This window comes from Paenibacillus hebaui, from assembly GCF_051934385.1.
Lineage (GTDB): Bacteria > Bacillota > Bacilli > Paenibacillales > Paenibacillaceae > Paenibacillus.
Genome location: NZ_CP196836.1, coordinates 1,268,770 through 1,384,112, shown reverse-complemented (window position 1 = coordinate 1,384,112; position 115,343 = coordinate 1,268,770). Strand labels below are relative to the sequence as shown.

Annotated in this window: 96 protein-coding genes and 2 pseudogenes (2 of these 98 only partly in view); 45 read left to right on the top strand and 53 right to left on the bottom strand. The window is 47.5% G+C overall.

The genetic code is table 11. From position 1 onward, the window contains the following. The 4 genes from ACR32F_RS06085 to ACR32F_RS06070 form a co-directional block, all read right to left on the bottom strand. Positions 1-75, bottom strand: partial view of an NADPH-dependent FMN reductase gene (locus ACR32F_RS06085; RefSeq protein WP_440117115.1) — the 5' portion only. The gene continues 495 nt to the left of window position 1, outside the view; the window shows 75 of its 570 coding nt (coding positions 1-75); its start codon is at positions 73-75; its stop codon lies off the left edge, out of view. 181 nt (positions 76-256) lie between these two features. Then, entirely contained in the window at positions 257-979 is a 723-nt protein-coding gene (locus ACR32F_RS06080) for a response regulator (protein ID WP_440117113.1), read from the bottom strand. 17 nt (positions 980-996) lie between these two features. Next, on the bottom strand, positions 997-2,667 hold the full coding sequence (locus ACR32F_RS06075) for a GAF domain-containing sensor histidine kinase (RefSeq protein ID WP_440117111.1): 1,671 nt from the start codon (positions 2,665-2,667) through the stop codon (positions 997-999). A gap of 98 nt (positions 2,668-2,765) precedes the next feature. Next, positions 2,766-3,248: an ArpU family phage packaging/lysis transcriptional regulator gene (locus ACR32F_RS06070; protein WP_440117109.1), complete on the bottom strand. Its 483-nt coding sequence runs from the start codon at positions 3,246-3,248 to the stop codon at positions 2,766-2,768. A 994-nt stretch (positions 3,249-4,242) separates the two neighbouring features. Here ACR32F_RS06070 and ACR32F_RS06065 point away from each other — a divergent pair. From ACR32F_RS06065 to ACR32F_RS06055, 3 genes are all read left to right on the top strand, one after another. Then, entirely contained in the window at positions 4,243-4,689 is a 447-nt protein-coding gene (locus tag ACR32F_RS06065; RefSeq protein WP_440119707.1) for a helix-turn-helix domain-containing protein, read from the top strand. Between the two features lie 42 nt (positions 4,690-4,731). Continuing rightward, positions 4,732-5,148, top strand: a complete 417-nt coding sequence (locus tag ACR32F_RS06060) for an ImmA/IrrE family metallo-endopeptidase (RefSeq protein ID WP_440117107.1) — start codon at positions 4,732-4,734, stop codon at positions 5,146-5,148. Positions 5,149-5,326: 178 nt separating this feature from the next. After that, the gene (locus ACR32F_RS06055; protein ID WP_440117105.1) at positions 5,327-7,141 is read left to right on the top strand and encodes a 5'-nucleotidase C-terminal domain-containing protein; all 1,815 of its coding nucleotides are present in this window, start codon (positions 5,327-5,329) and stop codon (positions 7,139-7,141) included. A 632-nt stretch (positions 7,142-7,773) separates the two neighbouring features. Here ACR32F_RS06055 and ACR32F_RS06050 read toward each other — a convergent pair. After that, positions 7,774-9,555: a proline--tRNA ligase gene (locus ACR32F_RS06050; RefSeq protein ID WP_440117103.1), complete on the bottom strand. Its 1,782-nt coding sequence runs from the start codon at positions 9,553-9,555 to the stop codon at positions 7,774-7,776. 469 nt (positions 9,556-10,024) lie between these two features. On the opposite strand from ACR32F_RS06050, the gene ACR32F_RS06045 reads away from it, so the two are divergent. Further along, positions 10,025-10,696 (top strand): exonuclease domain-containing protein, encoded by a 672-nt coding sequence (locus ACR32F_RS06045; RefSeq protein WP_440117101.1) that lies wholly within the window; start codon positions 10,025-10,027, stop codon positions 10,694-10,696. Between the two features lies 1 nt (position 10,697). On the opposite strand, the gene ACR32F_RS06040 is transcribed toward ACR32F_RS06045, so the two are convergent. The 3 genes from ACR32F_RS06040 to ACR32F_RS06030 form a co-directional block, all read right to left on the bottom strand. Beyond that, on the bottom strand, positions 10,698-11,663 hold the full coding sequence (locus tag ACR32F_RS06040) for a helix-turn-helix transcriptional regulator (RefSeq protein ID WP_440117099.1): 966 nt from the start codon (positions 11,661-11,663) through the stop codon (positions 10,698-10,700). Between the two features lie 163 nt (positions 11,664-11,826). After that, entirely contained in the window at positions 11,827-12,531 is a 705-nt protein-coding gene (locus ACR32F_RS06035; RefSeq protein WP_440117097.1) for a hypothetical protein, read from the bottom strand. Between the two features lie 206 nt (positions 12,532-12,737). Beyond that, a complete protein-coding gene (locus ACR32F_RS06030; RefSeq protein WP_440117095.1) occupies positions 12,738-12,905 on the bottom strand; it encodes a hypothetical protein in 168 nt (55 codons plus the stop codon). 332 nt (positions 12,906-13,237) lie between these two features. On the opposite strand from ACR32F_RS06030, the gene ACR32F_RS06025 reads away from it, so the two are divergent. The 6 genes from ACR32F_RS06025 to queF all read left to right on the top strand — a co-directional run bounded on the left by ACR32F_RS06025 (position 13,238) and on the right by queF (position 17,464). Then, entirely contained in the window at positions 13,238-13,693 is a 456-nt protein-coding gene (locus ACR32F_RS06025) for a hypothetical protein (protein WP_440117093.1), read from the top strand. Between the two features lie 18 nt (positions 13,694-13,711). Then, positions 13,712-14,416 carry an AIM24 family protein gene (locus ACR32F_RS06020; protein ID WP_440117091.1) on the top strand — a complete coding sequence of 235 codons (705 nt, stop codon included), beginning with the start codon at positions 13,712-13,714 and terminating at the stop codon, positions 14,414-14,416. A gap of 372 nt (positions 14,417-14,788) precedes the next feature. Continuing rightward, entirely contained in the window at positions 14,789-15,469 is a 681-nt protein-coding gene (queC, locus tag ACR32F_RS06015; protein WP_440119705.1) for a 7-cyano-7-deazaguanine synthase QueC, read from the top strand. After that, entirely contained in the window at positions 15,466-15,957 is a 492-nt protein-coding gene (gene queD / locus ACR32F_RS06010; protein ID WP_440117089.1) for a 6-carboxytetrahydropterin synthase QueD, read from the top strand. The genes queC and queD overlap by 4 nt, the downstream gene beginning before the upstream one ends. A gap of 148 nt (positions 15,958-16,105) precedes the next feature. Then, positions 16,106-16,816 (top strand): 7-carboxy-7-deazaguanine synthase QueE, encoded by a 711-nt coding sequence (gene queE, locus ACR32F_RS06005; RefSeq protein ID WP_440119703.1) that lies wholly within the window; start codon positions 16,106-16,108, stop codon positions 16,814-16,816. A gap of 156 nt (positions 16,817-16,972) precedes the next feature. Then, positions 16,973-17,464 (top strand): preQ(1) synthase, encoded by a 492-nt coding sequence (queF, locus tag ACR32F_RS06000; protein ID WP_024632433.1) that lies wholly within the window; start codon positions 16,973-16,975, stop codon positions 17,462-17,464. A 115-nt stretch (positions 17,465-17,579) separates the two neighbouring features. Here the strand turns inward: queF and ACR32F_RS05995 are convergent, their stop codons facing one another. Further along, on the bottom strand, positions 17,580-17,792 hold the full coding sequence (locus ACR32F_RS05995) for a hypothetical protein (protein WP_440117087.1): 213 nt from the start codon (positions 17,790-17,792) through the stop codon (positions 17,580-17,582). A 253-nt stretch (positions 17,793-18,045) separates the two neighbouring features. Between ACR32F_RS05995 and ACR32F_RS05990 the strand changes: the two genes are divergently transcribed. Next, a complete protein-coding gene (locus ACR32F_RS05990; RefSeq protein ID WP_440117085.1) occupies positions 18,046-19,323 on the top strand; it encodes an MFS transporter in 1,278 nt (425 codons plus the stop codon). 381 nt (positions 19,324-19,704) lie between these two features. Here ACR32F_RS05990 and ACR32F_RS05985 read toward each other — a convergent pair whose 3' ends face one another. The 8 genes from ACR32F_RS05985 to ACR32F_RS05950 form a co-directional block, all read right to left on the bottom strand. Beyond that, positions 19,705-20,193, bottom strand: a complete 489-nt coding sequence (locus ACR32F_RS05985) for a prolyl-tRNA synthetase associated domain-containing protein (protein WP_440117083.1) — start codon at positions 20,191-20,193, stop codon at positions 19,705-19,707. A 37-nt stretch (positions 20,194-20,230) separates the two neighbouring features. After that, positions 20,231-21,076 carry an EcsC family protein gene (locus tag ACR32F_RS05980; protein WP_440117081.1) on the bottom strand — a complete coding sequence of 282 codons (846 nt, stop codon included), beginning with the start codon at positions 21,074-21,076 and terminating at the stop codon, positions 20,231-20,233. 195 nt (positions 21,077-21,271) lie between these two features. Then, entirely contained in the window at positions 21,272-22,252 is a 981-nt protein-coding gene (locus tag ACR32F_RS05975; RefSeq protein ID WP_440117079.1) for a glycoside hydrolase family 43 protein, read from the bottom strand. Between the two features lie 1,283 nt (positions 22,253-23,535). Further along, positions 23,536-24,957 carry an arabinan endo-1,5-alpha-L-arabinosidase gene (locus ACR32F_RS05970; protein WP_440117077.1) on the bottom strand — a complete coding sequence of 474 codons (1,422 nt, stop codon included), beginning with the start codon at positions 24,955-24,957 and terminating at the stop codon, positions 23,536-23,538. Positions 24,958-25,013: 56 nt separating this feature from the next. Continuing rightward, positions 25,014-25,856: a carbohydrate ABC transporter permease gene (locus tag ACR32F_RS05965; RefSeq protein ID WP_440117075.1), complete on the bottom strand. Its 843-nt coding sequence runs from the start codon at positions 25,854-25,856 to the stop codon at positions 25,014-25,016. Between the two features lie 26 nt (positions 25,857-25,882). Further along, positions 25,883-26,773 (bottom strand): carbohydrate ABC transporter permease, encoded by an 891-nt coding sequence (locus ACR32F_RS05960; protein ID WP_062324023.1) that lies wholly within the window; start codon positions 26,771-26,773, stop codon positions 25,883-25,885. A 246-nt stretch (positions 26,774-27,019) separates the two neighbouring features. Beyond that, complete coding sequence (locus ACR32F_RS05955; RefSeq protein ID WP_440117072.1) at positions 27,020-28,360, bottom strand: ABC transporter substrate-binding protein; 1,341 nt, start codon at positions 28,358-28,360, stop codon at positions 27,020-27,022. Between the two features lie 130 nt (positions 28,361-28,490). Continuing rightward, positions 28,491-29,465: a glycoside hydrolase family 43 protein gene (locus tag ACR32F_RS05950; protein ID WP_440117070.1), complete on the bottom strand. Its 975-nt coding sequence runs from the start codon at positions 29,463-29,465 to the stop codon at positions 28,491-28,493. Positions 29,466-29,802: 337 nt separating this feature from the next. Between ACR32F_RS05950 and ACR32F_RS05945 the strand changes: the two genes are divergently transcribed. Continuing rightward, positions 29,803-30,720: an ArsR/SmtB family transcription factor gene (locus ACR32F_RS05945; RefSeq protein ID WP_440117068.1), complete on the top strand. Its 918-nt coding sequence runs from the start codon at positions 29,803-29,805 to the stop codon at positions 30,718-30,720. A 211-nt stretch (positions 30,721-30,931) separates the two neighbouring features. Here ACR32F_RS05945 and ACR32F_RS05940 read toward each other — a convergent pair. After that, positions 30,932-31,000 (bottom strand): annotated as a pseudogene (locus ACR32F_RS05940) (SRPBCC domain-containing protein); the annotation flags it as partial. An 80-nt stretch (positions 31,001-31,080) separates the two neighbouring features. Here ACR32F_RS05940 and ACR32F_RS05935 point away from each other — a divergent pair. Next, positions 31,081-31,998 carry a helix-turn-helix transcriptional regulator gene (locus ACR32F_RS05935; RefSeq protein WP_440117066.1) on the top strand — a complete coding sequence of 306 codons (918 nt, stop codon included), beginning with the start codon at positions 31,081-31,083 and terminating at the stop codon, positions 31,996-31,998. Further along, a pseudogene (locus ACR32F_RS05930) lies at positions 31,985-32,546 on the top strand (DinB family protein). Before ACR32F_RS05935 ends, ACR32F_RS05930 begins: the two are co-directional and overlap by 14 nt. A gap of 199 nt (positions 32,547-32,745) precedes the next feature. On the opposite strand, the gene pgmB reads toward ACR32F_RS05930, so the two are convergent. The 3 genes from pgmB to ACR32F_RS05915 all read right to left on the bottom strand — a co-directional run bounded on the left by pgmB (position 32,746) and on the right by ACR32F_RS05915 (position 36,892). Next, positions 32,746-33,420: a beta-phosphoglucomutase gene (gene pgmB / locus ACR32F_RS05925; protein ID WP_440117064.1), complete on the bottom strand. Its 675-nt coding sequence runs from the start codon at positions 33,418-33,420 to the stop codon at positions 32,746-32,748. 25 nt (positions 33,421-33,445) lie between these two features. Next, entirely contained in the window at positions 33,446-35,728 is a 2,283-nt protein-coding gene (locus tag ACR32F_RS05920) for a glycoside hydrolase family 65 protein (protein WP_440117062.1), read from the bottom strand. Between the two features lie 141 nt (positions 35,729-35,869). Continuing rightward, complete coding sequence (locus ACR32F_RS05915) at positions 35,870-36,892, bottom strand: LacI family DNA-binding transcriptional regulator (RefSeq protein ID WP_440117060.1); 1,023 nt, start codon at positions 36,890-36,892, stop codon at positions 35,870-35,872. 243 nt (positions 36,893-37,135) lie between these two features. Between ACR32F_RS05915 and ACR32F_RS05910 the strand changes: the two genes are divergently transcribed. Further along, the gene (locus tag ACR32F_RS05910) at positions 37,136-38,806 is read left to right on the top strand and encodes a PTS transporter subunit IIBC (RefSeq protein ID WP_440117058.1); all 1,671 of its coding nucleotides are present in this window, start codon (positions 37,136-37,138) and stop codon (positions 38,804-38,806) included. Positions 38,807-38,811: 5 nt separating this feature from the next. Continuing rightward, positions 38,812-39,633, top strand: a complete 822-nt coding sequence (locus ACR32F_RS05905; protein ID WP_440117056.1) for an endonuclease/exonuclease/phosphatase family protein — start codon at positions 38,812-38,814, stop codon at positions 39,631-39,633. Between the two features lie 79 nt (positions 39,634-39,712). Here the strand turns inward: ACR32F_RS05905 and ACR32F_RS05900 are convergent, their stop codons facing one another. Continuing rightward, positions 39,713-40,576, bottom strand: a complete 864-nt coding sequence (locus ACR32F_RS05900) for a helix-turn-helix domain-containing protein (RefSeq protein WP_440117054.1) — start codon at positions 40,574-40,576, stop codon at positions 39,713-39,715. 297 nt (positions 40,577-40,873) lie between these two features. Here ACR32F_RS05900 and ACR32F_RS05895 point away from each other — a divergent pair, with 297 nt between their 5' ends. Together ACR32F_RS05895 and ACR32F_RS05890 are read left to right on the top strand one after the other, a co-directional pair. After that, on the top strand, positions 40,874-42,562 hold the full coding sequence (locus ACR32F_RS05895; protein WP_440117052.1) for an ABC transporter substrate-binding protein: 1,689 nt from the start codon (positions 40,874-40,876) through the stop codon (positions 42,560-42,562). 12 nt (positions 42,563-42,574) lie between these two features. Beyond that, a complete protein-coding gene (locus ACR32F_RS05890; RefSeq protein ID WP_440117050.1) occupies positions 42,575-44,089 on the top strand; it encodes a glycoside hydrolase family 43 protein in 1,515 nt (504 codons plus the stop codon). A gap of 210 nt (positions 44,090-44,299) precedes the next feature. On the opposite strand, the gene ACR32F_RS05885 is transcribed toward ACR32F_RS05890, so the two are convergent. Then, positions 44,300-45,223, bottom strand: a complete 924-nt coding sequence (locus ACR32F_RS05885) for an S-layer homology domain-containing protein (protein WP_440117048.1) — start codon at positions 45,221-45,223, stop codon at positions 44,300-44,302. Between the two features lie 360 nt (positions 45,224-45,583). Between ACR32F_RS05885 and ACR32F_RS05880 the strand changes: the two genes are divergently transcribed. From ACR32F_RS05880 to ACR32F_RS05870, 3 genes are all read left to right on the top strand, one after another. After that, entirely contained in the window at positions 45,584-47,326 is a 1,743-nt protein-coding gene (locus tag ACR32F_RS05880) for an ABC transporter ATP-binding protein (RefSeq protein ID WP_440117046.1), read from the top strand. Beyond that, complete coding sequence (locus tag ACR32F_RS05875) at positions 47,319-49,178, top strand: ABC transporter ATP-binding protein (RefSeq protein WP_440117044.1); 1,860 nt, start codon at positions 47,319-47,321, stop codon at positions 49,176-49,178. The genes ACR32F_RS05880 and ACR32F_RS05875 overlap by 8 nt, the downstream gene beginning before the upstream one ends. A gap of 105 nt (positions 49,179-49,283) precedes the next feature. Continuing rightward, the gene (locus ACR32F_RS05870; RefSeq protein ID WP_440117042.1) at positions 49,284-49,772 is read left to right on the top strand and encodes a hypothetical protein; all 489 of its coding nucleotides are present in this window, start codon (positions 49,284-49,286) and stop codon (positions 49,770-49,772) included. Between the two features lie 44 nt (positions 49,773-49,816). Here ACR32F_RS05870 and ACR32F_RS05865 read toward each other — a convergent pair whose 3' ends face one another. Then, complete coding sequence (locus ACR32F_RS05865) at positions 49,817-50,248, bottom strand: Lrp/AsnC family transcriptional regulator (protein WP_440117040.1); 432 nt, start codon at positions 50,246-50,248, stop codon at positions 49,817-49,819. A 131-nt stretch (positions 50,249-50,379) separates the two neighbouring features. On the opposite strand from ACR32F_RS05865, the gene ACR32F_RS05860 reads away from it, so the two are divergent. Next, on the top strand, positions 50,380-51,138 hold the full coding sequence (locus tag ACR32F_RS05860; RefSeq protein WP_440117038.1) for an MBL fold metallo-hydrolase: 759 nt from the start codon (positions 50,380-50,382) through the stop codon (positions 51,136-51,138). Between the two features lie 155 nt (positions 51,139-51,293). Here ACR32F_RS05860 and arfA read toward each other — a convergent pair whose 3' ends face one another. After that, positions 51,294-52,799 (bottom strand): arabinosylfuranosidase ArfA, encoded by a 1,506-nt coding sequence (gene arfA, locus ACR32F_RS05855; protein WP_440117036.1) that lies wholly within the window; start codon positions 52,797-52,799, stop codon positions 51,294-51,296. Between the two features lie 181 nt (positions 52,800-52,980). On the opposite strand from arfA, the gene ACR32F_RS05850 reads away from it, so the two are divergent. Continuing rightward, positions 52,981-53,886 carry an ArsR/SmtB family transcription factor gene (locus ACR32F_RS05850; protein WP_440119701.1) on the top strand — a complete coding sequence of 302 codons (906 nt, stop codon included), beginning with the start codon at positions 52,981-52,983 and terminating at the stop codon, positions 53,884-53,886. 128 nt (positions 53,887-54,014) lie between these two features. On the opposite strand, the gene ACR32F_RS05845 is transcribed toward ACR32F_RS05850, so the two are convergent. The 4 genes from ACR32F_RS05845 to ACR32F_RS05830 form a co-directional block, all read right to left on the bottom strand. Then, positions 54,015-54,827, bottom strand: a complete 813-nt coding sequence (locus ACR32F_RS05845) for a C40 family peptidase (RefSeq protein WP_440117034.1) — start codon at positions 54,825-54,827, stop codon at positions 54,015-54,017. 574 nt (positions 54,828-55,401) lie between these two features. Then, complete coding sequence (locus tag ACR32F_RS05840; RefSeq protein ID WP_440117032.1) at positions 55,402-58,677, bottom strand: glycoside hydrolase family 48 protein; 3,276 nt, start codon at positions 58,675-58,677, stop codon at positions 55,402-55,404. Positions 58,678-58,750: 73 nt separating this feature from the next. Further along, entirely contained in the window at positions 58,751-61,744 is a 2,994-nt protein-coding gene (locus ACR32F_RS05835; protein WP_440119700.1) for a glycoside hydrolase family 9 protein, read from the bottom strand. Between the two features lie 333 nt (positions 61,745-62,077). Continuing rightward, positions 62,078-63,817, bottom strand: coding sequence for a methyl-accepting chemotaxis protein (locus tag ACR32F_RS05830; protein ID WP_440117030.1), 1,740 nt, complete (start codon positions 63,815-63,817; stop codon positions 62,078-62,080). Between the two features lie 479 nt (positions 63,818-64,296). On the opposite strand from ACR32F_RS05830, the gene ACR32F_RS05825 reads away from it, so the two are divergent. Continuing rightward, positions 64,297-65,292, top strand: coding sequence for an LCP family protein (locus ACR32F_RS05825; RefSeq protein ID WP_440117028.1), 996 nt, complete (start codon positions 64,297-64,299; stop codon positions 65,290-65,292). A gap of 153 nt (positions 65,293-65,445) precedes the next feature. Further along, positions 65,446-66,672: an acyltransferase gene (locus ACR32F_RS05820; RefSeq protein ID WP_440117026.1), complete on the top strand. Its 1,227-nt coding sequence runs from the start codon at positions 65,446-65,448 to the stop codon at positions 66,670-66,672. Positions 66,673-66,720: 48 nt separating this feature from the next. On the opposite strand, the gene ACR32F_RS05815 is transcribed toward ACR32F_RS05820, so the two are convergent. Then, entirely contained in the window at positions 66,721-67,461 is a 741-nt protein-coding gene (locus ACR32F_RS05815; protein WP_440117024.1) for a hypothetical protein, read from the bottom strand. Between the two features lie 218 nt (positions 67,462-67,679). Between ACR32F_RS05815 and ACR32F_RS05810 the strand changes: the two genes are divergently transcribed. Together ACR32F_RS05810 and ACR32F_RS05805 are read left to right on the top strand one after the other, a co-directional pair. Continuing rightward, positions 67,680-68,627: a hypothetical protein gene (locus ACR32F_RS05810; RefSeq protein WP_440117022.1), complete on the top strand. Its 948-nt coding sequence runs from the start codon at positions 67,680-67,682 to the stop codon at positions 68,625-68,627. Between the two features lie 54 nt (positions 68,628-68,681). Next, positions 68,682-68,924 carry an NHLP leader peptide family RiPP precursor gene (locus tag ACR32F_RS05805; RefSeq protein ID WP_440117020.1) on the top strand — a complete coding sequence of 81 codons (243 nt, stop codon included), beginning with the start codon at positions 68,682-68,684 and terminating at the stop codon, positions 68,922-68,924. A 76-nt stretch (positions 68,925-69,000) separates the two neighbouring features. Here the strand turns inward: ACR32F_RS05805 and ACR32F_RS05800 are convergent, their stop codons facing one another. Together ACR32F_RS05800 and ACR32F_RS05795 are read right to left on the bottom strand one after the other, a co-directional pair. Further along, positions 69,001-70,902 (bottom strand): ATP-binding protein, encoded by a 1,902-nt coding sequence (locus ACR32F_RS05800; RefSeq protein ID WP_440117018.1) that lies wholly within the window; start codon positions 70,900-70,902, stop codon positions 69,001-69,003. 163 nt (positions 70,903-71,065) lie between these two features. Next, positions 71,066-71,347 carry a hypothetical protein gene (locus tag ACR32F_RS05795; RefSeq protein WP_440117016.1) on the bottom strand — a complete coding sequence of 94 codons (282 nt, stop codon included), beginning with the start codon at positions 71,345-71,347 and terminating at the stop codon, positions 71,066-71,068. 145 nt (positions 71,348-71,492) lie between these two features. Here ACR32F_RS05795 and ACR32F_RS05790 point away from each other — a divergent pair, with 145 nt between their 5' ends. Then, on the top strand, positions 71,493-71,654 hold the full coding sequence (locus tag ACR32F_RS05790; RefSeq protein WP_440117014.1) for a hypothetical protein: 162 nt from the start codon (positions 71,493-71,495) through the stop codon (positions 71,652-71,654). Between the two features lie 170 nt (positions 71,655-71,824). After that, on the top strand, positions 71,825-72,367 hold the full coding sequence (locus tag ACR32F_RS05785; RefSeq protein WP_440117012.1) for a hypothetical protein: 543 nt from the start codon (positions 71,825-71,827) through the stop codon (positions 72,365-72,367). 222 nt (positions 72,368-72,589) lie between these two features. Here ACR32F_RS05785 and ACR32F_RS05780 read toward each other — a convergent pair whose 3' ends face one another. After that, entirely contained in the window at positions 72,590-73,813 is a 1,224-nt protein-coding gene (locus ACR32F_RS05780) for an MFS transporter (protein ID WP_440117010.1), read from the bottom strand. Between the two features lie 419 nt (positions 73,814-74,232). Between ACR32F_RS05780 and ACR32F_RS05775 the strand changes: the two genes are divergently transcribed. The 3 genes from ACR32F_RS05775 (at position 74,233) to ACR32F_RS05765 (ending at position 76,617) form a co-directional block, all read left to right on the top strand. After that, positions 74,233-74,880, top strand: a complete 648-nt coding sequence (locus ACR32F_RS05775) for a peptidylprolyl isomerase (RefSeq protein WP_440117008.1) — start codon at positions 74,233-74,235, stop codon at positions 74,878-74,880. 529 nt (positions 74,881-75,409) lie between these two features. Next, positions 75,410-75,670 (top strand): YqkE family protein, encoded by a 261-nt coding sequence (locus tag ACR32F_RS05770; RefSeq protein WP_440117006.1) that lies wholly within the window; start codon positions 75,410-75,412, stop codon positions 75,668-75,670. Between the two features lie 152 nt (positions 75,671-75,822). After that, positions 75,823-76,617: an SDR family oxidoreductase gene (locus ACR32F_RS05765; protein ID WP_440117004.1), complete on the top strand. Its 795-nt coding sequence runs from the start codon at positions 75,823-75,825 to the stop codon at positions 76,615-76,617. A gap of 125 nt (positions 76,618-76,742) precedes the next feature. Here the strand turns inward: ACR32F_RS05765 and ACR32F_RS05760 are convergent, their stop codons facing one another. Continuing rightward, on the bottom strand, positions 76,743-77,504 hold the full coding sequence (locus tag ACR32F_RS05760; RefSeq protein WP_440117002.1) for a YwaF family protein: 762 nt from the start codon (positions 77,502-77,504) through the stop codon (positions 76,743-76,745). A gap of 405 nt (positions 77,505-77,909) precedes the next feature. Between ACR32F_RS05760 and ACR32F_RS05755 the strand changes: the two genes are divergently transcribed. Beyond that, complete coding sequence (locus tag ACR32F_RS05755; protein ID WP_440117000.1) at positions 77,910-78,884, top strand: ring-cleaving dioxygenase; 975 nt, start codon at positions 77,910-77,912, stop codon at positions 78,882-78,884. A gap of 290 nt (positions 78,885-79,174) precedes the next feature. On the opposite strand, the gene ACR32F_RS05750 is transcribed toward ACR32F_RS05755, so the two are convergent. The 4 genes from ACR32F_RS05750 to ACR32F_RS05735 form a co-directional block, all read right to left on the bottom strand. Beyond that, the gene (locus ACR32F_RS05750; protein ID WP_440116998.1) at positions 79,175-79,540 is read right to left on the bottom strand and encodes a hypothetical protein; all 366 of its coding nucleotides are present in this window, start codon (positions 79,538-79,540) and stop codon (positions 79,175-79,177) included. Beyond that, complete coding sequence (locus ACR32F_RS05745; RefSeq protein WP_440116996.1) at positions 79,509-79,685, bottom strand: hypothetical protein; 177 nt, start codon at positions 79,683-79,685, stop codon at positions 79,509-79,511. Before ACR32F_RS05745 ends, ACR32F_RS05750 begins: the two co-directional genes overlap by 32 nt. Before the next feature lie 256 nt (positions 79,686-79,941). Continuing rightward, on the bottom strand, positions 79,942-80,787 hold the full coding sequence (locus ACR32F_RS05740) for a hypothetical protein (protein ID WP_440116994.1): 846 nt from the start codon (positions 80,785-80,787) through the stop codon (positions 79,942-79,944). A gap of 169 nt (positions 80,788-80,956) precedes the next feature. Beyond that, positions 80,957-82,234 (bottom strand): methyl-accepting chemotaxis protein, encoded by a 1,278-nt coding sequence (locus tag ACR32F_RS05735; RefSeq protein WP_440116992.1) that lies wholly within the window; start codon positions 82,232-82,234, stop codon positions 80,957-80,959. 319 nt (positions 82,235-82,553) lie between these two features. Between ACR32F_RS05735 and ACR32F_RS05730 the strand changes: the two genes are divergently transcribed. Further along, positions 82,554-83,987: an aspartate ammonia-lyase gene (locus ACR32F_RS05730; RefSeq protein ID WP_440116990.1), complete on the top strand. Its 1,434-nt coding sequence runs from the start codon at positions 82,554-82,556 to the stop codon at positions 83,985-83,987. Between the two features lie 105 nt (positions 83,988-84,092). On the opposite strand, the gene rpoN is transcribed toward ACR32F_RS05730, so the two are convergent. Then, a complete protein-coding gene (gene rpoN / locus ACR32F_RS05725; protein WP_440116988.1) occupies positions 84,093-85,397 on the bottom strand; it encodes an RNA polymerase factor sigma-54 in 1,305 nt (434 codons plus the stop codon). A gap of 121 nt (positions 85,398-85,518) precedes the next feature. Then, a complete protein-coding gene (gene pruA, locus ACR32F_RS05720) occupies positions 85,519-87,066 on the bottom strand; it encodes an L-glutamate gamma-semialdehyde dehydrogenase (RefSeq protein ID WP_440116986.1) in 1,548 nt (515 codons plus the stop codon). A 242-nt stretch (positions 87,067-87,308) separates the two neighbouring features. On the opposite strand from pruA, the gene ACR32F_RS05715 reads away from it, so the two are divergent. Beyond that, a complete protein-coding gene (locus ACR32F_RS05715) occupies positions 87,309-88,232 on the top strand; it encodes a proline dehydrogenase family protein (protein WP_440116984.1) in 924 nt (307 codons plus the stop codon). Between the two features lie 269 nt (positions 88,233-88,501). Here the strand turns inward: ACR32F_RS05715 and ACR32F_RS05710 are convergent, their stop codons facing one another. Further along, positions 88,502-88,708, bottom strand: a complete 207-nt coding sequence (locus tag ACR32F_RS05710) for a hypothetical protein (RefSeq protein WP_440116982.1) — start codon at positions 88,706-88,708, stop codon at positions 88,502-88,504. Between the two features lie 209 nt (positions 88,709-88,917). Beyond that, positions 88,918-90,975, bottom strand: a complete 2,058-nt coding sequence (locus ACR32F_RS05705) for a beta strand repeat-containing protein (RefSeq protein ID WP_440116980.1) — start codon at positions 90,973-90,975, stop codon at positions 88,918-88,920. Between the two features lie 594 nt (positions 90,976-91,569). Between ACR32F_RS05705 and ACR32F_RS05700 the strand changes: the two genes are divergently transcribed. Further along, a complete protein-coding gene (locus tag ACR32F_RS05700; RefSeq protein WP_440116978.1) occupies positions 91,570-93,267 on the top strand; it encodes a sigma 54-interacting transcriptional regulator in 1,698 nt (565 codons plus the stop codon). A gap of 118 nt (positions 93,268-93,385) precedes the next feature. On the opposite strand, the gene ACR32F_RS05695 is transcribed toward ACR32F_RS05700, so the two are convergent. Further along, entirely contained in the window at positions 93,386-95,455 is a 2,070-nt protein-coding gene (locus ACR32F_RS05695) for a hypothetical protein (RefSeq protein ID WP_440116976.1), read from the bottom strand. A 316-nt stretch (positions 95,456-95,771) separates the two neighbouring features. Here ACR32F_RS05695 and ACR32F_RS05690 point away from each other — a divergent pair, with 316 nt between their 5' ends. After that, complete coding sequence (locus ACR32F_RS05690; protein ID WP_440116974.1) at positions 95,772-96,047, top strand: hypothetical protein; 276 nt, start codon at positions 95,772-95,774, stop codon at positions 96,045-96,047. Between the two features lie 54 nt (positions 96,048-96,101). Here ACR32F_RS05690 and ACR32F_RS05685 read toward each other — a convergent pair whose 3' ends face one another. Continuing rightward, the gene (locus tag ACR32F_RS05685) at positions 96,102-97,778 is read right to left on the bottom strand and encodes a PucR family transcriptional regulator (protein WP_440116972.1); all 1,677 of its coding nucleotides are present in this window, start codon (positions 97,776-97,778) and stop codon (positions 96,102-96,104) included. Between the two features lie 186 nt (positions 97,779-97,964). Here ACR32F_RS05685 and ald point away from each other — a divergent pair, with 186 nt between their 5' ends. Beyond that, positions 97,965-99,098: an alanine dehydrogenase gene (ald, locus tag ACR32F_RS05680; RefSeq protein WP_440116970.1), complete on the top strand. Its 1,134-nt coding sequence runs from the start codon at positions 97,965-97,967 to the stop codon at positions 99,096-99,098. A 225-nt stretch (positions 99,099-99,323) separates the two neighbouring features. Here the strand turns inward: ald and ACR32F_RS05675 are convergent, their stop codons facing one another. Next, positions 99,324-100,241, bottom strand: coding sequence for a PD-(D/E)XK nuclease family protein (locus ACR32F_RS05675; RefSeq protein WP_440116968.1), 918 nt, complete (start codon positions 100,239-100,241; stop codon positions 99,324-99,326). A gap of 637 nt (positions 100,242-100,878) precedes the next feature. Between ACR32F_RS05675 and ACR32F_RS05670 the strand changes: the two genes are divergently transcribed. Then, positions 100,879-101,562 (top strand): serine/threonine protein kinase, encoded by a 684-nt coding sequence (locus ACR32F_RS05670; RefSeq protein ID WP_440116966.1) that lies wholly within the window; start codon positions 100,879-100,881, stop codon positions 101,560-101,562. A gap of 30 nt (positions 101,563-101,592) precedes the next feature. Here the strand turns inward: ACR32F_RS05670 and ACR32F_RS05665 are convergent, their stop codons facing one another. Further along, positions 101,593-101,874 (bottom strand): hypothetical protein, encoded by a 282-nt coding sequence (locus tag ACR32F_RS05665; RefSeq protein WP_440116964.1) that lies wholly within the window; start codon positions 101,872-101,874, stop codon positions 101,593-101,595. A 40-nt stretch (positions 101,875-101,914) separates the two neighbouring features. Beyond that, positions 101,915-102,811 (bottom strand): AraC family transcriptional regulator, encoded by an 897-nt coding sequence (locus ACR32F_RS05660; RefSeq protein WP_440116962.1) that lies wholly within the window; start codon positions 102,809-102,811, stop codon positions 101,915-101,917. Between the two features lie 129 nt (positions 102,812-102,940). Between ACR32F_RS05660 and ACR32F_RS05655 the strand changes: the two genes are divergently transcribed. Together ACR32F_RS05655 and ACR32F_RS05650 are read left to right on the top strand one after the other, a co-directional pair. Beyond that, a complete protein-coding gene (locus tag ACR32F_RS05655) occupies positions 102,941-103,828 on the top strand; it encodes a sugar phosphate isomerase/epimerase family protein (protein ID WP_440116960.1) in 888 nt (295 codons plus the stop codon). 41 nt (positions 103,829-103,869) lie between these two features. Then, positions 103,870-104,925: a Gfo/Idh/MocA family protein gene (locus ACR32F_RS05650; protein WP_440116958.1), complete on the top strand. Its 1,056-nt coding sequence runs from the start codon at positions 103,870-103,872 to the stop codon at positions 104,923-104,925. Positions 104,926-105,231: 306 nt separating this feature from the next. On the opposite strand, the gene ACR32F_RS05645 is transcribed toward ACR32F_RS05650, so the two are convergent. Beyond that, positions 105,232-106,551: a glycoside hydrolase family 125 protein gene (locus tag ACR32F_RS05645; protein WP_440116956.1), complete on the bottom strand. Its 1,320-nt coding sequence runs from the start codon at positions 106,549-106,551 to the stop codon at positions 105,232-105,234. 420 nt (positions 106,552-106,971) lie between these two features. On the opposite strand from ACR32F_RS05645, the gene ACR32F_RS05640 reads away from it, so the two are divergent. Beyond that, positions 106,972-108,030, top strand: a complete 1,059-nt coding sequence (locus ACR32F_RS05640; protein WP_440116954.1) for a LacI family DNA-binding transcriptional regulator — start codon at positions 106,972-106,974, stop codon at positions 108,028-108,030. Positions 108,031-108,173: 143 nt separating this feature from the next. On the opposite strand, the gene ACR32F_RS05635 is transcribed toward ACR32F_RS05640, so the two are convergent. From ACR32F_RS05635 to ACR32F_RS05625, 3 genes are all read right to left on the bottom strand, one after another. Next, entirely contained in the window at positions 108,174-109,793 is a 1,620-nt protein-coding gene (locus ACR32F_RS05635) for a hypothetical protein (RefSeq protein WP_440116952.1), read from the bottom strand. Continuing rightward, the gene (locus tag ACR32F_RS05630) at positions 109,774-110,346 is read right to left on the bottom strand and encodes an RNA polymerase sigma factor (RefSeq protein ID WP_440116950.1); all 573 of its coding nucleotides are present in this window, start codon (positions 110,344-110,346) and stop codon (positions 109,774-109,776) included. Before ACR32F_RS05630 ends, ACR32F_RS05635 begins: the two co-directional genes overlap by 20 nt. 244 nt (positions 110,347-110,590) lie before the next feature. Continuing rightward, positions 110,591-111,106 carry a mismatch-specific DNA-glycosylase gene (locus ACR32F_RS05625; RefSeq protein WP_440116948.1) on the bottom strand — a complete coding sequence of 172 codons (516 nt, stop codon included), beginning with the start codon at positions 111,104-111,106 and terminating at the stop codon, positions 110,591-110,593. 278 nt (positions 111,107-111,384) lie between these two features. Here ACR32F_RS05625 and ACR32F_RS05620 point away from each other — a divergent pair, with 278 nt between their 5' ends. The 3 genes from ACR32F_RS05620 (at position 111,385) to ACR32F_RS05610 (ending at position 113,605) form a co-directional block, all read left to right on the top strand. Further along, the gene (locus ACR32F_RS05620) at positions 111,385-112,305 is read left to right on the top strand and encodes an AEC family transporter (protein WP_440116946.1); all 921 of its coding nucleotides are present in this window, start codon (positions 111,385-111,387) and stop codon (positions 112,303-112,305) included. Between the two features lie 178 nt (positions 112,306-112,483). Next, positions 112,484-113,086 carry a TetR/AcrR family transcriptional regulator gene (locus ACR32F_RS05615; protein WP_440116944.1) on the top strand — a complete coding sequence of 201 codons (603 nt, stop codon included), beginning with the start codon at positions 112,484-112,486 and terminating at the stop codon, positions 113,084-113,086. Between the two features lie 72 nt (positions 113,087-113,158). Next, positions 113,159-113,605: a DoxX family protein gene (locus tag ACR32F_RS05610; RefSeq protein ID WP_440116942.1), complete on the top strand. Its 447-nt coding sequence runs from the start codon at positions 113,159-113,161 to the stop codon at positions 113,603-113,605. Between the two features lie 145 nt (positions 113,606-113,750). On the opposite strand, the gene ACR32F_RS05605 is transcribed toward ACR32F_RS05610, so the two are convergent. Both ACR32F_RS05605 and ACR32F_RS05600 read right to left on the bottom strand, forming a co-directional pair. After that, on the bottom strand, positions 113,751-114,002 hold the full coding sequence (locus ACR32F_RS05605; RefSeq protein WP_440116940.1) for a hypothetical protein: 252 nt from the start codon (positions 114,000-114,002) through the stop codon (positions 113,751-113,753). Between the two features lie 250 nt (positions 114,003-114,252). Then, positions 114,253-115,343, bottom strand: partial view of a polynucleotide kinase-phosphatase gene (locus tag ACR32F_RS05600; RefSeq protein WP_440116938.1) — the 3' end only. 1,588 nt of this gene lie beyond the right edge of the window; 1,091 of the gene's 2,679 nt are visible here — the last part of the coding sequence; the start codon falls outside the window, past its right edge; the stop codon is at positions 114,253-114,255.

Here is a 115,343-nt window from a genome sequence, read left to right as displayed (position 1 = left end):
CTCCACTGCGTATTCTCCCAAACGTGTACTGGTTGCACTTTTCCGGTTACTGCCTGCCAAAACGATGATATTCATATATGTCACTCTCCTTCATTTCTTGTAGAAATTCGATCTCTGGGTTCCATCTTCTCTTACCCCAATCTTACCTTGTTTCGGCCTTGGATTCGTCAGCAGATAGACTTAACTTACAGCACAAAAAAACTCAACCTATGGGTTGAGTTTCTAAGACTTTAGACTGAGAATATGTCGGAATGGGTCAGACAACCCAGCCATTTCGTACGGCATGAAGAGCAGCTTGTGTCCGATCGGCCAGCCCCAATTTATCCAACAGATGACTGACATGTGTTTTCACGGTTTTCTCCGTAATGACCAACTGTACTGCAATCTCTTTATTACTCAATCCTTGGCAGATCAATCCCAGTACCTCTCGTTCCCGGCGGGTGAGCATATCCGGAGCTTGAGAAGATTCTTTCGCTTGTCCATTTCGTTCCTGCTCTGGAGGCTGAGTGTACGTCTGCGGATTGGCACGCCCATGCTCATCATTCATTGAAAGATCGGACGAAGCCATGACATGCATTAATTGTCCCGCAGCCGCAGGATGAAGCTCCACCTGACCTGCATGCACATTACGGATGGCGACGGCAAGGTCCTCCGGCTCAATATCTTTGAGCAGATACCCCTTCACTCCTGCGCGTACAGCCGGTACCACATGATCCTGATCCGAAAAAGAGGTCAGCACAATGATACGTATTCCAGGCAAAAGCGAGCGAAGCCGTCGGGCTGTTTCGATCCCATCAAGCACCGGCATGTGCAGATCCATTAACATCACATCCGGGTGCAGCTGTTCCGCTTGTTGCAGCGCCTCCTGTCCGTTCGAGGCTTCTCCGACCACTTCCATATCTGGCTGTGTGGACAAAAATACGTGCAAGCCGCGCCTCACCATCGCATGATCGTCCGCGAGTAAAATCGTAATTGGCATGTCTTCTTCCCCCTGACTTATACAGATTCGGACGGAAGTGGAATGACTACCGTTACCGATGTTCCCTTACGGGGTGAACTCACAAATTCCAGTCTGCCACCAAGTGACTGTGCCCGTTCCCTCATGATGGACAGACCAAGTGAACTGGCGGGCAATACCTCACCCCTTTTGGCTCTACCTTTTCCACCATCCGTAACGGTTAATACCGCTTCATTATCGCTTAGCTGTAGACTGATATCAGCCGCAGTAACTCCCGCATGTTTACGCACATTATTGAGCGCTTCCTGTCCAATACGCCACAATCCCTCCTCAATACTTTGAGGCAAGGATCGCATTCCCGTGCGGCACACAACCACCTGTAGTCCCTGTCCTGTACCATATTCCTGCAACGCAGTGAGCAGACCAGACTCCAGCCCCGCCGGACGTAGCTGCATAATCAGTGCACGCATTTCCTTCAGTGCTTCCTGCGACAGAGAACGAATATCCTTCATCGCCTCGGCTGCCGGATGTGGCTGTGCCAACCCGGATAACATGCTCTCAGCCCCTTTGGCTGTCAGAGACATGGAGAACAGAATCTGATTCACCGAATCATGCAAATCCCGGGCAAGTCGATTTCGTTCCTCCAGTCGGGTTAGCTCACGACGTTTGTCTACTAGTCTCAGACTTTCCCACGAGGCTGTTATATGTTCAGCGAGCGCATCAAGCACCTCACGATCTGCCTGAAGAAAATCATTGACCGAGCCCACTCCAATGACCAGTACTGCCGTTTCGCCGGGAGCACTTAATGGTATGGGAGCGGCCAGGCCTACAGGCAGAACGGACACAGGAAGCCGGGTTTTGCAACGTGTAGAAACCTCTTGCATCTCCGTCGCCGACAATACCACTGCCCGATGGGAATCAATTACACGTTGCATATGACGTTCCCCCTCGGGAGAAAACTCACAAAGTGTCGGTATCTCGGCCTTGCCATGGGCATGAGCAACCTGTACCCTAAAGCTCCCGTTTTTCTGTGATAACAGCGCAGCAAAAGGCCAGTCGTAATGCTGCCCGAGCAGTTTTACAACCGCCTTGGCCATGTCGTCTGCATTGTTGCACTCGTTCACCGCCAGACCCAGCGATCTGCTGAACTCACCCAGTCTGGCATACAAATCCGCTCGCCTTTGCTCTGCACTGTATAAGCGCATCCGCTCCATTGCACTGCCAATCTGGTAAGCTACAGCCTGCAAAAGTGCCAGCTCACTCTCACTAAAATGCTCTTTGCCTGGCGCAGCAACATTCAGCAGTCCCAGCATTTTCTCCCCCGAGCGGAGCGGAACCGTTGCATGATGGGTGATATCCTGTGTGTCCCCCCACTGGTGGTCAACTGCGTCCTCCAGACGTTTGCAGTTTATAATATTGACGGCATTATCCAAACTTCCGTCCCGGAAACGGTTCACGCACCAGCATGTCCCACACCGCATAGGCTGCTTGTCTTTATGTAACAGAGCAGGAGGCAGACCGTAATCAGAAATACAGGAGTGTTCTCCCTGACCGCCGATCTGGAATATCCAGCCCGTGGTCAATCCCGTCAGCTCTAACAGTTTTCCTACCACGGTATCCAGCATCAGACTCAGGTCATTGGATGTATTGAGCGTTTCCGCAATCGTCTTCAGTGTAAACATCTCCTGCATTCCGGCTTGTTCCGTCATGCGGATTCCTCTCCTTTGACTGATTCTTCATATTGTTGTTCAACTATTGTATACAATCAGCCGTGGATATTAAAGGATGAACTTCTTGCCTCGCGTTCTTAGCCCAGCTTCTGTCGTTCCTTGCGCGATGCAGACAAAGGCTCCATATTGATCAGACCGCGGTCTGACAACGCAAGCGCCATTTTATAGAAAGCACGGGTGCGAATCTTCGTATACGTATCCTTGCTGACAGGCGGATCAAATACATGGTTGTACACTTTATAATCAAAGACATCATCATCTTTCAAATACCGTTCGCTAACGAGCACACGTTCCTTCTCACTCAATCGGGACACCACAAATTCAATTGTATCGCAGTAGGCCTGGCGTGCGCGTTGCACATCCACATTGTAAATAGCCGTTCTTGCGGTCGAATCCCCTGTCACATTCGTTGCACCATGGAAACGCTCTGCGTAACTTGCTGTCACCATAACCTCTCGTTCTTCAAAAGCAATCGTTTTATAAATCCGGTATTTTTCCAGCGCAGCTTCGACAGCGGCCTGCGTTTTGCGTCGGTCCAATTCGGGCAGCATCAATTCCATATTCATTCTCCTCCTTTAACATTCGTTATAGAATGAAAGTCTATTAGCTTCGTATGATCACTCCGATGACAGAACAACCTTCCGATCGCTGTTATCCCCAGATTTTTCTGATTATATTTATCAAAAGTGAAAATCTAGTGATAAAGGCGAGGCATATGCTTCCGAGGTAGCTTTCTTTCAGAAAGCTTTTAGCTTCGCTTCTCCAGCTTTTTTCTGTCCTCTTCGTTCCTACGCAATTTAAAGTTCATTCTATAAAAGTTAAACTCATATTCATCTCATCTTTAGGACAAATAGAACCTTTTCTATCTATTACTGATTTGAATCACTCTTTGGATTAATACTAAATACTCCTTTTATTAGGGTTATCCAGTTCTCTAAAATAGTAACGGCATTTTCAAAGTATCCCCTGTTGCCTTTTGGAATCACTGTCAAGCAGCCACGATTCAGGGAATTTCAATTTCTTAGAACGTACAACTCATCTCCACTTTACATTTTGTTCGTATTTTGTTCGTATTTCTATTTGAGGATACCACTTTCTGGAGATCGGAGTAAACCTTCATTTTGGGTCATTTTGACTATAAAATAAAACCTTCGCTCTTGTTTCCTTTACCTTTTGGCATAATTGTTTCATATCTCTTTACCTAATGGTATATATACGGTATAGTACTGATAATTAAAGATCCTCGTATAAGTCATTTTCTAGTTTTAATATTGAGAAGGTACCTTTAGTATTCGATGAGGGCAATATTGGCCTTCAAAGAGAGTGAAAGTAGTGCAGGAGACGGAATCGATTCTGAAAAAGCGGTAGCGTTCGCCTTTATCACCGGATTTCTCCCTTTAGGAAAGGGAAAAAAGGAAATCTGGGGATAACAGCGATTGAAAGAACGATCCGTATCCGGAACGGGGCATCCGCAGACGTCAAGCAATACCTTATGCCTGTGTCTTCTCAATATTAATTAGTAATACACTTGTACGAATCAAAGGAGTGGCATGAATTGTGGAGCACGCTTTTGGTCCTTATCTGAAACAACTGCGCGAGCAACAGGGCTTTAGCATTAACCAGCTCGCCGAAGCAGCAGGAATTAGCAACTCACAAATTTCACGCATCGAAAATGGTGTCCGCGGTGTTCCCAAACCGGCAACCATTCGCAAAATCTCGGATGCCCTCTCGATCCCATATGCGGATATGATGAAACAGGCGGGCTACATCGAAGCTGTGAGTACAGCCCCCGAGCTTCAGGATGCTCCAGAATGGGCAACCTACAAGGATCGACGGGATTTCAAGAGGATGTTGGAAGACGAAGATGATCTGATGTTTGATGGTATTCCCTTGGATGATGAGGATAAGAAACGAATTAAGGATGTGCTGACAGGTCTGTTCTGGGAAGCCAAACAGATGAACAAACGCAAAAAGACAACCGAACCGGACGAGCGCCCGTGAAGCATTGCAAGCTGAACAAAATGAAGCAGTAGGTGAGATGATATGGATGACATTGTAACAAAGCTGATTCGAAAACACCGGACGAACTGCCCCTTCAGCATTGCCAGAGCCGTTGGAATACAGATCCGTTTTACCAATCTGGGCAAGTCTACCAAAGGAATGTATTTCCGTAAGCTCCGTCGCAGATTTATTGTCATTCACAATGATTTGCCACCCGAGTGGCAGCGCTTTGTGTGCGCTCATGAGCTTGGACATGACAGATTGCATAAAGGCATTAACCGTTTTTTTCTGGAGGAACACTCCTACTTTGCTCCAGGCAAGCTGGAAAGGCAGGCTAATCGTTTTGCCATTCAGTTATTAACGTCCGGAGTTACGCCGGAACCGGATGAATCACTAGATAAATTTTGTTTGCGTACAGGACTGCCGCATGAAGTGCAGCATTTTTTTTACTCCATTTAAGAACATATGTTCCGAACCAATAAAGTTTTCTCTTTTTCTTCCACGAGCATCTGATGTCACTTTCAGGTTATCTATTTTTACGCAAATCGCGAGATTTCCTTATAATAGTCTGTTAAAATACAACATGAGCTGTGTAAACGCTCTAATAGATTACGATTTGGGGAGGTTTCGGATTCATATGAAAATCTGGAAGACTTACGTTTCACTTCTGCTAACGGTCTGTTTATTGTTTGGCAGTGTAGGTATTGCCGCGGCTGCAACGGACACTACTCCGGGCACAGGTAAGCACATTACCATTCTACATACGAATGACACACACGCACGCGCGGTTGAGTCCTCACCTGCAATGGGTTTTGCCAAAGTGGCAGGCATTGCGGACAAATACCGTAGCGAAAATCCAAACACGCTCCTGCTTGATGCCGGAGATGCTGTGCATGGTACAACTTTTGCCACACTCGTTAATGGTGAAAGTATTGTTAAAGTCATGAATGAAATGGGCTATCAGGCCATCGTACCTGGTAACCACGAATTCAACTACGGTTCTAAGCGCCTCATCGAACTTGCGGATATGATGAATTTCTCAATGCTTAGTGCCAATGTGAAGAAAAAAGACGGAACACGTCTCTTCGAACCTTACCTCATTAAAGAAGTAGATGGCGTGAAGATCGGTATCATTGCGCTGACTACACCGGAAACGATGTACAAAACGAATCCCAAAAATGTAGAAGGTCTTGATATTACAGACCCTACTGCGGAAGCTAAAGTTCTGGTAAACGAAATTCGCAGCAAAGTAGATGTTGTTGTTGTACTGGCACATCTTGGGCAAGATAAATCCAGCACAGACACTAGTTTCAAAGTAGTCAAAGAAGTTCCTGGAATTGATATTTTCATTGACGGTCATAGCCATACGGTTCTGCAAGATGGTCTGGTATCCGATAACGGAACATTGATCGCCAGCGCTGGAGAATATACCGACTTTGTAGGTGTCATCGATCTGTGGGTAGACGGTGGCAAAGTAACGAAGAAACAAGCAACACTGATCGATGAAACGGAAGCAAAAGATATCAAGCCGAATGAGAAAGTAACCGCTTTGGTGAACTCCATTCAGAAAGAGCAAGAGCCTATTCTCAAAGAAGAAGTAGCCAATACGGCTATTCTGTTGGATGGGAAACGTGAACAAGTCCGTGCGGGGGAAACAAACCTGGGCGACCTGCTCGCAGATGCCATTCGTGATGTGAGCAAAGCGGATATTGCACTTACCAACGGTGGCGGTATTCGTTCTTCCATTGAAAAAGGAATCGTAACCAAAGGTGATATCATCACTGTACTTCCTTTTGGTAATCAGGTTGTGACCCTTGAAGTGAAAGGTACCGATGTGCTGGCAGCCCTTGAAAATGGGGTAGGCTCTTACCCGGAACCAAGCGGTGGATTCCCGCAAGTATCCGGCATGACATTCAGCATCGACTCTTCTGCAGCAAAAGACAGCCGTGTGCATTCCGTCATGATTGGCGATAAAGCTCTTGATCCAAAAGCAACGTACACACTGGCTACCAATGATTTCACGGCTGTGGGCGGTGACGAGTATACGATGTTTACGAAATACACAACTTCTGGCATGTATGGTGCCATGGATGAAGCGTTGATCGAATACATGCAAAAACTTGGCGCTGTAGATATCAAAACAGACGGCCGGATCAAGGAAGCCAAAGCGCCTACAGTGAAGCCGGAAGCGCCTATAGCAGAAACACCAGCACCAACTACACCGAAGCCAGAAACACCAAAGCCGGAAGCACCAAAACCAGAGAAACCATCCAAGCCGGCTCCGAGTAAACCAGCTCCTGCCAAACTGCATGTTGTTAAATCCGGAGATTCCTTACATTCCATCTCCAAACAATATGGCACAACTTGGCAGGCTCTACAGAAGCTGAACAACATCAAAAATCCGCACTGGATTTATCCAGGTCAAAAACTGAAGCTGCCTACGGCATCTTAAGCTCAGAAAAGAACCTTTAGGCGTAATCATTTCTACAGATCAGCGTTAACAGAGTGGATTGCACATGTAATGAACAAAGGGTGTCCCTCATGCCAGATCACTGGCTGATGGGACACCCTTTTTAACGTTATCTTTTGCAATATCTGATCTTAAACTATGGGAACACTGAATATTACGTAATCGGTCTATCGTGGAATAGCTTTGTTGTAAAAATAAACCTGTGGTGCAGCTTTACAGGGCAACCTCCATTTTTAACTACAGGCATGAACTATACAAGATATCCTCCAAATTGCCACTCTCATAAGGATACTTCGCATATATAACTGTAGATTTAGCCATCGTACTTTGCGTACTTACACATAAAATTGAATCTGACCTGCTCGCCAAAGGATCCAAAATAGAAAAACGTTTGTATATAGAATACAAATCATATCACTATAGTTATTTCGTATGATAATACAGAATATTGTGGCCGATTCGTATGTCTATAGCCCTCTTTTTCACGCCTTTATCCGGCTTATTTCAGTTAACCTCATGTACCGTATAATACTCGGGCCTATTATATATCCCCACACACAATCTACTTTCCCCGGCACCATGAAACTAGCTAATACATTAAGCAAAATACGATGTTATAGCTGTTCTTTCACGTAGCTTATAACCTCTTGTGCAGTCATGCCAATCCGTTTCGTTTCACCGGACGCTGCAAGCGCATGTGATCCCAGTTCAACCTGTCTCTCTGCTGCACCCCTGCCAATGACGATCTGCACAGGCAACCCGATCAATTCGGAATCCTTGAACTTCACACCTGGCCGTTCGTCCCGATCATCAATCAGCACACTGTATCCGGCATCCAGCAATTGTTGTTCCAGTTCAAGCGTAAGCTCACGCTGGTGCTCATCCTTCCAGCTTACCGGAATCAGATGTACATGATAAGGTGCAATGGCTGCAGGCCATCGGATGCCATCCTCTCCAGCATATTGTTCGGCAATAGCAGCCATCAGGCGTGATACCCCAATGCCGTAACAACCCATGACAGGTGCACATTGACGCCCGTTGCGATCCAGGAATGACGCTCCCATCGCATCGCTATACTTGGTTCCCAGCTTGAAGATATGGCCCACTTCAATGCCTTTTGTGAATAGCAGTCGTTCCCCACAGGTTGGGCAGTCGTCACCTTCAGCAGCGAAACGGATTCGTTCAACTCTGTCCAAAGCAAAATCTTTGCCTGGGCGTACACCCGAATAGTGCACATCCACTTCATTGGCCCCTGTAATGGCGCTTTCCATGGCAGCCACATCAGCATCCACTACAATCGGAAGATCAAGTCCAACAGGACCCAGGAACCCTACCCTCAGATTTGAGTGTTTCGCAAGCGATGCCTCATCTGCCAGGTTCAATTCCTCTGCACCCAATACCTGCTTCAGTGCGATATCATTCAGTTCATGATCCCCGCGTACAAGCGCAGCGACCAGTTGACCGTCGGCTTGATATAGCAGCGTTTTGATCATATGCCGAGCATTCTCGCCCATAAAATCACTTAGTTCAGCAATCGTACGTACCCCTGGTGTTTGAATACGAACCAATGTGTCCACTGTTTCTTTTTCATCAGGTATATGAGCCGCGGCGGAATCATCCGAAATGGAAGAAGTCGCATCTTCATTTGCCGTATCCTTCACAACAGATTTAGAAGCTTGATATCCGGCTTTCTCCAGATTCGCGGCATATCCACAATGTTTGCACGTTACAATTGTATCTTCTCCCACATCGGCGAGAGCCATGAATTCGTGAGTCTCTCCCTGACCACCAATCGTGCCTGCATCAGCTTCCACTCGGATATATTCGAGTCCACAACGCTCCAGAATGCGCGAATATGCGGTATTCATAGCCTGATACGTGCGATCAAGCTCTTCCCAATCAGAAGCAAATGAATAGGCGTCCTTCATGATGAATTCCCGACCCCGTAACAATCCAAATCTTGGACGCCGTTCATCTCTAAATTTGGTGCCAATCTGATAGAGTGTAAATGGTAACTTCCGATAGGAATTCACTTCGTCACGGGCCAGTGCCGTTACGACTTCCTCATGCGTTGGACCGAGGGCAAACTCACGTGCATGACGATCTTTAAGCCGTATTAACTCGGGGCCGTACTGTGTATATCTTCCGGATTCTTCCCACAACTCTGCTGGCTGCATGATCGGCAGTAATACTTCCTGGCATCCTGCACGGTCCATCTCTTCGCGAACGATCCGTTCAACATTCAGCAATATACGCCGTCCCAAAGGTAGGTAACTGTATATTCCCGCCGCCAGTTGGCGAATCATGCCGGCACGCAGTAACCAGCGGTGTCCAGCTGCATCGGCTTCAGCCGGTGCTTCTCGTAATGTTGGAACAAGCATTTCACTTTGACGCATTTTGCCACACCTCTTATCTTCCTAATGGTTATCGTGAATCGGTTATAAACAGCAAAAAGACACATCCGTCAAGGGACGAATGTGCCGTGGTACCACCCTTATTTAACTGCATCTTCATCAAATACAGTCCTTCTGAGCATAACGGGCCCATCCGGCGGAGGTTGCAACCCATGGGTTTTCAGCTCCGCAGCTCGCGAGGTAGGAATTATGAAGCAGCAGCAGAAACCTTGCACCAAGAAGTTTCCTCTCTGTAGAAGCTGTTTGACGTAATTATGTCCTCGATAATCGCTGTTATCATTTTTGTCAATTATCATTTTTGATACCTTAGTGCATTTACAAGAAATTGTCAACTACAAGATTACACCCCATTTGCCAAATGAATTGCTGGGCGATGGCTGACATGGCCGTGTCTTCCCTGTAATATAGAGAAATAGAAACCAATGTATTAAACGATAAAGGAGTTTGTCCTATGCCATATATTATTTATGATCTTGAATTCACCGTAAGCCGCAATACACGTTACTCTTCCGAAATTATAGATATCGGTGCGGTCAAAGTGACTGAGGGGGAGAACGGCCTGTTCGTTTCGGATACATTCCATACGTATGTTCGGCCTTCCAACAAATCAGTTCTGTCCACCGATACGATTCAGTTTACAGGCATTACGCAGAAGGATATTGACGCAGCCCCTCTTTTTCCGCAAGCACTGAATCAATTTATTGCCTGGATGGGCAGCGAATCCTATTACATGTGCTCTTGGGGACCGGATGACCGCAGCAAACTGCTCTCTCATTGTCGCACCCATCACCTCGATGTAGCCTGGATTACGAACCACAATGATCTACAGCAGCAATGGTCACGAACCGTGCATAAGGAGGGTAAATTCCGTCAATTTGGACTCGCTCAGGCTCTTGAGCTGTGCGGGATTGAATTCGATGGTACCCAGCACCGTGCATTGGATGATGCCATCAATACAGCGAAAGTGTTCATGCATCAATTCGACCAATTCAAACTGGAACTCAATTGTGCGGCTGATGATGAAGGTATCACGTCCAAAGTGGTCTATTCCAGCAGTACAGATGATGAAGAAAAAGATTCACCTTTTGGCAATCTGGCACATCTGTTCAAGACCAAAGAGTAACTCAGTTATAAATCCCCCGCCAGCGTTCCAGACGTTCTTTCATCATGAGGCGGTATTTCTCGGGTTCAAGAATTTCGGCCTCCGGTCCATATTTAGACAACCACGTTAGAAACCCTTGTCCATCAGTCAATATCGCCTCAAACAACAACGTACCTTCCGGCTCTATCGTTAAGAGCGGGCGTGCAAAAAACTGCTCTTGCATGACATGCTCCACAGCGTGTGATGAAAATCGGATCTTGAATGCAGTCCACTCTGTACCACTGCCATGTGACCAGGGGGTACGGAAGTGGGATTGTAACAGATAATCATCTTTGCGGAACGTGCGTGGCAAAATCCGCACCCTTTGCAAACGGCTCAATTGGAATAATCTTAGCTTCGCTGACAGGTGACAATACGCCAACAGATCAAATCTGTATTCACGAGGAATAAGACAGTAGGGATCAATTCGCACAATCCCTTTTTTTCCTTGAGACAGATATTCTCCCTCAATGGTGTTCTGTGAAATTCCAGCCTCAAGCAAGGCCACAAGTGAATGATTTAGTGGATCGTTACTTTCATTTTGCCATGCAGACGTACCCACTTTGAAAAATCCGCTAATTTGCTCGGACCACTCCACTCGCTCTGTTTTGTTTTTCTGACTCGAAGCAACCACTTTCTCATAAGCGCTCTCAAAAGCAGGCTTCAGCAAGGGACGAATATTCTCCATGACTTCTGCCAGGTGCATAAAGGCTTGAGCTTCTTCATCAGACCAATTCAGCGGATACATGGCGAAATGGCTGATAAACATGTATCCTCTCCCGTGTCCCATGTTGGCGATGGGGATATGCATTGCGCTGAGGGCCTCCATGTCGCGATATATCGTCCTTTCCGTTGTCTCGCACCGCTCGGCAAGCTCACGGGCCAGAATGCCCGGTTTGGCCTGCACAAGAGTTATAATGCGCATTAATCGGATCAGTCGGTCTGTCATTTTGCCGGACCCTCCACGATGTTGTTTCAATAAATTCGATACAACTCCATCCATTTTTTTATGATTATGTTGTTTAGTACATTCGACTTATTCCTTGACTTCACCTTCAAAAAAATTATGTAGAAACCTTGCCTGCCACACCATCACCACTAGTTCTTTATCCCTATTCACCTAACATTGTTTTTCCGCGATTATTGTACGTTGTAGCAAATGTCATTCCGTAATGGTGACGGAGCTTCTCCACAATTTCGGCTTCTACATAATAATCCAGATCCTGCTTGCGAGCCGCTTCAATTAACAAAGCATCAGCATGCCTGCGAAGCAGGTCACTTCCCTCTTGTGTACGACCTCTTTCATAAGCACGCAAGGCCTGTTTAATCAGAGGAACGGTTTCACTTAATTTGATGCTCTTCTCTACCTTTGGATCTTCCGGCTGACGTAGCATGCCCAGATGACTGGTGTACTGAATATACAACTGCTCTCTGCGCAGAAGTATTCTCTGGCTTTGTTTCAACTTGCGTGTACTCCAATATGCTGAACATACGGCGCTTTTTCCTGATGCACGAGGTCCCATGGCAAATTCGAGCAAAATTTGTTTACTCTCTCCCTTGTACACGTCTCCAAGCCTTAAAACCCAGCCAATATCCGTTTCTTTGGAGCGGCAGCCGTAGATGCCTTTGAGCTGAATTCCAAATTCCGGTTTGAGCAAAAGTTCCAAGTCTCTCGATACAATTTTCGGTGCTATCTTCCTAAGTCTTTTGGCAGGGGATCCATTACACCACTCTACCATCATATATACGGGGTCGGTTCCCCCTGTCGGTATGGCCTCTCTATTCCACGAATAAGATACTTCAAAGACTGAGTTCACTGGTAGTCTCTCCCCCGATTTATATGTATTATCTCTAAGTTATCAGGGTAAATGGACACTATATTGTCACGGAACATATGTTCGGAGGAAATTTTTCCATAATATTAGTTTTCTACTCCTTAATCCGTCTAAATACGACAATATACGACGAAAAAGCTTGGCTATTTGCCAAGCTTTTAGACCACTTCTATATGACAAGTCCTATCTTAAACGGTTGGTTGATTCATTCCCATTTTGTGTGAAGATTGCACAGATTCAGGTTCAGTAATAAGGGCGTAAGTGATACTGTCGATAATCAATTCACGCCCGACTGGTTCACCATTTACAGTGATCATAATGGTTTTGGTTGTTGTAGCTTGTTCAGTTGTATACATATGTTTCTACTCCTTCGTATTCACGATCTTGATGAAAATCGGATATATTAATTTCGTTCATTAAATTTCGTCAATATGAACAGCATGCACCCGGAACTGAAGTGATGGATTGTGCCTGGACGGTCCGGGTTGCTGCCCTGTTTTTCTATTAACCCAATCGTTTAACAGTTAAACAATTGCCCCATATGTATTGTTTGAATAATAAAAGGGTAATTAAAACTACATCATCTTGAACCCTTTGTCCCTGTTTTGACGTATAATGAAAGAGCCGTATTTCAACAAATGCCGACGAAATCGGCAAACGATTATGTAACCGAAAGAAGGTGCTGTTCATGCCAAAATCCATTCAGGGTTATTTCATTCGGGTGTTATTCACCACATGTGTATTATTTACTGTTTCTTTGACTACTACAGTAAGTGCAGCAAATGCCAATATATTTTCAGATTTCTACAGTGGATGGGAACGTGTCTCCGAGCTTCCTGGGGAAGTGAACGCTTTGCAGGAAAGCTACCAGCAGACGCTGGAGCGATTGAATCAGACCTCCGCCCAACTGGGACAAGCCCAGGCCAATGTCGAAGCATTCAAGACCCAGAATGAGCAACTGTTAGCGCAAAACCAGAAACTGACTGAAATGGTAAGCAAGCTGCAAGACGACCAGGATGCCAAAACGGCAACCGCCAAACGAATTCAGACGATGATCATCACTGTTGTGTCTCTCATACTGGGATACTTTGTTCTGATTCGTCTAATGCGCTGGGGAATGCGTCGCCGTTCGGGCCGAGTATAAAAGAACAGGAGCAACCGCATGCATATACACCTGAACAATGCCGAAGCTGGCGGAGCTGGACAAGTCGTCACGTTCTCGCTGATTCAAGATGATCGCCTTCATATTTTGCATCCACAACAAATTGTAGCCTTCCGCGGACCCAGCGGTAGTCGTAATGATAAATTCATGAATATCACGGGCATATATCGCAAAAAAAAGCTGATTAAATCCGAAATTACCGGACCTTGCCAATTTGTGGCTGCCCTGCCTCCCGGATTCACCATGAAGGAAGTAGAACTCACGGAGAACAGTGATCTGCTCTATGACTTCCGCCACCTGTTCTTCTACTCCGATGGTGTAACCATGCATACCAAAATTCTGAAAATCAAAAACATGCTGATCACCCGGGATGCAGTGAAAATGAAATTTTCCGGCAAAGGCAAAATCGGATTGCTAACCCAAGGTCAGGTCTGCCAGCAGGAATTGCATCCGACTGCTCCTCTCTATGTGGATGCAGGCAGCATTATTGCATATCCCGAAAATGCACACCTGGAGCTCACCGTATATGGGAACAACCTCGCCAGTCAGCATATGAATTATCATTGGAAGATGACGGGACATGGCTCTGTACTCTTTCAGGCTGGGCGTGAGAATCATCGACTGGAACAGGATCTTAACGATGAAGGACTGTTCAAACGCATTCTGAGAGAAGTCATTCCGTTTGGTAATGTATTGATCAAATAAGCTGTTATCTGATGGAGCCGTTCGATTAGCTGCCACGATGATCCAGTGGGGTGGTCACCACACCGTTTCATGTTATAATGGATCAGACAATTGAAGAAGAAAATCCATGCCTGAGGCATGGGAGAGGTTCGCGAACTCCCTCTATAAGACATGATCATGTGATGGTCAAAGTCTTGCGTACAACAATGCAATAACAATGCAATCATGTACGTAAAAAACTAAGGACACTTACTCATTCCTGCTTTTTTTTGAAGCGGTTATGGAGAAGGTGTGTTTTTTGATGGATGTCAGTTCATGAACTTCTCTGTTCTTCCGACACTCTGTGCCTATGCGCATGGATTGATCTTAAGAAGATGGAGAGGTTTTTTTATGTTGAACGAAGAAAAAGCAGTCGTTGTATTCAGCGGCGGTCAGGATAGCACAACGTGTTTGTTCTGGGCCAAACAGCAATTCGCCGAAGTCGAGGTCGTTACGTTTGATTATGGGCAGCGTCACAAGCTGGAGATTGAGTGTGCCGCCGACATTGCTCGCGATCAGGGCGTACAGCAAACGGTACTGGATATGAGCCTGCTAAACCAGCTAGCACCCAATGCGCTCACCCGCAGCGATGTGGAGATTACGCATGAAGAAGGCGAACTACCGAGTACATTTGTAGATGGACGTAATCTGTTGTTCCTCAGTTTTGCGGCCATTATGGCAAAGCAAAAAGGAGCCCGTCACCTGGTCACAGGTGTATGCGAGACGGATTTCAGTGGATACCCGGATTGCCGGGATTCATTTGTGAAATCGATGAATGTGACACTTAACCTGTCGATGGACTATCCATTTGTCATTCATACCCCACTCATGTGGCTGGACAAAGCCCAAACGTGGAAGATGGCGGATGATCTGGGTGCCTTCGATTATGTGCGTGAGCGGACCCTGACCTGTTATAACGGTGTGATTGGCGACGGCTGTGGAGAATGCCCAGCCTGCAAACTGCGCAAAGCGGGTCTGGATCGCTATATGCAGCAGCGTACTGCTGCTGCATCTGCGGGAGTGAATGTCCGATGAGAGAGCCTGGAACGTTCCGTATCGTTGAGCGATTGCAGCGGATTGACGAGGATATCCTGCCCACACAGCTAAGGTATCACCGCAAACGTGTGCTGGTTAGCAAGGAGTTTACCTTTGACGCAGCACATCACCTGCATTGTTATGAAGGCAAGTGCAAGAACCTGCACGGTCATACGTATAAAGTTATTTTTGGCATCAGCGGTTATCCGGGTGAAACCGGGCTGACGGTTGATTTTGGACATATCAAGGATATATGGAAAACACAGATTGAAGGGTATCTGGATCATCAGTACCTCAACGAGACGCTTCCTCTAATGAATACAACAGCCGAGAATATGGTCGTGTGGCTGTTCGAACAGATGGAACATGCGCTCCAGACGGAGCCCTATGCCGGGCTGACAGACGGTGGGCGGACGGAGTTTGTCCGACTCTTCGAGACACCGACCAGTTACGCCGAGGCGAGACGGGAGTGGATGATTGATGAGTAGTGTGGAACAGAGTCATCTTGCCCCGTCGATCGATACCACTGGAGCGAATGCTACATCTGTGAGTGAAACAGCGGAGAAGCTTCCTTCCGGACAAGGACAGAAACAGAGTCAGGGGCTCGAACGTAACAAAGAGGCTCGTATCCCTGTGATGGAGATTTTTGGCCCGACGGTTCAGGGCGAAGGCATGGTCATTGGACAAAAAACGATGTTTGTTCGCACCGCGGGCTGCGATTACCGCTGCTCCTGGTGTGACTCGGCCTTTACCTGGGACGGCAGTGGCAAGGACCAGATACAGATGACGACGCCGGAGGACGTATGGGAGGAATTGCGCCGCGTGGGCGGCTCGCGCTTCTCCCATGTCACCATCTCCGGCGGTAATCCCGCCCTGCTCGCTTCGCTGGGCGGATTGGTTGCCTTGCTGCGGGAGAACGGCATCCGCACCGCGGTAGAGACGCAGGGCTCCCGCTGGCAGCCTTGGCTGGCGGACATTGACGAAGTCACCGTCTCGCCCAAGCCACCCAGCTCAGGCATGGATACCGACTGGGTTGTGCTGGATGATCTGATCGGACGGCTGGCCGTTGGCCCGCCCGAGCGTAGCCACAGTCTGAAGATCGTGATCTTCGATGAGACTGACCTGGACTATGCCCGCCGTGTACATGCACGGTATCCAGGCACCAATTTATTTTTACAAACCGGGAACCCGGATGTGACTTCCGCTGATACGCCAGATCTGGCGTCCTCGCTGCTTGCTCGCTATGAGTGGCTGATCGATCAAGTTAGCGCATCCGATGACCTGAACAATGTTCGTGTGCTTCCACAGCTTCATACGTTGGTATGGGGTAACAAACGCGGCGTGTGATGGTTTGGGTGGAATGGGCGGCATGATGTAAGGGTGAATGAGAACGAGAGATTATCAAGCGTAATAAAGTGAGTTTTACATTACAGGCTGATTCGCCTGTTCATATATACCGCGAGGCTTCGGGCTTTGACGGAAACAAGGAGTGTTTACGAACCGATGAGACAACCTGATGAAATGCAAGATCTAACACTACTGGGTAACCAGGGCGTAAAATATACGTTTGAATATGATCCGGGAATCCTGGAGAACTTTGATAACAAGCACCCCTACCGTGATTATTTTGTGAAATTCAACTGCCCGGAGTTCACCAGCCTCTGCCCAATCACGGGTCAGCCGGACTTTGCAACGATCTATATCAGCTACATTCCTGATGTGAAAATGGTGGAGAGCAAATCGCTCAAGCTGTACCTGTTCAGCTTCCGCAACCATGGGGATTTCCACGAGGATTGTGTGAATATCATCATGAACGACCTGATCAAGCTGATGGACCCGCGCTATATCGAAGTGTGGGGCAAATTCACACCGCGCGGCGGCATTTCGATTGACCCGTACACGAACTACGGCAAGCCAGGAACCAAGTATGAGCAGATGGCCGACCACCGTATGATGAATCATGATATGTATCCAGAAACGATTGACAATCGTTAATAGAATCATAGAACACACCAAAGCCGAACCCTTCAAATCTGGAGAAGTTCGGCTTTTGCTTTTTTCACAGTCTATAAGGAGCTCAGAATTTTCTAAAACCTACGACTCAACACGTTCAAGTGGTTTGATCGTCTTTCAGTTTTTTAACTTTTTTGATGTAATGTCTCAACATAAGTACACCAATCGGTTGAAAAATGATAAAAATGAAGATGGCAACAGGCATCGACGTGGGTGCAACATATACAGCCTGAAACGTTATTACAGCCATATATACTATGGTCATCATCAGCTCACGTTTGGCAGAAGCATAAGGTGATAAGGATTTCATATCTATCCCTCCTCTAACCTTCTCACACATAAATATGGGTCATCTTACAGTAGATGCTAAAGTAATACGTTTCTTTTGTAAATGTAATGCTACAAAAAAACATCTCAGAAATAGAGTTGAATTCGTCAACGTTTTCCCTTGTTCCCCTTGTCGCTCCAACCAATCTATCCTATTATGTAACAATATGCTTACAAGCATAGATTACAACATCAGGCGCTGATCCTTCGTGACCGCGACCAAAGGAGAATTGTACATGTCAACTCAATTATCTTCATCATCTAAGGACGCCGCAGCGCGTTCGAAAGCCCCACCCGGATTGGATGCCCAAGGCACCGTTTACCGGATCTTAATTGCCATCAGTCTTGTTCATTTGTTCAACGATTCAATCCAGTCTGTCATTCCGGCCATTTTTCCAATCCTGAAAGACTCCATGCACCTCACATATACGCAGATCGGATGGATCTCCTTCGCTATCAACTTTACTGCGTCCATCATGCAGCCTGTGGTAGGCTGGTTTGCAGATAAAAAACCGACACCCTCCATCCTGCCCATTGGCATGGGCTTTACGTTTACCGGCATGCTGTTGCTAGCCTTCGCTGACAGTTATACGGCTGTCCTGATCTCCGTTATCTTTGTTGGTCTCGGTTCGGCAGCTTTCCACCCGGAAGGCTCACGGGTATCACATATGGCGGCAGGGCCTCGTCGAGGTCTGGCTCAATCGATCTTCCAGGTCGGCGGGAATGCCGGACAATCCCTTGCTCCACTGCTCACAAGATGGATTTTCATTCCATTTGGGCTTTTCGGTGCCATCGGATTCACGGGAATTGCCGCTGCCGGGATCGCGGTACAAATCTATATTGCTCGCTGGTACGGGCGCATGCTGCAATCAGGCGGGTATCTTCGTAGACAGGCGGCTGCCCGTCGTGCTCCCAACCCGGCATTGCGTAAAAAGATCGCTGCAGCCATTACGATATTGATCTTGCTCGTCTTTGTTCGTTCCTGGTACATCGCTTCCATTGGCAGCTTCTATGCGTTCAATCTTAAGGATACCTTTGGATTGTCCACAGAGGACGCACAGATCTATATCTTCCTGTTCCTGGCTGCCGGTGCACTCGGCACGTTTTTTGGTGGCCCCCTTGCGGATCGCTTCGGTAAACGAAATATGATCTTTCTGTCCATGGCTGGAGCTGCTCCACTAGCTCTGTTGCTGCCTTATGCCAATCTGTTCTGGACAGGCGTATTGCTCACCATTATTGGTTTTATCATGTTATCCAGCTTCTCGGTTACGGTTGTGTATGCACAAATGCTGATTCCGGGCAAAATCGGAACAGTCTCCGGTCTGATCACGGGTCTGGCATTTGGTATGGGAGGTCTGGGCGCACTCGTTCTGGGGAACTGGATTGACGTCTTCGGCGTATCGCCCGTGATGCAGATGTGCAGCTTCCTGCCACTGCTGGGTATCTTCACCTTCCTGCTTCCATCAGATAAATTGCTGAATCGCTGGGCAGAAGAGAATGGTAGTGAAGAATAAGACATAAAACAACCTTGCGTGGCACCGTCGCCACTACAAGATGTTAAGCGCTAATGAACCTGACAGCACTTATTGGAACGATTACCGCTGGTTTCGCAATCTAAACAATCTGAGCGACGTTATTCCCGAGAATAAGGCCGGAAACCTTGGAAAACGAGTGTGAAATGTAGAATTAACGCGTCTGAAATTCGTTAGAAATCTGAATTAGCGAGATATCGCCGAATAGCATCTGCTGAGTTCGTTAGATTCCACTTAGAATAACATTCGCAGCCTGAATAAAAAGTCTAACTATAGCAAAAGGGTTCCCGCCAACTCTGTATTCACAGACCAGCAGGAACCCTTTTGTTATATTTGCTCTTCTCGTATTTAGCTTCAACCGTTTTATTCCACATCGCACATTACAACGCTGCTACCATGGGCTGTAATCAGTTCCTTAACATCTTCAAATCCAAGGAATACAGTCGCTGTATTTTCCATGGGATGAATTCCGATTTTTTGACCGACTAGATCCTTGTCAAAGACTACGGTTACGTTTTTCTGTATATTATTGAAAACCCCCATAGGATTTACATGACCTTTTTCCAATCCGAGGAATTCCAACAAATCATTTTCACTAGCAAAGCTTAGTTTGCGGCTAGGTATCTTTTCGCTTAAACTTCTCAAATCAACTGATTTCGTTCCAGCAATAGTCACCAGATAATAGTTGCGCTTCTTGTCATCACGTAGAAATAGATTTTTAACGATATGTTCTGTATGTGGAATTTGATAAGAGAATATTTCCTCCATCGTATATACTGCGGGATGTTCAATACTCTCGTAATTTATATTATTGCTATTTAATAAGTTATAGAAACCTTGTTTGTCTAACATGTTTATTCCTCTCTTTCAGGTAAAGCTTTCTGTAGTATTACTTCAAGCGCTGAAGAATCAGCCGTTTTTTGTACAACATTTTGCCTGCTTCGGCCACATCCCGAATCGTATTTTTGTTGCTCACCGAACCGAATACCATGCCAGCAATCGGAATAAGTTGAAACAGTTTTTTCCAGCCAAACGACTCACTGTAGGAATTAAAAACCTCCCGCCAGCCCTGCATCTGCGATACGACCTCCATCGGCTTGTCCGGATTATCGTAAGCGGCCAGTTCTTCGATGATCGCTTTCTTGCCCACAATATCGGCGGAAGAGAATTGCAGACATTTAACAATAAAGATACGCTCCAGTGGTTCATCGGGATCATAACCGTAACATAGTGCCATCTCCTGCAGTACCTTCAGGGAAAGCCCCATTACCATGGGAATATCTGCCGCAATGGTAACAATACCGCCAAAACCTGTAGCTGCTCCCTGAGCCGCAGCAAATTTGGTTCGACTCTCGGTAATGTTATCGGCCACACGGTCCAGCACCTGAAGTGGCAGATTCTCCACACTATGAATCTTCGCTGTCCCTTCAGCTTCAGTATCTTCTGCCAGATGATAGGTTGTGTCGATCATGGAGTAACCGGAATTTTCGGCTTCCTCTTGCAGCAGCTTAGCTACTTTTTTCTTCTGTACGAGAAACTTGCCCCCGTTCTGCACGTACTGACCGACTTCGTTCAGGGAATCTCCGATCTTTTGTTTCAGCGCTTTAGGCATCACTTTATCCAACATTGCAAATGGCAACCGCCCGATTTTATCCCAAATAAACAAGTCCTTCTGCTGTTTTTCCCATTTCAAAATCTGTTCAAGCTCCTGGTCCAATGTCTCGCGTGAATCCATATGTGATCCTCCTAATGGTTGTGTATCGTAATCTGTATATTCCTCATACGCAGAAATTAACGTTATGGTTGCTTTGTTGTAGATCAAAGATACGGATACTCAGATGCTCTTCCTTACCGTTTACATACGTAAAAGCCCTTAATCAGCATCACTCGCTAACTAAGGGCTCTTCTTATCCACCAGCTATAATGAATATTATTTCGATTCAACCGCAGCTTTTCCATCTGGGACAGGTACACCGAAATCAGGTGTGCCATCTTCACGCCAATGAATCACTTGAGCACGGGCGTGGCGGTTCGGATCATAGAGGGGATCACCCTCGATGTCTTTGTAATTACGTGCATGGTAGATCAGAATATCCGTCTTGCCATCCGGCGACACGGTAAAGCTGTTATGGCCCGGACCGTACTGGCCGTTCGCTTCACAAGTCTGGAATACCGGTTTGGGTGATTTCACCCAGCTTGCCGGATCAAGCAAGTCGGCATTTTCATCTGCAGTGAGCAGACCCATACAATAATTGTAATCGGTCGCGCTGGCCGAGTAGCCGATAAACAACCGCCCATTCCGATGCATCACGGCTGCTCCTTCATTGACCTTAAAGCCGATGATCTCCCAATCGTACTCCGGCGTAGAGATCATGACCTGTTCGCCGCGTATCGTCCATGGGTTTTCCATTTCGGCAATGTACAGGTTCGAGTTGCCCACAATATCGGGATCTTTCTGTGCCCAGACCAGATAGCGGATTCCCTTATGTTCAAAGGTCGTTGCATCCAGAGCGAATGACTCCCACCGGGTGTAAATCTGTCCTTTCTCTACCCACTCTCCTTCGAGTGGATTCGCAGAATCGTTCTCCAGAACATACATCCGATGATCGAACAGACCTTCGTTGGTCTCACTGGTGTGAGCCGCAGCATAGTGTATGTACCATTTGCCATCGATAAAATGAATCTCCGGTGCCCAAATGTTGGCACTCATTGGCCCTGTATCACGCTTCGTCCAAGCTGTTACCGGCTCGGCATCTCTTAACTCTTCCAAAGTCTCTGCTCGCCTGATCTCAATCCGGTCGAAAGCTGGCACGGAAGCGGAAAAATAATAGTAACCATCCGTATGACGGTACACCCACGGATCAGCACGCTGCTCCAGAATAGGATTGGTAAATGTAATGGAATCAGTCATGGGAATGCTCCCCTTTCAATGAATGTGTGTGGCTCGAAGTTAGGTTTTGTAAGGCATACGTGAAAAAGCAAAGGCAAGACATGGTGCACCGCGGACGCTCCGGGGGTGGCAGGGCCTTGGCGCTCTCTTGTCCTCCGATTTCCTTTTCCCACCGCTCCTGGCGGTTGAAATCGGAGGACAAAGACGCTCCTGCGGCTCCTTCCTCCCCCTGCGCTGCTTGTGCACCTTTGGAGCAACAGCTTCGCTCTTTTCGCGCTCGCTGATCTACAATCCAACTTCGAGCCTTGGATGCGGCTCGGTAATTGTGGGGTCGACCGCTTTGCTTGGTCGACTCTCCCCATCAAGTGCAGTGCTGGCCGTAAGTCTATCGGCCAGCTTGGGGTACACACCGCGGACGCTCCGGGGGTGGTAGGGCCTTGGCGCTCTCTTGTCCTCCGATTTCCTTTTCCCACCGCTCCTGGCGGTTGAAATCGGATGCCAAAGACGCTCCTGCGGCTCCTTCCTCCCCCTGCGCTGCTTGTGCACCTTTGGAGCAGCAGCTTGCTCTTTTCGTGCTCGCTGGATTACAATCCAACTTCGAGCCTTGGATGTGGCTCGGTAATTGTGGGGTCGACCGCCTTGCTTGGTCGACTCTCCCCATCAAGTGCAGTGCTGGCCGTAAGTCTATCGGCCAGCTTTTGATGCCGCGACGCTCGGGGGCGGCAGGGCCTTGGCGCTCTCTTGTCCTCCGATTTCCTTTTCCCACCGCTCCTGGCGGTTGAAATCGGATGCCAAAGACGCTCCTGCGGCTCCTTCCTCCCCCTGCGCTGCTTGTGCACCTTTGGAGCAGCAGCTTGCTCTTTTCGTGCTCGCTGGATTACAATCCAACTTCGAGCCTTGGATGTGGCTCGGTAATTGTGGGGTCGACCGCCTTGCTTGGTCGACTCTCCCCATCAAGTGCAGTGCTGGCCGTAAGTCTATCGGCCAGCTTTTGATGCCGCGACGCTCGGGGGCGGCAGGGCCTTGGCGCTCTCTTGTCCTCCGATTTCCTTTTCCCACCGCTCCTGGCGGTTGAAATCGGATGCCAAAGACGCTCCTGCGGCTCCTTCCTCCCCCTGCGCTGCTTGTGCACCTTTGGAGCAGCAGCTCGCTCTTTTCGGGCTCGCTGGATTACAATCCAACTTCGAGCCTTGGATGTGGCTCGGTAATTATGGGGTCGACTGTTTTGCTTGGTCGACTCTCCCCATCAAGTGCACGGCTGGCGCTAGGCTACGGGCCCGCCGTGCAACCTCGGGGGCGACCTTCTACTCCTCAGCCGCGCTGATCTGCTTGCCCCAGACCGCAATGCCGCGGTCGCTCAGACCTGTCACCACAAGCGCAGGCTGGCCCCGCTCCCAGTCCCAAGACGGAAGCAGCTTCAGTTCTTCCGCGGAAGCTCCGCCCCATGGGCTTTCTTTCCACTTTAGTGTCAGTGTTTGTATGCCATCAAACGTCCAGGTGCCTGAACCATTTTCGCTTTGAATTTTACCGTTGCTCGCCAGTGTATAAGGCAAAGCCTGCACCTGCCCGTCCACTGACGGATCAAGCGCCATGCCTTCCCACTCCCCGGCAATCATCGACTTCGGAATATCCTGAGCAGTCTCGCCAGCATAACGTTCTGGTGAAACCACAGGCCAGCCATCCTTGGTCCACAACATTTTGCGTACATGCAGATAGGGCCAGTTTTTATCCGTTTCGCCCCGCGCATGATGTACGATATAATAATCGTCGCCATCCTTCAGAACGGAGTTATGTCCAGGTGCAATCCAGCCCTCCCCTTCCGTGAAGCGATAACCGCCCAAAATTTTGGTACCGATCTCGTATTGCGGCAGATGCTCCGTATCCAGCATGTTCATGCCGTTTACATCCGTGTAGGGTCCTGTGATTGAATCAGAACGGGCCACTCGCACGTTATAATCCTCGAACAAGGAATCATACGAGACGAATAAATAGTACTTTTTAAACTCCGGGTTATACACAATGTACGGGCCTTCCACCGCACCTTCTTCCGTTGCACGATCCCGAGCAGCAATGCGTGTACCATAACCATCATCCCTGAACTTTCCGGTATCTGGATCAAGTGGCGCAATATAGATTCCGTCAAAAAATGAACCATACACCATCCACGGATTGCCTTCGGCATCCAATACCGGATTGGCGTCAATGGCATTCAGCTTATCCTTTTCATTCTCGGCTGTTTTAACAACCAGCCCCTCATCCTTCCACGGACCTTCTGGTGAAGTAGAGGTCTGCAAACCGATGGCTGACCGCGTACTTCCAAAGGTGGAAGCTGAATAATACATCCGATAGGTGTCTCCAGCCTGAATGATATCCGGTGCCCACAGGTTAACTGCGCCTGTCCAATCAAGCGCCTCCTTCGGAATACCCGGCAGAGCCTGACCTACCCAAGTCCAGTTGATCAGATCATCCGATTTGCGTACCATGACGCCGGGTTTCGCTTCTCCTGCTACACGAACGTCTGTGGAATAGACATAGTACCCCTGATCGGTTTTGATAATGGCAGGATCATGGGCATTGTTCACCGTCCAACGGGATTCATCATCCAGAATGGACGTGTCATACAATGAAGTATCTTGGGGAGCTTTCGGAAAAACCGGCTGGGACACCACGTCCCCTGTCCCTTCTCCAGAACAGCCTGTAGTCCCAACCAACAGCAACAACAACATGGAAGCAACCACTCCTTTTCCTGAATTCATCCAGCCTCGGATTCTTTTCTGCTGGTTCATCCCTTCACGCCAGAGATCGCTACCGATTCAATAATTTGTTTCTGGAAGATGAGGAAGATGATCAATACTGGCAACAGAGCAACAATGGAAGCCGCCATAATAAGCGGGTAATCGGTCTGAATCGCATATGTGGCATTGAAGTTGGCAATAACCAGTTGCAATGTCTGCTTCTCAGGTGAATTCAGATAAATAATCGGTGCCAGATAATCATTCCAGATGCCCATAAACCATAGAATCAGTTGGGCTGCAATCGCCGGTTTGATGAGCGGGAACGTTATGCTGGAGTACAGTCGGAAATAGGAACTGCCGTCAATTTTGGCTGCCTCGATAATGGCATCAGGCACACTAAGCAGGTATTGACGAAGGAAGAAGATCATGACCACGTTACCAAACAACCCTGGAACGATAAGTGGCAGCAGCGTGTCCACCCAGCCCAGCTTCGAGAACATGATAAATTGCGGAATCATGACGGTCGGATACGGAATCATCATGGATGCAAGCAAAGCAAGGAACAGTTTATTTTTATGCGGGAATCTTAATTTCGCAAAAGCAAATGCAGCGATACTGGACGTAAACGTTCCGACAACGGTAACACTGACCGCCACGATCAAACTGTTTTTGACTCCGCTGAGCAACGGACCCGCTTCCCAGATTTCTTTATACTTTCCGAATTGGAACACTTCAGGAATCCACACGGGCGGAAGCGCGAACACATCCTGCTTCTCCTTCACGGAAGTGGACAGCATCCAGATCAGTGGCGCAATCATCGCAATAGCCCCAATCGCCAAAGCGATAAAAATGAGAGTGTTCGTTAATTTTCTCTTTTGACTGTAAGACATCTTCGGTTCACTCCTTTCCTTGACAATCAATCCCCATCATAGGCTGATTTTTCGTTCATTTTGAATTGCACCAAGGTAATGACAAAAATGAAAATACCAAGGATCATAGCCATCGCTGAGGCATAACCCATTTGCAGGTTACTAAATGCTTTCTGCCAGATGTAGAAGACAATCGATGCCGATGAATATTCAGGACCACCCGTAGGCGTCATAATGTTCATTTCGGTGAAGATCTGGGAACCCCCAATAATATTCGTAACGACAAGGAAAAAGGTAACTGGCTTCACCATCGGCCAGGTGATGTTGCGGAAGATCTGGAACCCGTTCGCTCCATCCAGCTCAGCCGCCTCGTAATATGTACGTGATACACTTTGCAATGCAGCCAGGTACAATAACATCGTGTACCCCAGACCTTTCCACACCGTCATAATAATCAGGGCCGGTTTGACTGTGTCTTTGTTCGCCAGCCAGTTAGGACCTTCAATGCCAAACAGATCCAGGAACTGGTTAACTAATCCGTAATCTCCGTTGTAAGCCCAGTTCCACATAATGGACACGGCCGCCAGGGAAGAGATGACCGGAATATAATAAATCACACGAAACGTTGTTGTGCCGGGAATTTTACGATTCAGACCCATCGCCAGCAATAACGCAAGCAACAAACCAATCGGGATACCCAGCATCAGATAAAAGGTGTTAAACATCGCTTTGTAAAACAGATCATCCGTGAGCAAATCCTTAAAATTGGCTAAACCAATAAAGTTCATCTGCCCCAAGCCATCCCAATCCGTAAACGAACCGTACAAGGAATAAAGAAAAGGGAACAGGACAAAGATCAGCAAACCAAGAACCGGAGGCAAAATAAACAAATATCCGTACAGCCTCTCTTTGCGATACAAGCTAGATTTTGTAATCACTGCGCTCACCCCTGTTTCTAATATCAGTATGTTGCATGAATCGATAGATTGCCTGCTTGCTTGATCAATTCATGCAACATACCCGTATGGAATCCAAAATGGTGCCAGCAGCGTGATAGCAGGCTGCTGGCACCGCCTTTTTTGAACACTGAACTCACTACTCTATCCGTTTGGCGTAGGCTACTTCTATCTCGAACCTACCTTTCTATCTTTTCATTCACATGATTTCAGCATGTGGCAACATGCTCATTTCTGAGATTTCTTTTCCTGTTCGACAGCTTTGTCCAGCAACTTCTGCATTTTTGGCTGCTGCTGCTTCACGTAGTCTGCGGCTGTAATCTTGCCATCCAATACAGGCTGAATGTCAGTGAAGAACAGGTCATACCATTCCGCATTGTACGTGTAGTTACCTGGCAGAGAACGACCATAATCCTCTACGATATCAATGAACTCCTGTTTGTTGGCTGGTTTCGTAGATGTATCTTTCGCCCACTCGTCAGCCATATCGAGCAGATTCGGAATTTGTACTTTGGCATCCACCAGCTGCTGCATGCCTTCTTTGGATGCAGTCAGGTAATTCACCAAGGCTGCCGCTTCTTCCGGATGTTTCGACTTGGCAGATACACCGATTCCAAGAGAACCGATCCACGTTGCTGATTTTCCGGTTGATCCTGCAGGGAAAGGCAGCAAATCATAATCGAAAGGCAGTTTCTCAAATGTACTCATATCCCATGGTCCTACAGGGAAGAAGGCCATTTCGCCTTTCATCCAGCGTTGGTAGGTATCCAATGTTTGCGCTTCCTCAATGGAAGGTGTAATGTTGTATACGTTCTGCATATCCGCGAAGAATTGTAGCGCTTCTGCGAATTTCGGATCATCAATGGTCACCTTCGTTTTGCTCTCATCCAGCCAGTCACCACCATTGCTCCATACAAAGGATTGCAGTGCCCACTGTACGTTAAAACCTGTACCGAATACATCCGGTTTACCGTCCCCGTTTGTATCCTTGGTCGCTTGCTGGTTCACCTTAATGAACTCTTCCCATGTATATGGTTTATCATTGTCAGGCAACGGGATGCCTTCTTTTTCAAACAAAGTCTTGTTGTAGCCTAGTGCAAATGGCCCGAGATCCTTCGGCATGCCGTAGAGATCACCTTGTCCTGCCATCTTGCCGTCATAACGGTATAGATCCACTCCATATTTCCAGATGTTATTCAAATCTACATCAGCATTATTTTCAATGTAAGGTGTAAGATTCATGAGAACATTGCTGTTCACATAGGCCTTAATATCGCCCGGGTTAAAATAAAATACGTCAGGCAAGCTGTTGCCTGTAATTGCCGCTCTCAGCTTGGTTGCATATTGATCCGCGGCCGTTACAATGATTTTGACTTTCACACCCGGATTCTCTTCTTCGAATTTCTTAACCACCTTCTCGTACGCTTTCTGCTCATCTGTGCCTCCGCGGAACATAAATGTTAATTCCTTGTCCCCGCTGGAGCCACTGCTTCCCCCGCAGCCTGCGAGTACCAGCGCACTTACCAGCATAAGAAGCATAAACGTGACCCAACTCTTTTTCTTGATCATCTGAACCCCTCCTGATCTGGATTGTAAACGTATTCAACTGATGAAATATAATTTCTGTTGTTAAATTTATCAAATCCAGATCACTTTAGTCAATACTTTTCTAAAACATTTTATATTTATCTAAAATAAATTAATACATCGGCCATCCGTTGGCGTCCCACCGCAAGTCATTAATCAACAATTTCGGGTCGCCGTCATTCTCTGCATCATAGGCATGGCGTGCAATTACATTGCCATACACATCCTGGCCACCTGGTCCTTTCCATCTGTCATTGCCTGTGTCCAATATGGTTCCGCCACCATTCAGCATGTTTACACCGTTTTTGTCCACATAAGGACCTGTAATGCTGGTCGAACGCCCATAAACCATTTTGTAGGTGCTGTTCACCCCTTTGCAGCAAGTATCGATGGATGCGAACAGGTAATAGTATCCGCCACGATATACGATACTTGGTCCTTCAATGGCTCCCCCGTTATTCGGACGCGCCGCTATGGAAGAGATGTTACCGGTAGGTTTCATCGTCTTTTTGTCGAGTTTCACAATTTTCAGTCCGCTCCAGAAAGAACCGAAGGCCAGCCATGGGTTGCCTGAGGCATCGATGACCAGATTCGGGTCAATCGCGTTATAATTGTTGGCAGAGGTAGTTTGGAGCACCAACCCCTCATCCTTCCACTGACCTGCACCGATGCTGTTTGCAGATGCAAGCCCAATGGCCGATCTGTTGGAGCCAAAAGTTGAGATAGAATAGTACAGCCAGACTTTCCCGTTGTACTGCTCCACATCAGGCGCCCATACATCTAGACCGCTATGCCCAGGAACAGCAGTGCCCCACCAGGATGGTCTGCTCAGAAAGATCTGAGGCACACGGTACCACGATGAACCATTATCAGATTTCAATACCTGAATACCAGGCCCCGTTGAGAAGGTATACCACGAACTGCCTTCTTTGATAATGGAAGGATCGTGGACAGCAATATCTCCGGTCACATTCCAAAATGCTGCGAATGCCCGGGACTGACCAGCTAGTAACAAAACAAGTACAAGTAGTGCCGGTAATGCCCAACGTTTCTTCCTGAGTCCTGTCAACCTTTTCAACTTATTCATACTGAACTCCACCTCTCCTAATCAAATGGTTAATTTGGTTCATGAAGTAATAAATCAATTTAGGTATACTAGGATTATAAAAGCGGTTACAATACATTTCAATGGTATATTTCAAACAGTTATGAAATGATTTAAGCTTATTTTTTAGAACTAATATTAAGCAATATATAGATTAAATCTTTACTTTTTCCATATAAATAGAGGATTTATCTGCAAATTCTCTGCCCTTCCCTTCCATCAGCTAATCATTTATAATTGTCTAAAATAAAACATATACATGTACAAAAGCCCTGAGTTTACATCGGCTTTGTTCAGAACGGGGAAAGGAAAACCACCTATGATTTATATTAAAGATCTGATGTCGGGTGTGAATATTTTCAAAGCGCTCAGTTCGGAAATTCGGATTCAGATCATTCAGCTACTGGCCAAAAATCAGAGCCTTAACCTCAATGATCTGGCAATCAAACTGGGTCTAAGCAATGGCGCCATTACGATGCATATCAAAAAGCTCGAGGAAAGTGGCTTGATCGAGATCAACACTGCGGTCGGTAAACACGGAATTCAGAAGATCTGTTATCTCAATGAGGAAAAATTGATGGTGGATCTGCGTTCTCAGGAGATTAGCAACCGTTATGAAGTGGAAATCCAGGTGGGGCATTACAGCGATTATCAAGCGGCACCCACTTGTGGTCTCGCCACCCGGGATAGTATTGTTGGGGAATTTGATGATCCGCGTTATTTTGCGGATCCCCTGCGGATTGACGCGGAGATGATTTGGCTGGCAGAAGGTTATCTGGAATACCGGATTCCTAACTACCTCAAGCCAAATCAGTCGTTTAGCGAGATTCAACTATCGATGGAGCTAGGCTCCGAAGCGCCGGGATATTGTGACAATTACCCTTCGGATATATATTTCTATGTCAACGGAATCGAGATTGGATGTTGGACTAGCCCAGGAGATTTTGGCAATACACGCGGCACGTTCAACCCGGACTGGTGGCCGCCGCATCTGAATCAATACGGGATGCTGAAGCTCATCCGCATCACGCAGGAAGGCAGCTATATCGATGGATGCCGCATTTCGGATGTAACCCTGAACGAGATCGGACTGGATTACAAAAGCGATATACACTTCCGCATTGCCGCTACCGATGGACCAATAAACAAACGGGGATTGACGATCTTTGGCAAACATTTTGGCAACTATGGGCAAGGCCTTCTCGCTCGAGTGCTTTATAATGTGCAGGAGGAATAGCTCAACGTCTCTGTGATTCGTTCAACCTCAGACCTGTGCAAATGGCAGCGAATAGCGCGTGCTCGGTCCGTTAGACTCAAATAACGCCAAAAAGGGATGTCCCCGCCATGCTTACGACGTGTGGGACATCCCTTTATTTATTTCTGACACTTTCTGTTACTTCACCTGACCCAGATGCTCTTCCAGTCGGTCCCAGGTTTCCGTAATTTCAAATTTCCTTATACACACCTTTGCCCCAAGATTCCATACCGTAAAAATCACCCTGGTTTATATCCTCACACGGAGCCTACGGATCAGAAACAACGCTATGATATAATAATGACCTGTGATACAAAATGGAATAACAGGTGGGGATTATATATGAAGTTGGAGCGATTGATCTCGATCATCTACAAGCTGCTGAATCATGAAGTGTTGTCTGCCTCCAAGCTGGCCGAAGAATTTCAAGTTTCCCCAAGAACCATCTATCGGGATGTCGATGTCATCTGTGCTGCTGGCTTCCCAGTCATATCGTTCCAAGGACATAAGGGCGGATATGGCATGATGGACGGATACAAAATGGATAAAAGCCTACTCGGCTCGTACGATGTCGATGCCCTGATTACCGTGCTTGGCAGCCTCTCCTCCGTGTTTGAAGACGCGCGTGCCCAAGGGACGATTGAGCGCCTGAAAACGGTAGGAACACAGCAGTCCACATCAAGCCTGGCAGTGGACTTGGAAACCCACCGTACACATCCGGATGCCCTTCGTGATTTGCGCACGGGCATTATGGAGCGTAAAATCATCTGTTTTGATTACATTAATAAAAAAAATGAACGTACAACCCGGGAGATGGAACCGGTGAAACTTCACTTTAAATATCGAAACTGGTATGTTTATGGATTTTGCCGAACACGGGAAGATTATCGGGAATTTCGACTGTCCCGGATGATGAACATGTCCCTGACGGAAGAATCCTTTCAGCCGCATCTTGATGTGCCAAAAGAAACTGCCTTGTCTAACAGGGAATGGAAAAATGAGGTACGTGATGTGGTGTTTCGGGTGAGCCCGGAGGCGTTAGCAGAGGCGATGGATCATTTTCACCAAGCGGATAAACAATTTCATGACGATGGAAGTATGACGATGTGCCTTCCGGTTTATCAACCGCTGGAAGCCAGATGGCTCTGTTCTTTTCTGCTGAGCATGGGTAGTCGGGTTGAAGTCCTTGAACCTCTTGAACTGCGAGGGATCGTACAACAACAACTTCGAAGCGCGCTCCAACTTTATGAGGAAGTATAACAATCTGTTGTCATACTTCTTTTTTTATAATCATTTTATAACCAATCCAGACCAAATGTATAACTACCACACCTGGGCCAACCAAACGATCCTGGGCAGAATTAAGGAACTCCCGCCCTCTGTACTGAATGAGGAAGTAAACAGCTCGTTCCCTACTCTCACTCATGCGCTGAACCATATCTATGTCGTGGGATAAAATGTGGTACCTGGTTCTGACTGGCATGGATATGCGGGAAACGCTGCAAGCATGTATGCCTTTAAACGAGAATATTCTGGGTTCTGTGGATGAATACATCCAGATTTTTGCACGGTTAACGGATCAGTACAGCGAATGGTTCCAAAGCCAGGATAATCTTGAGCAAACGGTGCTGCTGGACAATCCATTCGCCGGAATCCGCCAAACCCGCCTGTCGGAAATGGTGCTGCACCTGGTCAATCACGGAAGCTATCACAGAGGCAATATATCTACCATGTTGCGTCAGTTAGGCCATGCATCCGTCATGAACGACTATGCCCTATTTTGGTATCAGGAACCCGCTAAAGTATAAAGAACATGGATGAAAATGTATCTGTGGTGGAACACGAAAATTTCACTCCGCAAAATCGATTAAAATACTTTAAAAACACGATGAAGTTTGTCCATGCGACGTGAAAGTTATGAACCACAGCATGAGACCATTCGTTGATCTCCCCTAAGATAAATAAAAAAACTGGTGGATTATTAGTCCACCAGCCAATCATTCATTATTATAAAGCTCCCTTTTTTACAAACTCACTAAAACAATCCTCCAACATCCTCAAAGACAGCTCGGCGGTAGAAGCTACCACGATATCGGCATCCTGCATTTGCGAGGGCGTTCCTACGCCGACTGCGAACATCCCGGCACTCTTGATCGCCTGGATTCCGGCCTGCGCGTCCTCTATACCGATACATTCGGCAGGCTGAAGGCCCAGATTGGCCGCTCCGGTGAGAAAAATTTCCGGGTCAGGCTTGCCATGCCGGATAGCAGTAACATCTACCACACTGTCAAAATAATGCGTCAGCTCCAGCCGTTCCAGTATAAATGCTGCATTTTTACTCGCAGAGGCCAATGCGATCCCGATTCCTGCTTCGCGCAGTTCCACCAGAAGTGCATGGATGCCTGGCAGTACATCTGCAGGGGTCACCGCCGAAATGAGCCGTTGGTACTCGGTGTTTTTTTGTGTAGCCAATTCCAGCTTACGCTCAACAGTATATGCGCCCGCTTCACCCCGCGCCAAAATTTTGTCGAGCGATTCCATGCGGCTGATCCCTTTTAACTGCTCATTAAATTCCCGATCCAATGGAATACCCAATGTTGCCGCCAAGCTCTCCCATGCCTGAAAATGATATTCGGCGGTATCTGTAATTACACCATCCAAGTCAAAAATTACTGCCTTCATTATGCTCCCACCTTGTCCTCCCATATTATGAGACACTATTCGCCATTAACGGCTGCCCATTCGCAATGTGCGTTGGCTGTCCATACAGCTCCAGCGCCAGGGGTTCTCCGTCCAACAGCGTAATGATCACTTCATTTTCCTGTACAAGAATACTTAACAAGCGACCACGATAGTTGATTTTAAACGTATATTTGCTCCAGCCCTGCGGCAGGAAAGGAGAAAAGCTCAACGTTTCGTTATACGTTCTCATGCCGGCAAAACCCTGCACAATCGCCAGCCAGCTTCCCGTCATGGAAGTAATATGCAGTCCGTCCTCGGTGTCGTTATTATAATTATCTAGATCCAGCCGGGCTGTCCGTTTATACATCTCCACTGCCTTTTCCTCCATTTTGAGCTCGGCAGCCAACACAGCGTGAATCGATGGGGACAGACTGGATTCATGAACAGTCATCGGCTCGTAGAATGCAAAATGACGTGCTTTTTCCTCCAGCGTGAACTGATCTCCGAAGAAATACAGACCCTGTAATACATCCGCCTGCTTGATGAAGCAAGAACGGAGGATTTTATCCCATGACCATTTCTGATTTAACGGCAGATGACTTGGATCAAGGGAGGATACTGGGCGTAAATCTTTATCCAAAAAAGTATCATGCTGTACGAATATGCCCCGTTCCTCATCGTAAGGATAGTACATGCGGTTGGTGATGTCCTGCCAATGCGCAAGCTCATCCTCGGTAACAGCCAGCCCCTCCGATTTTTCTGAAGAAATTTCAGGCAAGACCGATAACGTATATTTTAAAACCCATGCAGCCAGCATGTTGGTATACCAGTTGTTATTGACGTTATTCTCATACTCGTTCGGTCCGGTAACCCCGTGAATCATATACTGCTGATGGCGATGGGAAAAATGAACTCGATCCGCCCAGAAACGGCTAATTTCGACCAGTACATCTATTCCATACTCCCGTAAATAGGTCGAGTCGCCCGTATAGTTGGTGTAATTGTAAATGGCATACGCGATGGCTCCGTTACGGTGAATTTCCTCAAAGGTAATTTCCCATTCGTTATGGCACTCCACACCCGTAAAGGTGACCATCGGATACAGTGCACCACGAAGACCTTGCTGCGCCGCGTTATGTTTGGCACCCTCCAACTGATGGAAGCGGTATAACAACAGGTTTTTAGTCACGTCAGGATCTGCTAGCGCCAAATACATCGGTACAGCGTACGCTTCCGTATCCCAATAGGTGGCACCGCCATATTTCTCACCCGTAAAGCCTTTTGGTCCGATGTTCAGGCGGGCGTCTTCACCGTAGTACGTAGAGAACAGCTGGAATATGTTAAAACGTATTCCCTGCTGGGCCTCCGTATCACCTTCGATTTCAACGTCGGCTTTGTCCCAACGTCCGGCCCAAGCCGCGATATGCTCCTGCTTCAGCAAAGCATATCCTTTGTTCATGGCTTCCACGGCGAGACGTTCAGCCTGTGGCATCAACGCATCCTTTTCCATGTCACGTGAAGTGGTAACCGCCACGATTTTTTGCAAATGAGCACTCTCGCCAGGGGCGACGGTATATTGATAGTGGCGTGCAGCATACAAAAAGCCTTCTTCTGTCGTCTGATGATCCTGTCCCTCGGTCACAATACCCATGGTAGCGTTGATGGTAAAACGAGGAACACCAAATGGATTATCGATCGTCGTTGTGGATAAGCTGATCAATGGTTCCTGAACCTCGCGTGTTTCCTCGATCCAGAACACCTCATTATAGTTGGTGTCCTCATTTCTCGTATTACCGTCCAGGTAAGGAACAAGCTCAATGGTTAGAGGCTGCTCGCTTATATTGGTTGCCTGATAATCAATCAGACATAATTCACGAGTGGTTATGCTTAGAAAACGTTCCGTGGTGATACGAACCTGATCATTCACGGTACAGGCACGTCGCAGAATCCCCTGCTTCATGTCCAGTTCTTGCACAAAATCACTGATATGAGCTGTGAATAAATCCACTTCCTGCCGGTTCACGATCAGACGGATTCCGATAAAATTCATGGCGTTGATGACTTTTCCAAAATATTCAGGATAGCCGTTCTTCCACCAGCCGACTTTTGTTTTGTCGGGGAACCAGACACCGGAGATGTATGTTCCTTGATGATGATCACCTGAATAGGTCTCTTCAAAATTGCCACGCATCCCCATGTAACCGTTACCTATAGACATGATGCTTTCTTGTAATCGCATGTGTGTTTTATGTAGAGTGTGGGTTGTCAGTTTCCAGTTATCTACGTCAAATAATCGGTTATAAACCATAATTGCGTACCCCTCTCGGAAAATGAAATCTTGGTTATACGAAATCAGTATATGAGCGAGTTCAGTATATAGTGCAACCGCTTGCCCTGTCAACGCAAAAAAAACTGATTTTATGGATGTCCACAAAATCAGTTTTTTGGTTCATTTCTCGGAGGACGGTAGCATCTGGCTGGATTCGCGTTCTACGATCCGATGGGGAACAATGATATGTTTGGTCAGTTCCTTGGGGTCTTCGATTTTTTCGATCAGACTTTTGGCCGCCTGATAACCGAGGGTGAAGATATCAATATCTACGGAAGTAAGAGGGGGATTCATCAGCTCAGCCAACATTAGATTGTTAAAGCTCACCATGGAAAGCTGTTCCGGCATGGACACGCCCAGTTGGGACAGAAATTTCTGTGCAGCCATCGCTACAATATCGTCATTGACGATCATAGCGGTAGGCGGCGGGGTTACTTGCAATAACGTCCGCATATCCTCCAGGGTAAAAGGCTCCCTGACAATATACTCGGCTGGAAGAAGCAAATCAGCCTCCCGCAGCGCATCCTGATAACCCCTGACTCTTTCGGTATTTACCGTCCGTTCATGATCTCCTCCAACATAAGCAATGCGCTGATGATTCAGACCGATCAAATACGTGACCACGTCCTTGGCGGCTTGGTAGTTATCGTTGTCCACATGCGTGGTTTCACTGATAAACTGCCGGGGTTTGCCGATTACAGTGTAAGGTATTTTTTCATTATGAAAATACTCCACAATTTTATCCTCTTGCTTGGAATACAGGATAATATAGCCGTCAACCCGTCCGGTACGTGTCGTCCGCTTCACTCGGGACAGCAATTCATCGCTCGTTTTCCCCGTGACAATCGACAGTGTATAGTTACGCTCATTCACCCATTCACTAATCCCGCGCAGGCTTTCCGGAAAGAACGGGTTTTGAAAAATTTCCACATCCGATTCTGGCATAATAATGCCAATCGACTGTGTCACACGGTTAGCCAGACTTTGTGCTGAGTAATTGGGCTCATAGCCAAGCGCCTTCATCTCCTTACGGACACGCGCCTTGGTGGCCTCGCTGATTTTGGGACTGTCTTGAATGACACGGGACACCGTGGAAGTAGCAACGTTGGCACGCTTTGCCACATCTTTGATGGTTACAGCCATCGTCTTCTTCTCCTTTTGCTATCTCAAGCAGGAAATATTATGTTCTATCATACGATATTGGTTTAAAATCAACAAATTCGCGGTTTTTTAATAGAAGGCCTCCGCTCATTCTCAAGATATTTCCATTCAGGGTATTGCCAATTGAAAGCGATATTATTATAATTACTGTGCAACCGATTGCATTAATTTGCAAGACAAAAAAATAACGTTGTACATACTACATGGATGGAGATTGATCGAGAAATGAAAAAGCTTCTATCATTTGATTTTTGGCAAAAGCTTGGGAAAGCACTGCTTGTGGTAGTCGCCGTCATGCCAGCGGCGGGAATTATGATTTCGCTCGGTAAAGTGGTAGCCATGCTGGCTGGTGATGTTCAGATCTGGTTGACCATCGGCGGGGTCATGGAAAACCTGGGTTGGGGCATCATTAACAATTTACACATTCTGTTTGCAGTGGCCATCGGCGGTTCCTGGGCCAAGGAACGAGCTGGCGGGGCTTTCGCCGCCTTAATTGCTTTTATCCTAATCAATACTTCAACAGGAACGATCTTGGGCGTATCCTCGAAGATGCTAACGGAGGAAGGGGCAACCGTCCATACTCTCTTTGGTGCCTCCATTCCGGTCAGTGGCTATTTCACTTCTATCTTAGGAGCACCTGCACTCAATATGGGCGTGTTTATCGGTATCATCTCCGGGTTCGTCGGGGCTGTAATATTTAACAAATATTATAATTACCGCAAGCTGCCGGACGCTTTAGCCTTTTTTAACGGTAAACGTTTTGTTCCTTTTGTTGTGATTCTATGGTCTGTTATCATTAGTTTGATCATGTCTGCCATTTGGCCATTTATCCAGGGTGGAATTAACCAGTTTGGTATTTGGCTCGCAACCTCTGGGGAATCGGCTCCATTCGTAGCGCCATTTGTCTATGGTACATTGGAAAGACTGTTAATTCCTTTTGGGCTTCACCATATGCTGACGGTTCCTATTAACTACACTCAACTCGGTGGCGTTTACACGACGCTTACAGGTTCCGGGGCAGGCAGCGTTGTTGCTGGACAGGACCCGCTGTGGCTGGCTTGGGCAAGTGATCTGAGTGCGCTTCGTGGTACCGATCAGGCAGCCTACAATAGCTTGTTGGAAGGCACGACGCCTGCCCGCTTTAAGGTAGGTCAAATGATCGGCGGAGCGGGAATCCTGATGGGACTGGCTGTGGCTATGTATCGCCGTGTAGACAAGGATAAACGTGTCAAATACAAATCGATGATTTTTTCAGCCGCCGCTGCTGTCTTTTTGACAGGGGTAACGGAACCGCTGGAGTTTATGTTTATGTTCGTAGCACCTGTGCTATACGTGGTTTATGCTATTCTTACCGGCATTGCGTTTGGCTTGGCAGACATCATCCATTTGCGTTTACATTCGTTTGGTATGATTGAACTGCTGACCCGATTGCCGTTGTCCATCAACGCGGGTTTGGTGCAGGACATTATCAATTTCGTGCTGACTTGTGCTGTATTTGCAGTGGTGACTTACTTTATCGCTTATTTCATGATCGGCAAATTCCAGATGGCTACACCAGGGAGACTGGGAAATTATACAGATGAGGAACCTCAGGAGACTTCCGGGACAGATAACGTGGACTCGGATACAGGTCATGTGGCGGCTCTTTCCCCTCAGAATCAACTGGCGGCAGATATCATCCAAACGCTTGGAGGAGAACAGAACATTGTCGAGGTCGATGCCTGCATGACCCGTCTGCGTGTGACGGTGAAGGATACGGAAGCCGTCGGAGACGAAAAGACATGGAAAGCGCTTGGCGCTCTGGGCTTAATTAAAGTAGATAACGGGGTACAGGCTGTTTACGGACCGAAGGCCGATGTAATCAAATCAGATATACAAGACATACTTAACAGGTGATTACTTTGAAATTGTTAACCTTAAATGTACATGCTTGGATGGAAGAAAATCAGCTCGAAAAGCTAAAACAACTGGCAGCTTTTATTCATGAGCAGCAGTTCGATATCATTGCTATGCAGGAAGTGAACCAGTCTATGGACGAGGCTCCTTTATCGCCGGACGATTTGCACGCTTACTATAGTGCTGATCCTGAGTTGGTCATTAAGCGGGATAATTACGCTTATGTGCTGAACGGGTTATTGTCCGATACCTATTATTGGACGTGGGCCCCTGCACATATTGGTTTTGGCAAATACGATGAGGGCTTGGCGGTTTTGTCCAAAACGCCGATTACAGACACGTTGGACCAATATGTTTCTTCGCTGCGGGACTATGACAACTACCGCTCACGTAAAATTGTGGGCGTGCAAGCTGTGGTGGATGGAGTGTCGGCATGGTTTGTGAGTGGGCACTACAACTGGTGGAACGATGAGGAACCCTTCCGTGAACTATGGGACCGTACAACCGAGATACTGACCCCTTTTGCACCGACGCCTGTTTTTATAATGGGGGATTTCAACAATGCGGCCGAAGTACGCGGGGAAGGATATGACTATGTCATGCAATCCGGCTGGTCGGATACCTATCTGAACGCAAGGACTCGTGATGAAGGCCACACCGTCATTAAAGCCATTGCCGGTTGGGAAAGTAACGCCAAACCACTGCGGATTGATTATATTTTTTCCAACAAACCCTTACAGGTTCAATCTTCAGCGGTCGTGCTGAACGGAAAAACGGGAGCCGTCGTCTCAGATCATTTCGGGGTTGCAATTGAATTAGAGATTTGAATAGTTAGAAAGGCCACCTGCTTATGCAAGTGGCCTTTTCTTCGATTATTAGGATGATGTCCATTCCCATGATTTTGACTCATTGAGCTTGCCTAAAAGCTTTGGGAGATATCCCGTACATCTTTGTGAACTGGCGGGTGAAATAATTGCTGTCATTAAATCCGCACTCGTAGGAAATCCGGGTAATCGCGAGACTGGTTTGTTTTAACAACTTACACGCCTTCTCCAGACGGAGCGTATGCACATACGAGAGAGGTGTCATCTGATAATACGATCGGAAAATGCGATTGAGATGTCTCACCGAAATATTCGATCGGGCTGCAACGTCTTCCAGTGACAATGGTTCCAGATAATGATCCTCGATATATGAGATGGCATTGGCCAGATGCAACAGATGATTGCCCTCCGCCCCCCTCTCCTGTGTATCGTAGTGACGCGACAGATAAACAACCAACTCTGTAAAACGGGAGAGCAGCATTGTCTGATATCCTTGCAATCTGTTGTGATATTCCTCAATCATAATGGAGATCAAGGATTCCACATCATCCATACTGGAGATTGGCAACGCAAGCTTGGATGCATACGAATGAATATTACGATAAAAGGGTTCCAGTACAAACAACGCCTGAAATCCGTTGGATTTTCTCAAATCGGGTCCGATGGAAGCCAGCATTTCAGGTCTGAACATCATGTTGCAGATCTGAAAATCATGGGGGTCCCTGTAGGCATGTGGTGTAGAACCATTAATCACAAATACATTTCCTTTTTTGATGAAAAACGACTCATTGTTGACTATATGTGTGGCATGGCCCTTGAGCACGATGACGAGTTCAGAGAAATCCGCATGCCTGTGCAGCTCCGTATCCTCCTCATGCCCGCCATATTGAATATAAAACGGAAACTGCATATCCGATGTAAACCATCTTAGATAGGCATTGCTCACTCGTTTCACCTCCACAACCCGTTTTGGGATGAACGTCTATATCATGCTACTCCAGGACCGAAAAATCAAGGTATGGAACTCCTCATGCCGTTATAATTCCTTTTGTAAGCAAGCAAGTGAACTGCGAATCAGGTAGGTGTACACGGAACCGTCATGCGATTGTCTGACAGGCAGGCATTCTTTTCTACCTACAATTGTAAACGCATTCAATTGAATAATCCTTCTTTGAAGAACGGATCAGTCTTGCCTTACGACGTTTCTAGGTACCAATATAACAGATCGATCAGGGGGGTTCATATGGCTAAATGGATAAGAAAAATCTCGAAACTATCCGTTACACTTACAATCTCGTTAAGTTTGCTGGCTGGATGCAGCAGTGGCAATCAGGGAGCAGGCAGCGGTAATACGAGTGGAGATGACAGTTCTCCGGTGACTTTCAGTTTCTTCGGTGCGGATGCCAATCCGAACTGGAATAATATGCAGGACGAAGTTGGAAAAGAAATCACCAAACAAACCGGCGTCACCTTGAATGCCGAATTCGCTGTGTCCGATCCTTCGCAAAGATTAGCCTTGATCGCGGCCAGCGGTGAATACCCGGACCTGATCAGTCCCAAGGGAGATCTGGACAAACTCGTTGATGCCGGGGCAATGTTGGATCTTACCGATCTGATCGAAGAACATGCGCCTAACCTCAAAAAGCTGTTTGGCGACCAGATCAAACGTTTGCGCTACAGCAATGAAGACCCGTCCATCTATGTCATTCCTACCTATTCCTCCATTGACGGGGTCAACTTCGTTGCAGGTGGTGGCTTCGAGCTCCAGCACCGCGCCGTGAAGGAAGCCGGATATCCGGAGATCAAAACCGTGCAGGATTATGAGAATGTCATTCGCAATTATCTGGAAAAGCATCCTACGGATGAGAACGGAAACCCCAACATTGGGCTATCCCTGAACGCCGACGATTGGCACATTCAAATTACCGTTACGAATCCGGCTGCGGAGACCACGGGCAAATCAGGTGATGGTGAATATTATATCGACCCGGATACTAACGAAGCCACCTACCATTTCCGTACAGAAGGCGAAAAAGAGTATTTTCAATGGCTCAATCACATGTATAATACCGGCCTGCTCGACAAGGATTCATTTGTTCAGAAAAATGACCAGTATCAGGCAAAAATTGCTTCCGGTCGCGTTATCGGGCTGACTGATGTGGACTGGGGTTATGGAGATGGTGAAAAGGCTCTCAAAGCAGCGGGTAAAAATGATCAGACCTATGGCCATTATTCCGTTATGCTATCCGATCAATACAAGGATAACCGATATCAGTCCACAGGTTTTATGGCTGGTTGGGGTGTAGGGATTACCACAGAATGTGAAGATCCAGTTCGGGCCATTCAGTTTCTGGACTTTCTTGCTTCAGAACAAGGCCAGGTGATGAACAATTGGGGAATTGAAGGCAAGCACTATGAGATCAAGGATGGCAAACGGGTGGTTCCTGCCGATGTACAAGAGCGCATCGTGAATGATAATATCGCATTCAGCCGGGAGTCCGGCGTAGGCTTCTACACCAACCTGGGCGCTCATTATGGAGATGGTGTAAAGGATTCTACGGACAATTATTACACCAAGAACTTCCCGGAACAGATCGTGGAGAACTATACCGATGCGGACAAAGAGACGCTGAAAGCTTATAACGCAAAAACGTGGATGGATCTGTTCCCGAGTGAAAAGGACTTTCCCGTGAAACCTTGGGGAGCCGTTTGGAATATTTCTGTGCCGAGTGAAGATGAGATCAACGTAATCGCCAACAAGGTGAAGGATATTACATGGAAACAGATTCCACAGGCTGTCATGTCAAAACCAGAAGAGTTTGAAGGCATCTGGAATGATTATCAGCAAAAGCTGATCAATGCCGGAGTCGAACAAATGGAAAAAGGCTTCACCCAATACGTCCAGGATCGCGTTAAACTCTGGAATGAATAGGAGTACATCAAGATGAACTATACCAATCCGGTCATCCCGGGATTCTATCCTGATCCCAGCATCTGTCGGGTAGACGAGGACTACTATCTGGTGACCAGCACATTTGAATATTTCCCGGGCGTTCCCATCTTTCACAGCAGGGATCTCGTGCATTGGCGCCAGATTGGCCATGTGCTCACTTCCGCAGAGCAACTTCCACTCGAAAATGCATGGAGTTCGGGCGGCATTTATGCCCCCACTCTCCGTCATTATGAGGGCTGGTTCTACATGGCAACGACCAATGTGAGCGGGGGCGGCAACTTCTATGTACGCAGCAGAAAGGCTGAAGGACCTTGGTCCACTCCCATATATGTTGCCCAGGACGGCATAGACCCTTCCCTGTTCTTTGATGAGGATGGACGCATATACTTTCAATCGGCTTGTAACGGTGATAAAGGCGAAGGAATCTATCAATGTGAGATTGACATCTTGACTGGTAACAAGCTGACAGAGAGCCAATTGATCTGGAAAGGGACCGGTGGTGCTGCGCCTGAGGCCCCTCACCTGTACAAAATAAATGGCTTTTATTATCTCATGATTGCTGAAGGGGGAACCGAATACGGGCATATGGAAACCATTGCGCAAAGCGCTGATCCTTATGGACCGTTTGATCCATGTCCATATAATCCGATCCTGTCGAATCGCAGCATGAAAACGAGCATCCATGCTACCGGGCATGCGGACCTCGTTCAGATCCAGGATGGAAGCTGGTGGGCGGTATGTCTGGGCTTCCGTCCGGCAGCCTACCCCATGCGGCATCACTTGGGACGCGAAACGTTTCTGGCGCCCGTAACCTGGACGCTGGACGGCTGGCCCATCATCGGTGAGAACGGACGGCTTCAGCCTGTCATGACAGGCCCGCAGCTGCCCGAAGTCCGGTGGCCTGCTCCTGAAATCCGGGATCATTTTGACAAACCAGCGCTCGGTCTGGACTGGATATCTCTGCGGAATCCAGCTCCCGGGAGCTGGTCCCTGAATGAACATCCGAGTCACCTTGTCCTGCATGGAAGCTCTATTTCTCTCAATGACAGGGGTAACCCGGCCTTTGTGGGGCGCCGCTTGAGCCATTTCTTGTGCAACATGGCCGCCTTGTTGGATTTTGAACCGATAGTAGATGATGAAGAAGCCGGATTAACCGTGTTTATGAATGAGAAGTATCACTATGATCTTGCCATCAAGCGGTTGGACGGTCAGAAGAAAATCATATGGCGGCGTACCGTCGGTTCATTAAGAACCGAGCAGGTTCTGGATTGTGACAACGGGCCTGTGATTCTGAACGTGCATGCGGACCGCGAACAATTCACGTTCTCCATTCAGCAAGGCTCATCGGAGGAACAACGCATCGGTTCAGGTGAAACGCATTTGCTCTCTACCGAGGTGGCGGGTGGCTTCACGGGTGTCATCGTTGCTATGTATGGGTATGCGCCATCGGAAGACAGTACGCCGGCCCTGTTCGATTGGTTCGATTATGAACCGCAGGATGAATAGCAGAATAAAAAAATAGTTTTTTTACTTTAATGTAAGATCTTAATGATCACTGTCCAATAACAGGATCTTTACTACCTACTACCTGTGAGATTATAGAATACTTAGCTGGACCTTCCATTCCAATGCAAAACCCACCCTCCATGTACGCATGGATAAGGTGGGTTTCTGAGGGTAAATTGCTTTCTATGTTGGAAAACCGTTGCAGGTAGATTACTTGCCTGAAGGCTGAGCCTCAGCAGTGTAGCCTGTTGGAATGTCTGTTTCCGCAGTCACCTTGGTAATCACCATCGGATACATCATGTCGGGGTCAGGCTGAATAATGGAGTAGAGCACAAGGGCACGTCCATCCTTCTCCAGCTTCACATCATCAATCTTCAATCCGTAACCTGGATGCGGCATTTCAGCGGTGAGTTTGACTTTGACAGTCTTGTCATCCACCTTGGTTGTCGTTACTGAAGGCACAATTCCCTGTTGTCCTTCGCCCGGATTCGTTGGTGCCGGTTCTGTTGAGCCGCCATTACCGTGCTTATCCACAAATTCAAGTGCATTGAAGATCATGCTTGCAGCCTCCATACGGGTAAGCGACTGATCTGGACGGAAGTTACCTTCCTTATCCAGTTCAATGATGTTCATATTCAGCAGGTTCTGGACCACAGATTTGGCGTCCTTACCGATTTTATTTTCGTCCTTAACATCATTATACCGCATGATCACCGGATATTCTCCGGTTGTGTTAATCCCTTCATGGAGCAAAATGACAAATTGTTCCCGCGTCATCTTCCCCTGTGGATTCAATTCCACCGGAATCGACAGACCATTCTGTGTGGCAGCCTGAACAGCATCGGCATACCAGGTATCCGGGCTTATTTTATTTTGAGCGGAAGCGGTAGCGTATTCATTTTTCAGACCAAACGCTTTCACAATAAGTTGTACACCCTGCGGCTCAGACAATGCGAGGTCTGGCCGGAACAGATCCGTGGTTACTCCGTTTACAATGCCCTTTGATTGCAATGAGTCTACAATCGTTTTCTGCCCTTCATCTTTTACGTCCGAAAAAGCGAGTACCGATGCACCTCCAGCCGTCAAAGACACGCAGAGTGCAAGCGTTGCAGCCAATCCTTTTTTATGTTTCATTTCCTGGCACCTCCATATTTAGTAAACCCAATTTTTAACCTCTTCAATCCTACAGACGGGAGACTCTCCGGAAATGTTTCAGATAATTCGACATCCGGTGAATAAATGACGGAACTAAGGCATACTATTCTTTTCGCTAAGGGCGAACGTCTGTGTTCTTCCCATCTGCTTGCTGGCTTCGTTGACTTCCTTATCCATTAGCGCAAAAATAAGTATAGATAAATCTACCTGAATGACGGATAAACCGTAAACCGGATTGCATACAGTAAGAGGGCACGACGCGCTATGATTAGGTGTCGGCCCTTTTCTTGACTTCGTTTCCGAACCCACTTTCAACCTGAACAAAGGAGAATAAATCTTATGTCCAAGAAAGGATTACTACGAGGCTATGTCATAGCAAACTGGCCCGTATATCTGCTCGCTGTACTACTGATTATTGCCTCCAATGTAGGTCAGGCATCCTTACCCCGAATTCTGGGCAGCTTCACGGACCAGTTGATGCAAAATACACTCCAGATGAATACCGTCATCCGGTACAGCCTTTCCCTTTTGGCTATTGCTATCGCTTATAATCTGCTGTTCGGTACCGGACAATTCATGATCATGAAATTGGGGCGACGCTTTGAATTCATGACACGCGAACGTATTTTCGGCAAATTTTCAGAGCTAAGCGAGCACTATTTCTCCAAACAGGGAAATGGAAAACTGCTCAGTTACGTCATGAATGATGTCACCTCTGTACGCGAAGCCATATCCAACGGTGTGACCATGATGACCAATGCAACCTTTCTGTTATTATCCTGCATTGTGATGATGCTGCTCAGTGGAATTCCGATGAAACTCATTCTAATCAGTATTGTGCCTTTGCTGGCCATTCCGTTTCTGGTTGTTTTTTTCGGTCCACGGATTCGCAAGCGCTCTCGTGATGTGCAGGAAGCCCTTGCAACCATGACGGAATCCGCAGAAGAGCAATTGGGTGGCATTCGTGTAACCAAAACATTTGCCATAGAGGACAGCGCCAGTGCACGATTTGGACTCACGGTGGATGCGATCAAAAGCAAACAGCTGCGGCTCGTTCGTCTGTCTTCGCTGTTTCAGGCCCTGCTACCGCTGCTGGGTGCCATTTCACTGGTCGTTTCCCTGCTTGTGGGCGGGATTCTGACGATGCAAAATTCGATTACACTCGGAAGTTTTGTTGCATTGACGTTATATTTGCGGATCATCATGGGACCGCTTCAACAGATCGGTAATGTAATTAATACGATGCAGCGTTCGGGAGCGTCACTCGAGCGGGTGAATGATCTGCTGACGGAAGTGCCTGATGTGCGTGAGCTTCCCCATGCGACAAAGCTTAAAGCCGTGAACGACATTACGATTGAGAATCTGTCCTTCTCCTATCCTGGCAGTTCATCCCCTGCGCTCAAAAATATCAGTCTGAACATCCAGGCAGGACGAACAGTCGGCATTGTAGGCAAAACAGGTTCTGGTAAAAGCACTTTCGTGAAGCTTCTGCTGCGTACATACGAACCGCCCGAAGGCACTATCCGCATGAACGGCATTGATATTCGACAGCTGTCGCTGGAGAGTCTGCGCTCTCGTATGGCCTATGTGCCGCAGGATGGGTTTCTATTCAGTACAACCATTCGGGACAACATCGCTTTTAGTGACCGTGAGGTTCCACTGGACACCGTAGAGCATAGCGCACGGCAAGCGATGATTTACGAAAATATTATCCGGTTCCCCGATCGGTTCGATACGCTGCTGGGCGAACGTGGACTCACGTTATCTGGCGGTCAGCGTCAGCGCACCAGTCTGGCAAGGGGATTGATCAAAAAAGCTCAGGTGCTCATCCTGGATGACAGCATGAGTGCTGTGGATGCTGTCACCGAAAGTGGCATTCTGCGCAGCCTGCGTGAGATCGGCAAAGGCAAAACAACGCTGATCATCTCTCACCGAATCAGTGCAGTCCGTCATGCAGACGAGATTATCGTTCTGGATGAAGGGCGAATCGTTGAACAGGGAACGCATGCATCGCTGATGGCCGCCAAAGGGTTATATGCTGCAACCTATCGTTTGCAGGAGGAGGGATTACATCATGACTGACCGTAACGCTCAAGTTCGTTCAGAAGCGGGAGCAGAAGCACCATCAGGGCATGGGTCCCGTTCCAATGCAGACACAGAGCAGGATAAACGTACTTCATTCAAAGCGATGATGGCATACGCCAAACCCCATAAATGGGCCTTTGCAGGCATATTTCTATGCTCACTGCTCGGCATTTCCGCGGATCTGCTTCAGCCTTACCTGGTGAAGATCGCAATCGATGATCATCTGGCGATTGGTCAGACCAGTGTAGGCTTCCTTGTCCAACTGGCAGCCATCTTCTTGGGGCTGGCTGTGATCAGTTTTATTTTTACCTATGTACAAAATAATCTGCTCCAGCATGTCGGTCAGAACATCGTCGCTCGCATCCGGAAAGACCTGTTCAGACATATCTCCAAGATGTCGATGTCCTTTTTCGACCGCTTTCATATCGGCAGTCTGGTGACTAATGTATCCAGTGACACGGAAACGATCAGCAGTTTCTTCACTCAGGTGCTGCTCAGTCTTATTCGGGATGGCATGATGCTGGTGCTCATTATTGTCTTTATGTTTCAGCTTGATCCCATGCTCGCAGGTTACTCTCTCATTGTGCTGCCTGTGATTGCCATCGTAGCTGTATTATTTCGGAGCCAGCTACGCAGGGCTTATCAGAATGCCCGAACCCGACTCTCGCGGTTGATTGCATTCACGGCGGAGAACCTGTCTGGCATGTTTCTGATTCAAGCCTTTCATCAGGAAGAGGAACAGAAGAAAAGATTTACGGAGCAGAATAAGCTCCATCTGGAAGCCAATATCACCCAAGCCCGCTCCAATGTCATATTTAACCGGACGTTTGATATTCTCGGCAATGCGGCACTGGTCATGATGGTCTGGCTTGGAGGCCGCGCTGTGCTGGGTGAATCGCTGCAGGTGGGTGTACTCTATGCATTTATCAGTTATATCCGCCAGTTCTTCCAGCCGATTAACCAGATCACCATGCAGTGGAACACGTTTCAGTCAACAACCGTATCCATGGACCGGATCTGGAACATTCTGAATACCCGTCCGGAAGTCGCGGACCCGGAACTCGGAACCGCCTCCATACTTGAACCACGGAACGTGATGGGTCAGATTGATTTCAATGATGTATCGTTTGGCTACCGGGCAGATCGCCCCTTGATTCAGCACATGAATCTGCATTTGTATCCTGGGGAAATGGTGGGTATTGTAGGGACAACGGGGGCTGGCAAAAGTACACTCATCTCTCTACTCAATCGCTTCTACGATGTGAACGAAGGCAGTATAGAGATTGACGGTACAGACATTCGGCAGCTGCCACAGGCTAAGCTTCATCGCATCGTTGGCCTGATCCAGCAGGAACCGTTCCTTTTCTCAGGCTCCATCATTGACAATGTACGAATGTTTCGCGAGGATATTACGAGGGAACAGGCTATGGAAGCATGCCGATTTGTCGGAGCACATGCGATGATATCTCGTTTGCCGCAAGGCTATGATACACGTCTTTCCGAACGCGGAAGCGGTCTGTCCGCCGGAGAGCGTCAACTGATATCATTTGCCCGGATCGTTGTTTTCCAGCCCCGAGTGCTTATACTCGATGAAGCCACCGCCAATCTGGATTCGCATACCGAACAATTGGTACAACAAGCGCTGGAATCCGTTTCGCAGGGTCGTACAACGATCGTTATTGCACATCGTCTGTCCACGGTGATGCATGCCGATCGGATTCTGGTGATGGAGAATGGTGAGATTGTCGAGGAAGGCTCACATCAGAAGTTGATCGAGGCCAAAGGTGTATATGCCGACTTGTACGCCCATGCGCGTGATGCAGGTAAAAATCCAGCTATATCAGGGTAATGAACCTGAGTTATATTAAACAAAGAACGTTGAACATGCCGCTCTGCTCATGCAGGCGGCAAGTTTGGCATATCCATCAGGAAATCAAGATTAGGAGGAGTATGTATGCGACCTGAACCCCCCGAGCATGACGTTCAGCAAATTACCTACCGGCGCAGCACGGCTCTATGGAAAGGATGCCTCTGCTTCCTGTTCCTTCTGTTATGCGTGACCCTATTGTGGATTATCGTGGACGGACAATCGGAAAGACTGGAAACGATCTATTACTCTATTGCAGCCGTGCTCGGTATGTGGTTGATCGGCCCCCTGTTCTTCATGTTCCTATCGCGGTTAACAAGACGTCCGACCGTATTGTTGTCTTGGAATGACGAAATGATTCGCACTGGCAAGCGGAAGATTCCATGGAGCCAGATTCGCAAAGTGGAACTTGCCTCACCTGCCCGTAGCAAGTGGCTGTTATCGGCCTCTCCCATGTTCGTCCTGTACTTGAAAGACGGCACACGTTCTCATATTCAGACCGATCATCTGCTCAGCACAAAAGAACTTAACCAGGCGGTCGCTCTGCTTCAGGAGACTTTGCGTGAGAAGCAGTGAGTTCGTTAAAATAGCGGGGCGAATGAGGACAAGCTGTACACAAGTCACTGTGATTTCTCCACACTTATGGACAGGCTGACTTTGTAATTGCCGTAAGGCAGCAATGACTCCAGCAATTGGCCAAGCTGCTCTGTCGTTCCCGTCTGCACCCGCATCAGGTAGCAGCCTTCCCCGCTTACACGATGGACTTCAACGACGTCCTCACGTTCAGCAATAAATGCACGAAAGGCGGTATGCCTGTCGCCGGAGTTCAGGAAAACCGTAACAAAAGCCTGTAGGCCGAGGCCCAGGCGTTCCGGGTTCCATTTTACCGTATACCCTTCAATTACACCCAGATCTTGCAGCTTGCGCACTCTTGCACCGACTGCCTGTCCCGTGAGATGCACCTCTTCACCAATCTCTTTGTGAGAACGTTTGGCGTCCCGGATCAGGATCTGCAGAATGCGTATATCTGTGTTATCTATCGTTTCATTCATTTAGCTTCAGCAATCCTTTCACCGTGAAATTAGTGCAACCTGTTTCCATTCATCATGTTATGTACGATGTTAAGCGGGTTGTATACCATATAGGGTAATACTATTAAACAACCTGAAGGAGTGCAAATATAATGAAAATTCAATTGATTCGCCATGCTACACTCTGGCTGGAATTCGGAGGGCTGAACATCCTCGTTGATCCGATGTTGATGGACGCTGAAGTCATGCCTGCATTTCCAAACACACCAAATGAGTTGCGTAATCCGAGAGTCGGTCTGCCTGAAATCGAAACGGAATACCTGAATCCGGATCTGTTGATTGTCACACACACCCACCTGGACCACTGGGATGAAGCAGCAGCGAAGCAATTTCGCAAGGACATCCCTCTGATCTGCCAGCCTGGGGACGAGAACGTATTTCTGGAGGCTGGATTCACGGATGTAACAGCAGTAGATGAGAAGCATGAGCATCACTCTGTCCGATTCGCCCGTACTTCCGGGCATCATGGTACGGGTGAAATCGGCGAACGTATGGGCAAGGTGTCCGGCTTCGTACTCGAAGCAGATGGAGAACCTGTTACGTACATTGCCGGGGATACCATCTGGTGTGAAGAACCCGCCGAGGCTATTCGTCAATATAGCCCTGAAGTCATTGTCCTAAACGCCGGAGGAGCTCGCTTCGTAGAGGGTGATCCCATTACAATGGACGGGCCAGACGTTGTAGCCGTGAAGCACCATGCACCATCTGCTCATGTCATCGCTGTGCACATGGATGCCATTAACCATTGTGTGATGTCTCGTACGGATCTCGCCACTTATCTGGCATCCGAACAGTTGAATGGTCAGGTGCTCATTCCACGCGACGGCGAAAGTTTTGAGTTTAAAGCGTAAGCGAAACAGTAGCGCATGACGATAAAAAGCTGGATGCGATGATTAACTCGCACCCAGCTTTTTGCATTCAAGGAACACAGTGATCCGCTGGCATCCTGCTCTGCTCTGCCATCACTTCCCCCGCGTTCATTACTCTGCCAATCCATTACTGAACATTACTGAACTTTCAATCGGATTACGTTCCATGATGCTTTCGCCAAACTCGCCGTAATCAGGGTATCCGACACTACTGCACCCCCACGGTTATGCGGAGCAACGCGGTTCGGTTGTGCCGCCGTATTCGTTGCTTTAAGATCATCACTCTCCAGCACAATGTGCTCGATCACAGTACACTTCCCGAAGCTGCGCAGGTCTACTTCAAGCGGAAGGGATTCTTCCAGATGACGGTTGACTGCGAATACAGTCACTTCACCCTGCTCTTCGTTATGCACTGCAATAGCTTCCAGATAAGGTACATCTGTGATTTGTTTTGTATCGTATTTCGGAGACTGGATCAATGGTACCAATGCTGTTCCGCGTCCGAAGAGAGACGTATGCATGAATGGATAGAAGATCGTCTGTCTCCATGAACCACCGCCCGTATCTGTCATGATCGGTGCGATAACGTTAACAAGTTGTGCCAGACATGCCATTTTGACCCGATCCGCATGTTTGAGCATACTGATGAGCATACAACCCACAAGCAGTGCATCCTCATGATTGTAGATATCCTCAAGCTGTGGCGGAGCAATCTGCCATGGGTCCATCTTCGAATCATTTTCATTGGAGTGATACCATACATTCCACTCGTCAAAGGACAGATACATCGTCTTTTTGCTGCGCTTCTTCGCTTTGATATAATCACAGGTCGCCTTCACGGTATCGATAAAACGATCCATTTCAAGCGAGCGTGCCAGGAAGGTTGGCGTATCTTGCTCTTGATTGCCGTAGTATTGATGCAGGGACAGATACTCAACGTGATCATACGTATGATCCAGCACCGTTGCTTCCCATTCGGGGAACGACGGCATATTCAGGTTCGAACTTCCACAGGCTACCAGCTCAATCGTCGGGTCCGTCCACTTCATGACTTTTGCCGCTTCCACAGCTAACCGTCCATACTCTTCTGCCGTTTTGTGACCAATCTGCCAAGGGCCATCCATCTCGTTGCCCAGACACCATGTTTTGATGGCATGAGGCTCTTTATAACCATGCTTGATTCGAAGATCACTATAGTACGAACCTTCCGGATGGTTGCTGTATTCCACAATATTACGAGCTGCATCCGTACCCCGTGTTCCCAGATTGACAGCCATCATCACTTCGGAGTTCGCTTGTTTTGCCCAGTCCACAAATTCGTTGAAGCCAAATTCATTGGTCTCGATCGTTCTCCAGGCCAGTTCAAGTCTGCGTTTGCGTTCTGACACAGGTCCAACCGAGTCTTCCCAATTGTAACCGGATACAAAATTACCTCCTGGATAACGTACAATCGGTACGTGCAACTCCTTGACCATCTCAAGAACATCCGTGCGGAAACCCTGTTCGTTCGCTGATGGATGTCCCGGCTCGTAAATTCCGCCATATACGGCACGTCCCAGATGCTCAATAAATGATCCGTACAAGCGCTTATCGATTTCACCAATTGTGAAATCTTTGTCTACCGTCATTTTCGCTTTTTCCATAATGAATTCCAACCCCCTAAGATTAATATATAAATTAATTGATATTCTATGGATCAACGTTCATATTTATATTAAAATCGATTATAGCGATAATTTCAACATGAATTTTGCAAAACGTTATTCTTTTCACTGAATTTATGTTTAACTTAATTCTATAAATAAAAATGGAGGAACACTTGTGATCAGAGCAAATACCGACACCGAATGGCTGCCCCTGTATGAGGCACTCGCCAGTGAAGTCCGTCTACAGATCATCCGCCTTGTTGCAGAGACACCAATGAATGTGAAAGACCTTGCCGCCTCACTCGGTCTGAGTAGTGCCATCGTGACCATGCATGTCCGCAAACTTCAGGATGTTGGCATTATTCAATCCAAAATGATACGCAAAGACGGCGGAACACATAAGATGAACAGCCTCGCTGTAGACTGGATTGGCATCTCCATGCCGCAGGAAACAGGGGCCTCCCGCAAACTTCACGAAGTTTCTATACCTGTAGGACACTACACGCATTTTGACGTCTATCCCACATGCGGTCTGGCTACGTCCAGTCAGGTCATTGGACAATACGATGATCCTCGATATTTTCTCGACCCCGAGCGGATGCATGCCCATATTCTCTGGTTTGGTCGCGGATTCGTGGAGTACAAAATTCCAAACTATATCTTATCCGGGCAACAGATCAGTGCCATTGAACTGTCCCTGGAGATGGGTTCAGAAGCACCTTCGGTTAACCCAAACTGGCCTTCGGATATTACGTTTACGCTCAATGGTATCCGGCTCGGTGATTGGACAAGCCCTGGTGACTCGGGAAATGGACGCGGAATGTTCACCCCGGAATGGTGGAGCGACAGTGTCAATCAGTACGGCATGCTCAAAGTGTTGCGGGTTACTAACGAGGGTACGTTCATCGATGGACAGCATATGTCTAAAATTACCCTCGCGGATATCCCAGTTGAGCGCAACCAATGGACACTGCGCCTTTCAGTGGAGGAAGATGCCCAGCATGTCGGCGGACTTACGCTGTATGGCCAAGGATTTGGCAACTATGATCAGGATATATTGTTCCGTCTGTACTATCAGGACTGAGTATACAACAAAAAACCTTCCATCCTGCCCGTAGAGGCAGACATGGAAGGTTTGTTCCTCTGTATTCTGTAACAGAAAGTGATCACAGAAACAGATCGATGTTAAATGCAGAGAGTCTCAGCAAGCTTTTACAACGCACTGCCACCAAACAGGAAGCGGTACTCCCAGTGTTTGCCGGAGATATCGCTAATGGTTACACCACCGCCAGCATTGGAATACGTATGTAGTACTTTACCGTCACCCAGATAAATCCCTGTATGGGTGATTGTCGCACTTGATTTGTTAACGCTGGAATAGGATGATGCAGAGCTGCCTTTATAGGACATAAAGTACATCAGATCGCCGCGTTTCAGGTTTTTCCAGTTGGTCTGAACCGCACCCTTGGCTTTCACATAGGCTCCCTGTTTGCGGGAATCCGCCGGGAGCTTGATGCCAAGCGCATCAATGAAGGCCTGACGTACAAAGCTGGAACAGTCAAAGGTAGCTGTGCTGTTACGACTGGCTCCGAATTCATAAGGTGTACCCAGATATTTCATGCCCGCAGCAATCACTTTCTCCACAGAGGCACTGCCTGTAACCGATGTACTGCTATTCGAACCGCTTGTGCTGCCAGAGTTGCCTGTCGTCGTGCTGCCATTCACGGCTTGTGTATATTTGGAAGAAGCAGATATGTAGCCTGTCCGATTGCCGGAATCCTTAATTTTATACCAATCCGATCCGGATTGCTGAAGTACGGTTACAGTCTCCCCTTTAGCCACCATACGAACGATCTTCGCAGAAGCAGCAGGTGACGTACGCAGATTTACTCCCCAGATCACTTTTACTTTTGTATTGTCAACCGTGGCTGCCGATGCCGGTGTCGTTAATACTCCTGCTGTCAGACTTCCCATCAGCATCGTAGCTGTTACACTTGCAGTAATGATTGTATTTTTCCAGTTCATGATGTCGTGTTCCCCCTGATGTTACAGAATTTTAACCTGGCCTTCATCCTGCCGGGCTTGCCCTATTGTAAACGGGCTGTCCATAACGTTCATCGGTCCAAAGTCCTGTATTGACTCAGGCGCATTTGAGCACTAAGTATCAGGGGTATACCCGCAGTAGCTTACCAAAATCACGGTAAATCGCTACTTTCCCAAAGGTTAAATTATTGTAACTATTTGATACACTTCATTTCTTACGAAAAACATGCCTATGCCTTTCCAGGTTTAGGGTATGCGACATATGACCTACATTTTAATATTTTAAATGTAACAATTGGTAAACATTACTATGATTCATTTAGCGATTACGATTACCTTTGTTCACATTATCGCTTCCTAATCATTTTAGGAGTTGTTACGCAGTATTGGATTACCGAAGAATTCTTGGCCTGTAGAATCTGATTTTACGAAAATGGCATTGTTCATTCCATCACCAGACAGACCCCGGCGTATCAACGAAAACATGCAAAAGCCGAGGATTTCTCCCCGGCTTAGCTTAAGATACCACCTTCCAATCACTCCATGTACTTGTTGGTTAAGGTTCCATTCCCCATACCTTAACACCATCCTGATAAGCCGTTACATTGTTCCAGGAGGTAAGAGCCGTTTTGGTCGCATCGAAGGAATAATCATTCGTTTGATCAAAATTGGTCCAGTTATTCTTCGAGAAGCGTCCCTGAATGATCCCAGTCTCTGCTCCAGCAGCCAGGCTGCCTGCCCCAGACTTGAATCCAATCTCCAGATACGTATCCGCTGTGCCCTTAGCCGGATCTACCGTAACAAAGCGGGCATCAATGTTGCTGCTGCCAATCTGGGCGTAATCACACCAGAAGCTCAGATCTGCTGCGCTGTCCTTCGTAAAGTAATACCGCAGCTTCACCTTGCTGAGATCCACAGCCGTTGTCCCTGTATTCTTCACATTGAACTCCGGAGTCACCGCATTGCCCGAAGTACCGGAACTGCCCGTACGGTACTGCACTTCAAGTGTACCCGTCGTGGCTGGAGGTGCTGTTGGTGTAATCGTCACAACATTGGAGATGGTCTGTCCGGTCGCATTGATAGCCACCACACGGTAGCTGTATGCGGTACCGTTCACTGCCGTAGCATCAGTGTACGTCAGTGCTGTCAGACCTGTTGCCAGATCAGCATAAGTCCCACCACCGACTGAACGCTGCACCTTGTAACTGGCAGCTCCCGTCGATGCTGTCCATGTCAGCACAGCCTGGGCATTGCCTGCTGTTCCTGTAAGAGTTAACACACCCGGTACAGATGTACCTGCTTGCGGAGTAGCTGCGGCCTGAGCAGAAGGTGCAGATTCACCTGCCGTATTGACTGCCGTCACAACATAATAGTATGCCTTGCCGTTTGTCAGTCCCGTATCCGTGAAAGTCGCTCCGGTAACCCCTGTCGCTACAGATGTATAAGGACCACCGTTCACTTCTGCACGTTTCACCGTGTAAGAAGCGGCACCAGATGCTGCCGTCCAGTTCAGAACGACCTTTTCGCTGCCAGCCGCAGCTGTCAGACCAGCCGGAGCTGCTGGCACTTGAACTCCTGGACCTTCGGCATCACCAAGGAGACGATCATACTCTCCATAGGCAGTAGCCATATCCACCTGTGACCAGAAACGGTGATACGTAAAGGTCGGTGCACCATTTTCCCACGTCTTCGTTGTTGGGTTGTAGGACGTTTTGTACAGATTATCTAGATATGCCCATGCCGGATCTTGCTTGATAGCTGGACGCAGGTCAGCGTAACCAATGTATACGCCGTTACCCCCTTTGGCTGGATCAGAAGGTACGCCAGCGGTACCCGGAATCGTGTTGCCCTGACCGAAGGTTCCCGTCCAGTTTGCCGGGAGGTAGATCTCTTTGGCAAAGAAGCGGAAATAGTCTTTACGCTCTTCTTCCGTAACGATCCCCACACCATCATTGTAATCCCAAGCTGTATCCAACAGAGTCTCTGCCAAATCTTTGGCTTCTTGACCTTTCACGCTAAGTGTACCGTTCTCCGCCTGTGTTCCCGCCGCGAAGAAGGTCAGAGCTTTAACGTAACTTCCCAGAACTCCTGTGTCCTGCACTGGATCTTTGGTCGTTACACGGAAGTTCGGATTTTCCGTAAACGAACTGAATCCGTTCCATTTATCCGGTTGACCCTGCCATTCCTGACCACCCGGAATCCAGAACTCTCCCGGAGCCGGCGTTGTCGCTACCTGAACATTGGTTCCACCCAAAATGCGCTGTCCAGCCGCATTCAGATAGTAGCCTTGCGCATCCGTCACCGGACGCTCACCTACAAATACATAATCCTTAGTCCAGTCGATCCACTTCGTGATCACTTTCTTGGCCATCTGGAAGTTCTCAGAGGTCAAATCACCGCTCTCGGCAAGAATATAATACATCTCGGCTACGCGCTCCAGCGGCCATGCCTGGAATCCAAACCATGTGTTGGAATCCGGGTCACGATATACTGGTGCTTCTTGGTAGGCCATGTCATAGAATGTACTTGTTCCTGCCGGATAAGCCGCATAGGAACCGCCGATACTGTTGGTTGCTCCCCCGCCGATGGCTCCTTCATGGGATTGTAGCCAAGTGTAGAATTCCAGCTGACGTTTCAGCGTAGCGTTCCAGTCTGCCTTCGCTGTTGTCGATTTTGGAATCAAGCCGCCAGCCGGATCAGACAAGGCATACGCTGCAACCGGGTTTTGATAAGCCTGATGGGTATGGCTCGCTCCAATGCGCCAAGCCCAATCCCCACCTTGACCCAAGCCACCGCCCCATGACGTATACCAAGCCATGAGATACATGTTGGAATCCTTGCCTGTACCCGGAGTCGGTGTACCGCTCTTTGCACTTCCAATTTTCTGGAAGTATTTATCATACATGCCATAGCGCAGATAGTCCCCCATCTTCTTCGCTTTATCCAAATATTCCGTATTGTTGTATCCCATCTCCTTCGCCCAATACAGCACCTGTACAGCACGTGCATCGGCATCCGTTGCGTTTGTGTAACGCCATTGCGCTGACGGTGTCTGATTTTCCTTTGTGAACAAGCTCATGAAGCCTTCGTTTGCCTTACCAAAGGATTTATCATCCTGGGATGGATGCGGTATGGCTTCCCATACAGATTCCTGCTCCCCACGCTGGAACGTGTTCACATAGGTAGCCGTATGCGATGGATTCAACAGGTTTCCATATCCATACCAGTCATCCACATCGACCAGCCAGTGCATGAGATAGGTCTGATTGTCACCATAGGTCGCCTTGAGCTCGGCATCAATCGGGTCTTTACCCGCTGCATATTGACCATTAAGTGGCGATGGATATTGATCCGGGAAAGGTTTTTCCGCTGCATACGTAGCAGGGCTGTTCGGGTTGTATGAGCTCATCGTAGGCTGCTCTTCCTTGCCGTCACCTTCGTTGACCGGGATAATGTATTTTTCCATACTGTCCCAAGCTGCTTCCAGTTGGGACCAATCTCCCGTGTAGTGACCATACATTGTTTCCAACCACAGCCAGTAACTGTATGCCTCGGACGTCGTCATATGACCATAATCCGGGGCCTCACTCAGCAGGGTCTCAATGGAATGATAAGGTAGACCCTCTGGCGAAAAATAGCCATTAGCCGGGTCTTTTAGTTGACTATACAATTGCAAAAATCTCGCTTCATTTACTCCATCCGCCTGAGCCTCGATGGACTGATCAGCGGCATAAGCCGTTTGTGGCCCTTCCCACAATCCGGTGTATCCGGTCAACATTACGGTTCCTGCAAGCATGGCCGCCAAACTTTTCTTTGCAGCTGATTTCAACATGTACAATACCTCCCTGAAATGGTGAATTCAATTTGGATCGCTGTTATTGGCTTGCTCTTCGGGATTTAGGGATTTAGGGCTCCATGCCCCATGCTTTCGTGCTGCCTTGATACCCGGTCACCTGATTCCAGGCGGTAAACGCCGTCTTGGTTGCATCATAGGAATAATCATTGGTTTGATCCAAATTACTCCAGTCGGTCTTGGAAAAGCGCCCCTGGATCGCACCCGTCTCCGCTCCTGCAGCCAGACTGCCTGAGCCGGATTTGAAGCTGATCTCCAGATAGGTGTCCGCCGTGCCTTTGGCGGGGCTCACCGTAACGAATGCCCCCTCTACATTGGCTGTCCCGATCTCTGCATAATCACACCAGAAACTCAGATCAGACGTGCTATCCTTCGTAAAATAATATCGGATCTTCACAGTACTCAGGTCGATCACCTGGGTTCCAGTGTTCTTGATATTGAATTGTGGATTTATCGCATTCCCCGAACTGCCCGAACCTCCATTCCGATATTGCACTTCAAGCGTGCCGGTGGTTACCGGAGGGGCTGTCGGTGTCAATATCACGACATTGGATAACGTCTGTCCGCTCGCATTTACTGCTACAACCCGGTAACTGTACGTAGTCCCATTGGCAACTGCTGTATCGGTATATGTCACTCCGTTTAAACCTGTGGCGACATCAGCATATCCACCACCTGCTACCGAACGCTGCACCTTGTAACTTGTAGCTCCAGCTGCAGCCGTCCAGTTCAGTACGGTTTGTGCATTTCCTGCCGTCCCGCTTAATGTAGGTGTACCCGGCACAGATGTTCCAGCCTGCGGGGTTGCAGAGGCCTGTGCAGAATTCGGTGATTCCCCGGCTGAATTAACAGCCGTCACCACGTAATAATAGGTCTTCCCATTGGTCAGTCCCGTGTTCGTATACGTTAATCCATTGACGCTTGTCGCTACAGAAGTATATGGACCCCCGTTCACTTCAGCACGCTTCACCGTGTACGAATCAGCTCCCCGTGATGCTCCCCAGTTCAGGATGATCTGAGCACTTCCTGCCACAGCCTGCACACCCGAAGGTGCTCCAGGAACGACAACCGGAGTGACTCCAGGCTCATCCCCATAAATCCGTATTCCTGCATCGTATACCGGAAGATATACGCTTTTCGCCACATTGCCTGTGCTCAATCCTTGGAAAGAATGATCATTATTCGCATTCCAGGCGCCTTGCGGGCCGGTAATGCGGAACTGGACCTCTTTATGGTAATGACCCTCCCCACCCGGATAAATCTTGGTTCCCGTAAAATCGGCAGTAACTGCGTAGATTCGTTTGGTTGCATCCACCACAACCGGCTGGGATACAGTAGCTCCCTCGGTGAATGCCGTTGTAACATTCACATTCGAAACGGTATATCCTGCAGCGTAGACTTCACTCAGATCAAGGAAATAACGGAAAGACAACTTATCCCCCATCCGCGCAGGCCAGCCGGAACGATTGTTCAGTTGGGCCTTGATTTCCGTGTAATTGGAACCGGATGCCTTCACAGCAGCTTCGACGAAGAACTCATCCGCCTTTACTTCCGGAGCCGGAAAATTCGCGAGAGGCTGATGATTCTGGCCGTATAGCAGATTCATCTTGGCTAACGCACCCGTAAAGCCTGCGTTATAATCGGTTGCAACTTCATTGCTTACATAATCTGAAATGGAATCAGTATATGCATCGGATGCATCCGGTCCACCTACCATTGCGCCGTACAAGGTATGACGATGCTCTGCAGGTATTTTCTCATTGTTAGTCCACGAACCGTGGGAGGTCCGGTGATGTGGATGCTTCGGCGGATTCTGTCCGTAGCCGACCACATAACTGCTTTGGCGAGGATTATCGCCCAGAATATAATTCATTTGCGAGACGGCAAAGTCCTGATATCTTGCTTTTTTAACCGGATCACTGACCCAGTCGGAATACACAAAAGCAATAAACGATGCACTCGCTGCGTAACGTAGCGATCCCCATGTATCAAGCCAGGCAAGACCGCCCGGTGTATACTTGATCCTTGCTCCATTCGTGCCTACAGTCCAGTAGTCCAGATTGCGCTCTGTCGACTGAATGAACCTTGCCGCTTCCGGCATGTTCAGACTGGACGTAATGCGAGCCAGTAGAATCTGGGTACCGTAATGTTTGTCATCCCAACCTTGGGTCCATGTATGTGCCCAATTGCCGCTCTGTCCATCCGCCTGCCACAGATTAGCCGTGGCAATCGCCTTGGACAAGTAAGCGCTATCATTAGTGGCCATATACAACCATGTAGCAGCCCATGCAAGCTCATCATAGTAACCGGTCCATGAATTGTAGAACGATTGTGCATCCGTAATGCAATCCGTATACTTGCCTCGGTATGTATCCCCGAAGCTGTATAACTCCTTGGCATGTTTCACCAGTTTGTCAGCATAGGCCGGATCACTGTCCCGGAATACAATGGATGAAGCTGCAAGTGCCGCAGCAGTTTCTCCCGCGAGTTCACTTCCAGGACAGGAGGCATCAATTTTGAATGCAGGACGGTTCATCTGCATCACCTCTGCCGGACCCCACCAGGCATGATCTGTATTCCCCGCTCCGACTTGTCCCCATAGTTCATTCGGTTTCGTATGCGCTTTCACAAAATAGTCTGTGGCCCATTTCAAATTATCCTTAATCTCGTCCAGTTGCCCCGCCTGTTCGTAACCCTCGCGATATTCCACAACAGACCAGGCTAACATCGTAGCCGAATAGGCCATGGGCAGACCAAATTTCACATGGTCTCCGGCATCGTACCACCCACCGGATAGATCAACACCAACATCTGCTCCGTCATTCAATCCGGAATCACCGCGCCATTCCACCCGATTGTCTTCCGGCAATTTTCCTGAACGCTGTGTTTCGTAAAAATAAACCGCTTTCTGTAATGCTTCCGCATAGTTGTGGCTCCCGGCAGCCGCATCCGCCTTGCCATTCCATGCATGTATGGATGTACTGCCTGCCAGTAGCCCTACCGATAACGCAAGAATAGCGACTCGTCTCCACCAGCTTCGCTTCATTTTCAACCATTCATCTCCTTTGGCAATAGTCGTTCCAATCATTATTCCAATTACACTGATGTAGTGATCCGCTCCTTTCTCTGGTGTAACTCCATGTGATTTCCACCATTAATTACCATTATAGCCTTTTGCTCATTTTGCAATATCAGCGTTGGTGACTTCTGAAATAACATTGTTGTGACATGTTCAGCTTGTGATATGACAAAAAAACTGTTTCTCATATCGCAACATTGCGACATAAAAAACAGCCTATTATTGGACATTATTGGACAAGCTCTAAAGGGGGAAACCATAACTCATAACCCCTATTATGCATCGTCCCGTCCCGATCTTTTACAGTCTGAATTTGTTGATCTGCTCCTGTAATTCTTCTGCCATTTTGGATAAAGAGCCTGCGGACGATGCAATCTCTTCCATGGAAGCCAGTTGCTGCTGGGTTGCGGCAGATACATTGTGTACCCCACCTGCTGCTTCTCCGGCAATATTGGAGATCTGATCCACATATCCCACAACTTCATTCGTACTTGCTGACATTTCCTCCGAACCTGCAGATACTTCCTGAATTTCACCAGCTACTTTGTTTACCACATTCGAAATCTGCTCAAAAGCTTGTCCCGCCGCTGTTACAATCTCAATTCCGGCTTCGGTTTCACTGCTGTTCACTTTCACAGCCTGCACAGCATGCTCCGTATCCTTTTGAATCAACTGGACGAGATCCGTAATTTGTTGTGCAGATGTGGAGGATTCCTCCGCGAGCTTCCGCACTTCTCCCGCAACTACGGCAAAACCACGTCCATGCTCCCCTGCTCGTGCGGCTTCAATGGCTGCATTCAGTGCAAGTAGATTCGTTTGCCGGGCAATATTGTTGATGACCTCGGTAATGGTCCCAATCTCTGCTGAACGTTCCCCCAGTCCTGTAACCAATTCCGTCAGCGAGATAATGGAATTCCGGACAGCACCCATCTGTTCAACGGCTTGCTTAATAATCGTATTGCCTTCGGCAGACTCATTTGCTGCATCAACGGCAGATACGGATACACTTTGAGCAAGCTCAGCAATCTGTTCCGAACCGAGAGCCATCTCACTCATCGCCTGTGAAGATCGCTTCACCATATCGACTTGATCCGACGTACCTACGGCCAATTCTTCTATGGTTTCGGAGATCTGTTCCGATGCTTTTGTATTCTGTTCTGCACTGGCCAGCAATTCTTCAGAAGAAGCCGCTACCTGCTCAGATGTGAACGATACCGATTGAATCATTTCGCGCAGATTACCCGTCATTGTGTTGAAGGAAGCTGCCAGCGTGCCGAGCTCGTCCTTATTCTTGAGAACAATGGTTTCACCGGTCAGATCACCATTCGCAATCAACATGGCTGCCTTGTTCATTTTCATAATTGGCTTGGATATAATGCTTGCTATAAAGAAAGCGATAAACAATGCAATCAAAAATGCCACAATCGTTACAGCCAAGATAACAGTAAATGCTGTTTCAGCCGATTCAAGCGACTCACTCGTAGATGCTGCCGATCCTTTATTCCCCAAGTCGATCAGCTTGATAAGGGTGTTATTCGCCTTATCCCACAACGGGTAAGCTTCTGCATGAAGTCTGCTGGCTTCATCATAGTTATTTTGAATACCAGATTCTATGAATATAGGCATTTTCGCCAAATAGGCTTCATAGTTTGGGCTGAAATCTTCATTGTAGAGCTTCAGCGCTGCTTCATCATTTGCGATGTATTCTTTTAATTGAACTCGTTCATCCTCAATTTTTGCGAGGAGTTGATCCATCATTTCTTTCATCTTGATGTTTGTACTTTCATCCTGTTCAACAATTACCCCCAGAGCAAGTCGCTCTACGTCTGAAATATCACCATTCATCTGCCCTAGCAGGGACACACTTGGCATCCAAGTCTTATCAACACCCTCAGCTTTATTGGACATTCCATTGATCTGGATTAAAGCATAGACGCTGACTACAGCCAGTAACGCCACTACTAATAGAAATCCAGTCAGTAGTTTCATTCGAATCGTTAATCCCATTTTCTTTATCACATTTCCCCGCGAGTCTTCCATCTTCCCCACTCCTTAGCTGATACATATTTATAATATATCGACACTTATCGTCATGAATTGTAGATAACGGAATTTGATTTTCATAAATTTCAGTTAACTCTGTAAATAACGCAAAAAAAGTCTCGGATTTTGGAATAAATCCAAAAAATTAAGACTCTATTAGATGATATTCTCTTTAACGAAACACCATATTTCCTGGATAGTGCACACCTACATACACCCGTAATCATTAACCAGTCTAGAAGCGGGGATCGCTCTGCGAACTGGTCGATCCACTTAAATACAGATTGATTCATATTACCGTTTAATACCTCTATTACGATAAACAAGATTATTTCTCACATGATTAATAGCAACAAACTATTTGTCAATCATTATGCCAATTAACCTTACTTTCGAAATCAAATATGACATTCACCTTTCTTTTTGTTAAAATAGTTTGGGTTACATATCAGAGCAAATATAGAAAGGTGAAGATTATGCTTAAGAAATGGTTATGGGGGACAGCCCTGAGCCTGGCACTTGCCGTCACGGGTGTCATTGTGTATTACGGATATTCGATTGTTCATTTTGCCAATAGCATCTCAACCACGGGTACTCCCTCATCCACCTCCTCTGACACAAACGATAATTCAGACACCCCGACTACACCCATTCCCAAGTGGGAAGGTCAGGAACGAGTAAATATCCTGTTACTTGGTGGTGACTCCAGAGGGGATGATGCAGGACGTTCGGACTCTGTCATGGTCGCCTCCATTGATCCGGTCTCTAAGAAAGCACATCTATTTTCTGTTCTGCGAGACACCTATGTTGAGATTCCCGGACATGGCAAGAGCAGACTTAACGCAGCTTTTTCTTACGGTGGTGCGGATTTGACCAAACAAACGGTAGGCAATCTGATTGGTATTCCCATCCAGCATTACGTGTACACAGACTTTACGGGATTCATGGCACTTGTTGATGCTGTAGGCGGAATCGACATTGATGTGGAGAAAGACATGTACTACACCAGTAAAGCTGATAAACATATGTATGATATTGACCTAAAAAAAGGGCTACAGCATATGGACGGCAAGACCGCCCTCCAATATGTACGTTTCCGTCACGATGCAACCTCGGATTTCACCCGTACGGAGCGGCAGCGGATTTTCATGACTGAACTGGCCAAGAAGATGCAGAGTACCACGTCACTCTTCAAAATTCCCGATATTCTGGAAGCCATCGCTCCCTATATTGAGACAGACCTTAGTCCAACTCAGATGCTTAAGCTCGCTTCACTCGGATTCGATATCCATGTGAACGATATTGACCATCAGCAGATTCCACCGAACAAGTTACTCACCAATGAACTTGTCGGTCCAGCTCAGGTGCTCGGTGTAAATGAAACCAAACTCAAAGCATACATTCAGAATCTGTTTGAAGAAGATGCAAGGTCTTCAGAGAATGAATCAACAGAGGGACAGAATTTAAACTGATCGTAAGAAAGCGTACTTAAGTGAAGGGATATTTCGTAGAAAAGGCGGCCGAGGCCGCCTTTTTTGTGCCTATTTTCTCCATTTAATGCAGTCTTAATATTCAACAGGTACCCTTATATGATGAATTCCCGGTTACATGAAGGAGGAATACATGTGAAGAAACCGCGAATAGAAGAATGGACACAACTGCGAGGTATAGCGTTTCTCGCCATTGTGATGCAACATAACATCGCAGAATATATATATCGCGCCGGTATCGAACAACCTGACTCCATTATGCTAACCATGATTTATCATCTGACTCGATTTGGTACGCCTACATTTGTATTCCTGTCCGGTGTACTGCTATTTTATCATCACAGTGACGCCAAACCGGATTACCACCGATTCATCCGCAAGCGGTTTGGCGATATCTATATGCCCTTTGTCGTATGGACTCTCATCTATTGGCTTGCCGTTCGAATCTTCACTCCCGAGTTCTGGCTGTCGGGTATGCCGGATTTCCGCAGCCTGGTTCGTGAGCTGTTCCTGCCGCAGACGGGATATCATCTGTGGTTTGTCATTATGGTCTTTCAATTCTATATTCTGTTCCCCTTGTTACTGGCCGGAGCAAAATTCATTCAGAGACATATCGAAAAAGCTACCCGCTTCACTCCCATGCAATCGGTCATGACTCTAATTCTCATTGCAGCAGCAGTGTACACCTTGCTAATGAAGTGGTCTTACTATGATATGACCGGGTGGACAACGACTCTTCCACAACCGTGGTCAAGCTTGCTGCAGTATCGCTCATATTCATGGGTCATGTACTGGTTTTACTTTTTGCTAGGCGCCGTATGTGCCTGGTCAGTGGACAGCTGGAGGAGCTGGACCACACGTGCTCTGCCCTGGATGATCTTCCTGTTTATAGGGATGTACATCTGGCTTGGATACGATGTACTGCGGGGATCGGGGAATGTCGTTAACCTGAATATCTCAACCTATCTGAAACCAACGACATTCATCATCATCATGGCTCAGATGCTCATGCTCTATGGATTCCTTGTACTGCTGCGTGGCAAAGATACGCCCTTTCAGCGCCTTCTGACATGGATCGGCCGATATTCCTTCGGCGGGTACCTTGTTCATGCACTGGTCATCTATGGCATTGCTTATGTCACCCGACCGCTCCAGCTCAGTGGATGGCATCTGCCTGTAACTTTGCTCTCGTTTCTTATAACCGTAGCCATTGCTCTTGCGATTAGCCGTGGACTGTCACAACTTCCCGGGTCCCGCTTCATCACAGGGTTGCCAAGGAAAAAACACATACGTCCAAGTCAGCATGATCCTGTTGCAGCAGGCAGGCAGAGTTCACCCGACCGCAGTCTGGAGACAAATTAACCATCACTGGATAAAGAAGAGCGTCTCCCCTGTGGAAGACGCTCTTCTTTAGTTCACTTCTGTGGAGGCAGACCGTCCAGGTGAAGGTTCATGAGTACCAGGGGCTGGATGTGCATTTCCCTTCTGATTCACGAGCCTCTCCAGGTCACCCGTCAATTGTTCCTTCAGCTTGTTCACCAGTTGTGTCTCGCTGATCCCTTTTGTCTGAGCGATCTCTGCGAGTGATTTCCCACCCTGAAGTTGCTGATGAAGTTGCTCCGGTGTGATTCCGATAAAACGAGCGATGGCTTCCTTATCCAGCATCGGACGTCTGTTGCCATGATGAGCAAACTCGCGTCTTAATTCCCTCAGTGGTGTATTAACTACCTTCTTCAGCTTGGTATCCATTCCTGCTTTGGCCGCAGCAGCCTGCTCCTTCGTGAGACAGCCTTCTTCTGCCGCTTTGTCCAGTCGCTGGGAGAGCGACGGCTTCAGCTTCTCCAACAATTGTTCTTCACTGAGTCCCTTGCGTTCTTTGGCAATCTGAGTCAACGTTTTGCCAAACTCCATCTGTTCCTTTAAATCCCGGAGCCCCATTCCGAGCAAATCTGCGGTTTCTCCAATCATAAACAGACCATGGCCTGCCTGCATACATGGCTTGTTCTGGCTTGCGGACGAAGAAGAAGGCTTCGCCGCATGATCATCTTCAATACCTCCGGTCGAATCGGCGGACACCGTATGCCCCGTTGCTGCTGATATCAATACGGCTGCCAGGCCCGCTGCCATCCATGTTTTCCATCTGGTTTTCATTTCTCTGCCGCCTTTCATATGTCAAAATCCTGTACTCTACTAGTTTGAGCCTAAGTTCCGCTTTTTTATGCCATAAAATACAAAATGTCATCATATTTTTCACAATTCATCACAAAAACTCCTATTTTTTTCAATTCATTTCCGCTATACTTAAGGTACTTCATGATCTAGTCGAATAGTCCTTAATCAATTTATCACGGGAAGGGCGTAACCAAACGATGCGGAGAGAATGGTTTGATCCGTTTAGATCCGATGTGGAGGTGGTGTTCGCTGCGGCAGAGCAGCTGGTACAGAACTATCCTGAACCAATGTCAGAACATGCACTAGAACAAATTCATTTGGTCAATCCTTTGTTACGAGATTCGGGTAACAGCTACATTGGCTACATTATTCCATTGTGGATGCAACGTTCAGATGGACTCCCCCAAGAGAAAGCACACAAACTGAGTACTGCCTGTCTCATTCATATGTTATATTTTCTGAATTTGGACGAAGTTATGGATGAGCAACCTCAAGATGCCACACTGAAATTATCATTGGGTAATTTATACTACATGGATGCACTCCGTGCATATTCGGAATTATTCAGCCTTTCCTCTTCGTTCTGGACGTATTTCAGACAGTATATGGTGGATTGGGCCATGAGTGTTACCGGTGAGAATTCCATCGATTATTTCAAGAGCAACCCGTTGTTGATTGCACAAAAGGCTGCTCCACTTCAGCTTGGAACTGCAGGTGCACTGCTTCTACTGGAACAGAAGCACCGGATTGCTGAAGTAAGTTCTGCCGTCAACATCGCACTCATGACACTCCAGATGACAGATGACTTTACAGACACGAAACAAGACGCTGTGCATGGAAATTACAACAGCTTCCTCTCACACATATCCGCAGCACTGGAACACAACTACCCGGCTCACCCTGTAAGTGAACGTATACATGATAATGTATATAATACTCAATTCATGCATTCTTATATGGACATAGCGCAGCAATATAACATCATGTTGACATCTGCTAACTCGGGAATTACGCATCTTGAATCGTTTAATTCTTATTTATGCAGTACTTTGGGACAAGCTGTTCATGATATTGAACAACACAAAAAAATGCTTCTTCAAGGCGGGTTTCAATACTGGATCAGTGAAAAACATCTTGAGGCCTAATTTCAAGATATAAGCTGGCACAGTTCAATTTTAAATATGAGGGGAATGTTGACGATGATGGTAACAGAGAAAACATTGCATGAGGACATTATTGAAAAAGCATGGACAGATGAAAACTTTAGGCAACAACTGCACTCCAACCCGAAGCAAGCGCTTCGTGACGCATTTGGCATTGATATTCCTGACCATATTCGAGTCCGCACCGTTGAAGAGCAACAGAACGATTACGTGCTCGTGATTCCTCCCAATCCTTCAAAAGTGCAATATGATGTAAATTGTGGACCATGGAACAGCTAAACATTTAGAATGAATGATACTCAAATGCTCAAGGGGTAGAGAACAAAAAAAGCCATTGTATGCTTCTGCGAGTTCGTCATTCGACGAACTCGGCAAAAGATACAACAGCTTCCGTTCCTACCCCTTTTGTGCTTGTAAAGCTGATCTTCCCTTGCATGGCTTCAACAATACGGAAAGTCACCATCATGCCGAGGCCTGTCCCCTTGATTTTATTCGAGAAATAGGGTTCTCCCAATCGAGCAAGTGCTTCATCATCCATACCTTCCCCGTTATCCCTCACATGTACCTTGACGATTCCATCCTGTGCATACGCCCAGATATCAATCTGCCCTTGTCCTTGCAGAGCTTCAATACTGTTTTTAATAATATTAATAAACGCCTGTTTGAACTTGGAAGAGTTTCCTCTGATGCAGAGATCAGGCGGAATATCGGTTGTAATTCTTCCCCCTTCGAGATTAGCCATAGGTACAAGAATGCCTTCGATATGATTAAACTCGTCCGCAATATTCAGAGAGACAATATGATCAAACTCCGGTTTGGCAAAGGTAAGGAAGTCGGTAATAATACCGGAAGCTCGATCAAGCTCCTCCAGAGCTATTCGCACATATCCTTTGTTTTTGTTGTCTTCCTGCTCCGTCATGAGCTGCAGGAATCCTCGAGTCACTTGAAGTGGATTACGAACTTCATGCGCAACCGAAGCCGCCAGTTCGCTGATGATCTCCATTTTCTCGGATCGCTGCAGTTCGTTATTGAATAGTTCCAATTCTTTGGAGTATTCAAGCACTTTGGTATGTTTTTCAGCAAATCGGCTTCCCAGTATGGCAATAAGAGAAATAACAAAAGCAACCATGGACCATTTCCACCACAACAGATGGTATGTTCCATTACGCTGGTAATACCATAACAATTCAGCCACACTGATTAAGGCAAATGTACCGAATACTGTAGCAAGCAAAATGGCTTCCCGGCTCCGTTGCAACGCTTTGGTAATGGTTCCGATCAATAGTATGGTCAAAAGAACGACGAGAACAATCCCAACAACATCCTGAACTAACAAACTGTATGGAATGTCCCATTGACCGCCCGAAACATAATACACAAACAGCGCCACCACAGCAAGCAACGAATAAATGAATTGAAATTTTCTTAGTTTGGTGAAGATGCCATAAGGACCTGGTCCAATAATTTGTTCAAAAAAATAACAGAGTGCAGGCATGCCCATCAGCATTGCCAGGTCAAACAATACGGAATATAAATTACCGTAAACTTGGTAGAACGTATATAAAAATTGTGAGTATGTGATAATCATCGTTCCGATTGAACCCATCACGATACATAGCGAAACCCACAAACCCTTATGGAATTTGCCCAGGAAAAATGTACAGCTCAGCATAGTAATGGCTGTGAATATAAAGGTTGCCCCCAATATCACATCAAGCAGTCCACTGTGAATGTAACGCTCTTGCAAGGTGGAATACGGACCAACCTGAACCGTTCCATAGATTCCCGGACGCCCTTTCCCATTCTCCGCCCACACATACAGTGTATCACCAGAGTTCTCGCCCGATAAAGGTAGCAACACCGCATTATTATCATAGTTATAATGATAATTCTCGTATACTTTACGATCCTCCAGATAGATCACAATATGATTTCCTTTAATATTCTCAAAACGGATTGCTGAGCTATCTTCGCTTAATTTAGGAATGATCAAGCGAGTCCATAGTGAACCTGTTGGGGGATCTTTCTTACTGTAATCTGGATTTTTTGCCACTTGTTTCTCCCAGATTTCCTCCGGCCCCTGAACTTCACTGATAAATCCCTGATCGGTTGCGTTCCCCCATTTTACTTCCCATCCGGTAATGGATACAGGTTGTTCAACCTCTCCTGCAGTTGCTAAGATTATCCCGTGCGGCATGCACAGAATAATCAATAAGCTCATCCATAAGATGATGATAGCTTTGGGCACATTTTTCATTCACAGCACCTCAAAGTTCTTATTTTCACTATCTCCAAGTTCTCTCATCTATCATTCGCCACAGTTTGACGTGTCACCTTCTTAAAATAAAAGTAAAATTCACATTTTAGTAGATATATAGTTATATTTCCATTTTATTGTTAGAAAATCAAGTATTCTCTCGTTATTCACGCAAATCTTCGAATTGGTTCACGATCATTTCACGTTCTTTCTGCTCCATCTTGTCCCTATACTCCATCCACTGCTCTGTCTCCTCATCATCATAGATGGTCCATATATCCGTGAAAAGATAATCTCGCAGCTGTACAATCTGCCCTGCCCATATGCCACCTACCCAGAATAGTCCATCCGGACGACGAATAACGGTACGGGAGAACCCGGGCGTAGACGCCTTTTGTCCGATTCGGATTCGAGTGATCATATTGCCCAGTGTATACCAATCCAATTGGAATCCCTCCCTTATATATCCATGCTTTATCATAACATAGGGAAAACATGAAATGCTGTAAAACTGATTAACGCGATTCAACCCGTCTCTCTCGGTGTAATAGTTCCTCAAAGCATAACAATCCCCTAAGGAGATGATTCGTATGAATGAGCCACACAAAACGGTCGAGGTAGAACACAAAGACATTCAACATAAATCGGATTCGAGTAAGGTCGCTTCCACTTTTATCAAATATGCGGCGTATATCATTATTTTTTTCGGATTTCTGTACTTTCTGGTTAAGTATGTATTCCCGAAATTCTAGGCAATCCAGTTCAATCAGCGAAATTTTTCAGACTTCTCACTTCGCTGGTGCACAACCTTCCACTCATACATGTTGAGCAAGAAGGGAATAATAAGAGGCCGAGATTACAACGTTAGCCCTTTGGGTAACTACGGGTTAAGAGTATAACCAACTGAAAGGAGTTTCCACTTATGTCAGACAAACCGATTAGCAATGAAGAGAGCGACCGCTATTACGACCGTTATCAGAGGTCCCGCGATATTCCACTGGAAACCGAGGTCCCTCAAGGAGATATGGATACTTTCGATGAAGTGTCCGGAAGACGTATCGAAACCGAGGATCAGGTCGAGGTACCGCCGGTTGCTGCTACAGCTGTAGAAGAGCAGGAACTGGATTCACGTTTGACTGAAACCCCATTGGAATCCGTACCCGATGCGGATCTTGTGCAACCGAACAGTCCGGTTGATCCAGCAGCACCCGATCCAGATGCGTTGCATGGTACAGACCTGTTGAACGGTGCCGGTGCGGATGCCAAACCACAGAATGATATTCTCCCACGAGAGAGGCAAGAGCCCGATAATCTGGTGACAGAACGGGATATTGATCCGAAATTCGGACTGTTTACGGAAGATTCCTTTCCCGAAGCCCTGAAGGATGAGGATCAGCGTGATGCTGTTGAACATGCAATTCCGAAGGAAAAAGCTTCACGCAAGGATTCACCCTCTGAGCACTAGGAACGTAGCATCATGCAAATGATAATACAAGAAACCTCTTACTTAAAAGAGGTTTCTTTGATCTGTGTTGTCCTCAAAGCTATAGACTTATCATTCGAAAAAGATATGGCTGCCATATCCCCCGTAGGCCATCTCTTCTCTTCTCTTCTCTTCTCTTCTCTTCTCTTCTCTTCTCTTCTATACGGTTCACATTTATAAGGTTAACATTCATAAGGTTAACCTTCACGTTACCGTTTTCTTGGAGGCGGGCTTACCCATTCCTGGCAGTTTATGCTCCAAACCAGACCACTTGGCCAAAACGGCTGTAATCAATAGAGCAAGTCCATTAATGATAAAAATCCAGCGAATCGGCAGCCAGCCGCCGAGAATACCACCGATAATTGGCCCAGCCATCGTACCAATCTGGGATGCAGACTGATTCAGACCGAAGGCTCTACCCCGGAAGCTCGGTGCGGTCACCTGTACAATCATGGCATTAATGGCCGGAAATACAGCCGCGAAAAATAACCCATACACAAATCGCAATATGCCAAACCCGATATAACCTGTTGTAAAAAATTGCAGCAGATTACCCACTGCCCCACCAACAAGTCCAATAATCAGTACTTTGCCGTAACCAATTCTTGATCCTATCTTGCCCCATCTCTGTGCCATAATGACCGTAGCTACCCCAACTGCCGAGAAAATAATTCCTGAACTGAGTGATGCCCGATCAGGCTGAACACCCATCTCCATCACATATACGGTCAATAAAGGCTCCAGAATCATCACAGAGAATGTACATATGCCCATTATGCCAAGCACGGTCATAAACAAACGGTTCGCTCTGGCTTCCCGGATGTCATCCATGACATGCGAACGAGCTTTGTTGCGATTGAAATTTTCTTCTTTTACCCAGAACGTCGCAATCAGCGCCGAGACTAATACAACGATGCTGGAAAATAAAAATGCATTTCGATTACCATAGTAGTGACTTACTATGCCACCAATTAAGGGTCCAATAATACCTCCAGTTGCACCCGCGGTGGACATGATGCCGAGTGCATATCCGGTCTTCTCTTCCGGTGTATTGGTGCCGACCAGAGCAATCGCTGCCGGAACGAAACCAGCCAGTAAACCCTGAAACAAGCGCACTACGATCAGCGAATAAGGGTCCTGCACAAAATAATTAATCAAATACAAAACGGCAAGGCTGTATCCCGACCGGATTAGCATGGGCTTGCGCCCGTATTTGTCAGCCAGTGATCCCCAGAAAGGAGACACTAGCGCACTCGCCAAAAACGTGATACCAAAGGCGAGTCCTGACCAGAACTCCAGGTGATCACGAACCCCCAGATCCCTACTCAGAAACAAGGGCAGAAATGGGATAGAAATCGAGTAAGAGGTGCTGCAAAAAAATACACCAATCCATAAAATCACCAGATTACGCTTCCACGAGAAGTTCATATACCCACACGCCCTTTCCGTTACTGACGTCGGGGACTGCCATGTATTGGAGCGGACGGAACAGACCCGTACGTCCCTGCTGAGGAAGTATTTTCCTTATTTTACACCCCTGTACCTGTTAAGGCCATCCCTTATCTCCCACAAAATCACGTCTTGGATTGCCATCTTGTCCGCAAAAACGGTATGATAGTTGAGGGATTATCCGAGAATAATTCTAGGGCGTGTCTGAAAACTCCGAAGGAAGCAGATTTTGCCGAATTTTCGTTCCAAGCCAGGAAGTTTTTCGCAGGCGTGCCGGGGCACGTCAAGGGAAAGTGACGCAGCATGGGGCGAAAAGGCGGTAAAAGATGCACTTCAGCGAGTTTTGAGACACGTCCTAACTAAACATATTATGCAGAGATGCAAGGGGGAACGTTCTGATGTCTTTTCATTGGAAAAAAACAACAACAGTTTCGCTGATACTCGCGATGCTGCTTATCGTCATTAGTGGTTGTGGGCGCCCTTCAAATGGCGCTACGGAAACACCGGCTCCAGTTGAACCAAAGGGTCCTAATCCGCTAGCTACAATTGAAATGGCGGACGGACAGAAGATCGTCATTGAGTTATATCCTGAAATTGCGCCCAATACGGTGAATAATTTCATCTCACTGGCGAACAAGGGTTTCTATGACGGTACGATCTTTCACCGTGTCATTCCAGGCTTCATGATTCAGGGTGGAGATCCTGACGGCAACGGAAAAGGTGGCCCAGGGTACGCCATTAAGGGTGAATTTACATCCAATGGTCATAAGAATCATCTGAATCATACCCGGGGGGTCATCTCCATGGCACGCGGTGATAATCTGGATTCGGCCGGTTCCCAGTTCTTCATCATGCTGGCGGCTGCCGATCATCTGGATAACATTTTTGCTTCCTTCGGTAAAGTGACGGAAGGCATGGAAGTCGTTGATGGCATTGCGGCCCAAGAACGCGGTGAAGGAGACAAGCCTGTTACGGACCAAGTGATGAAAAAAGTCACTGTCGATACCCATGGCCTGGAATACCCGGAACCGGTGAAAATGCCTTAACATCATTAAATCCATCTCTAACTCAAGAAATTACCCATGTGGAAGAAATGCTCGCTCTACGCTGTGTAATGACTTGATAAACAAATAGAAGCTCTGCCCTATGCGGATTCTCGCAAGGCAGAGCTTTATTCGTTGATAACGTTTACATAAATAACTTTATAAAAAACGTCTTCGTTTGGCACGATTCTATATGCAGCAGCTCTGCAACCCGCTGATCTCAATACATCCATCCCATCAAACGCATCCAACCGATAATCGCAATCCATAACGGACAGCTGAAGGCAACGCCCCATGCAAGCCCTTTCAGTAAACTACGGTTTACTTCCACGAACAACGACTCCTTTCTCCAGGGAATTAGTCGCAGTATCGGTACTAATATATGATTTTATACCCGTTTTCATTCGTCGCGTACCCTCTTATTTCCTGCTTTTGTTCCGCAGTTTCATGGAATAGGTTTCGTGATCCTGATATACTATGACTACTGAACGATAAATGGAACCTGATTCATGTTTTGAAAGGAGATTATTCGATGACAAAATCCAAAAAACACACTCCTGCTCCCAAGCCGGCTCAGGATAAACCCACCACACTGAAGGATCTGCTGAGCAGTGATGTGCTGGAGAAACTAAAAGCTCAGGCTGATGAAGCCAAGGCAGCCGAGGCAGACCGCAAAGAGCAGGAACGGTTGCAGGCTGAAGAAGCTCGTAAAGCCGAACAGAAGCGGCGGGATAATGATTTTGAGTACTTGCTGAATAACAGTTCAATGGAATGGAAGAAGCATAAGTCATAGGTCAGCGACAGATGATTTCTTACCATGTTATGCCGAATAAGGGCCGCGCAGCGGTCCTTTTTTAATATGTGCTTATATGATTCACCTTCCTGAGGTCGGGTATGTAAAGATAAAGAGTATACTGACAATCTATAGGATGCGGAGGGATCAGGATGACAGAACAACGTTTGGAAGGAAAAGTAGCCATTGTGACCGGAGGTGGTTCGGGCATTGGTCAGGCCACAGCCATTCGTTTTGCCGAGCATGGAGCCAAAGTATTTATGTTAGACCGGACACCGGAGAATGCGGAAGAAACCAAACAGACGATTGAGAACGCGGGCGGTGAAGCTTACGTCATTGAATGTGATATTTCCAAACCGGCTATGGTGCAGAAAGCGATCAATCAGGTAGCGGAACAAAGTGGAAAATTGGATATCGTGTTCGCCAATGCCGGAATTAACGGCACCATGGCTCCCATTGAGACGATGGAACCAGAGGACTGGGATCAGACCATGGAGATTAACATGCGCGGCACGTTCGCAACCGTGAAGTACGCCATCCCCCATCTGAAAGAGCGTGGAGGCAGCATTATCATTACAAGCTCCATTAATGGTAACCGGGTGTTCTCAGGCATCGGTTTCTCTGCATACGCTTCCAGCAAAGCGGGACAGACTGCTTTTACAAAGATGGCTGCACTGGAACTGGCCCGTTACAAGATTCGTGTGAATGCCGTCTGTCCTGGCGCCATCGATACCAATATTGATGACAACACCTATCCGTCCGATGATCTGAAGGAAGTCCAGATTCCGGTTAAATTCCCTGAGGGTCATGAACACCCTCTCAAAGGTGAACCCGGAACATCGAAGCAAGTCGCCAATCTGGTCCTTTTCCTTGCTTCTGATGAATCCTCCCATGTCACAGGTACACGAATTTACGTAGATGGTGCAGAATCTTTGCTCCGCGGATAAAATCAATATGATGCTCCATTAGTGTAAAGAATAGAAACACATCCCGCAAACGGCCTGAATCATCAGACTGCTGCGGGATGTTTAATTTGAAGTGTACTTCCTGGGTATAAACGGCATTATTGCCGTTAGAGCGCTGAGCTCCGCCCTTTCTTCGCTCGATTATTCAGTCGCTCCGGAAGGGCAAAGAGTAATACATACATGAGTGAGAACATGAGCAGGGCTAACACCTCTTCCCCAAGAATGTACATGGGATAAGGCCCTAACATGTCGAGAACTGAAGGCGTATCCGGTTTGTGTCTCAAGAACATATAATTCGCTCCAAGCATAACATCAGCACCGTAGACAATCAGTGCAGCCACATTCACAAATATCATGGAACCCGCTACAGACCGCCAACTCGCACGAAGTTGTTCTACCCAGGTCATGTAGAGTAAAGCCAGAATAATGCAGGCATGAGCAGTAAAAAATTGAATAAAACGAAAATGTGCATAACCATAGCCCAGATTAGGCGTTACGATCGCCATAATTGCTCCTGCTATGCCTGCGAACAACAGAGCAGAATGCAATAATCGGCTGCGTGTCAATAATAACAGCGCCGATAACAGCAGTGACAGACTACACAGCTCTAGCGGCAATGAAGTCTGCAGACTCCATACGTCCCCGTATACATACCAGATCTGGAGTACAATTTCACAGCCGAACATAACACAAGCCAGAGCAATCCGGAAGGTGCGGCGTTTACCCGCTGACCATGACCGCAGCCAGTTCCGAAGCAGAAACATCAGCACAACCGATGCAGCAATCAGGCTGATTGCCCATATATGAGAAGTGGATAACAGGATAAAAGGTTCTGCATCATAAGGGTCAAGCCACTGCGGATAATCCATAGCTCTCTTCTCTCCTTCCTATCGATCCAAACATTATATCTCTTTAATGTTAACTTTTTCATTCTGGCATTGAATGAATAAGCTGTCCAGATGGAATTCTAAATGAGGATTGTAATTTAAATATCTTTATGTTAAGATAAATTCAAGAACAAAACGAACTAAAAGTTAGTAACTTTCTTAATAAAGAAGAAATTAAAATACACTCAAAATATGTTCAACTGAACATTTACACGATAACGGAGAGGACAGAAATAACCTGAAGAAGCGGAGCGTTCGCCTAAAAGCTTTCTGAAAGAAAGCTGCATCGAAAGCATACGCTTATCCCCGGATTTCCCCTTTTTAAAAAGGGATCAAAAAAATCTGGGGATATTAGTTGAACTTATAACCTAACTAGGAGGAATTATTATGCAAATCAAAGGACTTCACCATGTATCTGCACTGACTGCACACGCTTCTGAGAACTATCGGTTCTATACCAACGTCATGGGTCTTCGTCTGATCAAAAAAACGGTCAACCAGGACGATGTTTCCGTCTACCACCTCTTCTATGGAGATGAGAAAGGTAATCCGGGCACCGAACTTACCTTCTTCGAAATTCCGATGGCCGGGCAGACTCGTGAAGGCGTGAACAGTATATCGGCAACATCCCTACGTGTTCCAAGTGATGCGGCGCTTACTTACTGGCAACAGCGTTTTGACGAATTCGATGTACCTCATGGAGAAATTATCGAACGTGGCGGTCGCGCTACCCTTTCGTTTACCGATTTCGAATCGCAACGTCTGATTCTTGTCTCGGATGAACACAATACAGGTGTTGCCGGAGGCAAACCATGGGATCAAAGCCCTGTACCTTCCGAGTATGGCATTGTCGGCTTGGGTCCAATCCATCTTACAGTGAAAGACGCTTCTCTTACTGCCCCAGTCCTTACCGAGTTGCTCGGTTTCAGACAAAAAGGAACGTATCCTGCTTTTGTTACAGGTCAACCTGATGTGATCGTTTTCGAATCTGGTGAAGGTGGCAGCGGCGCCGAGGTCCATGTTGAAGAACGGAATGACCTTGCTCAAGAACGTCCTGGCCGTGGCAGTGTACACCATGTTGCGTTCCGTGTGGATAATGAGGAAGAACTGAAACAATGGGTGGAGCGGGTTCATAACTTCCAATTCCCCAACTCCGGTTTTGTAGACCGCTTCTACTTCCGCTCCCTGTATTTCCGTGAAGCAAACGGTATCCTGTTTGAGCTTGCAACCGACGGACCAGGCTTCGATACAGATGAAGAGCTGGCACATCTGGGTGAGTCGCTGGCACTGCCTCCATTCCTTGAAGGTCGTCGTGCAGAGATCGAATCCAAACTGAAACCATTGGATACGATGATCCGATAAACCAAACCAATCCTACATCCCAAAAAACAAAAACGATTATTGCTTCGCCTCCCGTTACATTATCAGGGTAGGGCAGGGCGATAATCGTTTTTTAATGTGGAATTTTATTATTTGGTCAGATACGATGTCGTCAAAGGAACAAACAAGGAGGAACCCGGCTCTTCATCAACGATTTCAACAAAGATAAAGTCCGTATTCGCAACATTTACATCTACACCAACCAACCCGCTTTCTGGTGCAACAGTGATTGTTTTTAGTGTCGTATTGTTGTGATCTATAATTCTGATTTCTCAGGAACCTGCAATTGCTGCCAGTTCAAGATGCAATTTGGAATACTTTATCTGGGTCATAATTTGGAAGCTTTCTCCTTGCTTCACAGAGTCCGTATGCAAATATACATCTTTGTAATCCTTACCCTTGTATGATGTATCACCCGGATCTTTGGTGTGCCATTCGGATGTGCCGAGCACGGTTGTTCCAAGTGAACTGAGCGTCAGTTTATTCGTTTCGGAGGGTGCAGATCCGTTAGTACCACCAATCAAAACCGAAGAAGTTGCACTGTCATAAGTAATTTCAGTGCCGAGCAGTGTGCCGACCGCACGTACTGGCAAATAGGTCGTTCCATTATAGGTGATTTGGCAACACCGTTTTGCCATTGGTATCTTCAGCTGTTACTGTTGTCCCATTCATTTTCAGAGACATCTTGCTGTTCAAATACGCTTTAATCGGTTCTAGACCCGTTGCTGCCAATGCCCCTGTACCGATGCCAAGCGTGAGTGTACCCACCATTAATCCAAGCACAACTTTTTTTCTTCATTAAGAATCTCTCCTGAAAATTATAATAGAGTAACATCCTTTATACATTTAAAACACTAAAGGAGTAATATCAATCATTTTATAGTATTTTTCTGGAATATGACCTAAATGTGGACAGCACAAAGCGAGGCTAAACTTGCACAATTTTTTCAGCCTCACCGTTCCCCTGTCTCTTTATGACAGAGAGATATATGTTTTTTTCACAACTACAGTGATCTCGGTTCTTCTCTACACCTCAGATTCAATCAAAGGACTCATAGTATTCTTCTTCATACACTTCTGTGCTGTACTTCAAATCTGCAGCCTTCCACTCGCCATCTTTATACTCATAGGTAAAGGTCAGATCACCAGCATATAAACTCAAACCGTAAGCACCGGATGCTGATACAACCAATTTTCCATCCTCCACACTGTAATAAACAACTCCACCGAACTTGAGCTCTTCGTTATACACTCCCTCACTCGTATCTTCCTCTATCAGAGAAGGTTCTGCACGAACCCCCTCAACGGTAACGTTAATTTCGATCTGGCCTGACACAGCACTGACTTTTGAATCCACATGATGCTTTACAATCTCATCCAGAGATTGCATCTTCATCTCTTCCAGCGTCACCGGATCAATAATACGTGCTTGTCCCAAATAGATGCCTGTTCCGTGACCTTCCGTAAACAAAACAACAATCTCCTTTTTACCGTCTCCATTCAGATCCAACTCATGCACTTCGGGTTTGTAAGACCCGCCTTCCCCCTGCCATTTGCTGAATTCTTGAGTTTTGCCGTTCACTTCCAGAATCATTCCATTATATATATATCCTGAACCCTCGACTTTCATCGGGTATAATCTTACGTTCTCATTCTCCGGAGCTACTGAAACGTAGTCCTCCTTGATTGGAGTCGATTCCTTTGTAGCCACATCCGTTTCATTCATTGTTTCTATATTGGAAGCCGCGACCACTGCGGTCTGGCTGGATTGATCATCTATGTTAAGCTGTTTTTGCGATTCATTCATGGTTCTGGCAGCCGAAGTTGTACTGATCGTAGCTACCGCCAAAATAATCATCAGCAGGATACCTGTCCAAGTTTTCAATATGCTGGGCTCCTTCATTTGTAGTGGAATACTCCTATTATAGCTTCATTTATCGCCCAAGCGTTGCGAATTTGTTAATGTTTCATAAAAATATCTTTACAAATTTTCATTTTTGCGAAAGAATGTTCGGCTTTAACCAAAATAAGCAAAAAAGCACCCCGGATTCAGCTCAAGGCTGCATCCGAAATGCTTTGGTTTTATCCATTAGTCGATCCGTTAACTGTCTCAGCTCATCAGCTGAGGATGAAATCTCCTGCATGATGGCCGTCTCTTCATGCGCGGCATCCATGATTCGTTTGGCCTCATCCGAGAATGATCCGGCTTTCCCCTGGATCTTCTTCACATGATCATGTGTCTGTTCCACACGGCCTGTCTGTTCTGCAATCTTGGACCCAATCTCATGTGCACCTTTCATGAATACTTCCACAGTGCCTGTCAGTTCATGCAACGTCTGATCCACAGAGATCGTACGCTCTGATTCGTGAACCACTAGTCCATGCTGTTCATGACTCAGCTGCGCTGTTTCCCTGATCCGCAATTGTACACGGCTGATCAGTTCATTAATACGATGCACCGATTCTTTGCTCTCATCTGCCAGCTTGCGGATCTGCTGTGCCACAACAGCGAAGCCGGATCCCTCTTCGCCTGCACGGGCAGCCTCAATGGAAGCATTCAGAGCAAGTAACCCTGTTTCCTCGGCAATACTTTTGACGGACTGGGTGATGACTTCAATATCGGAGGCTTCTTTCTCAAGTAACAACATAATATCACGAGAGCGATTATGAGACTCCGCCAGCTCGTCCATTCCTTTCATTAGAGAAGAGAACGTCTGCTTGGTGTGATCCACCGATCGTTCCATCTGTCCAGACATCTCTGTCATGTCCATGGATTGACTGTGCATACGCTGGAAATCGTTCAACATCTCATCTGCTGTGATGAGCGACTGCTCCGAAGTCACCTTCTGTTCTTCCACACCCACCGCGATATGATCCACCGCATCCGACATCATCTCAATCTGCTCTGCTGCCTGGGTGATCGCTTCACTAAGCGACTGGGCATTCTGCGATGTTGTACGTGTGCTATCTGTAATATCGTTCACGATACTTCTCAGATTGGAAACCATTACGCGAAAAGCATCATATAATACAGTAAGCTCATCCTGTGTACGCCGCTGTGGAATCTCAGCCGTCAAGTCCCCCGATGAGACTTGTTGTGCCGCACGGGACAAATGCACAATTGGACGAGTCAACCACCGAGAGGCGAAATAGCCCAAAATTGCATTCCAACACACCCCCATAACGAGCACGATAGAAATATACAACCAGCTAGGCATAGAGAAAGAGAGCCAGTCCTGGAGGAAAAATATAAAAAAGCCGCTAGTTCCGTATGTAATCAGTGAAATCAGTACCAAACCCGCGACGGTTTTTGCGCCTAAAGTCCATTTCATCTCCACACCTCATAGTCCTTTTTTCCCATTTTACCAATTGATAACCAAATTACATGTGATATAGATCACTGAAATCGACAATCCACCACCCATCTTACTGTTCATGAAATACTTATCCGTTGAGTAGAGCATAATGAATAAGACGACTTTTACGGGTTATAATACAAATCCGCCAAGGTGATATCCTTATTTTTAATTATTTATCGGCAATTCGGGTGAAATGATTTAGCTTGGCATCCATTTTGCTTAAATGATATACTGAGTGCGCTTCGGCACAGCCGGAGTTTACTATTTATGGATGCCACTGGAGGCGAACGAAATGTCTACAATGTCCACACGGACGGAGAAAGATTTTATCGGTGAAAAAGAAATTCCTGCTTATGCCTACTACGGAATACAGACGGTGCGGGCTGTAGAAAACTTCCCCATTACCGGCGTTCCGGTACATCGGGAGTTAATTACGGCTCTTGCTGCGGTGAAAAAGGCTGCAGCAATCACGAATATGGAGCTGAAAATGCTACCAGGTAAAATTGGCGATGTGATCGTCATGGCTGCTGAAGAAATGATGAAAGGCCATCATCTGGATCATTTTATTGTGGACTCGATTCAGGGCGGTGCAGGCACCTCCATGAATATGAATATGAACGAAATTCTGGCGAATCGCGGACTCGAACTGTTGTTGCAGAACAAGGGAGACTACTTCCACTGTAATCCCAATAACCATGTGAACATGTCCCAATCCACCAATGACGTGATTCCAACTGCACTGCGCATTGCCGCCTATCGGCTGTCTGAAACGTTGCTGGATACAATGAAGCGACTGCAAGATGCATTCCGCAAAAAGGAACTGGAATTCAACGACGTGGTCAAAGTAGGCCGTACACATCTTCAGGATGCCGTGCCTATTCGGCTTGGACAAGAGTTCGGAGCTTATGCGCGAGTGATTGGACGTGATATAGAGCGTCTCCAATACGCAAATCGCCGCCTGCTCACCATTAACCTGGGAGCAACCGCTGTAGGTACTGGCCTCAACGCCAAACCGGAATACATTGTGAAGGTCACAGAGCATCTATCCGATGTAACAGGACTGCCATTGCAAACGGCCGAGGATCTCGTAGATGCCACACAGAATACCGATGCCTATCTGGAGCTTTCAGCCGCATTGAAAGTATGTGCGGTCAGTCTGTCCAAAATCTGTAATGATATTCGAATGATGGCCTCAGGTCCGCGTGCAGGATTCAACGAATTACGCCTGCCACCGCGTCAGCCAGGTTCATCCATCATGCCGGGCAAAGTCAATCCGGTTATGGCTGAGGTAATCAATCAAGTGTCCTTCCAGGTGATGGGGAATGACCATACGATCTGTATGGCGTGTGAAGCCGGTCAATTCGAGCTGAATGTCATGGGCCCGGTTATTGCTTTCAACTTGCTGCAGTCGCTAAAAATCATGAATAATGGTATCGACGTCTTTACCCGTTATGCCGTGGAAGAGATGGAAGCGAACCGCGAGCGCTGTGAATTGATCATGAAACAGAGCTTCAGCGTAATTACAGCCTTGAATCCACATCTTGGTTACGATGTGGCAGCATCTATTGTGAAGGAAGCCCTCAAAACCGGTCTATCTTTGCAGGAAATCATTCTGGAACGGGGTCTGCTGACACCGGTCGAACTGGAAGAGATTTTGCATCCAGAACAGATGACCACGCCAGGGATTGCAGGAGAACACTTCCTGCGTAATATGGAACGCTTGTAAGTTGATATTAGAGTTATACCGTTATTAAAAATGCAAATAAGCAACCCCCGCAGACCATGAATTCGGTTCGCGGGGGTTGCTTGTTTATACGATGCCAGCAGGAGTTCACGCCCAGCGTTTACGCTCAATCGAAGGCAAAATCCGAAGCTCTTCCCTGTACTTTGCCACCGTACGACGTGAGATGACGATGCCTTCATTGGTAAGCAACGCTGTAAGCTGACTGTCCGAATAAGGGCGTTCTGCACATTCAGAATGAATCAGCTCCTTCAATCTGAGCTTCACCGCTGCCGCAGAGGCCATCTCTCCATTCGCCGTACCAATACCTGAGGCAAAAAAAGATTTGAGCTCAAACACCCCGTGCGGAGTCTGAACATATTTGCCGTTTACTGCACGACTGACGGTCGACTCATGCATCCCGATGACCTCAGCAATAACGGCAAGATTGAGCGGCTTCAGCCCCACAGGGCCTTCACGTAGAAAGGGCTCCTGTTCACTCATGACTGCAGCCAGGACACGCATCAGAGTCTGGCGACGCATGCGCATGCTGCGCATGATGGCTCTCGCCTCTGCTGCCCGTTCAGACCAGACCTGGTCTGCTTCGGCATCCCTGGTCCAACGATAGCAAGCTTCATTCAGAGATACCTTTGGCACACCCGCTGAATTCAAGCGAAGTGAAATCTCTCCGTTCCTGATCTCCACAACGGCATCGGAAATAATGTAATGCGGACGCTCCACACAGCCCATCGATCGGCACGGTTTTGGGTCCAGACGGGTAATGTAGTCATATGCTTCATGTGCCTGCTGTGAAGTCATCCCCAGTCGGGCTCCTGCTCTGCCCGGATGGAAACGAACCAATTGCTCCAGTCCCTCCACCACCATCCGCTCCGCATGAGGATTAGCATACGGATCACGCTTGATCTGAAGCAACAAACATTCCTGCAAACTGCGTGCGCCTACCCCTGCCGGGTCAAGGGATTGGAGAATGTCCAGAGCGGCTTCGGCCTCAGCACAGGGCAGCCCCAGAATGGATGCAACTTCAACTAATTCCATGGTGAGATAGCCATTATTATTCACACAACCAGCCAGATACACCGCTGTTGTCTCCAATGCAGACGGGAGACCCAGCAACCGAAGCTGTGAGGTGAGCAGATATTCGAGCGTAGGCTCAGCCCTTTTTGCATGTAACAACGGATCATAAGAAGAGAAATTCCCCTGATTCAATCGACGAGGGAGCCGGGCACGCAGAACAGTGGGTTCTGCCAGTTCAAGTAACGGATTTTCATCTGCGGCTTCCTGCAAATAACGAGCCAATTCCTGTGCGGACAAGGTAAGCAAATGAATGGATTGTTTCATCTCCGGCGTAATGGATAATCGCATACGTCCCTCTTGCACCAACTGAATTCCTAACATCCGTCTCCCTCCTCTATGATTGCTCAGGATACTCCATTTTACTGACGAACAAGACCATTTGCAGGAAATGATAGCACACAAACCAAACGATTGTCAGCGGGCCATGGCCCCATAGCTCAACTTAATATTTCTCCGAAACCAGCTTCGCTTGTGTAAACAGCAGCAGGTAGTCTCTTCCACCTGCTTTGGAATCCGTCCCCGACATGTTAAATCCGCCAAAGGGATGTGTTCCCACCAGAGCGCCTGTGCATTTACGGTTAAAGTACAGATTGCCCGCAAAGAATTCCCGTCTGGCTTGCTCCAGATGTTCGCGATTACGCGAGATCATTGCCCCCGTCAGGCCATAGTCGGTATTGTTGGCAATATCCAATGCATCCCCGAAGGATTCCGCCTTAATAAAAGCCAGGACAGGTCCAAAAATCTCTTCCTGTGAAATTCGCGCCTGCGGGTCCACATCAGCGATAATGGTGGGTTCAATGAAATAACCTTCCTCGTCCCCCGTACCGCCTCCGAGCACGAGACGCCCTTCACTCTGGCCGAGTTCAATATATTCCGTGATCTTGGCATATGCCTTGTCATCGATAACAGGACCTACCTGACTGCCAAATTCAAGTGGACTGCCCATGGTCAACTGTTTGGTCCGTTCAATCACTTTTTGCAATACCTCGTCATATACATCTTTATGAATAATGGCGCGAGAGCACGCAGAACACTTCTGGCCGGAGAACCCAAATGCCGAAGCTGTAATGGATTCCGCAGCCAACTCCAGATCACTGTCGCTGTCCACCACAATCGAGTCTTTACCACCCATTTCTGCAATCACTCTTTTTATCCATTTCTGACCCGGAGCAGTACGTGCTGCACGTTCGTTGATCCGCAAACCTACATCTCTGGAGCCTGTGAAGCTGATAAAGCGGGTGAGTGCATGATCCACAAGATAATCTCCCACTTCACTGCCTGGTCCCGGCAAATAGTTCACTACTCCGTCCGGTACGCCAACTTCCGCAAGCAACTCCATGAATTTGGCCGCAATCACCGGCGTGGTGCTGGCAGGCTTCAATACAACCGTATTACCGGATACCAGTGCAGCCGAGGTCATACCCGCCATAATAGCCAGTGGGAAGTTCCAAGGTGGAATCACGATGCCTACACCCAGCGGAATATAACTCAGTTCATTATCTTCTCCTGCAATCCGGGTGAGCGGCTGGGGCTCACTCAAACGCTGCATCTCCCGTGCATAAAACTCCATAAAGTCAATCGCTTCAGCTGTATCTGCATCCGCTTCAGGCCAGGTTTTGCCTGACTCATACACCAGCCATGCCGAGAACTCGTGCTTGCGCCGGCGCATAATCGCAGCCGCTTTGTACAGATATCGGGCACGTTCATTCGGGTCCGTATGTTTCCAGGTCCGGAATGTCTCAGCAGCAGTCTGGATTGCCTGCTCGGCAAGCTCCTGATCCGCCTGGTAGATCGTTCCGACAACCTGACTCTTGACGGCAGGGTTCACGGAAGTTAACGTGCGGGCACTTGTTATTTTTTGACCCCCGATAATAATGAAGTACTCCTGTCCAAGTTCAGCTTCGACCTGACGCAACGCGTTCTCAAATGCTTCCCGGTTAGCTGGAACTGCAAAGGGTGTGAATGGTTCGTTAACAAAAGGGATATTCATGAATGATTCCTCCTTCAGGATGTGGGGTTCGCTGGCTGTTAGCCTGAATTGCCATGCATTTTACTCATCACCCAATATATGTAGCAAGATCCGTGCCAACTCCGGTTGAAGAAGGATATTTTTTGAAAAAATAATGAATTTTGCAATTCTCGCCTGCTTTCTTCTCTTTCAGTACACTCTTGGCATGATTATTGCTTGGTAACTTTGTTATATAGAAGCATAATCCATAAGGAGGAAACCTGATGAGTATCGGAACGGAGATGTACCGCAAAACACTGCTGACCGTTGCAGGTAATAAAGCTGTGGAGAACCTGTCCATCAAATATGGTAAGAAGCTGGCAGGCAAGTTTATTGCAGGAAACACTTTGGAAGAAGCTCTCGAAGAGATCCGCATACTCAATAACAAAGGCATTATGGCAACGCTCGATCATCTGGGCGAAGGCATCACCCGCCTGAGCGAAGCGGCATTATATAGGGATGAGTACGTACGCCTGGTAGAAGGCATTGCACGTGAAGGGGCAGACTCCAACGTCTCGCTGAAACCAACCCAGATGGGCCTCGCACTTGACCCGGAAGAGGGCTATCGAAATATCCGTACCGTTGCTACACAAGCCAAATTGCATGATTTATTTGTACGGATTGATATGGAGGATAGCCCGTTTACCCAAGCCACTCTGGATATCGTGCGCCGTTTGCACTCGGAAGGACTGAATAATACAGGTACAGTACTGCAAGCCTACTTGCACCGTACCGAGGAAGATACGAGGGATATGATTCGGGAAGGCATCCGGCTGCGCTTGGTCAAAGGTGCTTACAAGGAGCCTGCATCCGTAGCTTATCAGAACACTTCTGAAGTGATTGATCAATTCAAAACGATGATTCGCAATCATCTCGATCAGGGCGTGTACACTGCGGTTGCCTCGCATGATGACCACATTATTTCCTGGACCAAACAGTACGCAAAGGATCGGGGAATTTCCCCGGATGCATATGAATTTCAGATGTTGTACGGTTTGCGCATGAACGAGCAGGAGCGTCTGGCAAAAGAAGGTTATCGCATTCGTTGTTACGTTCCCTATGGCACCATGTGGTACCCCTACTACACCCGCCGTCTGGCTGAGAAACCAGCCAATCTCTGGATGGTTGTCAAAAACATGTTCCGATAATCGCCGCGTGTGTATTAATATAACTAACTTACAACGATAAAAATAAAAACCATGCTGCCATCTTATTGTCCCGGCAACATGGTTTTTACTGTCCATACAGCAGTCCAGAGGAATGTCCCCTCTCCCACTACGATTCACTAATGTCTAAAAAATGAGCATCCTCAAATTGAAATGTCTATTTTTCTGGACACATTCAAACGGAAGCTTGGAATTCCCTCGCTACATGGAATCACTTTCCATTGAGCTGTCTCGCCAACGTTCTTAATCTCTCATCCCGAAACTAATTGCTCCGCAGATACCAATCGATGCGCATCTACCAGTTCACCGGAAGATGTTTTCCCCCATACCGAAATCTCAGTCACATTGGCAGCTAGACCACTGACGGTGAATACGAACTCGTAGGCAACGAAGTTTGTAGTATAATTCCTGGTGATTACTTGGTTAGGCAAAACTTCGATTAACTCACTTACATACAACGTTCTACCACCATTCAAGATATAACCGGATATTTGAAGATCTGAGCTATTAACCAAGTCCCTGTTCACAATCCTCACCGTCACAAAACTCGAAGGATTCACACCAAGAACTGGATTATTGTCAATAGGTCCCGTTGATAGAACAGCTATATAACTCCCTCCTTCAGGCAGTCAATTCCTTGTTCTGCTTCATAGATAAACAGATTGATTTAACTGCTTAATTGTTGAATAAGAATAGAAGCATTAGCATTGGTCTGTGTTCCACCTGCCAGTGTTTGCAGACCAACAGCTGATGCACTGGAATGATTCCGTAATGTCAGGATATCACCTGGAGCGGCAGTGATAATGATCATTCCTGGATTCGGCTGAGTACCAGCTCCTGAACCGTAGACACCACCACTTAAAGGGGCACCGTTTTGATAAAGGGTGAATTGGTTTGCCTGCACACCTGCAACGTTGAAAAACACCGCATAGTCCCCAGCATTGCCAATAATAATTCCAGCGGTATTGGGCGTATGAGTAATACCGGTAAGATTTGCGTTGCTGTCGAAGATTACATCCGCTTCTATAGCTACAGTTTGAGCTGAAGTATTAAAAATATAGGCGTAAGAGGACAAACCTTGCCCTGTTGTACCAGTCGCTCCTGTAACTCCAGTGACACCTGTTTCTCCCGTAACTCCAGTGACACCCGTTTCTCCTGTAACTCCAGTGACACCCGTTTCTCCCGTAACTCCAGTGACACCCGTTTCTCCCGTAACTCCAGTGACACCTGTTTCTCCCGTAACTCCAGTGACACCTGTCGCTCCTGTAACTCCAGTGACACCTGTTTCTCCCGTAACTCCAGTGACACCTGTTGATCCCGTAACTCCAGTGACACCTGTCGCTCCTGTAACTCCAGTGACACCCGTTTCTCCCGTAACTCCAGTGACACCCGTTTCTCCTGTAACTCCAGTGACACCCGTTTCTCCCGTAACTCCAGTGACACCTGTTGATCCCGTAACTCCAGTGACACCTGTTGATCCCGTAACTCCAGTGACACCCGTTTCTCCCGTAACTCCAGTGACACCTGTTGATCCCGTAACTCCAGTGACACCTGTTGATCCCGTAACTCCAGTGACACCTGTTGATCCCGTAACTCCAGTGACACCCGTTTCTCCCGTAACTCCAGTGACACCTGTTGATCCCGTAACTCCAGTGACACCCGTTTCTCCTGTAACTCCAGAGACACCCGTTTCTCCCGTAACTCCAGTGACACCCGTTTCTCCCGTAACTCCAGTGACACCTGTCGCTCCTGTAACTCCAGTGACACCTGTTTCTCCCGTAACTCCAGTGACACCTGTTGATCCCGTAACTCCAGTGACACCTGTCGCTCCTGTAACTCCAGTGACACCCGTTTCTCCCGTAACTCCAGTGACACCCGTTTCTCCTGTAACTCCAGTGACACCCGTTTCTCCCGTAACTCCAGTGACACCTGTTGATCCCGTAACTCCAGTGACACCTGTTGATCCCGTAACTCCAGTGACACCTGTTGATCCCGTAACTCCAGTGACACCCGTTTCTCCCGTAACTCCAGTGACACCTGTTGATCCCGTAACTCCAGTGACACCCGTTTCTCCTGTAACTCCAGAGACACCCGTTTCTCCCGTAACTCCAGTGACACCCGTTTCTCCCGTAACTCCAGTGACACCTGTCGTTCCTGTTACTCCAGTGACACCTGTCGCTCCTGTAACTCCAGTGACACCTGTCGTTCCTGTTACTCCAGTGGCGCCTGTCGTTCCTGTTATTCCCGTGACACCTGTCGTTCCTGTAACCCCGGTGCCACCTGTTGCCCCTGTTACTCCAGTGACACCTGTAACTCCAGTGTCACCTGTTGCACCGGTAGCACCAGTTACGCCCACCGCCTCTATAGTTTCACCCAGCAACTCCTGCGAAACCAATCGGTGAGCGATCACCAACTCGCCCTGAGCATCTTTGCCCCAGACAGAAATTTGTGCTTCCGGAGCAGCCGTGTTTGTGGTCGAAAATACAAACTCGAACCCTTCAAAATTGCCATTATAGTCTCTGGTTATAACCTGATTAGGCAACACCGTGAGCAGTTCTTCTACATATAACGTCCTAACCCCATTGAGGTGATAGCCCCTAAGAAGCACATTGAACGAATCTGTCGCATTCCGGTTATCGATTTTGACTGTGACGAATTGAGTCGGCCGGGCACCCGTTATCCCTGAAATATTATTTTCAATAGGACCCGTTGATAGAATCGCCATATCTTCACTCTCCTTTGAATTAATGCGTTCATTCTTGCCTGCCAACGTTCGGTATCTCTCATCACACAAAGGAAAGCTACAAACGGGAAACAGTTCAGTCCTTTGTATAGCATTATTCAGAAGATTTTTAATGGTGTGGACAAAATTAAGGTCAATATGTAGAATCACTTAACCTGCCCAGTAAACAGGGTGGAATTAACGAGGATTAACGAATTATTGTCTGTAATGCTCATGAATATCTAACTGCTGGTACTGCACATGTAATCATGAAAGCAGATCACTTTCTCTTCCGTTTGATATGTCAGTTTTAATAACTAGTACCTGACTCCATTTCTAACTAAATAGTAATAATCAACAATTAATTCTAAATTAAAAAAATGAAAGCGTATTTCAGTAATAACAAATACACAATCCCATTATTTTCGACTGTCACATGTATGCTTCATGTCAAAAAATATATACACACTTCATTTGGAAAGCTATAATATGGGTAACTATCTTTTGCTCAATTCATTTCCATTTTCCTACAAATTTCAAGTACCTCTTGTAACAGGTGTAGTTTCCGAAAGTTATGCTCCAACTGAGGTGATTCCGATGAAACATTTACTTCCAGATTTAATGTCTTTATTACGTACAGATATGGGTATTCTGGATTCAGGTCTCTCCCCACCCATCATCCCGTCATCAACATCACTGGCAGATGCCATCCCCCTATTCGATACATGTTCTTATCTGTACATTCAGGATGATGGACCCCTGTTGGGATATATCGCTGTATCCGATGTTCTGCAAGCAATGATGCATGCCCATCGTCTGATGGAAGCTTATTTTGAGACAACGCTGGAAACAGCAGGCTCAGCTCTGACATTAATTAATGAGGACGCGAAGGTGGCCTACTGGACAACTGGCGCGGAGCATGTTTTTTCGATCAGCAAAAAAGAGATCATCGGACAACCCGCCGCGGACTTCTTTCCGCCCGATCGGCTCCAGTCTCTCAAGACGTTATATACAGGCGAATCGGTCTATCGCAAACAGCATCAGCCCCGGCCCGACATGTTCGCCCTGATTAATGCTCGCCCGGTCCAACTGGACGGACATATTGTGGGTGCAGTTGCTGCCGAAGTGGATATAACAACCGAAATCCGATTACATCAGGAACTATTACATATGACCTCCAAAGTCCAACATCTGGAGAAAGCCGTTGCTCGGCTACGTCCTAATTCAGATCCTTTTGTCAAAATCAAGGGCAGCAGCCCTATCATCAAACAGTGTCTGGAGACTATTCGCAAGATCAGTACCACCTCAGCTACGGTACTTATTCTTGGTGAGAGTGGAACGGGTAAGGAGTTATTCGCCAAAGCCATTCACGATCTGCGTGAACCGCAGACCGCCCCATTCATTGCCATTAACTGCGGAGCCATTCCTGCTTCATTGTTTGAGAGTGAGTTGTTTGGCTATGAGAGAGGTGCTTTCTCCGGGGCTGATCCCAAAGGTAAAAAAGGAAAAATCGAGCTTGCCGAAGGCGGCACCCTTTTTCTGGACGAAATTGGTGAGATGCCATTGGAACTTCAGGTGAAGCTGCTACGGGTATTGCAGGAAAAGAGTTATTTCCCGGTTGGCGGGACACGTATGAAACAGGCAAATTTCCGGATTATCGCTGCGACCAATCAGAATCTGCTGGATATGATTGCACGCAATCAATTCCGGGAAGATCTCTACTATCGACTGAATGTCATTAACCTCGTCATCCCTCCCCTGCGGATGCGCAAGGAAGATATTTACGAGTTGACACAGACGTTCCTGCAAGAGTTCTCATTGCTGTACAACCGTCATATCGAGCTGCTTCCGCCCGAGGTGTTCAAGCTTTTATTCCATTATAATTGGCCCGGCAACGTGCGGGAATTAAGAAATGTTATCGAACGCCTCACCATCCTGACCACGGAAGGTGAAGTGAAATCGGAATACCTGCCCGACACACTTACATCAGCCATTGAGCAGGAAGCATACTTATCGGACGAGCAAATACAACTTCATTCCCGGTTCGACCCGGAATCAGACTCTTCTCCATCTCTACACTCTGGAAGTATGGAAGCGTCCACTACAACCTCCAAAGGAGAAGAAGACGATTCCGCAAACGCCGCCCTATCCTACCAGGAACGAATGGACACCTATGAGTCAGAACTTCTGCTGCAATATCTGCGAAAAGCTGGGGGCAACAAAAGAACCCTCGCCAGACAAATCGGCATCTCCAGAGCAACGCTCTATAATCGTATGAAGAGGCTTGGTCTATGACCAGCCTCTTCTTATCGTTATGCTGAATGAAACAACACACCGTACACGACCCATCAAAAAAACACGCAAAACTGGCTTTAAGTTGCCGGTTACTGCGTGTTTTTTCCATTCCGCTATCCTACAGAACTCGCGCCAACCGGATCAAAGCGGTTCGCAGATGGCGATAGAACGTCGCTCTGCTCATGGAGCAGGCCTGTGCTGCGGCAGTTGGATTGCCGGCATGCGTCCAGTAGGCAGCATGTAACAGCATCTGATCCTGCTGAGAGATCCCATGAACTCGTCCCTCCAGTAAATCCATCACATGTAGCTGTAGCTGAAAACCATCCTTTACACCTCTCACTTGTGCTGCATACGCATGAAGTTCCCCGGGAGAGTGCAGATGTCCCAGCATTTTGCGCAAGTCCGATTCGGACCAGGGTACACGATCCCCCTCTGCTGTTCCGTGGTGAATCCGGGTTCCCTGAGGTTCAGGATTCAGCAGGGACATGACCCAATCTCCAAATTGCCCATTGCGCAGATCCAGCTCAAGTACTACTGCCTGATCCGTGAATCTATCACAGGCACGTGTATGTGTTCTTCTCATTTGAAATCCGATGCTTTGCAAAAACAACTTCAGATTCGAATTTGTAGCCACCAGTATCACTCGCGCCCCATCTCCAAGCAAGGATAGTCGGTCCAGTGACATGTAACCAACCAGTTCTTCTCGCTTGTACCCGGGTACGTCATCCCTGGCTGCGGCAAGTAAAGCAAAATGCGTATCGGTCTGATCCGGGTCACAGTTCAACTCCTGTGCAGAGAAGCATTCATTCATTTCGTTCGGAAAATATTGGAGAAGCAAATCACGGCTATCCCGGTGAACCAGCACCGTGATGAACATGGCTATCGGTTCACCAGACTTGTCACGCATCACCACAATCCCCTCCGGATAACGCTGTGCCAGTTCGTCCAAAAAAGCAAGGTAGGACGGAGCTTGCCACGGCTCCACACTATATTCACACCAGTGTTGTAGCAGCTTATGTAATGATGGCAAATCCTCCTCTTTCATCGCTTCCATCGGGGAGAACAATGAATCACCCGACACATCTGCATATTTCCGGTGCTGAAGCATGGATTCCTGACACAGGAGGAGCATTCTTCTGGTGATCTGGCGCCGCTCATGCGGACCGGCTTGTTCATGGAGCGGCTTCAGCAGACCCGCGATTCGTACACGCATCGCTTGCAGACGCTGCGGTTCACGCTGACGAAAATCCCGCAGCAGATGTAACCTGGCTAAATCATGCAGCGCCAGACCATTGGGACCGGAACGGATGAACGACATGCGTCTGAGCACTTGATATTCTTCAAGCGTCACATCCGTTTGCAGCACCGATGCCAGCAACTCCTGATTCGCTGACTCCAGCAGCGTTAATACCTCCACCATCGGATGCAGACGGGGGATCGTCAATTCCAGCAACAACCTGGCACTGATCACATGGGACAATTCGGTCCACTCGGTAAGGGGAACATTCCTGCGCTGATCCGCAGCTTCTACAGCCAGTGCCAGGCCGAGTGGATGCCCATCCGTCATACGTGCAATGGTGCCTGCCATACTTCTGTTCAGTGATCCCGCAATCGCAATATATTCCATAACTTCTTCCCCCGTGAAATGTTGAAGCGGCATCTGCACAAGACGCTGCTGTAATCGGGGATGTGTCCGCCACGCTGAAGCCGGTTCCGGCCGCGACGCCAGGATGACAAGTACACCTTTTGACGGAAGCTTGGATACGAATACTTCCATGAACCAACTTTCCAGAAGAGCTAACTCTTCATAATTATCCACAGCAAGGACCAAGCGCCTCTCTCCAGAAGGCTCATTCAGAAGGCTCAATGGCCGAGAGGAACCATCACTCCCCATGGTCTCCAGCCCTAATGTAGAGAACAAATAATCCATAAAGACTGAAGGTGTCGAACCACAGGATCTGCCATCCATCCAGATGGCTGTCGCATCCCGATCGCGAGATACGGCCAACATCTCTGAGAGCAAGGAGGATTTACCGATCCCGCCCATGCCCGTAACCGAGAAAATGGTTAAGGGTGCTTCCGGTTTACTGAACCATCGATCCAGTATCATCAGTTCCTTGGCCCGACCTACGAAACGTTTTCCATGACCCAATTGTCTGTCGTATTGAACCTCGCTACTGTTTCCCATCTGTGTCCTCCGTACTAGGTACTGGTACTTTCAATATACTTTATTTTCTCACAAAATTGAGACTATATTGAGACGCACAGTTGCATATGAAATGATAAAATCGTGTTGAAAGCCAAATTATAGAAAATAAATACAAAACAGCGGTATGCAAACGGTTAACACCAGCCAGATACCTATTCTCTCGCCGCTGTTCAACATAATCAATCATTCCGCCAATCGAGCACACCAATCAACTGCACGAGTATTTACTGATTTCGAATTGTATGTTTCCCTTTCAAAACCAATACAGCCGATATTCCAGGAAAGGCGGGTTTGTGTGAGAAAAAACCTCGATATCTGTAATCTGAGCGGACAACTCGGAATCACCCACGAAAGACTCACTGAATGGTTGCGTCAAAGCGGCATTTCATCTAAAAAGATGGAGTCGGGAGATCGCCCAGATCGGGTTACCTCTCCTTATCGTTTGGCCGCTCCCACCTCCTTATCACTTGCACCTTCCTCTGATCAACCCAAATTGTTCCGAGGCCGCCGTTCCACTTCCAGCAAACCTGCAGTACTTCGACACACTCGCCGTATCAGCAAAAATTGCTAGACTGTGTATCTGTCCCTGTAACGTCCAGTCTACCTAATCTTCCGGTTAGGACCATCAAGATGAATGATCATCCTGTTCATCCTCCATCATCGCATGAGCAAGCAGCGCCATCTCCAGACAGATTCTTCTCCCCTGATCCATGAAGTCAGGTCCCATGAGTTCTTCTAATTTCTCCAGTCTGTTGTACAAAGTTTGCCGATGTATAAACAATTGGGCAGCAGCATCCCGCTTGGAACCAAAGTTTTGCAGATAAGTGTCAAGGGTCTCTACCAACCGAAGGTGATGTGTCCGGTCATATTCAACCAGAGCGCCCAGATGGTCATTCACAAAAGGCTGCAAGAACGATTGGGGTAATGCTTTTAACATTTGATATATACCCATACGTTCGTAAAAGTGAATATGTTCCATGTCATCCACGGATCTTGAAACTTCAATCACCTGATAAGCTTCCCGCAGGCTATCCGCCATCCCTGTCAAGCGGTTACGCATTTTGCCAAATCCGGCACGAATCGTAACCTGCTTCAGGTTGCGGCTGGCGAATCTCTTTACATCACCAATAATGCCTTCCAATAACTTGACCAGTTGATCCCGCGTGGAAGTTTTACTCTCTTCCTTGGCACAGCATACATATACCTGGTTGTTTTTCAGCATGATGAGGCTGGACAGATTGTTCTTTTTGAGCAAGGAACGTAGCAGCACCAGAATATCCTGGTGGTTCGTCTCCATTCGTTCCCGACCCGTTCCCTTCAATCGATGCTCCATTTCAATCACCCCGCCTGCAAACCAGTATTGCCCCTTCACGAGCAGACGGAGCCCCATTCGGGTCTGGGCTTGTTCCTCCTGATGAATGCTTCCGTTCATCAGATCCTGGATCAGCTCATTCTGGTTACTCATCATTTTTTCCTCCAGAAACTGGGAACGCAAGGTCAAGGCTGCCGCAGCCTTCGCCGTATAATCAAGCAGCAGCTTGAGATACTCCGTAGGTGACGAAGGATGTACAATCATGCCAACAGCGGAGAACACCTGACCGAAACATACGACAGGGTGACACAACAGTACCTTATCCTCATCCAAATGGAACCATAACTCCGTATCGGAATCATTAAGATCCAGATGCTCGACCTCCTGTTCATACCATGTGGAGATCGCTTGCTGTGTCTCCGAAGGCAGCTCTGGCACAAAACTGGCCGGTTCCATGGAAGAAATGTACACTACTGGCTTCACCGCGTATTCATGCAGCAGATAAAGTAAAGCCGTCATGTCCGTACTCTGCAATGTTCGTTGCTGAAGCTGACGCGAATAGGCTTCCAGACTCTTCAACAACTGGTGTTGATGATTAATAAGCAAGGAGTGAATATCTTGCGTGATCTCAACGAAACGGACCGGTTGCTCAAATACGATCAGCGGAAACTGGTGTCTGTCAGCCAGTTCAATCAGTTCTTCGGGAATGCCATCAATGCTGGTGCCGAACTCCACGCACAGCCCTGCCGCCTCACTGCCAATCAGCTGAAGCAGATATTCTTCACGCCCTTCTTCTGATTGAAGCCATAGCCCGGTGGATAAAATAAGATCATGGGGGCTTACAAATGGAGAGACATTGGTAATCTCCAATACATGAACCCAGCCAACCTGACGGTTCATTCCCTCCATCCCTGCGGCAAGCCGTGCTCTGCCAAATACCGGACGAGCCAGGATATCTTTTATTGTAAAAACACGATCATTCCTCACCATCGATCCCTCATAAATGTCATTTTTTCTTACATTATAATCGAAGGACAAATGTCCTGAACAGTCTTTTCGACAATATGTTGAGTTAAATTTGTAAAACATAGACATAAAGTAAGGTGCAAAACCGTTATTCAAGTCATAAACTTGTAGTATAAGCTAACAACCATTAAATGGACGAGGTGCATGGCGATGAGAATCGGAATTCCAAAAGAAATAAAAAATAATGAAAACCGTGTAGCGATGACCCCTGCCGGAACTGCTGATTTCGTCAGAGCCGGCCATCAGGTAATGATTGAACAAGGCGCAGGTTTGGGGAGCGGATTCACGGATAACGAATATCAAGCTGCGGGAGCGGAGCTGCGGGATACGGCTGCTTCCGTGTGGGCAGAGGCCGATATGATCATCAAGGTCAAGGAACCCCTCGCCAGCGAATACGAGTATTTTCGTACTGGACTGATTCTGTTCACTTACCTGCACCTCGCAGCGGAACCAGCCTTGGCGAAGGCACTGATTAAGAGCCGCGTAACGGCCATTGCGTATGAAACACTGGAGGTAAACGGTACTTTGCCCCTGCTTACGCCCATGAGTGAAGTCGCAGGACGTATGTCAGCTCAGATTGGAGCGCAGCTGCTGGAGAAGACCAAAGGTGGCAAGGGCATTCTGTTATCCGGTGTACCCGGTGTCAGCCGGGGAAAAGTGGTCATTATCGGTGGCGGTACAGTAGGTACGAATGCAGCCAAAATCGCGATTGGTCTAGGAGGGGATGTCACCATCCTCGACCTGAACTTGAATCGTCTGCGCCAGCTGGATGACATCTTCGGCAATCAGATCCACACGCTGGTATCCAGCCCATCCAATATTGCGGCTGCTGTTGCCACGGCGGATTTGCTGATCTGTGCGGTGCTGATTCCGGGCGCCAAGGCGCCAACCCTTGTCAGCGAGCAGATGGTCTCGACCATGGCACCCGGTTCGGTCATTGTGGATGTCGCGATTGATCAGGGCGGAATTGTGGAGACCATTGATCATATCACGACCCACGATGAACCGACCTATGTGAAACATGGCGTCGTGCATTACGCGGTGGCGAACATGCCTGGCGCAGTGCCGCGGACGTCTACGGTGGCGCTGACCAACGCCACCATCCCTTATGCGCTGCAGCTGGCCAATCATGGTGCAGCCACCGCGATCCGCGGCAGTTCGTCCATTCGCAGCGCGGTCAACGTGCTGAATGGACACATCACGTATGAGGCGGTTGCCCGCGATCTCGGGCATGCCTATGTTCCCGCAGGACAGGCGCTGGAGAATGCCGCCGCTGTCCAGTGATCTTGATATGAACGTTCCACTCGGCGCCTGGTGGCCCGGCCTGTGGAACGCAATAGAAGCGCGAGTCGGGCAGATGATGCCCCCGGCTCGCGCTTTCTGTTTTATTTTTACATGAAATAGTTTAGAGTTATGAGTTCTTCCGTTATGAGTTTAGTGGTAAGAGTTCAGCAGTTATGAGTTCAGTATTACGAGTTTAGCGTTATGAATTTAGGATCTTGGGCGCTTTTAGATGGCCCGTTCGCTGCACACCTCGCGGAAATTACAATCCCGGCAGGAACGATACGAAGGCATGGCCGTGAAATAGGTGACGTCCTTTGGACGGTTGTAATACTCATCCTCCACACAGGAGCGCATCTCCTCAATGTATCGACCGACACTCTCCTCCACCTTCAGGATATCCTCTTCCGTTGCTGTAAACTCCCGGTGCGTCCCCGTTAACAGGTACTCCACTCGCAGCTCAATCTGCTCCAGGGGAATCCGGTAGTGCTCTCTCACATACGATGCGTACAGCATTAACTGATCGGAGAAATCATCTTCCTTACCCGTCTTCCAGTCCACAATGACGATATTGCCGTTACTGCGACGATATAACAAGTCCATCTTCACATACACGCGTGTATCGTGCAGCATCATGGTATCCCATTTCTCAATCTCCAAAATATCCGTACTTGCTCGGGACAAATCCTCCCAAGTGAGCGTCTGGTACAGGTTACTGACACAGGCCGAAGCACGTTCCTTGATTGTCGCAATCCGGTCATTCAACGTATCATCCCCGTAATAGATCTCGGATAACATCGTCCGATTTTTGGGATCAAGCCGCCACTGATCCTGGTCCATCGATTCCACATAGGCCTGATTCAGCAGCTTGCGTATCGTCTGTTCCAGAAAATGTTCACGGGGTTTATCCTTGCCCTCTTCCCTGCTGCGTACCGCTGACTCACACATCCGGTGCGCGAGGTCCCCAAAGACAAGGTATAGATTGCTGAGCTGTTTTAACCGGTACAGACGAACTTGCATCTCATCAGCCGAGTCTGTCTTCCACCCGTTATGGGCACCGTAGTAATGATAATAATATTTGCGCAGGCACTCATCGAACATACTCGCCCGCGACTGCGAATAAGACCATTGCGGGTATTGTGCCATAAGATATTCTGCCTTTCTGTATACCGGATCTGCACGAGATCCCTTGATGCTCACAGTATAAAGCCAGGGCAACATTGCCGCAAGCGCGCTTCCGTTATTTTCTTCGGACCGCAACCGTTTCCGATTCGATCCGTATCGTTTATATAGTAACATCACCAAAAGATGAAATTACTCAGCAGAACGCTTAATATACTACTAAGGATACAGAATTTTGATGTAGATATAAGGTGAACCTTAGATTTACACTAAAACGGAGAGGGCAGAAAAAATCTGAAAAAGCGGAGCAACAAGCTTTCTGCAAGAACGCTACTTCGTAAGCATATGTTTCGCTTAAAGCTTTCGGAAAGAGAGATGCATCGGAAACACAGGCTTCGCATCAAGGTTGAACTCCAGACACCCTATTCAGCCATAATCCAGTTAGACAACGTATGTGCAAGGTGCAAACGAGCCAATAAAGTGTCTACGATTCGTTACATTTTCAAATCTGCCGATTTATGTGTAATAAGACTTACTCAGTTCGTTAGAACATCACCAACATAACTTATCCCGCACGTAGAGTGGCCTAGTGTAACATTCATGAGTTCATCTTATATGAAAAAATATAGTACAGGCATATTCTAAAAGGAGGCAATCACCCATGAATCCACCGGATTGGTTCCAGGCGGAAGAAGCATTACAACAGATCCAAGTCATCGGAAGCGACCGGAATGAGCTCGTGAACATCATCGGCGATGTAGAAGGATTGAATTGCATTGGCACAGGCACGGACGCGGCTGTGTTTACGTATGAAGGCTTGCCACAGTATGCCTTCAAGATGTATTCAGATCATGCCTTGGACAAACTGGACAATGAAAAACAGGTATATGAGCAGCTCCAAGGCCTGCCCTACTTTCCCACCTATTATGGCAGCGGCCGGAATATTCTCATCATCAGTTTCGAACCCGGAGATACCCTGCTGGAATGTTTGGAAAAAGGGATCGAGGTCCCCGAGCAGGTCATGCTCGATGTAGACGCAGCGCGAGAAGCGGTTCGCAGCCGTGGGCTAAATCCACGGGACATTCACCTGAAAAACGTGCTGCTTCAGAACGGACGCGGGAAAGTAATTGACGTCTCCGAATACATGCAGGACGGCAATGACAACCGCTGGGAGCATCTTGTATGGGCCTATCATAATATCTACCCGCGGATCAAAGGCACCCCCATATCCCCTCGTATGCTGCAAACGATCAAATGGGGATACAATCAGGTGGATCAGGCCAATATCAAAATGGACGACCTCTCCAAGAAAGCCAATCGTCTGTTCTCCAGATTTATGAAATGAGCATGTTGTATAAATAGAGGCAGTTGTTGCCTAACCATGTAAAACAACCCGGATGAACGCCATGAATTGGTCGTTGTCCGGGTTATTATTCGTTGTCTGAGTACCATTACTAATACCAGTCGTTGTCACAATTATAGTTAATACTGTGGCACAGCTACGGCTACAATTTTGATGGTTAAAGGTTACGGTTACGGTTACGGTTACGGTTACGGTTACGGTTACGGTTACGGTTACGGTTACGGTTACGGTTACGGTTACGGTTACGGTTACGGTTACGGTTACGGTTACGGTTACGGTTACGGTTACAACCATCGTTATCGACGTTTATTCAACACTGTCACTCAGGCTGTGCTTACCCTTCTTTTGTACCCCGTCCCTGTGAGGGGGTCATGCCCTTGTACTGTTTATATAATTTCGTAAAATAGTTGGCGTTATCGCAGCCTACTCTGGCAGCGATCTCCGTTATGGTCAGACTGCTCTTTCGAAGCAGTTGTTCCGCTTCACTCATCCTGCACCCGTTCACGTATTCCACGAAGGTGCGTCCGGTCAGCTTTTTAAACATTTTGCAGAAGTGATACGCATTCAGTCCTACATGGCTTGCCGCTTCCGTAACGGACATCTTTCCTGTGGGGTCTGCTTCGATCTGCGCAATCAACTGCTTGAAGCGTTCGCGGTTCGGAAAATACGATCTGACCGATTTATCTGGCCGCTGATGTGGCATAAAGGTACGAGCAAGCAGGGTGAAAAAGGCATGCAGCTTCGACTTCACAACGAGCTGATACGCCGGGGGCTGTGATGCCATTTCCTCCACGGCTTCATTCAGCAAAGAATAATAACCTATGCAGGCTGTGTTTTCCTCTGCCGGTTTTACCGGAAACCTCACCCTCCCTTCCAGATACGGCGCAACATACTGCTCATGCACGGGATCATGGGTGAAATCATGGAACAGGGCACGATTGACCACAACGGAATCATAATCCACATCCCCTTCATCCAGAGCATACCCAACATGCAGTGTGCCTCCAGGAATGATCATCACCTCGCCTGCTCGGGCCACATGGGGCCTGCTATCAATATGGAACAGCGCACTGCCCTTGCGCATAATAATCAACTCAAAATGCTCATGCCAATGCAAATACAAAATACATTCTTCGGCCTTCATGTCTGGACAACGATTCTGAAACAGTTGAAACGGATGCGATTTATGGTCAATTCGGGTATTTTCGTGAAGCGCTTTCAGATCAAGCACGACTTCTTCCCCTTTCTCACAAGATCCGACTAATATTACACAAGATTGTTTAGAGCCATCCCGTAAATACACAGCTATAATGAGTGTGTCACGAAGTACTATAAGCCAATATTGGAGTGAAATACAACCATGAATATTCCATTACGCATCGGTACCCTTGTAGGCGGGCAGGATGCCGTCCGGGTTATCCCGCAGATTATGAAACACGGTTTCGAATCATTCAACCTGACCTTCTGGCAAACGACTGGCGATCTGGATCTGGCTGAAACAGCCAAACGCGTCCGTGAAATCGTGGATGAACAGGGTATCGTCATCTCTGCCGTGAGTGTGTTTGGCAATCCACTTACTGGAGCCGGAGACAATGCCGATACACTGGCGAGCTGGGAACGAGTGATTGATCATGCACAGCTCTTCGGTGCGGATATCGTCTCCGGGTTCACCGGACGTCTGACCAATCAACCGATAGATGAGTCTATCCCCAGGTTCAAGGAAGTGTTCGGTGAACTGGCTCGTCGGGCAGCCGACCGGGGTGTACGCATTGCTTTTGAAAACTGTGATATGGACGGGACATGGCAGACGGGCGACTGGAACATTGCCCATAACCCAACGGCCTGGGAAATGATGTTTGATGCGGTTCCAGATGAAAACGTTGGACTGGAGTGGGAACCTTGCCATCAGATGTCCAGCCTGATCGATCCCATTCCCCAATTACGCAAATGGGCGCATAAAGTGTTCCACGTGCATGGCAAAGACGCCACGATTGCCTGGGATATCGTCAAGGAATATGGCGTACATGGCCCACGTGAATTTGTCTGGCACCGTACTCCCGGCTTTGGGGATACCAACTGGTCGGACATTATCACCATTCTGCGACAAAACGGATATCAGGGCACGATTGATATTGAAGGCTGGCATGATCCGGTCTACAAAGGTGAATTGGAAATGACAGGACAGGTGCATGCGCTACGATATTTGCAGCAATGCCGTGGTGGGGATTTTGTGCCAAATCCGGTATAGGAGCGCTGAATGCTGCATGAAATATGAAAGGAGATGATGGGATGAGTCATCCTTATCGGGTGGTTGTGGCAGGCTGTGGAGCCATGTCCAACACCTGGGTCGATTACGCCATGCAAAGACCGGATACGGAGATCGTAGGGCTTGTCGATCTGCACGAACAGACTGCCGCCGCACTCGCTGCACGGCACGGCCTCTCCTGTCCCACGTTTACCGATATCCGTGAAGCTATTCAAACTACCGATGCCAATATCGTATTCGATGTCACCATCCCCGCGAGCCATTATGGCATTGCCATGACGGCACTGCAACAAGGATGCCATGTATTCGGCGAAAAACCGCTCGCGGAGTCCTTCTCCGATTGCGGGGATATTGTGCAAACCTCACGCAGTACAGGTCGGATTCAAGCAGTGATGCAGAATCGCCGTTTTGATCCCCGGATTCGTGCCTATCGGCAGCTCATTTCGGGCGGGGCTGTTGGACAGGTAGGTTATGCAGGCGCAGACTTTTTCCTTGGGCCGCATTTTGGCGGGTTTCGTGATCTGATGGATAGTCCACTGTTGCTGGATATGGCGATTCATACGTTTGATCAGGCCCGGTATATTCTCGGTGCCAACCCGGTTTCGGTGTACTGCCACGAGTTCAATCCTCCAGGCTCCTGGTATCAAGGCAATGCGATGGCGTTGTGCATATTCGAGATGTCTGACGGTTCCGTGTTCAACTATCGCGGGTCCTGGTGCACAGAGGGAGTACCCACGTCATGGGAAGCGTCCTGGCGCGTAACGGGTGAAAAAGGTACAGCGATCTGGAATGGGCACGACGACATCTATGCTGAGGTTGTTGCTGTGCAAAACTTGGATGCTGACGGCAAACCGTCCTTTTTCCAGCCGTGTGAGCGGATTGAAGCAGAACTGCCTGTTATGGACAAAACAGGACACCACGGCTGTCTCGAAGACATGTTCGCTGCGCTGGAATCCGGGCGACTGCCTGAAACAGATTGCAGTGATAACCAGTTCAGCATGGCCATGGTCCTCGCATCTCTGGAAAGCGCACGCACAGGCCAGAAAGTGTTTATCACTGATCTGATGAAAAATGTATAGCGAAGCACCTGAACTATCGCATCATAAACCAAGCCCAAACTGCGAATCTTCTGCAGTTTGGGCTTTCTTGTTTTTTTACCTACTTCCCTTTCCTATACAAGGTACAAAAAAAGTTTCTGATAAAACGCGAAGTAGTGCAGGGGACGAAATCGATTCTGAAGAAGCAACGCGCTCGCCTTTATCCCCGGATTTCGACTTTGCAAAAGACGATCAGGAAATCCGGGGATAACAGCGATCGAAAGAACGATTCGTAACCGGAACGGTTGCTTTACGAGCAGTAAGCACTCTTTTTTTGAAATGTATCTTTTATAGGATTCCTTTTTTCATTGCCTTATACACAAGCTGCGAGAACAGACTGTTGGACCAGGCAAACCATGGCCTTGTGAACGTATTGGGATCATCGGCATGAAACCCTTCATGCATATATCCCGTACCCCCATCCGTGTTCTCCAGCAGCTCAATCATCGCCAGCATCTCCTCATCATGGTCTGCAGTCAGACCCTGCATAGATAGCGCCATGTGCCAGATGTATCCCGGAGGGGTATGCGGGCTACCAATCCCTTTGGCAACTTGCCCTTCATAATAGAACGGATTTTCCTTACTCAAAATAAACCGGCGTGTATTCTGATACACGATGTCCTCTGCTGAAGCATATTCAAAATACGGAATCGACATCAGTCCCGGCGTGCCTGCATCATCCATCAGACAGAAGTTGCCGTATCCGTCGGTCTCATAGGCATAGATCTGACCGTAAACCGGATGCTTGTATATGCCATACAGGGAAATTCCATGCCGGATTTCCTCTTCCAGACGTGCCATCTGGCTCACCAGTTGTTCATCCCTGAATACCCACTTCGCGATCTCACCCATCTGGCGCAAGGTCACCGCAGCGAACATGTTCGCCGGAATATTATAATGAAAATCGCACGCATCATCGCTCGGACGAAATCCAGACCAGATCATGCCCGTATAATTGACTGGCATCCCCACTCCCTCGTTACGGAGCGTATCATGGGCTGGACAATTACGGCGCATGAACCGATAAGGAGATTGCTCCCCATGACGCTGCTCCGTTTTCCAAAGTTGTACGATGTTCTCCATCACCCTCTTGAAACGCTCATCAAAAATATCCGTCAATTCCGTCTCCCGCCAATATGCATAAGCAAGACGCATGGAGAAACAGAGTGAATCCAGCTCAAACTTGCGCTCCCACACCCAGGGCGACATCTCCGTCTCATCATTAGCATCCCAATGCCATCCATTAGCCGTTTCGTTGAATGCATTGGCATAGATATCAATGTCCGCATAGAACGTATGGCGTTTGATCAGCCCCCCAATGATCCGTTGCAGCTGTTCGTCTTCCTTCGCGAGCGGAACGTAATGCATCACCTGCTCCACCGAATCTCGCAGCCACATCGCCGGGATGTCTCCTGTAATTACAAAGGTTGTCCCATCCTCCAACAGCTTTGTCGTTGTTTCCAGCGTGTTGGGAAAACAGTTGCGGAACTGTGCCAGCAATCGTGGTTTATGTTGCAACCGTTCCTCGGCCTCGGTGAGAATGTTTTGCACAGCCTGCGGCAATTCCAGATGCGGCATAGGGATGTTCGGTAATCTGAACTGTTCCATGAATGTCGTCTCCTTTGAAATGAAGTTGTCCATATTTTTTTTCATGATTTCATTTAAACATTCGCACTTTGTTGTTATTTTCGTTATGTTAAATTATAATAACATTATTATTTGTAAGTGTACTGTGCCAGAAGATGACCGTCAATTGGCAAGGAGTTCTTACACCCAAATATATAGTTTAAACCTAGCATTTACACGAGAACGGAGAGGACAGAAAAAATCTGGAGAAGCAACGCGTTCGCCTAAAAGCGTTCTAAAAGAAAGCTACATCGGAAGCATATGCTATCCCCGGATTTTCCCCTTATATAAGGATTTCAAAAAATTGAAGGATAACGCGATCAGAAGCTGGTTCTGGCCGTGCCGTAGTCGTGTAAAATTATTCGTTCAACTTATTTTGTTTACATATGAAGGAGTGATGATATGTCTCGAAAAGTATCCATCCAGACGCTGGCTGACCAGCTCGGATTATCCAAATATGCTGTCTCTCGCGCACTCAGCGGCAAGACAGGCGTTAGTGAATCGACTCGCGCCCGTGTGCTTGAATTAGCCCGTGCCCTGGGATATCGCCAGAGCACCCCAGGCAGCAATACTGCTCCAACTACAGCGCAAGCAGAACAATCCGCACCACCATTTGTCCTAATCTGCATGAATCAGCTCAACCGCGGTGAACCCCACTACTGGCAACGTGTACTTTCAGGCATGATATCCGCCTGTAATGAACGAGGCTGGCATCATGCCATTGTATCCCCTTCTCTGGGAGTGGCTGATGAACACACGCCTCCAGAACGGGCAATCGCCCCTCACTTGGACTGGGAACGTTGTGCGGGAGTCATCGTCATGGGGGCTTTCCCACATACAGTCCTGCAACGACTGGCTCAGACAGGCCGTCCCATTGTGCTGGTGGATCATCAGGAGCCATTGCTGAATTGTGATACGATCAGCCATGATAATCTGGAAGCAGGCATTACGGTGGCGAGATATTTAATGTCGATGCAGTGCCGCCGAATCGGATTAATCACCGATGATGGGCGAGCTGCCAGCTTCGCGCAGCGTAAGATTGGCATTGAACTGGCATTAAACCATTTTCATGCAGACAGCAGTCGTATGACGACTTTCCGGGAGTGGAATGTTTCATATGAGCATAGTGAATGGATAGACCAACTGGCACAGGAGATTAAACAAATGCCAGATGACGAACGACCCGATGCCTGGATTGGCGTCAATGACGATATCGCCTTGCAGTGGATGAACAAGTTGCAAGAAATGGGAATCTCCACCCCCGGCGATTGTCGGGTAATCGGCATCGACAATGTGCATTCTGCCGCTACTTCCTCTCCGCCCCTGACCACGGTCAACCTGTGCAAAGAGGAACTGGGTCAGCGTGCCATCGAGGCTTTGCAGCGTAGGATTGAACGCCCCGGCACACCGAAGGAGACAGTCATGTTATCCACGTCCCTTATCCCACGTGAATCGGCGTAACTCATGTACGCAACTTTATATCTGCACACTTAACTTATTGCACAGCAAAAAGGCTCCGCATGTTATTATGCGGGGCCTTTTATCCTTATCTAGTTATTCATACCAAGCTTAGTCCGTTCTTGGCTGAGAATAACTCATGACTGTTATTTTTGCCAGGGCAGGTTGGTGTACGACGGAAGATCCACTTCCCAATTCACATCACGGTATTCTCGGTTGACTACGGTTCGCTTCAACGTGAATTTTGTTCCATTTTCTTTGTGAAAACCACGAATGATCAATTTCAGATCATTTACAACGTTCTCATCATTATTGTTGGGCTTATCCGGTAAACCGATTACTTCAACAGGATACTCTTTTCCTTCCGAATCTACGGCTATCCATTGGTCCCCATTAAATGCATTTCGGAAAGTCCCCGTTCCCTCCAAAACAAGTGAGTAGCCTTTCTTAACATCACCCTTCAGAGAGTCAGAGGATTCCAAAAGAGGCTTATAATTAAAATCAAAGAATAATAGTTGATCTCCAAGCTGTTCAAATTCGACAAATGTGTAAAACTTGGTGTCCTTCCGCCTTTTGTCCAAATCCACTTCTATCGACTTCTCTTCCTTCACTGGAATCGTGTAACCATCCAGGACAAAGCGGATCTTTTTCGCATCCACCGTCACAAATGCAGGGTCCCAGGTCTCCGACAACTTCAACGGCCCACCATCCCTTATGCCACTTTGATCATGGAGCCGGAACTTGGCTTGACGAGCATTGGGTCTGCTCCCATTAAAAATTCGGTACTCATTGGTTTCAGGGATTTCGATGTGATACATTATGTCCATATAACTCGCCCAATTGTCTCCGACTTTGGCACGCAGTTGATCGTCCAGACTCACTTTCATGTCAAGCCGGGTTCCATTTGGAGTTCGCACCAGCTGTTTCATATCAAGCTTCAAACCTTCTGGTGTGGTGTAAGTGTTATTCATGGAAGTCTTAACAGCCAGTGATTTGGCTTTGGTCATATCAATGTCGAACTGGAAACTCCAATCTACCACAGCATTTTTATCTTCGTATGATTTTGTCTCGAAATTGTAATAGCTTCCTACATTTAAATGCCCCAGCTCGCCTCGCACGATCACCTGATCCGGGATATCTTCATGCAGCTGAAATACAAATCGTTCAACTGCCGAACTGTTTGCTCTGGTATCTCTAACGAGAGTAGCAACTTGAATTCCCTGATCATCCGTAACATGAATTCTCCCCATTTCAGGAGTTAATACAGCTAACCCTGACCCATCAGGTATTGTTTGTTGCATCGTGATTACAATCTGCGAACGATCTACAAGCACATCTTCGATCTTGAGCGTATAGCCCTGATCTTCAATTTGGATGTTGGGATTAACTACGAGACCAAGTGGTTTTAAACGTTTGTAATCATCGGCTAGATAGGAATATTTCAACTCTTCCGGTACTGGTATGTTAGGCAATGAGGGGTTATTTACGGCATTCACAGACGGTTTTGCCGGAACCCCAACTTGATCCCAAGCAAACCAAGCACCTCCCGCAAAGATCACAACAGCCGCAGCAGCAATCCCCGCACGTCGCCTCCAATGGGTTCTGGTAGATTTTTTCTTTTTCGCAAATGAATCCCCGTGTTCTCCACTCTCCATGGACACCCCATCCAGTTTCTGCATCACCAAAAGCGTAAAATCCGCATCCGGCTCCTCACGGAACAAATGCTGTTCCCACGACCGGTCCTCATCATTTGGAATAGGCTTCATACGTCGATAAACCTCCTTTGTGTTCCATCTGTTTTTTCAGCATTTTTTTTCCGCGGTAGAGTGCATTACGTACTTGGGCGGCACTCATGCCCGTGATATTTGCGATCTCTTCGTAGGTCAGCTCGTTCGTATACTTCAGCAACAACACGAGACGGTACGATTCAGGCAATTGTTCAAGCTGACGGTATATTTCACGCTGCATCTCCTTATGCAGCACACGCTTTTCCGGTGTTTCATCGCTGACAGCTTCGATCCCTTGATCGACCGCAGTCATCACGGGTTTCTTTTGCCGCATGAAGTCCCGCATCCGATTCACAGCAATGGTGTACACCCATGAAGAGAAACGACTTCCCTCCCGCCTCGACGGAAGATAGCGATATATGCGAATAAACGTATCCTGAGCGAGATCCTGTGCATCCTGATGACTCGCACCCATTCCACGCATTATGCCATAGACTTTATTTTTATATCGATCCACAAGCATAGAGAACAACTGCTTCTCCCCTGCAATAATGCGCTGAATGAGCTCCTCCTCCGGTATCTGTTGAGTCATGTAATCCCCCTTCTCTACAGCTTCCATGCATGGTTCTGTACTATATAGACGGACGTCGTTCCCGAAACCTCTCACTTTATCCAAAAAAAAGAATTCACCCTCTCCGGCCAAGCCGAATAGGTGAACTCTGCATTATATTATTAGTGCCGCTGCACATTCTCTACAGGTTTCGTGGTGAATGTTCTGGCAACCCGAATCACGCATTCCGTCGCAGCCTCTTAAGGCTTACCGTCTCTCTTGTCTCTCAATCTTCCCTATTCTTTTCCAATACAAACTCACTAAGCTGTGAATAGATTGCCACAATCTCATCCATCGACATGCGCACGAGTCCGCTGGACGACGGAGCAACGAACTCCTGAATTTCTTTGACAACCGGGTCGTCCTGAAATCCCCATTGCACTTTGGCACGCTTGCTGTACTGGGTGTATACCCCTTTTCCGACGAAGCAGGCGATGTCTGGTCGGTATTGCTCCAGCTTTTGCCGTAAAATTTGCCGTCCCTCTGCATACTCTTCCTTCGTAATATCCTCCATGCCCCTTGTCGGCCGCGCCACAATATTGGTGAACCCATACCCCAGCTTCAGCAACTCTCCATCCTCTTGTGCAGCGTATAAACGAGGGGTTAATCCCGACCGTTCAAGAATGCGCCAGAACCGGTTTCCTTTATAAGCATAATGATGACCCGTCTCTCCTGACGTAATGCTGGGATTGAAGCCGATAAACAATATCGATAAACCATAATCCAAATGATCTGGAATCATAATGAGAAACCCCCTTATCTTTTTAGTCATTTGCCTCTTTCATCTGTGTCAGCATTTTGCATAATTTGATTCTAATCGCTCCCGGGCAGAAGAGTTGGACAGAAAGAAGCATCCTGATCCAACCAACGTATAGACGAATAGAACCATTTCGATCTATATCTTGCTGATTGAAAGTCACTCTTTGGATTTATGCAAAATGCTCGTCTATAAAATGATATAATGGTTGAAGTGTTTTCGAAATCGGACTGAAATTTTCATGAAAAAAGGAAGCTGAACTGATGATTGCAGACATCATGCTTGAAGTCGTCCTGCCCGTCTTTCTCCTGATTGCCGTCGGGTCCTGGATGCAAAAGGTGTTCAAGCTGGACTTGTACACCCTCGCCAAAATCAATTTCTATTGTATTACCCCCGCAGCCGTCTTTATGAGCATGTATCACTCCGATATGTCGGGTGAATTGCTCGGGACTGTGACACTCTTTTACGCGATATATGTATTGATTCTCTATATTGTAGGTTCTGTATTTGCGCGCTCACTTCGGATGAATAAAGGCATGAAGGCCGCCTTCAACAATAGTATCATGCTGGACAATGCAGGCAATTATGGTCTGCCCATCAACTCTCTGGTGTTCCGTGGCGATCCGCTGGCCTCTTCCATCCAGGCGTTGGTCATGTCATTACAAGCATTGCTGACCTTCACCTACGGTGTGTTGTCCATTCAAGGTGCGAAGCTCAAGGGCAATTACCGTGCAGTAATCATCGGATTTCTCAAAATGCCTGTTCCTTATGCGCTGTTGCTTGGCATTTTGTTTCAAACAGGAAAGATTCCACTGCCAACATTCCTGTCCATGCCGCTGACCTATGCGCAGCAAAGTATGGTCGCTGTGGCATTGCTAACCCTTGGTGCCCAAATTGTAAAATATCCGATCCAACTGTATCGTCTTGATGTGTATATTAGCACATTTCTGCGTTTGCTGATTGGCCCGGCCATTGGGATTTCTATTGTACTGCTGCTTGGTTTGCAAGGCATTGCCGCTCAGGCGCTTATTATCGCTTCCGGTATGCCGACCGGAGTCAATGCGTCCATATTAGCAGAGGAATACGATAACGAACCAGACTTTGCTGCCCAGACGGTGCTAATCTCAACGCTATTGAACATTATTACAATTACAGCACTGATCTCTTTTGCAAAGACGTTCTAATCCACATTTCAAAAAAATTCGTCACCGTTACGATCTATCGCTCGTTCCTGACCACTATTGTCATCCAAGTCCACATCCCTTGCCAGGGAGTTGTGGATATATTTTCGTTATTTACAAACCGCTGGTCGGTTTATATAATGAACTATATAGGATCTCCATTATCAAAGGAGGAAGGACGATGAAGAATGAGGAGCGCCGGAAGCAAACCGTCCAGCAATTATTAAGCGCAACAAAGGCGTTGTTACAAGAAAAAAGCTGTTACGCGATCACTTTGAAGGACATTATGGAACAATCCAAATTATCCAAGGGCGCTATTTTCCATTATGTCAAAAGTAGGGATGAGATTTTCGCCTGGGTGTTGCAGGAGCGACTCGAAGCTATCAACGAGCAGTTTGACAAAGAAGTTGCTAAAAGCCCCGATAAAACGTTTGACGGGCCCATGCTTGCCATCTCTAACAATCTAGCTGGATTGGAGGAGAGCCATGAAGTGACCAATAAAGTGCTGCTGTATTTGCTAGGTAAGGAAGATGAACCCGCTATTGCGGAAGTGCTACAGCATTTCTATGAGCGGTCTGTCTCTTTTTCCACGCAGTGGATCAGGACCGGGCAGGAGCATGGAGTGATTGAAGCTTCAGTGGATGCAGATAAAACAGCTGAATTATTCGTTCTGCTGTCGTTAGGTCTGCGTGTTCGGGCATCCTTCCCAACAACATCCGTTTCTTTACCCGCACAAGAGGTATCCAACTTTATGTCAGGTATCCTGAAAAAAAAGGATTTTTAAAGGAAACACCATGCAAAGTATTTCCGTGCTTCCAGACGGTGGATTGTTCTAAGTATGTAAGGAGGAATCAAAATGGCACCATTAATAGCTCTTGTCGGCTCCTTTTTGTTGTTCCGATTGTTCGGCCTTCTAGGGATAACCTATTTAGATGATGGGCACACCTCCCTTCAAGGGGCGGTCGCTGTGATGTTCCTGCTAACCGCTTCCGCTCACTGGGGACGACGGCGTGCAGATCTTGTCAGGATGGTTCCCCCTGCTTTTCACAAAAAAGAAGGGATCGTTTCCGTAACCGGGTACCTTGAAATTGCAGGAGCGATCGGCCTATTGTTGCCTGTCTTTTCACTGGCAGCATCGGTGGGCCTGACATTATTACTCATCGCCATGTTCCCGGCTAATATGTATGCCGCCCGGAAAAAATTAACGATCAACGGCAAGCCTGTTCCCAAGCTGCCGATTCGCGCAGTGTTACAGCTTGTCTTTATCGCGGCGGTCCTGCTCGCTTCTCCAATGTTTGGTTAGTGAGACGGGATTCTACATTCAACAGATCATGAACTCCAAAAAAGTCCAAGCGCTTGCTCCGTACCCCGGATGCGCTTGGACTTCTTTCCATTACCCCATATGCCATCTGTTCAAGTCATTTTCCCACTTGCTCAGCCAAAAGACTTTAAGATTCACATGTCGTCCGCTCCGGGAACTTGCCGCCTTCTCTGAACAAACATCGCACAAGTCGCTGAGCGGCTCGATTAAAGTAGAAACTTGGACTTACACCCTCCACCTGAACAGGCTCGAGTTCCTTCACACTTTCCTTGATCTTATTCATCTCAATGAGTCCCATCTTCCGCTCATTCGGTCCGAATCGATAAATAACCCTTTCATCGTCCTCCGTCTGTTTTACCAGTAGAATCATTGACGCCATGCAGGTTACCCCCTATCGTTACGTTGTGAGATCCAAAATGATTACTTGCTTACTATTCATTATTACCCAATCTGCATGGCAAGCATATAGGGCTTTAGTTATTTATGTTAATGTTAAAACTCCTAATTTTAATTATCTCAATATATAGTATTTTGACGAAAAATAGACAAAAAACAGGCTTGGATCTACCAAACCTGCCCCATAATCTTGCATCCAAAGGAATCAGAAGTCTCTTGCTTCAACGATTTTATTATAAACGTGGGTCCACCGGTTCAGACTCCAGGGCCAATGTCGCAAGCACGCATTCATGAACTCGTTCCACAGCCTCCCTGCGCACAAAACGCTCAATACCCTCCATACCTAATGCACTTTCCATCAAGGCGTGGCGTTCTTTTTTGGACGTTTTGCGTTTACGAAGCCTTGTCAAATTCTCGGGTGCCAGGTAATCCATACCATAAATGATGTGCAAATACGCACGGCCTCGTACTTTAATCGCAGGTTGAATCATTTTATTTCCGTTCCAGGCGCGGAACGTTTCAGGTTTGATGACAACTCCTTCATGTCCTTCCACCGTGATCTCATCCCACCAACGAATGACATCCGCTTCATCTGCCTCACTTGCGATCACGCGATATTCTGTTCCCATCATCAAGGTGGACATCCGGGCAAACTCACGGTTTTGCTCCATATGCCATTCATGCGTCTGATCCCAGAACGCTCCGGTGCTATGTGCCAACGTGTGAAAAGGAGCAATACGAATATCTCCGATATCCTTCACATCCCAGCAATATTTCTGAAATACATCTCTGAATGTTCCAGCATTAGCAAGTTTACGTTCTGTGTCCTGCAACCACTCCTCCACATTTCGACCTGCCGCTTCTGCTTCACGCAGTTTATCCAGCACTAACTCCCGATCCATCAACGATGCTTCGGCCACATGTGCATATTGCGAGGCAATTAACTCCCGTGCTTTCAAATTCCATGGCACAATCTCGGCATCAAGTAATACGAACTCTGTCTGATGACGTTCAAAATAACCATCTGCGGTCAAATCCGCATGTAATCTGGAGAGCACACTTTGCTCTGTCGATGGGTCAAAGAAGGAGCGGCCTGTCCGGGTCACGATGTTCCCCAGCATCGGTCGGCCCACTCGCTGCACCGCAGCTTCTTCATCGCGGAAGAGGAGCAAAATTGCCCGGCTGCCCATGTGTTTCTTCTCGGCAACCATGCGGGTAACGCCCTGCGAGCGATAATATTGGAACGCATCCTGCGGATGCTCCAGGTATCCCTCCACAGAACATACACCCGGCGGCGGGCTCATCGTAGGCGGGATGTAAACCA

Coding starts and splice junctions, on each gene's coding strand:
- ACR32F_RS06080 (WP_440117113.1), bottom strand. CDS start 979: ATGCCAATTACGATTTTACTCGCGGACGATCATGCGATGGTGAGGCGC.
- ACR32F_RS06075 (WP_440117111.1), bottom strand. CDS start 2,667: ATGACGGAACAAGCCGGAATGCAGGAGATGTTTACACTGAAGACGATT.
- ACR32F_RS06070 (WP_440117109.1), bottom strand. CDS start 3,248: ATGGAATTGATGCTGCCCGAATTGGACCGACGCAAAACGCAGGCCGCT.
- ACR32F_RS06060 (WP_440117107.1), top strand. CDS start 4,732: ATGGATGACATTGTAACAAAGCTGATTCGAAAACACCGGACGAACTGC.
- ACR32F_RS06055 (WP_440117105.1), top strand. CDS start 5,327: ATGAAAATCTGGAAGACTTACGTTTCACTTCTGCTAACGGTCTGTTTA.
- ACR32F_RS06050 (WP_440117103.1), bottom strand. CDS start 9,555: ATGCGTCAAAGTGAAATGCTTGTTCCAACATTACGAGAAGCACCGGCT.
- ACR32F_RS06045 (WP_440117101.1), top strand. CDS start 10,025: ATGCCATATATTATTTATGATCTTGAATTCACCGTAAGCCGCAATACA.
- ACR32F_RS06040 (WP_440117099.1), bottom strand. CDS start 11,663: ATGACAGACCGACTGATCCGATTAATGCGCATTATAACTCTTGTGCAG.
- ACR32F_RS06030 (WP_440117095.1), bottom strand. CDS start 12,905: ATGTATACAACTGAACAAGCTACAACAACCAAAACCATTATGATCACT.
- ACR32F_RS06025 (WP_440117093.1), top strand. CDS start 13,238: ATGCCAAAATCCATTCAGGGTTATTTCATTCGGGTGTTATTCACCACA.
- ACR32F_RS06020 (WP_440117091.1), top strand. CDS start 13,712: ATGCATATACACCTGAACAATGCCGAAGCTGGCGGAGCTGGACAAGTC.
- queD (WP_440117089.1), top strand. CDS start 15,466: ATGAGAGAGCCTGGAACGTTCCGTATCGTTGAGCGATTGCAGCGGATT.
- queE (WP_440119703.1), top strand. CDS start 16,106: ATGGAGATTTTTGGCCCGACGGTTCAGGGCGAAGGCATGGTCATTGGA.
- queF (WP_024632433.1), top strand. CDS start 16,973: ATGAGACAACCTGATGAAATGCAAGATCTAACACTACTGGGTAACCAG.
- ACR32F_RS05995 (WP_440117087.1), bottom strand. CDS start 17,792: ATGAAATCCTTATCACCTTATGCTTCTGCCAAACGTGAGCTGATGATG.
- ACR32F_RS05990 (WP_440117085.1), top strand. CDS start 18,046: ATGTCAACTCAATTATCTTCATCATCTAAGGACGCCGCAGCGCGTTCG.
- ACR32F_RS05985 (WP_440117083.1), bottom strand. CDS start 20,193: ATGTTAGACAAACAAGGTTTCTATAACTTATTAAATAGCAATAATATA.
- ACR32F_RS05980 (WP_440117081.1), bottom strand. CDS start 21,076: ATGGATTCACGCGAGACATTGGACCAGGAGCTTGAACAGATTTTGAAA.
- ACR32F_RS05975 (WP_440117079.1), bottom strand. CDS start 22,252: ATGACTGATTCCATTACATTTACCAATCCTATTCTGGAGCAGCGTGCT.
- ACR32F_RS05970 (WP_440117077.1), bottom strand. CDS start 24,957: ATGTTGTTGTTGCTGTTGGTTGGGACTACAGGCTGTTCTGGAGAAGGG.
- ACR32F_RS05965 (WP_440117075.1), bottom strand. CDS start 25,856: ATGTCTTACAGTCAAAAGAGAAAATTAACGAACACTCTCATTTTTATC.
- ACR32F_RS05955 (WP_440117072.1), bottom strand. CDS start 28,360: ATGATCAAGAAAAAGAGTTGGGTCACGTTTATGCTTCTTATGCTGGTA.
- ACR32F_RS05950 (WP_440117070.1), bottom strand. CDS start 29,465: ATGAATAAGTTGAAAAGGTTGACAGGACTCAGGAAGAAACGTTGGGCA.
- ACR32F_RS05945 (WP_440117068.1), top strand. CDS start 29,803: ATGATTTATATTAAAGATCTGATGTCGGGTGTGAATATTTTCAAAGCG.
- ACR32F_RS05935 (WP_440117066.1), top strand. CDS start 31,081: ATGAAGTTGGAGCGATTGATCTCGATCATCTACAAGCTGCTGAATCAT.
- pgmB (WP_440117064.1), bottom strand. CDS start 33,420: ATGAAGGCAGTAATTTTTGACTTGGATGGTGTAATTACAGATACCGCC.
- ACR32F_RS05920 (WP_440117062.1), bottom strand. CDS start 35,728: ATGGTTTATAACCGATTATTTGACGTAGATAACTGGAAACTGACAACC.
- ACR32F_RS05915 (WP_440117060.1), bottom strand. CDS start 36,892: ATGGCTGTAACCATCAAAGATGTGGCAAAGCGTGCCAACGTTGCTACT.
- ACR32F_RS05910 (WP_440117058.1), top strand. CDS start 37,136: ATGAAAAAGCTTCTATCATTTGATTTTTGGCAAAAGCTTGGGAAAGCA.
- ACR32F_RS05895 (WP_440117052.1), top strand. CDS start 40,874: ATGGCTAAATGGATAAGAAAAATCTCGAAACTATCCGTTACACTTACA.
- ACR32F_RS05890 (WP_440117050.1), top strand. CDS start 42,575: ATGAACTATACCAATCCGGTCATCCCGGGATTCTATCCTGATCCCAGC.
- ACR32F_RS05885 (WP_440117048.1), bottom strand. CDS start 45,223: ATGAAACATAAAAAAGGATTGGCTGCAACGCTTGCACTCTGCGTGTCT.
- ACR32F_RS05880 (WP_440117046.1), top strand. CDS start 45,584: ATGTCCAAGAAAGGATTACTACGAGGCTATGTCATAGCAAACTGGCCC.
- ACR32F_RS05875 (WP_440117044.1), top strand. CDS start 47,319: ATGACTGACCGTAACGCTCAAGTTCGTTCAGAAGCGGGAGCAGAAGCA.
- ACR32F_RS05870 (WP_440117042.1), top strand. CDS start 49,284: ATGCGACCTGAACCCCCCGAGCATGACGTTCAGCAAATTACCTACCGG.
- ACR32F_RS05865 (WP_440117040.1), bottom strand. CDS start 50,248: ATGAATGAAACGATAGATAACACAGATATACGCATTCTGCAGATCCTG.
- ACR32F_RS05860 (WP_440117038.1), top strand. CDS start 50,380: ATGAAAATTCAATTGATTCGCCATGCTACACTCTGGCTGGAATTCGGA.
- arfA (WP_440117036.1), bottom strand. CDS start 52,799: ATGGAAAAAGCGAAAATGACGGTAGACAAAGATTTCACAATTGGTGAA.
- ACR32F_RS05845 (WP_440117034.1), bottom strand. CDS start 54,827: ATGAACTGGAAAAATACAATCATTACTGCAAGTGTAACAGCTACGATG.
- ACR32F_RS05840 (WP_440117032.1), bottom strand. CDS start 58,677: ATGTTGAAATCAGCTGCAAAGAAAAGTTTGGCGGCCATGCTTGCAGGA.
- ACR32F_RS05835 (WP_440119700.1), bottom strand. CDS start 61,744: ATGAAGCGAAGCTGGTGGAGACGAGTCGCTATTCTTGCGTTATCGGTA.
- ACR32F_RS05830 (WP_440117030.1), bottom strand. CDS start 63,817: ATGGAAGACTCGCGGGGAAATGTGATAAAGAAAATGGGATTAACGATT.
- ACR32F_RS05825 (WP_440117028.1), top strand. CDS start 64,297: ATGCTTAAGAAATGGTTATGGGGGACAGCCCTGAGCCTGGCACTTGCC.
- ACR32F_RS05815 (WP_440117024.1), bottom strand. CDS start 67,461: ATGAAAACCAGATGGAAAACATGGATGGCAGCGGGCCTGGCAGCCGTA.
- ACR32F_RS05810 (WP_440117022.1), top strand. CDS start 67,680: ATGCGGAGAGAATGGTTTGATCCGTTTAGATCCGATGTGGAGGTGGTG.
- ACR32F_RS05805 (WP_440117020.1), top strand. CDS start 68,682: ATGATGGTAACAGAGAAAACATTGCATGAGGACATTATTGAAAAAGCA.
- ACR32F_RS05800 (WP_440117018.1), bottom strand. CDS start 70,902: ATGAAAAATGTGCCCAAAGCTATCATCATCTTATGGATGAGCTTATTG.
- ACR32F_RS05790 (WP_440117014.1), top strand. CDS start 71,493: ATGAATGAGCCACACAAAACGGTCGAGGTAGAACACAAAGACATTCAA.
- ACR32F_RS05785 (WP_440117012.1), top strand. CDS start 71,825: ATGTCAGACAAACCGATTAGCAATGAAGAGAGCGACCGCTATTACGAC.
- ACR32F_RS05780 (WP_440117010.1), bottom strand. CDS start 73,813: ATGAACTTCTCGTGGAAGCGTAATCTGGTGATTTTATGGATTGGTGTA.
- ACR32F_RS05775 (WP_440117008.1), top strand. CDS start 74,233: ATGTCTTTTCATTGGAAAAAAACAACAACAGTTTCGCTGATACTCGCG.
- ACR32F_RS05770 (WP_440117006.1), top strand. CDS start 75,410: ATGACAAAATCCAAAAAACACACTCCTGCTCCCAAGCCGGCTCAGGAT.
- ACR32F_RS05765 (WP_440117004.1), top strand. CDS start 75,823: ATGACAGAACAACGTTTGGAAGGAAAAGTAGCCATTGTGACCGGAGGT.
- ACR32F_RS05760 (WP_440117002.1), bottom strand. CDS start 77,504: ATGGATTATCCGCAGTGGCTTGACCCTTATGATGCAGAACCTTTTATC.
- ACR32F_RS05755 (WP_440117000.1), top strand. CDS start 77,910: ATGCAAATCAAAGGACTTCACCATGTATCTGCACTGACTGCACACGCT.
- ACR32F_RS05750 (WP_440116998.1), bottom strand. CDS start 79,540: ATGGCAAAACGGTGTTGCCAAATCACCTATAATGGAACGACCTATTTG.
- ACR32F_RS05735 (WP_440116992.1), bottom strand. CDS start 82,234: ATGAAATGGACTTTAGGCGCAAAAACCGTCGCGGGTTTGGTACTGATT.
- ACR32F_RS05730 (WP_440116990.1), top strand. CDS start 82,554: ATGTCTACAATGTCCACACGGACGGAGAAAGATTTTATCGGTGAAAAA.
- rpoN (WP_440116988.1), bottom strand. CDS start 85,397: ATGTTAGGAATTCAGTTGGTGCAAGAGGGACGTATGCGATTATCCATT.
- pruA (WP_440116986.1), bottom strand. CDS start 87,066: ATGAATATCCCTTTTGTTAACGAACCATTCACACCCTTTGCAGTTCCA.
- ACR32F_RS05715 (WP_440116984.1), top strand. CDS start 87,309: ATGAGTATCGGAACGGAGATGTACCGCAAAACACTGCTGACCGTTGCA.
- ACR32F_RS05705 (WP_440116980.1), bottom strand. CDS start 90,975: ATGGCGATTCTATCAACGGGTCCTATTGAAAATAATATTTCAGGGATA.
- ACR32F_RS05700 (WP_440116978.1), top strand. CDS start 91,570: ATGAAACATTTACTTCCAGATTTAATGTCTTTATTACGTACAGATATG.
- ACR32F_RS05695 (WP_440116976.1), bottom strand. CDS start 95,455: ATGGGAAACAGTAGCGAGGTTCAATACGACAGACAATTGGGTCATGGA.
- ACR32F_RS05685 (WP_440116972.1), bottom strand. CDS start 97,778: ATGGTGAGGAATGATCGTGTTTTTACAATAAAAGATATCCTGGCTCGT.
- ald (WP_440116970.1), top strand. CDS start 97,965: ATGAGAATCGGAATTCCAAAAGAAATAAAAAATAATGAAAACCGTGTA.
- ACR32F_RS05675 (WP_440116968.1), bottom strand. CDS start 100,241: ATGGCACAATACCCGCAATGGTCTTATTCGCAGTCGCGGGCGAGTATG.
- ACR32F_RS05670 (WP_440116966.1), top strand. CDS start 100,879: ATGAATCCACCGGATTGGTTCCAGGCGGAAGAAGCATTACAACAGATC.
- ACR32F_RS05665 (WP_440116964.1), bottom strand. CDS start 101,874: ATGGTTGTAACCGTAACCGTAACCGTAACCGTAACCGTAACCGTAACC.
- ACR32F_RS05655 (WP_440116960.1), top strand. CDS start 102,941: ATGAATATTCCATTACGCATCGGTACCCTTGTAGGCGGGCAGGATGCC.
- ACR32F_RS05650 (WP_440116958.1), top strand. CDS start 103,870: ATGAGTCATCCTTATCGGGTGGTTGTGGCAGGCTGTGGAGCCATGTCC.
- ACR32F_RS05645 (WP_440116956.1), bottom strand. CDS start 106,551: ATGGAACAGTTCAGATTACCGAACATCCCTATGCCGCATCTGGAATTG.
- ACR32F_RS05640 (WP_440116954.1), top strand. CDS start 106,972: ATGTCTCGAAAAGTATCCATCCAGACGCTGGCTGACCAGCTCGGATTA.
- ACR32F_RS05635 (WP_440116952.1), bottom strand. CDS start 109,793: ATGAAGCCTATTCCAAATGATGAGGACCGGTCGTGGGAACAGCATTTG.
- ACR32F_RS05630 (WP_440116950.1), bottom strand. CDS start 110,346: ATGACTCAACAGATACCGGAGGAGGAGCTCATTCAGCGCATTATTGCA.
- ACR32F_RS05625 (WP_440116948.1), bottom strand. CDS start 111,106: ATGATTCCAGATCATTTGGATTATGGTTTATCGATATTGTTTATCGGC.
- ACR32F_RS05620 (WP_440116946.1), top strand. CDS start 111,385: ATGATTGCAGACATCATGCTTGAAGTCGTCCTGCCCGTCTTTCTCCTG.
- ACR32F_RS05615 (WP_440116944.1), top strand. CDS start 112,484: ATGAAGAATGAGGAGCGCCGGAAGCAAACCGTCCAGCAATTATTAAGC.
- ACR32F_RS05610 (WP_440116942.1), top strand. CDS start 113,159: ATGGCACCATTAATAGCTCTTGTCGGCTCCTTTTTGTTGTTCCGATTG.
- ACR32F_RS05605 (WP_440116940.1), bottom strand. CDS start 114,002: ATGGCGTCAATGATTCTACTGGTAAAACAGACGGAGGACGATGAAAGG.